The organism is Streptomyces sp. NPDC058751 (genome assembly GCF_042746485.1).
In the GTDB taxonomy this organism is placed as follows: domain Bacteria; phylum Actinomycetota; class Actinomycetes; order Streptomycetales; family Streptomycetaceae; genus Streptomyces.
This window is the reverse complement of record NZ_JBHYPZ010000008.1, coordinates 1-111,989: the sequence shown is the minus strand read 5'-3', so window position 1 is coordinate 111,989 and position 111,989 is coordinate 1. Positions and strand designations below refer to the sequence as shown.

The following is a 111,989-nucleotide window of genomic DNA, read 5'->3' as shown; positions in this document are numbered from 1 at the left end:
TACGTCCCGGACACCGGGCAGCGCGGAGGCCTCCGCGAGACCGTCGCGCAGCCCCGTCTCGATCCGCTTCACCTCGGTCCGCCAGTCCTGCCCGAGCAGCAGGTCGACCGAGGCGCACGCCACCGCGGCGGCGAGCGGGTTGCCCATGAAGGTCGGGCCGTGCGCGAGCACCGGGACGTCACCTTGCGAGATCCCGTCGGCCACCCGCGAGGTGCACAGCGTCGCCGCCATCGTCAGGTAGCCGCCGGTCAGCGCCTTGCCGACGCACATCACGTCCGGGGTGACGCCCGCGTGGTCCGCCGCGAACAGCTCACCCGTACGGCCGAAACCCGTGGCGATCTCGTCGAAGACCAGCAGGACGCCGTGCTCGTCGCAGGCCTCGCGCAGCACCCGAAGGTACGCCGGGGAGTGGAAGCGCATCCCGCCCGCGCCCTGCACCACCGGCTCCACGACGACGGCGGCGAGCTCGTCGGCGTGGCGCCCGATCAGCTCGCGCAGCTGGTCCGCGTACGACTCCTCGTACGCGGCTGGCGGCGCGTCGGCGAACACCTGGCGCTGGAGCACGCCCTGCCACAGCTCGTGCATCCCGCCCTCGGGGTCGCACACCGACATGGGCTGCCAGGTGTCCCCGTGGTAGCCGCCCCGCCAGGTCAGCAGCCGCTGCTTGCCGGGGCGGCCGAGCGAGCGCCAGTACTGGAGGCACATCTTGACGGCGACCTCGACCGAGACCGAGCCGGAGTCGGAGAGGAAGACGTGCTCCAGGCCGTCCGGCGAGATGTCGACCAGCCGCTTCGCCAGCCGGACGGCGGGCTCGTGGGTGAGCCCGCCGAACATCACATGGCTCATCCGGTCCAGCTGGCCGCGCACCGCGTCGTTCAGGACCGGGTGGTTGTAGCCGTGGATGGCCGACCACCAGGACGACATGCCGTCGACCAGCTCGCCCGTGCCGTCGGCCGGCCGCAGCCGCACCCCGCTCGCCGACTCCACGACCAGCGGCTCCTGGCGCCCGGGCATCGGCCCGTACGGGTGCCAGACGTGCCGCCGGTCGAGGTCGAGCAGTTCCCGTACGGACAGGTCAGGCATTGGGCGCGACGTCCGTTCCGGCACCGCGGCGGCGCACGGAGACCAGGTCCGTCCGGGCGTCGGCGGGCGCCTCGGCCGGTACCGCGGGCGCCGAACCGCACACGCCGCCGCCCTCGTGGGACCCGCAGCCCGCTCCGGCGTGCGATCCGCAGCCGGCGTCGCCGTGCGATCCGCAGCCCGCGTCCGCCTGCGATCCGCAGCCGCCGCCGGACGGCGCGCGGTGCTCGGGCAGCGTCACCTCGCCCGCGTTCTCCACCTCGAAGCCCGCGTCCGCGATCATCTCCAGGTCCGCCTTGCCCGCCTGGCCCTCGCTGGTGAGGTAGTCACCGAGGAAGATCGAGTTGGCCAGGTGCAGCGCGAGCGGCTGGAGGGTGCGCAGGTGCACCTCACGGCCGCCGGCGATCCGGACCTCGACGTCCGGGCAGACGAAGCGGACCATGGCCAGGATGCGCAGACAGCGCTGCGGGGTGAGGTTCCACTCCTTGGCGAGGGGGGTTCCCTCGAACGGGATCAGGAAGTTCACCGGAACGGAGTCGGGGTCGAGCTCGCGCAGCGCGTACACGACGTCGACGAGGTCCTCGTCCGACTCGCCCATGCCGGCGATCAGGCCCGAGCAGGCGGACAGCCCCGCCGCGTGCGCCTTCTGGACGGTGTCCACCCGGTCGGCGTACGTGTGGGTGGTCGTGATCTCCCCGTACGTCCCCTCGGACGTGTTCAGGTTGTGGTTGTAGGCGTCCGCGCCCGCCTCGCGCAGCCGCTCGGCCTGGCCGTCGGAGAGCAGACCGAGGCAGGCGCACACCTCGACGTCCTCGTTCTGGTCCTTGATCGCCCTGATCGTGTCGGAGACCCGGTCCACGTCACGGTCCGTCGGGCCGCGCCCGCTGGCCACCAGGCAGACCCGCTTGGCGCCCCCCGCGAGCCCGGCCGCCGCGGCCTTGGACGCCTCCTCGGGCTTGAGCCAGCTGTACTTGAGGATGCCGGCCGTGGAACCGAGGCGCTGCGAGCAGTACGAGCAGTCCTCCGGGCACAGGCCCGACTTCAGGTTGACGAGGTAGTTCAGTTTCACCCGTCGGCCGAACCAGTGACGGCGCACCTTGCCCGCCGCGGCCACCACGTCGAGTACGTCGTCGTCGGAGGTGGCCAGTACGGCCAGCGCCTCGTCGCGGGTCGGCAGCTCGCGCCGAAGCCCCTTGTCCACCAGCGTGTTCAGCAGGTCCATGAGGTCCGATCCTGGACCATGCGACCGCTCCCGGCCAAGGAGAGTTTGCACAACAGAGACGGTTCGACGTGTGGGTATTGCCACATCATGGGCACGCGGAGCGACCGTTAGGGTCTGTGAACTGCCTACAAATCACCGCCACCGCGAATGCGGCGAGACCCGGAGGACACATGGCGTTCGGCTGGATCGACGAGCAGGCCGAGGCGCGCCGCCGGGCCGGACTCGTGCGTACGTTGCGCCCCCGCCCCGCCGAGTCGCCGCTCCTCGATCTCGCGAGCAACGACTACCTCGGGCTCACCCGCCATCCGGAGGTCACCGAGGGTGCGGCCGCGGCCGCGCGCCGGTGGGGCGGCGGCGCGACGGGCTCCCGGCTCGTCACCGGAACCACCGAACTCCACGGCGAGCTGGAACGCGAACTGGCCGACTTCTGCGGCTTCGAGTCCGCGCTCGTCCTGTCCTCGGGCTACGCGGCCAACCTCGCCGCCGTCACCGCGCTCGCGCCGCACGGTTCGCTGGTCGTCTCGGACGCGGGCAACCACGCCTCCCTGATCGACGGCTGCCGACTGGCCCGGGGCACGACGCAGGTGGTCGGTCACGCGGACCCCGACGGCGTGCGCAAGGCGCTCGGCACCCACGACGGACCCGCGGTCGTGGTCTCCGACACGGTCTTCTCGGTGGACGGCGACGCGGCCCCGCTCGCCGGACTCGCCCTCGCCTGCCGGGAGTACGGCGCCGGACTCGTCGTCGACGACGCGCACGGGCTCGGTGTCCTCGGCGACGGCGGCAGGGGCGCCCCGCACGCCGCGGGGCTCGCGGGGGACCCGGACGTCGTCGTGACCGTCACCCTGTCCAAGTCGCTCGGGAGCCAGGGCGGCGCCGTCCTCGGCCCGGCGGCCGTCATCGACCATCTGGTCAACGCGGCGCGCACCTTCATCTTCGACACCGGCCTCGCTCCGGCGGCGGCCGGCGCGGCGCTGGCGGCGCTGCGGCTGCTGCGCCGTGAGCCGGAGCGGGCGGCCCGGGCGCGCGAGGTGGCCAGGGCGCTGCACACGCGGCTGACGGCGGAGGGTCTCTCCGCGGTACGACCGGACGCCGCGGTCGTCTCCGTGCGGGCACCGTCCCCCGAACGGGCGGTGCGATGGGCGGCCGACTGCCGCGAGGCGGGCCTCGCCGTCGGCTGTTTCCGTCCCCCGTCGGTGCCCGACGGTGTTTCACGACTGCGGCTGACGGCCCGCGCGGACCTCACCGAGGAGCAGATCGGGCACGCGGTGGACGTGATCAGCCGGAACCGGTGAACAGGTGGAGCGATCGGTCGACGATCGGGTGGAGCGATCGGCCGGTGGTCCGCAGGGGCGGCCGGCCGGTGGTGCGGTGGAACGGTGAACCGTGCGGGGTCAGTTCAGTCCGGTGATGAACCCCTCCCAGGCGTCCGGGCCGAACAGCAGGGCGGGTCCCGCCGTGTTCTTGGAATCGCGCACCGCGACCATTCCGGACCATGGTCCGGTGCTCGGGCGTGCCGTCTCGACGCAGTTGTTCATCCCGGTACTGCGGCTGCTGCGCAGCCATCGCACATGGTGCAGAGAAGTGCTGGAAGGTACGTACCGAGGCATTGCAGACATGACGTGCCTCCTTACGCGCCGTCACCTATCCCGGCGATGTAGTCCGACGAGTCCTCGGGCGAAAGGGCGTGGAACTGAAGGGCGTTGAAGGCCTCGGTGTAGGCCTGGAGGTCTTCTTTCCGTTCGAGATAGAGGCTACTCGTCAAGTGGTCGAGAACAACCACATCCAGATCGGTTGTGTTCGGAAATGAGAAAATAACGAAAGGGCCGGTCACCCCGATGTGCGCCCCGGCAGCGAACGGCAGTACCTGGAGCCGCACTTGGGGCAGGGCGGCGGCCTCCCGCAGCCGGCGCAGCTGCCGCGCCATGACGTCGGGGCCTCCGACCTCCCGCCGTAACACCGCTTCGTCCAGGACGGCGGACAGTTCGAGCGGCGGGTCCGAGCGCAGTACGTCCTGCCGGGCCAGGCGCACTTCGACCAGGGCGTCGAGCTTGCTCTCCTCGAGTCCGCCCACGGCGGCCCGTGTCACCGCGCGGGCGTACTCGGGCGTCTGCAGCAGTCCGGGTACGACCGAGGTCTCCAGGGTGCGCATGCCGCTGGCGCTCGACTCCAGGCTGATGAAGTCGCGGTAGGCCGGCGGGAGCACCCCGCGGTACGCGTGCCACCAGTGGTGCCGCCCGTTCCCCTCGGATCCCGCCAGGACGACCAGCAGGTCGCGCAGTTCGGGATCCTCGACGCCGTACGCGTGCAGCAGGCGCTCCACATCGGCCGGTTTCACCCCGCTGGTGCCGGTTTCGATGCGACTCACCTTCGACTGGTGCCAGCCGAGCAGGCGGGCCGCCTCTCCGCTCGTGAGACCCGTGCCCGCGCGGAGCGCGCGCAGTTCGGCACCGAGCTTGCGGCGGCGCACCGCGGGACCGTGCTGCATGACTGTTCTCCTTACTCCTTCCAAGTCGTCCGAATACGCTCTGCCGACGCAGAGTTCACCGCATCGAGCGACAGATATATGCATTACTCGGTGGATCGCACCCGCGACCGGCCCGGTAATGGCAGTCTGGCGCAAGCACCAGTCCGGGACCGTACTCGAACCATCCGCTCGGTGTCGGGTTCCGGTCCCGTGGGAAAGGGACGAACGTCGCCATGGCAGACCATCAGGAAGCATCCGTCACACTGCCGAGCGATCCGGTCTCGGTTTCCGCGGCCCGTAAATTCGTCGCCGACGTCCTGTCCGAATGGGGTCTGCCGGGGGACTGCGAAGTGGCCGAGACCGTACGTCTGATCGTCTCCGAGCTGGCCACCAACGCCGTGCAGCACACCTTCGGGCAGTCGCCCACCTTCACGGTCGGCGTGTGCCTCGACCGCGAGGAGCGTCTGCGCATCGGTGTCACCGACAGCCATCCGCGCTTTCCGAAGAGGCTGCCCGCGGCCGTCCAGCAGGACAACGGCCGCGGCATGGTGATCATCCGCTGGCTGACCGCCGAGTGCGGCGGCAGGCTCACCGTCCGCCCGACCCGGGAGGGCGGCAAGACGGTCTCCGTCGAGATCCCGTGGACGGTACCGGTCCGGCCGGTGCCGGCCGGGTGGCCTCAGGAGCCCTGAGGCGCGTCCTCCCGGCGCCCTCGGACATCGGGCCGGGCAGCGGCCCGGTGCCGTCCGGCCCGCCCGAAGGCACCGCGCAGCAGGGCACGGAAGGCGTCGGCCGCGGGCGCCGTCACGTCCGTCCGGTGGACGACCGAGATCGTACGGCGCAGGTCCCCCGGCTCCAGCAGCCTGGTGCCCACCGGCGTCGCCGCCGTGGCCGCCACCATCTCCGGTACGACCGCGACCCCGAGCCCGGCGCTGACCAGCGCGCACACCAGGGCGTACCCGGGGGTCTCGACGAGCACGGCCGGTGTGGCCCCCGCCTCGGCGAGCGCGGCCTCCACCCCCTGCCGGGGAGGGTGGTCCGGGGCCATGCTGATCAGCGGCTGCCCGGCGAGGCCGGCGAGCGGCAGCCGCGTCGAGCCGTCCGCGAGAAGGTGACCGGGGGCGGTCACCAGCACCAGTTCCTCGACCAGGAGGGGCTCCACGGTCACGGACGAGGGGAGCGGTACCGGCGGGGCGGGCTGGTAGGCGTGGGTGAGCGCCAGGTCCACCTCGCCGGCGGCGACCGCCGCGATCCCGTGCGGCGGTTCGTGGTCGGCGACCGCGAGCGCCACGTCCGGGTGGGCCCGGCGGAAGGCGCTGAGCACGGGCGGCAGCAGATGGATGCCCGCCGTCTGGAAGGTGCCGAGCCGCAGGGTGCCGCCCGACAGCCCCGTCAGACGGGCCAGTTCGTGCCGGGCCAGCTCCATCTCGTCGAGGACCCGGCGGGCCCGTACGACCAGCAGTTCACCCGCGCCGGTGAGCCGGGTCCCGCGGTGGGAGCGCACCAGCAGCGTCGCCCCCGTCTCCCGCTCCAGCTTCGCCACCTGCTGGGACAGCGCCGGCGGGGTGTAGCCGAGGCGCTCGGCGGCCCGGGTGATCGACCCCGCCTCGGCGATCGCCACCAGCGCCGCGAGCCGCGTCGGGTCGTACATCGCGCCCCTCCCGGTCCCGTCGGGACCCTGCCCGGTCTAAACGACTGCTTAAGACCGGCCCAGATTATTCGACATACCTGCTGAAGGCCCGTGCCGGGCAGTCTGAGGGCATGGACGCACAGCTCATCGCCTTCACGGGCGTCGCCGCGGGCATGGTCGCCATGCCCGGCGCGGACTTCACCGTCGTCGTACGCAACGCGCTCGTCTCCCGCCGGGCCGGGGTCGCGTGCGCCCTCGGCATCGCGGGCGGGCTGCTGGTCCACACCGCGCTCGCCGTCGCCGGGGTCGCTGCGGTCCTGGCCGCCGTGCCGACGCTCTTCAGGACGCTTCAACTGCTCGGCGGGGCCTACGTGCTGTACCTGGGCCTGCGCACGCTCCGCTCTTCGGGCCGTCCGGGTGAGGCGGCGGCCGGCGGGACGGCGACGGGGGCGGCGGGCTCCGGCGCGGGCGCGCACGGGAAGACGGCGGGGGAGCCGGGCTCGGCCGCGGCATCGCACGGGGCGGCGACGCGCGAGGCGGGAACGCGGGAGACGGTCCGGCGGACGCGTCCGCTGCGGCAGGGCTTCGTCACCAACGCGCTCAACCCGAAGGCGCCCGTCACCTTCCTCAGCCTGCTCCCGCAGTTCGTGCCCGCGGGCAGCCCCGCGATGCCGCGGACCCTGCTGCTCGCGCTGATCGTGGTCGCCCTGGCCCTGGTGTGGTTCCCGGCGGTCGCGCTCCTGGTGGACCGGCTCGGACGGTGGCTGCGCGGGCCGCGGGCCGCACGGGCCGTGGCGGGGCTCACCGGCGGCGCCCTCACCGTCCTGGGCCTCGTCCTGGTCCTGGAATCCCTCGGAAGCCGATAGGGCGTCGGAAGCCCGTCAGGGGCCCGTCAAGGGCCCCAGGGCCCTGGGGGCCCGCTCCGGGGCGGCGGGGTCCGCCGCCCCGGGCGAAAGGGTCAGCCCACCCTGCCGTACCAGACGCTTCTCGTCCAGATCTTCTGGAGCTTGACCACTTCCCCGGTCTTCGGGGAGTGCCAGATCTTGCCCTTACCGGCATAGATGCCGACGTGGTACACGTTCCGCCCCGAGTGGAAGAACACGAGGTCACCGGCCTTGCGGCGCGAGGCCGAGACGTGGTGCGTCTTGTTGTACTGGGCCGCGGCCGTACGAGGCAGCTTCTTGCCCGCCTTCTTGTACGAGTAGAGCGTGAGCCCGGAGCAGTCGAACCGGTGCGGCCCCGTGGCGCCCCACTTGTACGGGGAGCCGTGCTTCGACGCCGCGACCTGGAGTGCCCTCGTCGCGACGGTGGCCGCCTCGGCCTCCGACGCGGCGCCGGGAACCACGAGGCTGCCGCCCACCGCGGCAAGGGTGAGCGCCGAGGCCGTACCGGCCCGGGTCCACAGCGACGGGACACGATTGAGCGCAGTCATGCGCAACCCTTCGTCAGCCGCCTGTGAAGGATGACCTGTCGGATTCGGGCTGGCGAAGTTGCCCGGCCGCGGTTGCGGCTTCACCCCAAGGACCGCCCGGAAACTGCTCCGGCGGCCCGTCTAGCTGGGTCCTCCACTCCTGCCGATGCACTTCTGTCGACCGGGCATCCGGGCGGCGGCAGGACTCGGCGTCCGCCCGGACCGCCCCGCCGCTGTGGCGGGGGCTTGTCGTCGGAAGGGATCTTGACTCATCAGAGTCGGAAAATCCGAGCGGAACCGGCGTTTTGTGGGCTTACTCACCACTCACCCGTTCTAGTGAACATCCCTCCGTTCGAGCACGTGTTGGGGACACCGACGAGGCCCGCACCTGCGGCGAAGGGCCTCATCCGGCTTCTGGGCCCCGCGTGTTGCGCAACTCGGAGGGGTCGCGGAAAGGATCGAGGAATACGCCATCGGGGGGTACTCCATCCGGTCCGTTTGAGTCGTCGTCGGCCGTCATGGGGATCCGGCGGGTACGGGACCTTCGGTGGGGGTTCGTCAACTTCCCGGCCCGGGCGGCACGGTGACCCGGGCCGCCCGCCGCTCTCCGTCGAGCACCCGCAGGGCCTGGGCCAGCGTCGGGGCGTGCACCTCGCTCTCGCCCCGCTGGTGCATCAGGGTGAGGGCGTCCCGCAGGGCCACCGCCTTGCCGACCAGTGCCTGAGCGGCCCTCAGACCGCCGTAGGTGTCTCCGGGGCGGGACGGGTTGATCCGGCCGAGCAGGTCGACCACGTCGAGATAGCGGTCGATCAGCTCGGCCTCGGCGCGGGTCAGGGCGGGCAGCGGGGGAAGGTCCGGGATCATCGGCCGCTCACCTCGCGCCGGGCGTCCGGGAGGAGGGCCTGCGGCCCGGGACGATCCGGTCGATCAGCCCGTGGGCCAGCGCCTCCGGGGCGTCGAGGACCCTGTCGCGCTCGATGTCCGCCGCGACCCGCTCCGGACTGCGTCCCGTGTGCCGCACGAGCATCTCCTCCAGGATCTCGCGGGTGCGGACCAATTCCTCCGCCCGGACGGCCAGATCGTCGGCCCGTCCCTCGACCGGCTCCGGGAGCGAGGGCTGCCGGAGGAGGACGCGGGCCCCCGGCAGCGCGAGCCGCTTGCCCGGAGTCCCGGCGGCCAGCAGCACCGCCGCGGCCGACTCCGCCCGGCCGAGGCAGATCGTCTCGACGTCGCAGGCCACGAACCGCATCGTGTCGTAGATCGCGGTCATCGCGCTGAAGGAGCCGCCCGGGGAGTTGATGTACAGCGAGACGTCCCGCTCGGGCGCCCGGTGCTCCAGGTACATGAGCTGCGCCGTCACGTCGCTCGCCGAGGCGTCGTCGATCGGTGTCCCGAGGAACACGATCCGCTCGCCGAGCAGCTTCGCGTACGGATCCAGGGTCCGCGCCCCCGTGCTCGTGCGTTCGGTGAACTCGGGCAGGACGTAGCGGGCGGACGGGCTGTCCATGGCGCGCCTCCTCAGATCGATGTCTGTAAAAAATGTACAGGACGTACGTCTCTGGGGAAGGGGGCCATGCCGAGAGCGAAAGCGGTGGTGCCGCCGGACGGGAGGTGGCCGAAGGGGGCCGCGCACCGCCGGCCGGGGGGATCCCGCACCCCGCGGTGTGCGGAAGGCCCGGTCTAAGCTGGACGTCATGGCCTACGAGATTCCGGTGACGCAAGCCAGGGCTGAGCTCGCCGAACTGATCAACCGCGTCGTGTACGGCGGTGAGCGCGTCGTCGTGACGCGGCACGGCAAGCCGCTCGTCGCCCTGGTCTCCGCCGCCGACCTGGAGCGCCTCGAAGAGCTGCCGGAGTCCGTGGACGGGCAGGTGGTCAGCTCGCTGGCCGGCGTCCGGGAGGTGGCCTCCGCGCCCCGTGAGCACCAGCGGTTCGGCATCGCCGCCGAACACCGGGGGCCCAGCGCCTCCTGACCGCCCGCCGCCGCTTTCCGGGACGGCCCGCGCGTCGCTCGGTGCACCGTGTGCATCGCGCGGTACGCCGTATACGGTCCGGCCCCCCACGGCCCCACGGCCTCCCCGGACGCCGCCGAGGCCCGGCCCGGCGGAACGGGGCAAGCGGGACGGCATCAGGGGTCCGGAGGGGTCCTTCGGGCCGGCCCGGAAGGGATCACGGGCCGGTTAACGTCCTCGAAACCCCGGCCAACTAGCGTGCCCATCCACGCCACCAGGGGTTTCGGTGGCCGCGGCCACCGGACCCCGCACGGTCCGGAGCGAGGATGTGAGGTGGGACGCAGTGCAACTGACCCCGCACGAGCAGGAGAGGCTGCTGATCCATGTGGCGGCCGACGTCGCCGAGAAGCGCCGGGCCCGCGGACTGAGACTGAACCATCCCGAGGCCGTCGCCCTGATCACCTCGCACATCCTCGAAGGCGCCCGTGACGGCCGTACCGTCGCCGAACTGATGTCCTCCGGGCGCAAGGTCCTCACCCGGGACGACGTCATGACGGGCATCCCCGAGATGATCCACGACGTCCAGGTCGAGGCGACCTTCCCGGACGGCACCAAGCTGGTCACCGTCCACGACCCGATCGTCTGACGGGGGTGAGCGCCGTGATTCCCGGAGAGATCCTCTTCGCCGACGGACCCGTCGTGTTCAACGAGGGCCGTGAGACCACCCGGCTCACCGTCCTCAACACCGCCGACCGCCCCGTCCAGGTCGGCTCCCACTACCACTTCGCCGAGGCCAATCCCGGCCTGGACTTCGACCGTGCCGCCGCGCGCGGCAAACGGCTCGACGTCGCCGCCGGAACGGCCGTGCGCTTCGAGCCCGGGATCCCGGTCGAGGTCGGCCTCGTCCCGCTCGCCGGCGCCCGTGTGGTGCCCGGACTGCGCGGGGAGACCGGGGGTGCCCTCGATGCCTGAGATCTCGCGCGCCGCGTACGCCGACCTGTTCGGTCCGACCACCGGCGACCGCATCCGCCTCGCCGACACGGACCTGCTGATCGAGATCGAGGAGGACCGCTGCGGCGGGCCCGGACTCGCCGGTGACGAGGCGGTGTTCGGCGGCGGCAAGGTCATCCGGGAGTCCATGGGCCAGTCACGCGCCACACGCGCCGAGGGCACCCCGGACACCGTCGTCACCGGGGTCGTGATCGTCGACCACTGGGGGATCGTCAAGGCCGACGTGGGCATCCGCGACGGCCGGATCTCGGGCATCGGCAAGGCCGGCAACCCGGACACCATGGACGGGGTCCACCCCGACCTGGTGATCGGCCCCGAGACCGAGATCATCGCGGGCAACGGGCGGATCATGACCGCGGGCGCCATCGACGCCCACGTCCATCTGATCTGTCCGCAGATCGCCGACGAGGCCCTGGCCTCCGGCATCACGACGCTCGTCGGCGGCGGCACCGGTCCCGCCGAGGGCTCCAAGGCGACGACCGTCACGCCCGGCCCCTGGCACCTGGCCCGGATGCTGGAGGCGATGGAGGGGTACCCGCTCAACTTCGGGCTGCTCGGCAAGGGCAACACCGTCTCGCACGAGGCGATGCTCTCGCAGATCCGCGGCGGCGCGCTCGGCCTGAAGATCCACGAGGACTGGGGCTCGACGCCCGCCGCGATCGACGCCGCCCTCACCGTCGCCGACCGCACCGGCGTCCAGGTCGCCATCCACACCGACACCCTGAACGAAGCCGGGTTCGTCGCCGACACCCTCGCGGCCGTCGCCGGGCGCGGCATCCACGCGTACCACACGGAGGGCGCGGGCGGCGGGCACGCGCCGGACATCATGACCGTGGTCTCCGAGCCCCACGTCCTGCCCAGCTCGACCAACCCCACCCGGCCCTACACCGTCAACACCGCCGAGGAACACCTCGACATGCTGATGGTCTGTCACCACCTGAACCCGGCGGTGCCCGAGGACCTGGCCTTCGCCGAGTCCCGCATCCGGCCCTCCACCATCGGGGCCGAGGACATACTCCACGACCTCGGCGCCATCTCGATCATCTCCTCCGACTCCCAGGCCATGGGCCGCGTCGGCGAGGTGATCATGCGGACCTGGCAGACGGCCCACGTGATGAAACGGCGCAGGGGCTCCCTGCCGGGCGACGGCCGCGCGGACAACCACCGGGTACGTCGCTATGTCGCCAAATACACGATCAACCCGGCGCTCGCGCAGGGACTCGCCCGCGAGATCGGCTCGGTGGAGACCGGCAAGCTCGCCGACCTGGTGCTGTGGGAGCCCGCGTTCTTCGGGGTCAAGCCGCACCTGGTCGTCAAGGGAGGGCAGATCGCGTACGCGCAGATGGGCGACGCGAACGCGTCCATCCCGACACCCCAACCGGTCCTGCCCCGGCCGATGTTCGGGGCGATCGGACGGGCCCCGGCCGCCAACTCGTTCAACTTCGTGGCGCCGCTGGCCATCGAGGACGGGCTGCCGGAGCGGCTCTCGCTGGGCAAGCGGTTCGTCGCGATCGAGTCGACGCGGGCGGTGACCAAGGCCGACATGCGGGAGAACGACGCCCGGCCCGAGGTGCGGATCGACCCCGACAGCTTCGCCGTGCACATCGACGGGGAACTCGTCGAGGCGACTCCGGCCGCCGAACTGCCCATGGCCCAGCGTTACTTCCTCTTCTGATGTCCCGGGCGGCACTTCTCGTTCTGGCCGACGGCCGCTTCCCCGCCGGAGGGCACGCGCACTCCGGCGGGGCCGAGGCCGCGGTCCGGGCCGGACGGATCACCGGGGCGGCGAGCCTGGAGGACTTCTGTCGGGGGCGGCTGCACACGAGTGGGCTCGTCGCGGCCGCGCTGGCCGCCGCGGCGGCGCTCGGGGTCGATCCGGTCGCCCTGGACGCGGCCGCCGACGCCCGCACGCCCTCGCTCGCCCTGCGGGTCGTCGCGCGCCGTCTGGGCCGGCAGCTCGTACGGGCGGCCAGGGCCACCTGGCCCTGCGCCGAACTCGACGCACTGGCACGGGAGTTCCCCAAGGGGGCTCATCAGCCGGTCGTGCTGGGCGTGGCCGCGCGGGCCGCCGGACTCGGGCCAGAGGACGCCGCGTACTGCTCCGCGTACGAGTGCGTCAGCGGGCCCGCGTCGGCGACGGTGCGGCTGCTGAGCCTCGACCCGTTCGACGCGACGGCCGCGCTGGCCCGGCTCGCGCCGGAGCTGGACGTCGTCGCCCACGCGGCGGCGAGCGCGGCGCGCAGGGTCCTCGACGACGGGGTCGAGGCGCTGCCGGCCGCCTCCGCACCACTGCTGGAGATCGGCGCGGAGGCACACGCGGCCTGGCCCGTACGGCTGTTCGCCTCCTGACGGAGGCGGGCTTCCGGACCGGCGGGGGCCCACGAACCCTGCCACCGCCCGGTCGCCGGCCGAGGGTCGCCCAGGTGCCCAGGCATCCTGTCGCTTTGTCGCCCTGTCGGCCGGTCGTCCGATGCCCAGTTGCGGGGTTGGCCGGTCGCCGGGGCACCCGGTGGGTTGGTCGCCGGGTCGCCAGGTGCCGGGTTGGTCGGTTGCCGGGTCGGCCGGTCGTCCGGTGCCGAGGTGCAGGATCGGCCGGGTGCCGGGGCACCCGGTGGTTTGGTTGCCCGGTCGTCCGGTGCCGGGTCGGCCGGTTGCCGGGTCGCCGGGGTGGTCGGTCGGCCGGTGGTCCGGTCGACCGGGCGCGGTGCCTTCCGTCGGGCCGCCCGGGCATCCTGGCGTCCGGAGCCCGCTCTCATTCCCCCACGCAATTCCCACACGTCGAACGAAGCTGGAGTCGCATCGTGCATCTCGATCACACGCACCACGGGCCGTCCGCGGTCAGCGCCGACGCCCGGCGGCCCGACGGAAGGCGCCGCGCCCTGCGCATCGGGCTCGGCGGACCCGTCGGCTCCGGGAAGACCGCCACCGTCGCCGCGCTCTGCCGGGCGCTGCGCGACGAACTGTCCCTCGCCGTCGTCACCAACGACATCTACACCCGCGAGGACGCCGAGTTCCTCCTGCGGGAGGCGGTGCTGCCCCCCGAGCGGATCACCGCCGTCGAGACGGGCGCCTGCCCGCACACCGCGATCCGGGACGACATCTCCGCCAACCTCGAAGCGGTCGAGGACCTGGAGGACGAGATCGGGCCGCTGGACCTGATCCTCGTGGAATCCGGCGGCGACAACCTCACCGCGACCTTCTCCAGGGGGCTCGTCGACGCGCAGATCTTCGTGATCGACGTCGCGGGCGGGGACGACATCCCGCGCAAGGGCGGGCCCGGGGTCACGACGGCCGACCTGCTCGTCGTGAACAAGACCGACCTCGCGCCGTACGTGGGCTCCGACCTGGAGCGGATGGCCACGGACGCCGAGGCGCAGCGGGACGGACTCCCGGTGGTGTTCCAGTCGTTGCGCACCGGGAACGGCGTCACGGCGGTCGCCGGCTGGGTGCGGGAACGACTCGTGGCGTGGACGGCGTGACGACGGCGGGAGTCCGCGCCACCGCGCGGATCGAGGCCAGGGACGACGGCCGGGGCGGGACCTCGCTGCCGGTGCTGGAAAGGGAGGGCCCGCTCGCCCCGCGCCGGATCCGCGGCACCGGGTCCGAGGCGCGCGTGATGCTGGTCGGGGCGATGAGCGGACCGCTCGGCGGCGACCACCTCACCGTCGAGGCCCGGGTCGGCCCCGGCGCGCGGCTGCGGGTCGGCTCGGCCGCCGCCACCATCGCGCTGCCCGGACAGGCCAAGGGGGAGGCCCGCTACGACGTGCGCCTGGACGTGGCCGACGGCGGCGAACTGCACTGGCTGCCCGAGCAGTTGATCTCCGCCGGCGGCAGTGAGCTGTCCGTCTCCTCGTGTGTCGACCTCCGGGGCGGTGCCCGGCTCGTCCTCCGCGAGGAACAGGTGCTCGGGCGCGCGGGAGAGGAACCCGGGCGGCTCACCAGCCGTCTCACCGTGCGGCACGACGGACGGGCCCTGCTCGACCAGGAGGTGGCCTGCGGCCCCGGCGCACCCGGCGGCTGGGACGGTCCCGCCGTCCTCGCCGGACACCGGGCTCTCGGGCAACTCCTAGTCGTACGACCGGAGTTCGAGAACCGGATGCCGGCGGCGCGGCCGCTCGGGGAGTACGCGGCGCTCACCCCGCTCGTCGGCCCCGCCGTGCTCGTGACGGCACTCGCCCCCGACGCGCTGCTGCTGCGACGGGTGCTGGACGAAGCGCTGCGCGAACTCACATGACGTCAATCATGGTGCCAGAAAGGAGTTTTCGAGCCGGACTCACCGTTCTGCGGAACAGGCCGTACCGGCTATCGGATTGGTAAAGAACACCCGTCACATCTGTTCTCGGGGACCTCGCAGCAGAAAGGATCCTCGTGACCCATCGCAATGATGTACGGGGAGGACACACTTGAGGTCCAAGAGACCGACGAAACGGGTGACGGCACTGGGTTCGGCCGGTGTGCTCGTCACGGCGACCCTGATAGCCGGGGCCGTCGCGGCGCCGTCGGCCACCGCCGACTCGCGGCAGGGCCGCGGCCACGGGCAGAGCCGTGAGCAGCGCGGCGCGGCCGTCGCCGCCGAGCGGGCCGCCAAGGCCGGGATCGACTGGCAGGACTGCCCGGCCGACTGGGGCTTCGAGAAGCCGATCCAGTGCGGCTGGGTGAGCGTGCCGCTGGACTACGCGCACCCCTACGGCAAGCAGATCAAGATCGCCGTGGACCGCATCGGCAACACCGGTACCAAGGAGGAGCGCCAGGGCGCGCTCGTCTACAACCCCGGTGGTCCGGGCGGTTCGGGCATGCGCTTCCCGCGCCGTGTCACCACCAAGAGCCCCCTGTGGGCGAACACCGCCAAGGCGTACGACTTCGTGGGCTTCGACCCGCGCGGAGTCGGCCACTCGGCGCCCATCTCCTGTATCGACCCCCAGGAGTTCGTCAAGGCGCCCAAGGCGGACCCGGTCCCGGACTCCGAGGCCGACAAGCGGGCCCAGCGCAAGCTGGCCGCCGAGTACGCCGACGGCTGCGCCGAGCGCAGCGGCAAGGCCGTGCTGGAGCAGATGACCACGCCCAACACGGCACGCGACCTGGACGTCATCCGGGCCGCGCTCGGCGAGAAGAAGCTCAACTACCTGGGCGTCTCCTACGGCACCTACCTAGGAGCCGTCTACGGCACGCTCTTCCCGGGGCACGTGCGCCGCATGATCGTCGACAGCGTCGTCGACCCGTCGCGCGACAGCATCTGGTACCAGGCCAACCTGGAGCAGGACATCGCCTTCGAGGGCCGCTGGAAGGACTGGGAGGACTGGGTCGCCAAGAACGACGCGACCTTCCACCTCGGTGACACGCGCGCCGAGGTGCAGGACCAGTGGCTGAAGCTGCGCGCCACCGCGAAGAAGGCTCCGCTGGGTGGTGTCGTCGGCCCCGCCGAGCTGATCTCCTTCTTCCAGAGCGCGCCGTACTACGACTCCTCGTGGGTGCCGACCGCCACGGTGTTCAGCAAGTACGTCGCCGGTGACACCCAGGCGCTCGTCGACGCCGCGTCCCCCGACCCGTCGGACACGGCGGGCAACATCTCCTCGGAGAACGGGAACGCCGTGTACACGGCCGTCGAGTGCACCGACGCGCACTGGCCCACCAGCTGGCGGAAGTGGGACCGGGACAACACGCGGCTCCACAAGGACTACCCGTTCATGACGTGGGCCAACGCGTGGATGAACCTGCCGTGCGCCACCTGGCCGGTCAAGCAGCAGACCCCGGTGGAGGTGAGGACCGGCAAGGGCCTGCCCGCCGTCCTCATCGTGCAGTCCACCGATGACGCCGCCACGCCCTACGGCGGCGCCGTCGAGCTGCACAAGCGGCTCAAGGGCTCCCGCCTGATCACCGAGAAGGACGCGGGCTCGCACGGTGTGACCGGACTGGTCAACCCGTGCGTCAACGAGCGGGTGGACTCCTACCTGCTCACCGGCAAGACGGACGCCGCCGACGTGACGTGCGCCCCGCACGCCACTCCGAAGCCGTAGTCCCGACAGCACGAGGGGGCGGCCGGTCCATCCCGGCCGCCCCCTCCGCCGTGCGCGGTGCACGTGCCCGTGCAGGCAGCGTCAGCTCAGCGGCATCCGGGGGAACCTGCGCCCCGACTCCGCCTTCGCCGCGGCCTCCTCGGCCTTGACGACGGCCGCGTACCGGTCGACGTACTCCTGGTCGGAGAGGGCCAGGATGGCGTACATGATCTCGTCGGTGATGGCGCGCAGAACGGCCTTCTCGCCCTCCATCCCCGCGTAGCGCGAGAAGTCGAGGGGCTTGCCGAACCGGATCGTCACGGGATGGACCCGCGGGAGCTTCCGGCCGGGGGGCTGCGCCTCGAAGGTGCCGATCATCGCGCAGGGAACCACCGGGGCCTGGGCCCGCAGGGCCATCACCGCGACGCCCACCTTGCCCTTGTAGAGCCGCCCGTCGTGCGACCGGGTGCCCTCCGGGTAGATGCCGAGCAGATCACCCTTGCGCAGTACGCCGAGCCCCTCGCGGATCGCGGCCTGCCCCGCCTCCTTGCCGGAACGGTCCACCGGGATCTGCCCGATGCTGCGGAAGAAGGCGGCCGTCAGCCGCCCCTTGACGCCGGGTCCGTTGAAGTACTCGGCCTTCGCGAGGAAGGTGATCCGGCGTTTCAGGATGGCGGGCATCAGGAAGTGGTCCGCGAAGGACAGGTGGTTGCCGGCCACGATGGCCGGGCCCGACGACGGTATGTGCTCAAGGCCCTCGATCCGAGGCCGGAAGAGCAACCTCAACAGCGGACCCAGAAGCACATATTTGAGCACGTGATAAAACACTGGGGCACTCCTCGTTTCCCCTGGGGAGCGATCAGTGTAGGCGCGGCCGTCGCCGGGCGTAACCGTTGCGGTGTCACTCTCTGTGGCCCCTTGGCCGGTATCAGACCCCTTGCGTCAGAACTTTCTCCAGGGACCCGAGAGCCGACCGGAGTTCCTCGGCCGTGATGGTGAGCGGCGGCGCCAGCCGGATGGTCGAGCCGTGGGTGTCCTTGACCAGAATTCCCTCCCGCACCAGGCCCTGGCTGATCTCCCGGCCCGTGCCGATGGACGGGTCGATGTCGACGCCCGCCCACAGACCCCGGGAGCGGAAGCCCTTGACACCCCGGCCCACCAGGGCCGTCAGCCCGTCCCGCAGCAGGACGCCCAGGTCGGCCGCCCTGCGCTGGTACTCGCCGGTCTCCAGCAGGCCCACGACCGCCGAGCCGACCGCCGAGGCCAGCGGATTGCCGCCGAACGTCGAACCGTGTTCACCCGGACGCAGCACACCCAGCACGTCCCGGCGGCCGACGACCGCGGAGACCGGCACGATGCCGCCGCCGAGCGCCTTGCCGAGCAGCAGCAGGTCGGGGACGACCGACTCGTGTTCCACCGCCAGGGTGGTGCCGGTGCGGCCCAGCCCGGACTGGATCTCGTCCGCGACGAAGAGGCAGCCCGCGCGGCGGGTGAGCTCGCGGACGCCGGCGAGGTACCCGTCGTCCGGGATGATCACGCCTGCCTCGCCCTGGACGGGCTCGATCAGCACCGCGGCCGTCGTCTCGTCGATCGCCGCCTCCAGCGCGGCCAGGTCGTTGTACGGCACGACCCGGAAGCCGGGCGTGAAGGGCCCGAAGCCCGCGCGGGCGCTCTCGTCGGTGGAGAAGCTGACGATCGTGGTCGTACGGCCGTGGAAGTTGCCGGCCGCCACCACGATTGTGGCCCGGCCGGGCTCGACGCCCTTCACCTCGTACGCCCATTTGCGGGCCACCTTGACGGCGCTCTCCACCGCCTCGGCGCCCGTGTTCATCGGCAGGACCATGTCCAGGCCCGTCAGCGCGGCCAGCGACTCGGCGAATCCGGCGAGCTGGTCGTTGTGGAAGGCCCGCGAGGTCAGGGTGAGCCGGTCGAGCTGGCGGTGCGCCGCCTCGATCAGCACCGGGTTGCGGTGCCCGAAGTTGAGCGCCGAGTAGCCCGCCAGCATGTCGAGGTAGCGGCGTCCCTCGACGTCCTCGACCCAGGTGCCCTCGGCGTGCGAGACGACCACGGGCAGCGGGTGGTAGTTGTGCGCCAGGACGGGGCCCTCGGCCCGGATCAGTTCCTCGGAGCTGCGTGCGGCGGCGCCGGCGGACGCGGTCGCGGGGGCGGGAGCGGTCATGAACGGATCTCCTGTGTGCAGCACTTGATGCCGCCGCCGGCCTTGTGGAACTCCGACAGGTCGACGGGGACGGGAACGTAGCCGTGGGTCACGAGCTGGTCGGCGAGGGCCTCGGCGCGCGGCGCGATGAAGACGTGACGGCCGTCCGAGACGGAGTTCAGGCCGAAGGCGAGGGCGTCCTCGCGGGTGGCGAGCACCGCGTCCGGGAACAGCCGGCGCAGCACCTCGCGGCTGCCCGGCGAGAACGCGTCCGGGTAGTACGCGACGTTGTCGTCGTCGAGGACGAAGAGCGCGGTGTCCAGGTGGTAGAAGTGCGGGTCCACCAGGCGCAGGCCGATCACCGGGACGCCGAAGAACTCCTGGACCTCGCGGTGGGCCTCGGGCGTGGTGCGGAACCCCGTACCGGCGAGGACGAAGCGGCGCGTCGGGACGAGATCGCCCTCGCCCTCGCACACCGACTCCGGGCGGTAGACGTCGAAACCCGCCGTCTTGAACCAGGTCTCGTACGCGGTGGACTCGGGGCGCCGCTCGGGGGCGTGGAAGGACGAGCCGAAGACACGGCCCTCCAGGACGAGCGCGCAGTTCGCGGCGAAGACCATGTCGGGAAGGCCGGGGACCGGCTCGACGGACTCGACGGTGTGACCGTGCGCGCGATAGGCGCTGATCAGCGCCCGCCACTGGTCCTGCGCGAGGTCGACGTCCACGGGGGTGTCGGGACGCATCCAGGGGTTGATCGCGTACTGCACGGCGAAGTGTCTGGGTTCGCAGACGAGGAAGCGCCGGGGGCGCGGCACACGGCTTTCGGACACAGAGAGGTTCCTCCGCTTCCTGCGGTGTCATCTGGTGGGATGTCTCCACGGTAAGAAGCGGGGGACAGACACGACAAGCGCGGAGAGCTGCGCGTATACGCAGGACTGCTGCGTGATCGCCGGGGTCAGCGCACGTTTCCTGCGTCGTCCGGGGCCGCGTGGGTCGCCCCGGCCTCCGGGGCCTCGGGCAGCAGATGGGACAGCACCATGTAACTGATCGTCTTCCGGATGAACGGTTCCACCCGGATGCGCTCCAGGACCTCCTCGAAGTGCTCCACGTCGACGGCCCGGACGTGCAGCAGCGCGTCCGCGCCCCCGGTCACCGTCATCGCCGCGGTGATCTCCGGATGGTTGCGCACCACCTCCGCCAGCCGCCTGGGCGGCGCCGCGCCCTCGCAGTACACCTCCACGTACGCCTCCGTGCGCCACCCGAGCGCCGCGGGCTTCACCGTGGCCGTGAACCCGGTGATCACACCCGTCTCGCGCAACCGGTCGACCCGGCGCTTGACCGCCGTCGCGGACAGTCCGATCGCCGCGCCGATCTCCGCGAAGCTCGTCCGGGCATTGGTCATCAGAGCCGTGATGATCTTGCGGTCGAGCTCGTCGAACATCGCGGGCTTGCTGTTCATGGCGGCACTGTATCCAGCGGCGACCGCCGTCGGGCCGGGACGACGGCCGTGTCCGGCGCATGTCCAGCGGTGCGAATCGCTCCTACACTCCACTCTCATGCTGCGCGCGCTCGCCGTCGACGACGAACAACCCTCCCTCGAAGAGCTGCTGTATCTGCTCAACGCCGATCCCCGGGTCGGCAGCGCCGAGGGAGCGAGCGACGCGACCGGGGCGCTGCGCCGGATCAACCGGGCCCTCAAGTCGGGCCCCGGCGGACCCGAGGCCATCGACGTCGTCTTCCTCGACATCCACATGCCCGGCCTGGACGGGCTCGACCTGGCCCGGCTGCTCGGCGGGTTCGCCCAGCCGCCCCTCGTCGTGTTCGTCACCGCCCACGAGGGATTCGCCGTGCAGGCCTTCGAACTCAAGGCCGTCGACTACGTCCTCAAGCCCGTCCGCCGCGAACGGCTCGCCGAGGCCGTCCGCAGGGCCGCCCAGCTGCGGGACACCGCACCCCTCATCCCCGTCCACGAACCCGACCCCGACCACATATCCGTCGAACTCGGCGGAGTCACACGCTTCGTGGCCGTCGAGGACATCACCCATGTCGAGGCCCACGGCGACTACGCCCGGCTGCACACCGCGCAGGGCAGCCACCTGGTGCGCATCCCGCTGTCCACCCTCGAGGAACGCTGGCGCTCCCGCGGTTTCGTCCGCATCCACCGGCGCCACCTCGTCGCCCTGCGCCACATCGGCGAACTCCGCCTGGACGCGGGCACGGTGAGCGTCCTCGTCGACTCCGTCGAGCTCCAGGTCAGCCGCCGGCACGCCCGCCAGCTGCGCGACCTGCTGCTGCGCCGGACCACGAACTGAGGAGCACGCGCGTGCCGCAGGACCCCACCGAACGCCGCGTGGTCGTCACCGGAGTGCCCCGACACGTTCGCCGGAACTCCGGCTACTACCGGCCGAGGACCGAGATCGACGAACAGACCACGCTCGGGCACACCTACGTGCGCTCCCTGATGCGCAGTCAACTGCGCGCCGCGTGCGTCACGTTCGCCGTCCTGGTCCTGCTCGTCGGACCACTGCCGCTGGTCTTCGCCGCGATGCCGGACGGGGCCGCCCTGGAGTGGGCCGTCCTCGGCTTCTGCCTCTACCCGCCGCTGGTGCTGCTCGCCCGCTGGTACGTACGGCGGGCGGAACGCAACGAGAAGGACCTCGTGCGCCTGGTCGAGGACCGCTGAACCGTGAACGAGAACTACTCCGTCCCCGCCGTCGCCCTCGTCGTCCTCGCGACCGTCCTGGTCGGCGCGTTCGGGCTGCGCGTCTCCCGGACCACCTCCGACTTCTACGTCGCCTCGCGCACCGTCGGCCCCCGGCTCAACGCGGCCGCGATCAGCGGCGAGTACCTCTCCGCCGCCTCCTTCCTCGGCATCGCCGGCCTGGTCCTCGTCCAGGGGCCCGACATGCTCTGGTACCCGGTCGGCTACACCGCCGGCTACCTCGTGCTGCTCCTCTTCGTCGCGGCACCCCTGCGCCGCTCCGGCGCCTACACCCTGCCCGACTTCGCGGAGGCCCGGCTCGGATCCCAGGCCGTCAGACGGCTCGCCGGAGCCTTCGTCGTCGGCGTCGGCTGGCTCTACCTCCTGCCCCAGCTCCAGGGAGCGGGGCTGACGCTGGCCGTCCTGACGGACGCGCCCGACTGGTTCGGCGGAGTGCTGGTCGCCGTCGTCGTGGTGGCCACGGTCGCCGCGGGAGGCATGCGCAGCATCACCTTCGTCCAGGCGTTCCAGTACTGGCTGAAGCTCACCGCCCTGCTCGTCCCCGCGCTCTTCCTGGTCCTCGCCTGGCAGTCCCACGGCGCTCCCCGCGACGCCTTCGGGGAACCGCCGGCCTTCCGCGAGCAGCGCCTCGTCCGGATCGGCTCGACGCTCGACCTGAGGCTGTCCCGGCCGCTCACCGTCACCGTGACGGGCACCGTCGACGGCCGGCGGTACGAGGACACGCGCGTGCGGCTCCCGCGGGGCACCCACCGCGTCGACGGCGGCACCCGGCTGGCCTTCGACCGGGGAACCCCGGTCCCCGCGGCCGAACGCGGCGGCGACGACGCCCTGACGGCCCCACCGGCCGCCGGTCGTGGGGAGCGCCCGCTCTACGCCACCTACGGACTGATCCTCGCCACCTTCCTCGGCACGATGGGCCTGCCGCACGTCGTCGTCCGCTTCTACACCAGCCCGCACGGCGTCGCCGCCCGCCGCACCACCGTCGCCGTCCTCGGCCTGATCGGCGCCTTCTACCTGCTGCCGCCCGTCTACGGAGCGCTGGGCCGGCTGTACGCCCCCGAACTCAGCCTCACCGGCGACGCGGACGCCGCCGTCCTGCTGCTGCCCGACAGGATGATCGGCGGAGTGGGCGCGGACCTGCTCGGGGCGCTCGTCGCGGGCGGCGCCTTCGCCGCGTTCCTCTCGACGGCGTCCGGGCTCACCATGGCCGTCGCCGGGGTGATCACCCAGGACGTCCTGCCCTCCCGCGGCGTACGGCACTTCCGGCTCGGCACCGTCCTCGCGATGGCCGTGCCGCTCGCCGCGAGCGTGCTGGTGGGCGGGCTGCCCGTGGCCGACGCGGTGGGGCTCGCGTTCGCCGTGTCCGCGTCCTCCTTCTGCCCGCTGCTGGTCCTCGGCATCTGGTGGCGGCGGCTCACCCCGCCCGGGGCCGCGGCCGGGATGCTCGTCGGCGGCGGCGCGGCACTCGTCGCCGTCGGCGCCACCATGGCCGGCTATCCGGGGACGACGGGCTCCCTGCGGGCGCTGCTCGCCTGGCCGGCGCTCTGGTCGGTGCCGCTCGGCTTCGTGACCATGGTGCTGGTCTCGCTGGCCACCGCCGCCCGCGTACCGGCCGGCACGGCGGCGATCCTCGCCCGCTTCCACCTCCCGGAGGAACTCATGGAAGGCCAGGTCCGGACGGCCGTCGGCGGGACGGGGGTACCGCCCGCGCGAGCGAAGCCGGGCGTGGGGGAGGGCGTGGCGGGCGCGCGGGAGGCCGGACCATGAGGGCCCCGGCCGACGGGCCGCGAGGCGAGGGCCCCGGGGCCGGGGCGGTACGGGACCGGCGGTGGCCCGGGCAACCGTGCCCGCGACCGGGCGGGAACGGGTGTGCGTGCGGGATCGTCGACGGGACGGTGAGCAGATGAGCGGGTTCGTCGCCGGGCTCTGCGTGGCCGTGCTCCCCCTGCTGGCGGCCGGGTTCTGGCTCGGCAGGCGTACCGCGCGGCCCGAGAGCCTCGGCGGACTCGGCACCCCGGTCGAGCACGCCACCTTCCAGACCCTGCACACCGCGTCGCTCGCCGCGCCCCCGCTGCGCGCCGGACTCACCGAGGAGACGGCCCGCCGGTCCGCCCGGCGGCTGCGCACCCTGCTCGGCACGGACGCCCTGTGCCTCACCGACCGGGAGACGGTCCTCGCCTGGGACGGCGTCGGCGCCCACCACCGCACCGAGGTCGTGGAACGTCTCGGCGGCCCGCTGGAGACCGGCCGGGGCGAGGCCTTCCGGCTGACCTGCGACGAGCCGGACTGCCCGCTGCGCTGGGCCGTCGTCGCACCGCTCACCGTCGACGAACGGGTGCACGGAGCGCTCGTCGCCTGCGCACCCCGCGAGTCCGCGGTCCTCGTACGCGCCGCGGGCGAGGTCGCGCGCTGGGTCTCCGTCCAGCTCGAACTGGCCGACCTCGACCGGTCCAGGACACGGCTGATCGAAGCGGAGATCAAGGCGCTCCGCGCCCAGATATCCCCGCACTTCATCTTCAACTCGCTCGCCGTGATCGCCTCGTTCGTCCGCACCGATCCCGAACGCGCCCGCGAACTGCTCCTGGAGTTCGCCGACTTCACCCGCTACTCGTTCCGCAGGCACGGCGACTTCACCACCCTCGCCGACGAACTGCACGCCATCGACCACTACCTGGCGCTCGTCCGGGCCCGCTTCGGCGAGCGGCTGTCCGTCACCCTCCAGATCGCCCCCGAGGTGCTGCCGGTCGCGCTGCCCTTCCTCTGCCTCCAACCCCTGGTGGAGAACGCCGTCAAACACGGACTGGAGGGCAAGACCGACAAGAGCCACATCAGCATCACGGCGCAGGACGCCGGTGCGGAGGCGCTCGTGGTCATCGAGGACAACGGCATCGGCATGGACCCCGAACGGCTGCGCCGCGTCCTGTCCGGAGAGGTCGGCCCCTCGGGGGGCATCGGGCTCTCCAACGTCGACGAGAGGCTGCGCCAGGTGTACGGCGACGATCACGGCCTGGTCATCGAGACCGCGGTGGGAGCGGGAATGAAGATCACCGCCCGGCTCCCCAAGTACCAGCCCGGAGTGCACTCGGCGACCCGGCGCCCCCGGCAGTGAGCCCCCCCGACATCGAGGCCCCGGTCAGGCGTTGCGGGAGACCACCATCCCCAGCGTGACCAGACCGAGCACGACCCAGCCGAACCACAGCCAGCCGTTGCTGCCCAGTGCCACCGTGTAGGCCGTCACCACGACGAGCCCGCCCACGGTGAGCACCCCCATCGTCTTCGTCGAACCGGGCATCGCAGCACCCTCCTCGAGTCGGGTCCGCGACGCGGGCCGTGGCCTTCGGGGCCATTTTCACCCGGAGGGAGGCGCTTCGCCAGGCCTGTGCGCACTACTGGGTCCCCCGCGACGGGCGTTGCCCTTCCTCGACGAAGCAGACCACCAGGTAGTACGGCCGGGACCACACCCCCACACTGCGCACCCCGTGGCTCCAGTACGCGGAGGGGGAGTAGCCGTACCGCTCCGGCGGCGCGTCGGCCGCGCACTGGTCGTTCGCCTGCTCCAGCGGATCCGTTCCGGGCCGGTAGGCGCTCAGGTGGGTGATGTCGACGACCTCGCCCACGTTCTCCTGGTCGCAGGCGACCAGTTCGAAGTGCGTGCCGACGCGGGCCTCGCCGCCCGCGCGCCCCAGACAGTCGCCCCGCTGCATCTGCGTCGCGTCCGTGAACGTCATCCCGGGCCCGCGCAGGTCCCCGAGCGGACCGAACACCGGCCCGTGCACGCCCGCGAGCAGACAGGCGACGGTACCGCCCGCCGTGCCGAAGCCCTCCCGGGTGGGCACCACGGCCATGCTCCTGACGTTCCACGCGAGCTTGCGCGCGGTGTCCTCGGTCCGCTCCGCGCACCGGCGCGGGCCGTCACGGCGGGCCGCCTCGTACGAGGACGCCCTGTACACCGCCATGACCTGGGCGTCGGGGCTCTCGTCGTGGCAGCTGGGGTCCAGCTTCAGCCGGGGCACGGTCCTGGTCCTGGCCAGGGAGGGTTCACCGAGGACGCAGTCGCCCCGGCGCAGCGGTTCGGCGAGCCCGACCGCGTCGCCGTAGGGGAGCGGGGCGATCCGGTGCGCCTCCGCGTACCAGACGACGCCCGCCGTCAGCCCGAACGCGAGCAGGACCGCGGCGACGGCCCGCCGGGCGCGCGGCGGCTTCCGCCGCCGTCGTCCCGGAGGGCCGGGGACCGGGACGGGCGGCGCCCCGTACCAGGGAGGCCCGAAGCCCTGACCGGGGACCGGCTGTCGTCCCTCCGGCGCGGAAGGGGGGAACCCGTCCGGCGGCGGGAACGTGCGGGCGCCGTCCCGGTCGGGGGCCGCGGGCGTGTACGGGCCGTGGCTCCCGGCCGTCGCCCGCGGCCCGTGCCCTCCGGCCGTGGCGGGGTGCTCGTGCGGTCCGGCCGTCGCCGGGTACCCGTGTCCTTCGGCCGCCGCGTACCGCCGGTCCCCGGCGGCCGCGTACCCCTGGCCCTCGGCCGTCGCCGGATGCCCGTACCCCTGGTCCGGGGCCGGACCGTGTCCGGCGGTGCCCTCCGTCGCCGGACGCGCGCCCGGCGGGCCCGGGCTCCCGTCCTCCGCCGGGCCGGACACCCCCGGGACCCCGTCGGACGTGGCGCGACCCCACCACGGCGGCCGCGAGCCCGGGTCGGGGCGGGTCGGGGGATGGGGCTGCGGTGTGAGGATCCGGGCCAGTGCCGAGGCGGTGTCCTCGGCCGACAGCCGATGGGCGGGATCCTTGACCAGCAGCGCCTCGACGACGGGCCGCAGGGCGCCCGCCCGCAGCGGCGGCGGTGCTTCCTCCAGGACCACGGCGGTGATCGCCGCGAGTTCGGTGTCCCGGTCGAAGGGCCCGTGCCCCTCCACCCCGAAGTACAGGGTGCAGCCCAGGGAGAACAGGTCGGCCGCCGCCGTCGGCGGACCTCCCGTCGCCCGCTCCGGGGCCAGGTATCCGGCCGTGCCGACCAGCACGGACGTCTGGGTCCAGCGGGTCTCCGGGGAGTCGGGCTGGACCGAGATCCCGTAGTCGGTGAGCAGGACGCGGGCTTCCGGGGCCCCGGTGCGGTCCGGGGCGAGCAGGATGTTGGCGGGCTTCACGTCCCGGTGCATGATGCCGTGCTCGTGCCCGGCGGTCAGGGCGTCGAGCACCGCGACGCCGATACGGGCGCACGCGTCGGGAGCGAGGGGGCCGCTCCGGGCGAGCCGGTCGCGCAGGTCCACCGCCCCCGCCACGTACTCCATCACGATCCACGGCAGGCCCTCGTGCTCCAGGACGTCGTGGACCGTCACGACGTGCGGGTGCCCCCGCAGCACCGCCGCGTGCCGGGCCTCGGCGCGGGCCCGCGCGATCCGCGACTCGTGTTCCGCGCCGTACCCCGGCGCGTCGGGGAACCTGATCTCCTTGAGCGCGACGTCGCAGTCGAGCCGCTGGTCGTGCGCGAGCCACACGTGCCCCATCCCGCCCGACCCGATTCGGTCCACGAGCAGATACCGGCCGGCGATGGTCCGGCCCACGCCCGGCCGGGGCGACCTCGGGCCCATCAGGTGACCCCTCCCTCGGAGGCGGACGCCCCTCCCGCGTCCCCGGCACCCGGGGAGCCGCCCGCGCCGGAGTCGCCGGTGGCGGTGGCGGTGGCGCCCGAGTCCGCGGTGCCGGTGGTGTCGCCTCCCGGGGTGCCGTCCGTGGTTCCGTCGGTGGCCTGGCCGGTGGTGGTACCACCCGCGTCGGAACCGCTCGTGGCGGTGCCGTCGGTGGAGCCTTCCGTGGCGCCGTCCGTGGCGCCGTCCGTGCTCCCGCCCGTGGTCGAGCCGTCGGTCGAGCCCTCGGTCACGCCGTCGGTGGTGGTTCCGTCGGTGGTGGTCCCGCTCCCGGTGGTGGTCCCCGTGCCGGGCTCACCCGAGCTGGTGTCGGTGCCGGTGCCGGTGTCGTCCGGGCTCGGTGTCAGGCCGCCGGTGTCCGTGGGGGTGCCCGGGTCCCCGCCGTCGCCCGGGTCCGACACGGACAGCGTCACCTGGCTGCCCCACTCCAGGGAGCTGCCCCCGGCGGGCTCGGACGAGGTCACCCGGGAGTCGTCCGGGGGCAGGGAGGAGCCGTCGAAGGCGAGGGCGAGTCCCGCACCCGCCAGCCGGGCGCTCGCCTCCGCGAAGGTCAGGCCCGTGACCGGCGGGACGGTCGTCTCGGCCCGCGGGTCGAACGGCGTGTCCCGCTCGCCCTCGGTGCCCAGCGGGCGCGAGATCCCCCGGCCGGGGTCCTCGACGTCCACCAGCCGGAGCCGGTCGATGGACGCCTTCCCGGGCGGCGCCTCCACGACGACGATCCGGTCCTGCTGGAAGCCGGACCATTTCCCGTTTCCGCCCCGGAAATCCACCGAGGCCCTTTCGACGTCCGTCTTGGACGGGCGCAGCGGATTGCCGCAGGAGCACTTCACCGCGGGCAGCCCCTGACGGTCGACCAGAACGGCGATTCCGGCCTGGAGCAGGGAGTCGAAGGGGACGGCTTTGCCGCGCTTGTACGCGTGGTTCGTCACGAGGGTGTCGTGACGCAGGACCACGGGTGTGAGCCGGTGGATATATCCGGGGATGCCGTTCGGCCGGATATCCAGGACGCGCGCCCATTCCCGTGCCCGGGCGGAGTTCTCGGGGGCGGTGAGGAATTTCTCGAGCTTCGCGACGACACAGGTGCCGGGCCGTGCCGAGCCGCCGAAGTCGGGGACGGCTCCACCGGACCCGCCTTGGCCGCCCGTGCCGTCGTTCCCGGTGCCGGTGCCGGTGCCGGTGCCGGTGCCGCCGTCGCCCCGGCCGACGGGGCCACCGGGGCGTTCCTCTCCCGGTGTGCCCCCGTACAGTCCCGGGCTGTTGCTGGCCTGGACCCCGCCGACCGGCCGGGCGCGCGGTGCGGCGGTGGTGTCCTTGCCGAGCGCGCCGTTCTCCTCGAAGAAGGGATCGGCCTGCGAAACCCCCGCGGCCACGGCGCGTATGACGAACAATTGATCGGATTTCCCGCACCCGCTGACGACCAGTGCGGAAATGAGCAGCAGAGCCGTCCGGCGTACCGCTGATAATCCAGCCCTTCGCATGGGCGTGCGAAATACCATGGCCGCTCCCCCTCGCGGTTTCCACGGGACCCCGCGGTCCGGAGAGCGGACGCGGAGCATCGCCTCCATGCTACTGAATGGAAATGCCTTTCAGGCAAGTGCGTCTGATGCGGTGAATTCAGCGGCCGCGTGCGTTGAGCGAGGCCAGATAGGCGTTGTACGCCTCGAGTTCCTTGTCGCCGTCCCGGTCCGCGGCGCGGTCCAGGCGCTTGGCCTGCCGCTGCTCGGAGTTGTACCACTGGAAGAGCAGCGCGAGCAGGACGAGGACGGAGGGGATCTCGCTGAACGCCCAGGCGATCCCGCCGGCGGCGGTCTGGTCGGCGAGCGCGTCGATGCCGAGCGAGGCGGGGGGATTCTCGTACGACTCGACCATCGGCCCCGACGCCATCATCAACGCGATGCCGAAGAACGCGTGGAACGGCATTCCCGCGAACAGCTCCAGCATCCGCATCAGGTATCCCGGGCGGTGCGGGCCCGGGTCCACGCCCATGATCGGCCAGAAGAAGAACAGTCCGACGGCGAGGAAGTGGCACATCATGAAGACGTGACCCGTGGTGGACCCCATCAGGAAGTCGAAGAGCGGGGAGAAGTACAGCGCGTACAGGCTCGCGATGAACATCGGGATGGTGAACGCCGGGTGCGTGACGACCTTCATGTACCGGCTGTGCAGGAACATCAGCAGCAGTTCGCGCGGGCCCTTGGCGCCCCGCTTCGAGGCCACCGGCAGGGCGCGCAGCGCCAGCGTGATCGGCGCCCCGAGCAGGATCAGGATCGGGGACAGCATGCTGATCACCATGTGCTGGACCATGTGCACGCTGAACATGACCATGCCGTAGTCGTTCAGCTTGGTGCACATGACGAGCATCACCGTCAGCACACCGGTCACGAAGGCGGCCGTACGGCCCCACGACCACGCGTCGCCGCGCCGGGCCAGCCGGACGGCTCCCCAGCCGTACAGCCCGAGCCCGAGCAGGCACGCGACGAGGAAGAACGGGTCGGCGGACCACTCGAGCCCCCGCCCCAGCGTGAACGGCGGCAGATCCATGGTCGTGCCGTGCCCGCTGTGATCCATCCGCCGGCTCCTGTTTCTGGGGGTGCCTCCCCCAGCCCTTTTACGGCACTGGGGGAGGTTGTGCGCTGTCTGTCCGCACCAGAGTAGAACCGCCCCCGGCCGCGGCTGCGACCGGGGGCGGTTGTGACGGCGTACGTCTCAGAGCACGCACTCCGCCTCGGCGTAGCGCTCCTGCGGAACCGTCTTCAGGGTCTCGACCGCGTCGGCGAGCGACACCATCACGATGTCGGTGCCGCGCAGCGCGGTCATCATCCCGAACTCGCCGCGGTGCACGGCCTCCACCGCGTGCCACCCGAACCGGGTCGCGAGCACGCGGTCGTACGCCGTCGGGGTGCCGCCGCGCTGCACGTGCCCGAGGATGACCGGCCGGGCTTCCTTGCCGAGCCGTTCCTCCAGCTCGATGGAGAGCTGCCGGGCGATGCCGGCGAAGCGCTCGTGACCGTAGACGTCCTTGCCGCCCTCGTCGTACCGCATGGAGCCCTCGCGGGGCTTGGCGCCCTCGGCGGCGACGACGATGGCGAACCGCTTGCCCGCCTCGAACCGCTCGCCGACCCGCGCGGCCAGCTCCTCGATGTCGAAGGGCCGCTCCGGTACGACGATGGCGTGGGCGCCCGCGGCCATGCCGGAGTGCAGCGCGATCCAGCCGGTGTGGCGGCCCATGACCTCCACGATCAGCACGCGCTGGTGGGACTCGGCGGTGGTCTTGAGCCGGTCGAGCGCCTCGGTCGCGACGCCGACGGCCGTGTCGAAGCCGAAGGTGACGTCCGTGACCGCGATGTCGTTGTCGATGGTCTTCGGCACGCCGACGATCGGCAGGCCGGAGTCCGACAGCAGGCGGGCGGCCTTCAGCGTGCCCTCGCCGCCGATCGGGATGATCGCGTCGAGCCCGAGGTCCGCCACGTGGCCCTTGGCCCGCTCCACGCCGTCACGCAGGTGCGCGGGCTGGACCCGGGAGGAGCCGAGCATGGTGCCGCCGCGAGCGAGGATGCCGCTCACCGCGTCGAGGTCGAGCTTGAGGTAGTCGCACTCCAGGAGACCCTTCCAGCCGTCCCGGAAGCCGATGACCTCGTCGCCGTGGTCGACGACGGCGCGGTGCACGACCGACCGGATGACGGCGTTCAGACCGGGGCAGTCGCCGCCGGACGTGAGGACACCAATGCGCATAGCCCGAAATACCTTCTCAACGTGGTCCGGGGACCGGACCACGTTGTCCGGTGAGGATCCCCGCCAGCCTACCGGCGGGAGGGGGCCGGGCCGTACCGTGCGTCCGCCTGCTGGACGCACCCGCTCACCTGTGCGGATGCGGTTTCAGACGGGCCCCGGGCGGGGTCGGGGGGACCCCTTTCGAGCAGCGGAAACGGTCCTTCCCGGGAAACGCGAAGAGGAACCGTTCCTCCTTGAGAAACGGTTCCTCTGACCCGCCGGGGCGGGCCGGCCCTACGCGGGCTGCTGGGCGGACGCGATGCGCTCGGCGCGCAGCGCCTCGTACCAGCGGTCGTCGGTCGGCGGCAGCGCGTTGACGTCGAGGGCCAGCTTCAGCAGCAGGTCCGCGATCTGCGGGTTGCGGGCGAGGACGGGCCCGTGCATGTACGTGCCGAACACGGTGTCGTTGTACGCGCCCTCGGTGCCGTCGCCCGTGCCGTTGCCGTTGCCGAACCGCACGTTCGCGAACGGGCGGGCGGTGGGTCCGAGGTGGGTGACGCCCTGGTGGTTCTCGAAGCCGGTGAGCTGGGGCAGGCCGAGCCGCGGGTCGATGTCCCCGAGGACGTCGCCGACGCACCGCTCGCCCTCACCGCGCACCGAGACCACGTCGAGCAGGCCGAGGCCGGGTTCGCGCTCGCCGAGGTCGTTGATGAACTCGTGCCCGAGGATCTGGTAGCCGGCGCAGACCGAGAACACGATCGCGCCGTTCTCGACCGCGCGCTCCAGACCGCCGTCGCGGCGCAGCCGCTCGGCGGCGAGCCGCTGCGGCCGGTCCTCGCCGCCCCCGATCAGGTAGATGTCACCGGAGGTCGGGATCGGCTGGTCGCTGCGCACGTCGACACGGGCCACGTCGAGGCCGCGCTGACGCGCCCGGCGCTCCACGACGAGGGCGTTGCCCTGGTCGCCGTAGGTGCTCAGCAGGTCTGGGTAGACCCACACCAGACGCAGGCTGTTGTCAGTCATCTTCTTCGTCCTCCGTGGCTCAGTTGCCGACACGACGCCTCAAGTCCTGGAATGCGGTGTAGTTCGCGATGACCTCGATACGTCCGGGCGGTGCCATCTGCACGGCCTGGTCGAGGGTGTCGCAGACCTGGAACTGCTGGTTGGCCACTTCGAGGCGGACGGCGAGGTCGAGCTTGCGGTCGCCGAGAACGAAGATCGGGTGCCCGGTCAGCCGGGTGTAGTCGACGTCCCACAGCCAGGAGGTGTCGGTGCCGTCGGCGCCGCGCGCGTTCACCGACAGGATGACCGGGGTCGGCGGCGGGTCGATCAGGGAGAAGGTCTCCAGCCAGCCCGCGGGGTTCTTGGCGAGCAGCAGACGCAGGTCGCGCTCCATGAACTGGACCACGTCGTAGCGTCCGGCCACCGCCTGCACCTGGTACATGCGCTCCAGGGCGACCTGCGGCGGCACCCCGAAGACGGCGGCCACGGCGGCCGACGAGGCGGCGTTCGCCTTGTTGGCCCGGCCCGGGAGCTGGAGGTGGATCGGCCACGCGGAGCCGTGCGGGTCGAGGACGTGGTCCTCGGACAGCGCCCAGGTCGGCGTCGGACGGCGGAAGCCGCACTCGCCGCAGAACCAGTCGTCGCCGGGGCGCTGCATCACGCCGCCGCACGACGGGCAGGACCAGGCGTCCTCCTTCCACATCTGGCCGGCCGCCACCCACAGGACGTTCGGCGAGGAGGAAGCGGCCCAGACGACCAGCGGGTCGTCGGCGTTGGCGACCACGACGGCCTTGGAGCCGGCCAGTCCCTCACGCCAGTGCTCGGCCATCATCCGGGTCTCGGCGGCGCGGTCGAGCTGGTCGCGCGAGAGGTTCAGCAGCGCGATGCACTTCGGGTCGGTGTCACGAGCCACACCGGCGAGGTACTTCTCGTCGACCTCGATGACCGCGAACTTGGCCTCCGAGCCGCCGGCCAGCGCCGAGGTGATGCCCGCGGGCATGTTGGCGCCGAGCGCGTTGGACACGACCGGGCCCGCGGCGCGCAGCGCCTCCGCGATCAGCCGGGTCGTCGTGGTCTTGCCGTTGGTCGCCGACACCAGGACCACGTCCAGGTGCGTGGCGAGCCTCGCCAGCAGATCGGGGTCGAGCTTGAGCGCCACCCGGCCACCGATCACCGATCCGCTGCCGCGTCCGGCGGCTCGCGAGACGGCTGCCGCCGCCTTGCCCGCCGTCACGGCCAGCTTGGCCCGCGGCGACAGCGGGTCCGAGTTGCCTGACATCGTTTCTCGATCCTCCTTGCGTACGCGCCGCGCCCCTGCCCCCGGCACATGTGGGGGCTCAGCCTATCGAGATCCACTCACGGGCCCGAATCGCGGCACCACCTCGGTGCCGGCGCGACATGCGCGCGCCTACCAGGACCGTACCCTTGCCGCCATGCGACACGGTTCCATCCCCGGCACTCACGGACGCGTCCGGCCCCTCATCCTGCTCGGTGACCCCCTCCTGCGTACAGCCTGCGAGGACGTCACCGAATTCGGTCCCGAGCTCGCGGAGCTCGTCGAGGACATGTTCGCGACGATGTACGCCGCCGAGGGCGTCGGCCTCGCGGCGAACCAGATCGGCGTCGGTCTGCGGGTCTTCGTGTACGACTGCCCGGACGACGACGAGGTCCGCCACGTGGGGCACGTGGTGAACCCCCGTCTCGTCGAGGCGGACGGCGTGGTCCTGCGCGGACCCGAGGGCTGCCTCTCGCTGCCGGGTCTGGAGGCCGGCACCGAGCGCTACGACCACGCGGTCGTCGAGGGCCGCACGGTCACCGGCGAGCCGGTCACCGTGCACGGCACCGGCTGGTTCGCGCGCTGTCTCCAGCACGAGTGCGACCACCTCGACGGCGGGGTGTACGCGGACCGGCTCACCGGATGGCGCCGGCGGCGCCTCCTGCGCAAGGTGGCACGGGCTTCCTGGAGCGGCTGAGGACGGGCCGGGGCGCCGGCCGTCCCGGCGGGGCGGCCGCACGTCTTCCGGCGGGGCGTCCGTGCGGACTCCTGACGGGGCGTCCCTGCCGGCTTCCGGCAGGGCGTCCGCGCGGGTCCCTGACGGGGCGTCCGTGTGAGTCCCGGTCAGAAACCCGGGCCGCCGACGCGGTCGCCCGCCGCCGCGAGGCGGCCCCACAGCAGGTCGGCCAGGCTCCGTACCAACTCGGCGCGCGTGCAGGGCCGTTCGCCGAGCCACCAGTCCCCGGCCGCGTGCATCATGCCGACGATGCCGTGGCCCCACACCCGCGCGAGCTGCTGGCTGCCCGGTCCGAGGTCCACCCGTTCCTCGATGACCTCGGCCAGTTCCTCGCCCATGCGGCGCAGGACGGGCGCCGAGTACTTGCCCACGTCGAACCCGGCGTCGCCCGACTGGCCGCCCTCCGCCGGGTGCATCAGGAAGCGGTACACCTGCGGTCGTGCCTCGATGGCGGCCAGGTAGGTGTCGAGCGTCGACTCCACGCGCTCGCGCCGCTCGGCCGGGGCGTCCAGTGCCGCCCGCAGCGCTTCGAGGAGCGCGTCGGTGTGCCGCTTGGCGAGCGCGGCGTAGAGGCCGCCCTTGTCGCCGAAGTGGCGGTACAGGATGGGTTTCGTGATGCCGGCCTCGGCGGCGATGGCGTTCATGGAGGCCCCGGGACCGTCGCGCAGCACCACCCTGTCGGCGGCCTCCAGCAGTTCGCGCCGGCGGCGGTCGGCGGACCTCTGCTGATCGGTCCGCTGTGTGGTGTCCATGTGCTCTCCCACCCGTGGTGATTCGGTGACGCTTGCGCAAACTAACACTGATCGTCGTATGGGTATCGAACGGGATGCCGAGCGAAACCCGGGAGTTGACTTTTCTTACTAGCCAGTAACAGACTCCAGTTACCGCAAGTAACAGTTTAGGGCAGCGCTGGAGGGGACATGGCCGAGTTCACCATGGAGCTCAACGACGAACAGAAGGAGGTCCGGGACTGGCTGCACGGTTTCGCCGCCGATGTCATCCGCCCCGCGGCCGCCGAATGGGACGAGCGTGAAGAGACTCCCTGGCCGGTCATCCAGGAAGCCGCGAAGGTCGGAATCTATTCCCTGGACTTCTACGCGCAGCAGTACTTCGACGCCACCGGACTCGGCATACCGATGGCGATGGAGGAACTGTTCTGGGGCGACGCGGGCATCGCGCTGTCCATCGTCGGCACCGGCCTCGCCGCCGTGGGCGTCCTCGCCAACGGCACCGAGGAGCAGATCGGCACCTGGATCCCCCAGATGTACGGCGATGCCAACGATGTCAAGGTCGCCGCCTTCTGCTCCTCCGAGCCCGACGCCGGCTCCGACGTCGCCTCGATGCGCACGCGCGCCGTCTACGACGGGGCCAAGGACGAGTGGGTCCTGAACGGCACGAAGACCTGGGCCACCAACGGCGGCATCGCCAACGTCCACGTCGTCGTCGCGGTCGTCGACGCGGAGCTCGGCTCCAAGGGCCACGCCTCCTTCATCGTGCCGCCGAACACCCCCGGTCTGTCCCAGGGCCAGAAGTTCAAGAAGCACGGCATCCGCGCCTCGCACACCGCCGAGGTCGTCCTGGAGAACGTCCGCGTTCCCGGTTCCTGCCTGCTCGGCGGCAAGGAGAAGCTCGACGAGCGCCTGGCCCGGGCCCGTGAGCGGGCGAAGGCCGGGGGCGGAGAGAGGGTGAAGAACGCCGCGATGGCCACCTTCGAGGCCTCCCGCCCGGCCGTCGGAGCCATGGCGGTGGGCACCGCGCGGGCCGCGTACGAGGTGGCCCTCGACTACGCGATGACGCGGGAGCAGTTCGGCCGCCCGGTGATCGACAACCAGGGCGTGGCCTTCCAGCTGGCCGACATGCGCACCTCGATCGACGCGGCGCGGCTGCTGGTCTGGCGGGCGTCCTGGATGGCGGTCAACGGCAAGCCGTTCACCGCGGCCGAGGGTTCGATGTCGAAGCTGTTCGCCAGCGAGACGGCGAAGAAGGTCACGGCCCAGGCGATCCAGATCCTGGGCGGCAACGGCTACACGCGCGAGTACCCGGTGGAGCGGATGCACCGCGACGCGGCCATCTACACGATCTTCGAGGGCACCAGCGAGATCCAGCGCCTCGTGATCGCCCGCACCCTGTCCGGGATGCCGATCCGCTGACGCCCCGCACGCTCCGGGGCGGTTCCCGCGACGGGACGCCGGTGATCACCGGCGTCCCGGGCGCCCGCGCGCCGCACGGGCGAGCGCGTCCGCCGCCACCTCGTACACCGGCCGTCACCCCACCGGACCTGGGACTTCGCGTCGTAGCGCACCGAACCGGGGGTGACCGTGCACTCTGGTCGCGGGGGCTCGGAGTCAGCCGGACCGAAGGAGCGCGTGATGACGCGGACGGCCAGGGAACTGCTGGAGGGCGTCACCGGGAAACTCGCCCCGGATCCCCGTGCCAACCGGCTGCTGCCGCTGATCGCCCGCGGTGCCGCCCAGCTCGACACGCTCGCCGCGCTGGCCCTGGAACAGCGCCATGTGGTCGCCTCGGACCACCGTGCGTTCGTTCATCTGGCCGAACGCTCGGCGGCCGGCACGCGGACGTCTCCGGCCGACCCGGCGAGCGCCGCCTTCTTCGAGATGCTCGCCGAGGGCGAGGCACTGGCCGGGGAACGGCTCGCCGCGTTCGCCGCCGCGGTGGGAGCCGACGGGACACGGGCCGCGGAGTACGAACCGCTCGCCGACTGCCAGGCCTATCCCGCGTACGTCGCCTGGCTCGCCCTGAACGGGGAGCCGGTGGACGTGGTCCTCGCGCTCGGGGCCGACTTCGCGGCGTGGGGCGGCTACTGCGAGACCATCACCGAGGCGCTGCGCCACCACTACGGCTTCGACGACGAGGCCTGCGGGTTCTTCGACCTCTTCGCGGCGCCCGCGCCCGAACTGGAGAACAAGGCGCTGGCCGCGGTGCAGGCCGGTCTCGGCGCCGAACGGATCTCCCTGGACGACGCCCTGCGCCACGGGCGGCTGCTCATGGCCTACGAGTCGAGGTTCTGGCACGCCCTGTGGGAACAGGACCAGCGAGTCGCCTGAGGCGGCCGGAACGGCGTCCCGTCACGGGACGCCGTCCGTTGCTCCGTCCGGTACCGCCGCCGCGGTTCAGCGGCCGCTGGGCCCGCTGCTGTGCGCGATGCAGGCCACGTCGATCCGGTCGGCCAGCTTGGCCAGTTCGATCGTGAGCGCGGCCACGGTGTCCTCGTCGAGGCCGTCCTGGCCGGCCTCCACCAGATGCAGCCACCGGCCGCCCACCGTGCGCAACAGCTTGCTGACGTCTGCGGCCGCAACCTGCAACGTGCCGCGGTCGTCGACGATCAGGGGGAGGGTCACTTCGCGGTTCACACGAGGGATCGTAGCTGCGGAACGCTCACGCTCCGTGCCATACGGTGGTGATGTTGCAGAACTCGCGGATTCCGTGCCCCGACAGTTCACGTCCGTAGCCGGACCGCTTCTCCCCGCCGAAGGGGAACGCCGGGTGCGAGGCCGTCATCCCGTTGACGAACACCCCGCCCGCCTCGGAATCACGTACGAACCGCTCCACCTCGGTCTCGTCATGGGTCCACAGGTTCGAGCTGAGCCCGAACGGGGTGTCGTTGGCGAGGGCCACCGCCTCGTCCAGGTCGGCGGCCCGGTACAGCGTGGCGACCGGCCCGAACGTCTCCTCCAGGTGGATGCGCATGCCGGGAGTGATGCCGGTGAGCACGGTCGGCGCGTAGTACCAGCCGCCGTCGAAACCGTCGGGACGTTCGCCGCCGCACAGTACCGTCGCGCCCTTCTCCACGGCGTCGTCCACCAGTTCCTCCAGGTCGGTGCGGCCCTGCTCGGTGGAGAGCGGACCGATCTCGGTGTCCTCCTCCAGGGGGTCGCCCACCTTGAGGGCCCTCATGCCCGCCGCGAACCGCTCGGCGAAGGCGTCGAACACGTCGGCGTGCACGATGAACCGCTTGGCGGCGATGCACGACTGCCCGTTGTTCTGCGCACGCGCGGTGACGGCGACCGTCGCGGCGCGCTCCACGTCCGCGGACGGCATCACGACGTACGGGTCGCTGCCGCCCAGCTCCAGCACCGTCTTCTTCACCTCGTCCCCGGCGACCGAGGCGACCGCCCGGCCGGCCGGTTCGCTGCCGGTGAGGGTGGCAGCCTTGACCCGCGGGTCGCGCAGGACGCCCTCGACCGCCCCCGACCCGATCAGCAGCGTCTGGAAGCAGCCCTCGGGGAAGCCCGCCCGGCGGAACAGGTCCTCCAGGTACAGGGCGGTCTGCGGCACGTTCGAGGCGTGCTTGAGCAGCCCCACGTTGCCCGCCATCAGCGCGGGCGCGGCGAAGCGGACCACCTGCCAGAGCGGGAAGTTCCACGGCATCACCGCGAGCACGGGGCCGATCGGCCGGTAGCGCGCGAGGACCCGGGAGGCCCCGGAGTCCGCGGCGTCGGCGGGGGCGGCCAGCTCGTCGGCGAGCAGGTCCTCGGCGTGGTCGGCGTACCAGCGCATCGCCTTGGCGCACTTGGCGGCCTCCGCCCGGGCCTGCTTGACCGGCTTGCCCATCTCGGTGGTCATCACCCGGCCGATGTCCTGCAGGTCCTCGTCCAGGAGATCGGCGGCGCGGTGCAGGAGCCGCGCCCGCTCGGCGAACGAGGTGGTGCGATACGTGCGGAACGTGGCCTCGGCCGCGGCGAGCCTGCGCTCGATCTCCTCGGCGCCGAGGGCGTCGTACGTCTTGAGCGTCTCGCCGTTCGCCGGGTTCACCGTCGCGATGGGCATGGCCGACCTCCTGAAAGCTGGCTGTTCCCCGACCCTCCCGCGCGGTGCCGCCCGGCGCAACGCGGGCGGGTCCCCGGGGCGAGCCGACGCTCCTGTCCGAACGCCGGCTCTCAGGACGAGTGCTCGGCCAGCCGGTCGAGAAACACCGTCTGGGCGGCCACCAGCAGGGTCCGGGCCCGCTCCGGGGTCATCCACTCCACCCGGTCGAGTTCGGGGAACTCCTGCCGTCGCCCCGACCTCGGCGGCCACTCCATCGTGAACGTGCCGGGGACCACGGCCGCCGGGTCGAGGTCCGCCTCGACCGCCCAGGCCGTGACCACCTTGCCGTTCGCCTGGGTGACCTCGCCGAGCGCGACCGCCTCCCCGTCGGGCGGAGCCAGCCCGAGCTCCTCCCGGAACTCGCGGCGGGCGGCGTCCCAGGCCGGCTCGTCGGGTTCGTACTCGCCCTTGGGAAGGGTCCAGGCTCCGGCGTCGCGCCGGGCGAAGTACGGTCCGCCCATATGGCCGATCAATACCTCCACACCGTGGTCGGTGTGCCGGAACAACAGCAGTCCCGCGCTCCTCCGGCCGTGCTGTCCTCCGCTCACCGTGCCGTCTCCGGGTGGGCGGCCAGCAGGGTGTCCACGGTGTCGGCCTCGGACGCCGGCTTGTCCTCGCGGTAACGCACGACCCGGGCGAAGCGGAGGGTGACCCCGGCCGGGTAGCGGGTGGACCGCTGCAGACCGTCGTACGCGATCTCGACGACGAGTTCGGGGCGTACGGTCACCACGTGGCCGTCGTCCGTGACGGCCAGCTCCCGCAACCGTTCGGTCTGCCAGGCGAGCATCGCGTCGGTCATGCCCTTGAAGGTCTTGCCGAGCATGACGAAGGAGCCGTCGCCGGCGCGTGCGCCCAGGTGCAGGTTGGAGAGCCTGCCGGTGCGCCGCCCGTGGCCCCATTCGGCCGCCAGGACCACCAGGTCCAGGGTGTGCACGGGTTTGACCTTGAGCCAGGCGGTGCCGCGCCGGCCCGCGCTGTAGGGGGCGTCAAGGGCCTTCACCACGACGCCCTCGTGCCCCCGGGCCAGGGTCTCGGCGAGGAACGTCTCGGCCCGCCCGGTGTCGTCCGGCCCCCGCACGAGCGTCCGCCGGACCCGCATCGGGCCGGGCACCAGCCGTGCCAGTTCCGCGTGCCGCTCGGTGAACGGCAGGTCCAGCAGGTCCCGCCCGCCGACGGACAGGGCGTCGAAGAAGACGGGGGAGACGGGCACGGTCCGCGCGGCCGCCTCGACGTCCACGCGCGATCCCACCCGGGCGGACGTCTCCTGGAAGGAACGCGGACGCCCCCGGTCGTCCAGCGCGATCACCTCGCCGTCCAGGACGAACCGCTCGCCCCGCAACTCCATCGCGGCGGCGGTGAGTTCGGGCAGCCGGCCGGTGATGTCGTCGAGGGTGCGGGTGTAGACGCGGACGTCCTCGCCGTCCCGGTGCAGCTGCACCCGGACGCCGTCGAGCTTCTCCTCGACCGCGCAGGCGCCGAGCTTGCCGACCGCCTCGGAGACGGAGGAGGCGGAGTGCGCCAGCATCGGCTGCACCGGACGGCCGACGGTGAGCCGGAAGCCGTCCAGGGCACTCGGACCGTCCGCCAGGAGGGCCCGGGCCACCGCCGACAGCGAACCCGCCAGCATCACCGCCCGTCGTACGTCCCCCGCGGGAGCGCCGGTCGCCTCCGCGAGCCCCTCGGCCGCGAGCGCGTCCAGCGCGCCCTGACGGACCTCGCCGGTGAGCAGCCCGAACAGGAAACGCTGTTCCTCCTCCGTGGCCGCCGCCATCAGCTCACCCACCAGACGGGCCCGCTCGGCTTGCGAACCGGTGCCGGAGACCTCGCCGAGCGCGGTGAGCCTGGCGTCCACCTCGCGCACGGTCAGGGTGGGTCCGGTGGCGGGAGCGACCGGTGCGCTCAGCACCTTCCAGCCGACGCCGACGCGGCCCTGCGGCAGCCGGCCCGCCAGATACGGGATCACGATCGGCGCGTCGTCCGCCTCGGCGTCCCGGAACAGCTCCGCGAGCAGAGCGGTCTTCCGGGACCGCGCCGAGGTGGCGGCGACCTCCTGGGACACACGGGCGAGCCGGCTCAGCAGCATGCAGCCATCGTGCAACGCCGGCGCCCGGCGCACACCCGTACGGGGTCCGGGGCGTGCCCCCGTACGACGTGTTTCAGCCTCGTCCGCGCGCGATCGCCGCGTCGAGGTCGGCGAACAGGAGTTCGCCGTTGAGCGTGGCCGCCGCCCGGTACCCGCCGCTCGCGGCGTTCACCACCTGCTCGGCGAAACCGGCGGCGTTGCCGGCCGCCCAGACGCCCGGCACGCTCGTCAGCCCGGTCGGGTCGGTCACCGGGTAACTGCCGAACGGCGTCTCCCGCAGTTCCGCGCCCAGCCCCTCCAGCAGGCCGGTCCGCGGCACCGGGCGCGGGGCCGTGAACAGCACGGAGCGCTCGTGCGTGGTCCCGTTCGCGAGCCGCACCCCGGTGAGCCGGTCCCCGGCGACCACCAGCCCGGCGACCTCGCCGGGCACCACGGCGACCCCCGCGGCGGCGAGCCGGCGCAGGTCCTCGTCGGAGAGCTCGTCCTCGGCCACCGTGTGCAGGAACAGCGTGACGTCCTTCGACCACTGGCCGACCATCAGCGCTTGGTGCACGCTCATCGGCGTCGTGGCCAGGACGCCGAAGGCCCGGTCGCGCACCTCCCAGCCGTGGCAGTACGGGCAGTGCAGCACGTCGCGCCCGAAGCGCTCGGCGACGCCGGGCACCGGCGGCATCTCGTCAGCCAGCCCCGTCGTCACGATCAGCCGGCGCGCGTGGACGGTCTCCCCGGACCCGGTCGTGACGTCGAACTCCCCGGCGCCGTCCCGGACGACGTCCGTCACCCGGCCACGGACGATCTCCACGCCGTATCCCTCGACCTCCCGCCGTCCCTCGGCGAGGAACTCGGCGGGCGGCATGCCGTCGCGGGTCAGATAGCCCTGCATGTGCGCGGCGGGCGCGTTGCGCGGCTCGCCCTCGTCGACGACGAGCGTCCGGCGCCGCGCCCGGCCGAGGACCAGGGCGGCGGAGAGCCCCGCCGCGCCGCCGCCCACGACGACCACCTCGTAGGTCCCGGCGGGTGTTCCGGCCCTCGGTCCGGTCCTTGTCTCGGTCATGGTGACCACCTCCACGGAGAAGGTCGCCCGGAACCCGCCGGATTGACAAACCTCTTTGCCGATTCTGCAATGGGGGGATGAGCGATACGGCCCGTGCGGGCGACAGTGACCAGGGCGGGCGCGGAGCGACCGGTGACGCGGCGACGGACGAGGTCCTCGCCGAGGTGGGTCCGCGGCTGCGGCGCATCAGGAAGGAGCGCGGGGCGACCCTGGCCGGGCTGTCCGAGGCGACCGGCATCTCGGTGAGCACGCTCTCGCGTCTGGAATCGGGGCTGCGCAGGCCCAGCCTGGAGCTGCTGCTGCCCATCGCCCGGGCCCATCAGGTCGCCCTGGACGAACTGGTCGGCGCCCCGCCGGTCGGGGACCCGCGGGTGCGTGCCGAGCCGATGGTGCGCCACGGCCGCACGTACTGGCCGCTGACCAGCCGGCCCGGCGGGCTCCAGGCGTACAAGGTGCTCGAACCGAAGCGGACGACGGAACCCGATCCGCGCACGCACGAGGGCTACGAATGGCTGTACGTGCTGTCCGGGCGGCTGCGGGTGGTGCTCGGCGAGCACGACGTCGTGCTGGAGGCGGGGGAGGCGGCGGAGTTCGACACCCGTGTGCCGCACTGGTTCGGGTCGACGGGGGAGGGGCCCGCGGAGTTCCTGAGCCTGTTCGGGCCGCAGGGGGAGCGGATGCACGTGCGGGCGCGGCCCAAGTCCCGCGGCGAGGAGCGGTAGGAGCGGGAGGGGCGGGAGGCGTGGCGAAGACGCGGGGCCTCTGCTGTTCCCAGTGCGGCAAGCGACCGCTTAGTATGCGGAGGAGCCCGGTCAGCCGACACAGCCCCCTGGAGGCCCCGCATGCAGGCATGGCAAGTGCACCAGAACGGCGAGCCCGCAGAGGCGATGCGCCTCCTGGAGGTGGATCGGCCGACGCCCGGTGACGGCCAGGTCCTGCTCAAGGTGCGCGCCGCGAACATCAACTTCCCCGACGCGCTGATGTGCCGGGGCCAGTACCAGGTCAGGCCGCCGCTGCCGTTCACGCCCGGCGTGGAGATCTGCGGCGAGACCGAGGACGGCCGCCGGGTGATCGCCAACCCGGCGCTGCCCCACGGCGGCTTCGCCGAGTACGCGGTCGCCGACGCCGCCGCCCTGCTGCCGGCCCCCGACGCCCTCGACGACGCCGAGGCCGCCGCCCTGCACATCGGCTACCAGACCGGCTGGTTCGGCCTGCACCGCCGGGCCCGTCTGGAGGCCGGCGAGACACTCCTCGTGCACGCGGCCGCCGGAGGCGTCGGCAGCGCGGCGGTCCAGCTCGGAAAGGCGGCGGGCGCGCGGGTCATCGGAGTCGTGGGCGGCGCCGACAAGGCCCAGGTCGCGCGCGACCTGGGCTGCGACGTCGTGATCGACCGGCGCGCCGAGGACGTGATCGGAGCCGTCAAGGAGGCGACGGGCGGACGCGGCGCGGACGTGATCTACGACCCCGTGGGCGGCGAGGCCTACACCCAGTCCACGAAGGTCGTCGCCTTCGAGGGCCGGATCGTGGTCGTCGGCTTCGCCAGCGGCTCGATCCCGAGCCCCGCGCTGAACCACGCCCTCGTCAAGAACTACGGCGTCCTGGGCCTGCACTGGGGCCTGTACAACACCAAGAACCCGAAGCTCGTGCTGCACTGCCACGAGCAGCTCACCGAACTGGCCGCGCGCGGCGCGATCAAGCCGCTGGTGAGCGAGCGGGTGCCGCTGGGCGAGGCCGCCGCCGCCGTGCAGCGGGTCGCCGACGGAGTCACCACCGGGCGGATCGCCGTGGTGCCCACACTGGAGAACGGAGCCGCCGCATGACCGACGCAGCCGAACTGCGCCGCCGCACCCAGGAGTTGCTGGCCGCGCACCCGCCCGGGGAAACGGACCGGCTGGACTTCCTGAGGGCCCGCTTCGACGCCGGCCTCGCCTGGGTGCACTACCCCGAGGGCCTCGGCGGCCTCGGCGCACCGCGCAGCCTCCAGGCCGTCGTGGACGCCGAACTGGCCGCCGCCGGCGCGCCCGACAACGACCCGCGGCGCATCGGCATCGGCCTCGGCATGGCCGCACCGACCATCCTCGGCTTCGGCACCGAGGAGCAGAAGCGGCGCTTCCTTCGGCCCCTGTGGACCGGCGAGGAGGTGTGGTGCCAGCTCTTCAGCGAGCCCGGCGCCGGATCGGACCTCGCCGCGCTCGGCACCCGGGCGGTCCGCGAGGGCGGCGAGGACGGCGACTGGGTGGTCAACGGGCAGAAGGTGTGGACCTCCAGCGCCCATCTCGCCCGCTTCGCCATCCTCATCGCCCGCACCGACCCGGACGTGCCCAAGCACCGGGGCATCACCTACTTCGTCTGCGACATGAGCGACCCGGGCGTCGACGTGCGCCCGCTGCGTCAGATCACCGGCGAGGCCGAGTTCAACGAGGTCTTCCTCACCGACGTCCGCATCCCCGACGCCCACCGCCTCGGCGAGGTCGGCGACGGCTGGCGGGTCGCGCAGACCACCCTGATGAACGAACGCGTCTCCATCGGCGGCATGCGCATCCCGCGCGAGGGCGGCATGATCGGCCCGGTCTCGAAGACCTGGCGCGAGCGGCCCGAACTGCGCACCCACGACACGCACCAGCGGCTGCTGAGGCTGTGGGTCGAGTCCGAGGTCGCCCGCCTGTCCGGCGAGCGGCTGCGCCAGCAGCTCGCCCAGGGCCAGCCGGGCCACGAGGGCGCCGGGATGAAGCTCGGCTTCGCCCGGCTCAACCAGGAGATCAGCGGCCTGGAGGTCGAACTCCTCGGCGAGGAAGGCCTGCTGTACGAGGACTGGACGATGCGCCGGCCCGAACTGGTCGACTTCACCGGCCGGGACGCCGGATACCGCTACCTGCGCTCCAAGGGCAACAGCATCGAGGGCGGGACCAGCGAGGTCCTGCTGAACATCGTCGCCGAACGCGTCCTCGGCCTGCCGTCCGAGCCGCGCACCGACAAGGACGTCGCATGGAAGGACCTCGCCCGATGAGCCAGGTGAGCACCGAGCCCGATCTGCTCTACACCGAGGAGGAAGAGGCGCTGCGCGCCGCCGTCCGCGACCTCCTCACCGACCGCTGCGCCGCGGCGGACGTCATCACCCGCACCGAGTCGGGCACTCCGCACGACGCCGACCTGTGGAAGGCCCTCACGGAGGGCATGGGCCTCGCGGGCCTCCTGGTGCCCGAGGAGCGGGGCGGCCAGGGCGCCACGCACCGCGAGGCCGCCGTGGTCCTGGAGGAACTGGGCCGCGCCGTCGCTCCCGTGCCGTACCTGACGAGCGCCGTGGTCGCGACCGAGGCACTGCTGGCCTGCGAGGGGCCGGAGGCGGACGAACTGCTCGCCGCGCTCGCCTCCGGCCGGACCGTGGGCGTCCTCGCGGTCGCCCTGAACGTCGGGCCGGGCGCCGCCCACCGGACCGTCCGGCTGGAGAACGGTTCCCTGCACGGGGAGCTGACGGGCATCGCGGACGCGGCGGCCGCCGACGTCCTGCTGGTCCCGGCCGAGGACGGCGCTCTGTACGCCGTCGACGCGGCCGCCGTCACGACCGTCCCGCAGGTCGGCCTCGACCAGACCCGGCCGCTCGCCCGGATCACCCTCGACGCCGCGCCCGGGCGCCGGCTCACCGCGGACGCGCCCGGCGCCGTACGGCGCGCGCTGCGGGCCGGGGCCGGACTGCTCGCCTCCGAGCAACTGGGGATCGCCGAAAACTCGTTGACGGAGACCGTGCGCTACCTCAAGGAGCGCAAGCAGTTCAACCGGCCGGTCGGCGGGTTCCAGGCGCTCAAGCACCGGCTGGCCCAGGTGTGGCTGGAGGTCGTGGGCGCCCGCGCCGCGGCCCGCAACGCCGCCGACGCGCTGGCCACCGGCAGCGCGGACGGCGACGTGGCCGTCGCCGTCGCCCAGGCGTACGCGGCACCCGTCGCCGTACACGCCGCGGAGGAGGCGCTCCAGCTCCACGGCGGCATCGGCATGACGTGGGAACACCCGGCGCACCTCTATCTCAAGCGCGCCAAGGCCGACTCCATCGCCTACGGCACCGCGGGCGCGCACCGCGAGGCCCTGGCCGAACTGGTCGACCTCCAGGCGCCCTGACGGCGTCCCGGAAAGGCCCGCCCCCACCCGGGGGCGGGCCTTTCCGCGCGTCCGCGAAACGGGCGGGAAGCGGACGGAACGCCGGACCACGCCCGGATCCGGTGAAGTGAACGCGTCACGTCGGTCCGGCCAACTCCCGCCGGAGCGAGGTTTCCCGGCCTCCGCCGGCCGCATACTCCCTGAGGTCCTGACGGCATCCTCCAGGGAGGCACAGCATGACCCCCACCACCCGGCGCAGAGCCCTCACCACGTTCGGCGCCGCCCTCACCGGCTCGTTCGCGCTGCCCGCGCCGCGGGCTCTCGCGGCCGGGGCGAAGCCCCGCACACGGCCCTTATGGCGGGCCCACGCGCACAACGACTACGAGCACCCGCGCCCCCTCCTCGACGCGCTAGACCACCGCTTCGGCAGCGTCGAGGCCGACATCCACCTCGTGGACGGTCAACTCCTCGTCGCCCACGACCCGGTGGACCTCGACCCCGCCCGCACCCTCGAATCCCTCTACCTCGAACCGCTGGCGGCCCGCGTCAAGGCCAACCACGGCTCGGTGTACCGGGGCCACCACCGGCCGCTCCAACTGCTCGTCGACATCAAGACCGAGGGCGCTTCGACGTACCTCGAACTCGACCGCCGTCTGCGCCGCCACCGGCACCTGTTCACGTCGTACGCGCACGGCAAGGTGCGTCCCGGACCGGTCACGGCCGTCGTCTCAGGGGACCGCGCCGCACGCGTCCCGATGGAGGCGCAGACCGAGCGGTTCGCCTTCTACGACGGCCGGCTCGCCGACCTCGGCGGTCCCGCGCCCGCCTCCCTCATCCCGCTGATCAGCGACAACTGGACGCTCAACTTCAGCTGGCGGGGCGAGGGTCCGTTCCCGGACGCCGAACGCGAGAAGCTGCGCCGCATCACGGCGACCGCGCACGCGCGCGGGCAGAGGGTCCGGTTCTGGGCCACCCCGGACCTCGCGGGCCCGACACGGGAGGCGCTCTGGCGCGAACTCGTCGCCGCCGACGTCGACCACCTCAACACCGATGACCTGGGCGGTCTCGAAGAGTTCCTGGACGCCCACGACCGACGGTAGAAGACCACCCGTTCGGGGGACACGTCATCCGCCCGGCCGAACCCTCCGCTACGCCACACTTGCGGCCGAACGCCGCGAAGCGGACGTGGCGGAGGAGGTTGACGATGGCCATTTCCATCTCGGTGGTGCTGCTGCTCCTGGTGCTGGCGGTGATCTTCCTGCGCAACGGAGGACTGAAGATCTCCCACGCCCTGGTCTGCGCCCTGCTCGGGTTCCTGCTGGCCAGTACGAGCATGGCCCCGACGATCCACAGCGGCCTCACCGCGACGGCCGACATCGTGGGCAGCCTGTCCCCGTGACCGGAGCCCCGGCCCGGCGCGGTGTCAGGAGGCCGTGAACACCCCGATGCCGTTGGGGACGGGACGCTCGGCGCCGCCGCTCGGATGGTTGAGGACGGTGACGGCGTCCGCCCCCGCCCGCCGGGCGACCATCGTGGTGGATCCACCGCCGTCCAGACCGAAGGCGTCCTCGGACCCCAGCCGCCGCATCGCCCGGGCGACCTCGGCGACGGTGAGCCCGCCACGGTACTCCGGGGCGCCGTCCAGGGCGAGGAGCTGCATCCGGCGCCCGTGGTCGGAGAAACCCACCGCGGTGCGTACGGCGGCGGTCCTGTCGTCCAGACCCGGCAGCGGCGTCCCGCCGGTCATCATCGGACAGCCTCCGACCGCGAACCGGTAGGGGATCTTGGAGGACTTCGCGACCAGCCGGTGCCGTACGCCGACCTTCTCGCCCACGGACAGCGTCCGCAGCTTCCGGGCACCCGCCTCGCGGCCGACCAGCACGGTGGTGCCCCGGGAGACGGGTCCGCCGCCGGGAGCGCCGGCGACCGACACGACCCTTCCGCGGCGGACCGCCACCTCGTAGGTGTCGGTACTGCACGGCGCGGCCCGGTCCGTGTCCGTACCGCAGGTCGCGCGGACCCGCGAGGCGCTTCCCCAGTCCGCCGTGAACGCGCCGACGGAGCCCACCGGGAGCGCGTACTGGTTGAACCCGCCGAGCGGCCAGGTGCCGCCGGGACCGCGTACGGATCCGTCGAGGACCACGTCGTCCAGCCGGGCCCGGCGGTCGGTGCCCACGCCGAACACGTCCTCGGTGGTCGTGCCGGGCGGCAGCGCCGGTCCGAACCGCTGGCCGACCGGGACCGCGGCCTTCAGACCGCGGCCGCTCGCGATCGCCGGACCCACCGCCGCGCCCGTCGCCTCGACGCCCGGATGCTGCGTCTCCGTGATGTTGAAGAAGTCGCCGTTGACCCCGGCGACCGCGCCCCGGGAGTCGGCCAGCCGCGACACGGGAGCCCGGGCAGCCACGGCACCGGGGTGGAGCAGGTCGACCCGGACACGGGGGTCGCGCAGATCGACGTCCAGCACGTGCGCGTGGGCCGTTCCCCCGGCCGACGGGATGTCCAGCTCCGTGTACGCGACGCCCGGCGCGATGCGGGTCGCGCCCTCCGCACCGTCGGCCGGTGCCGCCCCCGCCAGGGCCGCGCCGGCCAGTGCCCCGCTCGCCGTGAAGACCGTCAGTGCCGTTCTGAACCGTCTGCCCGGACGCGTCACGGTGCCCCCTGATGTCTCGTCAACTCTGGCAGGACTCAGGGGAATTGCACCAGAGGCGGGGACGCCGTCCGGTGGCTAGGCGCCGACGACGCGGGAACGGGTCAGAAAACGCACTCCTTCGGGTGCTTCGAGGGAGAAGCCGCTGCCACGGCCCGCCACGACGTCCACGATGAGACGCGTGTGGCGCCACCGTTCGTACTGGCTCTTCGAGATCCAGAAGGAGACCGGCTCGTCGACGCCCTCGATCTCCAGCTCGGCCAGCAGCACGTCGGAGCCGCCGGTGCGGAACTCACCCTCCGGGTAGCACATGGGCGCGCTGCCGTCGCAGCAGCCGCCCGACTGATGGAACATCAGCGGTCCGTGCACGGTCCGCAGTCGCCTCAGCAGTTCGGCGGCCGCGGGCGTCAGCTCCACGCGCGGGACGACGTCCATCGGCTCTCCCCTCGGTTCTCACGGCTGTCGTGGACCAGCCGACCAGAGGGGACGTTGCGAGAGGGTTGCACGCCCTGGGCGCGCGAGAGGCCGGTCCCCGGTGACGCCCGCGTCGTGCGGGTCCGTCACCGGGGACCGGCCCCGGGAACGCTCGTCCGGGCCGGCGCCTTCAGCCGAAGGCGCCGGCCCGGGTGCCGTGTGTCAGCAGATGCGCGGCAGCTGCTCGCCGAGCGGCATGTCCACCACCCGGGTGCCGCCCAGACGGGTGGCCGCGACCACCATGCCCGGGTGGTCGGGCACGCAGGTCCCGATCGCCACGGACTCCTTGCCCAGCGGGTGGGCCCGCATCGCCGCGAGCACGGCGTCGGCGTGCTCGGCCGCCACGAACGCCACCAGCTTGCCCTCGTTGGCCACGTACAGCGGGTCCAGGCCGAGGAAGGCGCAGGCGTTGGCGACGGACTCCGGGACGGGCAGGGACCGTTCGTGGATCGCGATGCCGACCCCCGCCGCCGCGGCGATCTCGTTCAGCGAGGTGGCCAGGCCGCCGCGGGTCGGGTCGCGCAGCACGTGCAGGTCGGGGCAGGCGGCCAGCATGTCCGCGACCAGACCGGCCAGCGACGCGGTGTCGCTCTGGATCTCGACGCCGAACTCGAGACCCTCCCGCACGCTCATGATCGCCACTCCGTGCACGCCGATCGGCCCGCTGACCAGCACCACGTCACCGGGGGCCGCGCGCTGCGGGCGGATGTCGACGCCGTCCGGGATCAGCCCGACCCCCGCGGTGTTGATGAAGACGCCGTCGCCGTGACCGGCGTCGACGACCTTGGTGTCACCGGTCGCGATCACCACTCCGGCCGTCCGCGCCGCCTCGCCCATCGCCTCGGCCACGCGCCCCACGACGGAGAGCTCGACGCCCTCCTCCAGGATGAACCCGCAGGAGAGGTAGGCCGGTACGGCCCCCGCCATGGCCAGGTCGTTGACCGTGCCGTTGACGGCCAGGTCCCCGATGCTGCCGCCGGGGAAGAACAGCGGCCGCACGACGAAGGAGTCGGTGGAGAAGGCGAGCCTGGCGCCTCCCAGCGGCAGACGGGCGGAGTCGCCGAGCTCGGCGAGCACGGCGTTGCCGAAGGCGGGCGCGAACAGGTGCTCCACCAGCTCGGCGGAGAGCGTGCCGCCACCGCCGTGCCCCATCACGATCCTGTCGTGGTCGCGCAGCGGCGCCGGGCAGGTCCACGAGGAGAAGTCGGCCGGCGCGTATGCCGGGTCGGTCAACGGATCAGCCAACGGAACTCGCCTCCTTGTCCGGGGTCTCCAGCCGCCGGTAGAGGTAGTAGGCCGCGCACGCGCCCTCGCTGGAGACCATGGTCGCGCCCAGCGGATTGCGCGGGGTGCACTCCTTGCCGAACGCGGCGCACTCGTGCGGCTTGATGAGGCCCTGGAGCACCTCGCCGCTGCGGCAGACGGTCGACTCCTCGGTCTCGATGCCCGTCACCGAGAAGCGGTGCTCGGCGTCGAACTCGCGGTACTTCGGCGACAGCCGCCAGCCGCTCAGCGGGATCATGCCGATTCCGCGCCAGGCCCGGTCGGTCACCTCGAAGACGTCGGAGAGCATGGCGCGCGCCGCGGGGCTTCCCTCGGGCTGCACCGCCCGGGGATAGGCGTTCTCCACGGTGTGCTGCCCCGCCTCCAGCTGGATCACCGCGCGGCGGATGCCCTCCAGGATGTCGAGCGGCTCGAAGCCCGTCACGATGATCGGCACCCGGTGCCGCTCGGCGAGTTCGGGGTACTCGGCCGTGCCCATCACCGTGCACACGTGCCCGGCGGCGAGGAAGGCCTGCACCCGGCAGTCCGGCGAGTTCATGATCGCGTCGATGGCCGGGGGCACCCGGACGTGCGAGACCAGCAGGCTGAAGTTGGGGATGCCCAGCTTCCTGGCCTGGTACACGGTCATCGCGTTGGGCGGCGCCGTGGTCTCGAAGCCGATGCCGAAGAACACGACCTGCCGGTCGGGGTTGTCCTGCGCGATCCTCAGCGCGTCCAGCGGCGAGTACACGACCCGGACGTCCGCGCCCTCGCTCTTGACCTTGAACAGGTCGCGTCCGCTGCCGGGCACGCGCAGCATGTCGCCGAACGAACAGAAGATCACATCGGGCCGGGAGGCGATCTCCAGCGCCTTGTCGATGATCTCCAGCGGGGTCACGCACACCGGGCAGCCCGGCCCGTGGATCAACTGGATCTCCTCGGGCAGGAGCTGGTCGATGCCGTGGCGGATGATCGAGTGCGTCTGACCGCCGCAGACCTCCATGAGCGACCAGGGCCGGGTGGTGACCGCCCTGATGTCGTCGAAGAGCCGCTTGGCGAGGACCGGATCGCTGAACTCGTCCAGGTACTTCATGACCGCGCCTCCTTCTCGGTGCCTTCCAGGGGCGGACGTCCGGTTCCGGCGGGGCGTTCGGCGCCGGCGTCCCGGGCCGCCCTGCCCCACGCGTCGCCGAACTCCTCCTCCAGCACCCCGAGGTTCTCGAAGAGTTCCAGGGTCTGTCTGGCCGACTCCTCGTCCAGCCGCTGCAACGCGAATCCCACGTGGACGATGGCGTAGTCGCCGACCCTCATGTCCGGCACGTACTCCAGACACACGTCCTTGACGACACCGCCGAAGTCCACCTTGGCCATCCGCGTCGCGTCACGTTCCTCGATCTCCAGCACTCGGCCGGGTACGGCCAGACACATGCCTCGCTCCTGCCTCGCTCGTGAGCTCCGCCGCGCTAGTCCAGCGACCGGGCGGCGACGATCAGCTGGCCGAGGGCCAGACCGCCGTCGTTGGGGGGAACCCTGCGGTGCCTCAGCACGGTGAAACCGTCCCGTTCCAGGAGGGTGCCGCAGGCCTCGGTGAGCAGGGCGTTGCAGAACACGCCGCCGCTGAGGGCGACCGTGCCGATGCCGGTCCTTCTCCGCGCCACGGTGCACACCTCCAGGACCAGACCGGTCACCGCCCGATGGAACCGACGGGCCACCGGACCGGCCCCGACGCCGGCTCCGACGTCCGCGACGGCGGCGGCCAGGACCGGTGCCGGGTCGGCGACCAGCGGCGCCCCGGGGTCCTGACGGACCGCTCTCAGCATGAACCGGTACGCGTCGTTCCGCTCGTCGTCGGCGAGCGGCCCCGCCAGATCGCCGAGCGCCGCGTTCTCCAGCTCCATGGCGGCCTGAGCCTCGTACTCCACCCGGTGGCAGACGCCCGCGAGCGAGGACACCGCGTCGAAGAGGCGGCCCATGCTGGACGTGGGAACGCAGTTGAACCCCCGTTCGAGCTGTCTTTCGAGCAGCCGCCGCTCCTCGGGCGTGGCCGCCGCCGCGCACGGCAGCCCGTCCGGCCAGGGCAGTCCCGCCGCCCGCAGGTGCGACAGCGCCATCCGGTAGGGGTTGCGCACGGCGGCGTCGCCGCCCGGCAGCGGGACATAGCCCAGATGGGCGAACCGCCGGTACCCGTCGTAGTCGGCGATCAGCACCTCACCGCCCCACACGGCCCCGTCGTCGCCGTAGCCGGTCCCGTCGAAGGCGACCCCGATCACCGGCTCCGAGCCGTCGAGACCGTGCTCGGCCATCGTCGAGGCGACATGGGCGTGGTGGTGCTGCACCTGGCGCAGCGTCAGTCCGCGGGCCCCGGCGGCGCGCCGGGCCCACCGGGTGGAGCGGTAGCCGGGGTGCCGGTCGGCGACGAGCAGCCGCGGCTCGACCGCGGTGAGGTCCGTCAGATGGCCGGTGGCCCGCTCGAAGGCGTCCAGGGTGGCCAGGTCGTCCATGTCCCCGACGTGCGCGGACAGCCACGCGTAGCGGCCGTCACCGGCGCAGAAGGTGTTCTTCAGGTCCCCGCCCACCGCCAGCGCCGGGACCACCGGCACCGGCAGGGCGACCGGGAAGGGGGCGTAACCGCGCGAGCGCCGCACCGGCAGCTCGGCGCCCGCGCACACCCGGACCACCGAGTCGTCGCAGGGCACGTGGACGGTCCGGTCGTGCGCGAGCCAGGCGTCGGCGAGCCCGGCCAGCCGGGTCAGCGCCTCGGCGTCGTCGGTGACGATGGGCTCGCCCGAGCGGTTCCCGCTGGTCATGACGAGGACGGCCGGCCCCGGCGGATCGCCGGGCAGACCGAGCAGCAGCCGGTGCACCGGCGTGTACGGGAGCATGAAGCCGAGGTCGGGGCTGCCCGGCGCGACGCCCGCCGCGATCTCGTCGCCCGCCCCCGCCCGCCGCCGCAGCAGGACCACCGGCTTGCGCGGCCCGAGGAGCAACTCCCGCTCCTCGGGCCCGACACGGGCCAGCCGCCGGACGGTCTCCAGCGAGCCGGCGAGCACCGCGAAGGGCTTGCCGCCGCGGTTCTTGCGCTTGCGCAGGGTACGCACGGCCGCGGGATCCCCCGCGTCGCACGCCAGGTGGTAGCCGCCGACCCCCTTGACCGCGACCACCGCTCCTTCGGCCAGCAGCCGACGGGCCTCGGCGAGCGCCTCCCCGTCCCGCAGCTCGCCCGGGTCGTCCGCCCCCGTGCGCAGCGTGAGCCGGGGACCGCAGGCGGGACAGGAGATCGGCTGGGCGTGGAAGCGCCGGTCGGCCGGGTCCGCGTACTCCCGGGCGCAGTCCGCGCACATCGGGAAGCCCGCCATGGTGGTGCCGGCCCGGTCGTACGGCAGCGCGGTCACGATGGTGAACCGCGGGCCGCAGTGCGTGCAGGTGATGAAGGGGTGCCGGTACCGCCGGTCGGCGGGGTCCGCGAGCTCGCCGAGACAGGCGTCGCAGGTGGCGGTGTCCGGGGAGACCAGGGTGCGGCCCGGTCCGCCGGAGGAGGGGCGGATGGCGAACACCGAGCCGTCGTTCTCCGGCGGCACGGCCCGGTGCCCGACCGACTCGACGACCGCGAGCGGCGGCGGCCGTGTCCCGATCCGCGCGCAGAACTCCGCCACCTGGGCCGCCGGGCCCTCCACCTCCGCCTCGACGCCCCGCGCGTTGTTGGTGACCCAGCCGCTCAGCCCCAGTTCCTCCGCGAGGGTGTACACGAAGGGCCGGAACCCCACCCCCTGGACCACGCCCGTGACGGTGACGTGCCGGCGCTCGCGCCCCGGGGCCGGCTTCACCGCGCCTGTCCGTCCACGGGGGCGTGCCCGCCGGCGTGCTCGTGCCCGTGTTCGTGGCCGTGTCCCTGGCCGTTCCCGTGACTGTGCAGGTACCGCTCGTGCTGCCGCGCCAGCACCGGTACGTGCGCCTCCTGGCCGGCCGCGCGGCGCAGGACGTGCGCCAGCAGGGCGTCGACCCCCTGGCCGGTGCGGGCCGAGGTCTCCAGGACCGGCACCCCGGGATTGACCTGCCGGACGCCCCGCAGGAACGCCTCCCGGTCGAAGCCGACGGCGTCCGCGATGTCGGTCTTGGTGATCACGACCAGATGGGCGAGCCCGAAGGCGGTCGGGTACTTGACCGGCTTGTCCTCGCCCTCGGTCACCGACGCGAGCGCGATCCGCAGGGTCTCCCCGAGGTCGTAGGAGGCGGGACAGACCAGATTGCCGACGTTCTCGACGAACAGCAGGCGGGTGCCCTCGGGCAGCCAGCCCTCGAGACGCCGCTGGAGCATGCCCGCCTCCAGGTGGCACAGCCCGTCGGTGAGGATCTGCCGCACCGGCGCCCCGGACCGGGCCAGCCGGGTCGCGTCGTTCTCGGTCGCCAGGTCGGCGGTGACGGCGGCGGCCGGGACGCCGTCCGCGACGGCGCGCGCGAGCAGCAGTTCGAGCAGGGCCGTCTTGCCGCTGCCCGGACTCGACAGCAGGTTCACCGCCACCGCGCCGCGGTCACCCAGATAGCCCCGCAGGGCCAGCGCGTTCTCGTCGTTCCTGGCGAGCACGGCCTGATGCAGGTCAACGGTGCGGCACATGGCCCGCCTCCTCGTCGCGTACCGGCGGCCCGGACGGCGTGGGCCGGAGCCCGCCGTCCGCGCCCTCTCCGCCCCGCGGTCCTTCGCCCCCGCCGTCCGAAGTCCCTTCCGCGTCCGGGGGGCCGGCGGCCAGCGTCACCCGGACGATCTCCAGTTCCCGGCCGCGGAGCAGGGTCAGCGGTGTCCCGCACCCGGCGCACCACAGCACCGGAGGCATCCCGGTCGGCGCCTCACGGCCGCAGCACTCGCAGCGGCCCCGGCCATCGACAGTCTCGATCAGCAGGCGTGCCCCCGCCAGCGCGGTGCCCTCCGTCGCGAGCCCGAACGAGAAGTCCAGCGCCTCGGGCACCACCCCCGCCAGCTCGCCGACCCGCAGGGTCAGCGACTCGACCGCGCGGCCCCGTTCCCGCACGGCCTCCTCGGCCTGTTCGACGACCGCGACGGCGATCGACAGCTCATGCACGGCCCTCACCTCCCCTCGACCGGCCGCCGTGCGGCGCGGCGGCGCCCGGACGTGCGGCCCGCGCACGGCTGGTTACCCTGAGATCACGATGACCGGGCAAGAGGTCGAGCGACGCGCTCTGCTCACCCCGGTGCTGCTCCTGCTGCTGGCCGAACGCCAAGGCCATGGCTATGAACTGGTGCAGCGCCTGGGCGCCTTCGGCTGCGAAGACGCGGACCACGCGCACGTGTACCGGTTGCTGCGGGGCATGGAGAGCAGGGGCGCGGTCACCTCGCACTGGCGCGCCTCGGAGAGCGGCCCGGCGCGCCGTGTCTACGCGATCACCCAGCAGGGCGCCATGAACCTCGCCCTGTGGTTCGTGCGCCTGGGCGACCTCCACGGCACCTTGCACCTCTTCCTGGAGCGGTACGTGCAGCTCGAGGACGTCGGTGGCCGCGCGGGGCACGACGGCGGGAGCCCGCGCGCCGGAGCGGGTCCGCCGGACCGCGCACGGCCGCCCGACCACGCGCACCCGCCCGACCACGCGCACCCGCCCGACCACGCGCACCCGCCCGGTCACGAGCGTCCGCCGGATCACATCCGCCGCATGCGCAAGTAGCGGCGGATGTCCGGCAGGTTCCGCGCGACTCCGTAGGCCAGTACGAGGCCCGCGGCCAGGCCGGCCCATTGCCATTCCATCCTTGCGTCCATCGTGGTCAGCTCCTCTGCGGTACGGAGGTGGCGCGTCGTACGAGGTCGAGCACCAGGTCGGCGGCGGCGTCCACGGCACCGGCCACCGGGGGAGTCAGGCCCATGCCCTCGCCGGTGTCGCGGGGTTCGCAGCCGATGACGTACACCCCCTCGGGGAGGGTGCCGCCCGCGCCGGCGTGCAGATCGTGCAGCAGCGCCAGCACGGTGGCGGGGTCCATGGCGTGCGTGTCCAGCGGGCCCGGGCCGGTGCGTGCCGCCGGGGGGCCGGGGCCGACGTCGATCGTGTACAGCGTGCCCGGCGGACCCCCGCGGCCGACGACGTCCACCAGGACGAGCGTCCGGTAGCCCTCCAGCAGCCGGTAGGCGAGGTGCACCCCGCGGATGCCGACGTCCATCAGCTCGACGCCGGGCGGCAGTTCGGGTCCGCGGGCGGCGAGCCGCCGTACGGTCTCCACCCCGAAGCCGTCGTCCCGGAGGAACACGTTGCCGACCCCGGCGACGAGGATCCGGCCGGTCCCGTGCCCTTCGGGCGGGGCGGGCGGGCCGGCGGGTGCGGGTGAGGGTCCGGTCATGTCGCCTCCTCCTCCCGCTCCCCCAGCGGCGCCACCTCGTCGGGCCTGAAGTAGAGGAAGCGGCCCTGGGCCCGGCGTACGTCGCCGCCGGGGTCGTCGTCCACGACGACGGCGAGGTGCGTCTCGCCGTCCAGGTCGCCCACCACCGCCTCGACCGTGGCGTGCCTGCCGCGCAGGAAGGCGTCCTGGGCGTCGGAGCGCCGGGCGCCGGGGGTGAGTCTGACCCTGCTGCCGGCTCCCACCGTCTCGCCGTCGATGACGACGACGTCGGGCACCTCGGCGGCCTCGGCGTCCTGCACCGGGTCCCACCAGGGATGCCCCGGGCCCTGGGGCAGCACCGGCCCGGTGCCGGGAGCGGCGGGAAGCGGTTCGCCCCCCGTGCCGCCCTCCGTGCCGTCGCCGGTGATCTCGCGCAGCCCGCGGATCGCCCCGTGCAGCCGTTCGCGGACCGCGCCCGGCATGGCGTCCACCAGGTCGATGACGTCGGCGGCGCGCGCGTCCGTGCCGCGGGCCTCGCGTTTCTCCCGGTCGGTGAGCGCGGCCGTGCGCAGCGAGAGGATCTCGTCGATCTCGGTGGCGTCGTAGAGGGGTCCCGGGCTCTCCTCGGCGACGGCGGGGTGGTCCTCCAGGATGATCGGCGAGGACAGCACGACGTCGTCCGCGCCGGGCGGGCCCGCGAGCACGGGCCAGGTGCGCTCGTTCCGGCAGCTCGCCGCCGCCGGACGGGCCCACTCCGGCGGGTCCGTCAGCGACAGGAACCGCCCGCCGGGAACGCCGAGCAGCAGATGGGTGCCGATCAGACTGCGGGCGAGTGCGGTCTCGCGGTCGGCCGCGGTGTGCTCCGGGACGGGGGTGGTGTTGTGCACGCCCACCGTGAGCCGCAGCACCCGGTAAGGTCCCGGCAACTCCTCGACGCGCGGGCGCAGTTCGCCCGTCAGCCGCTTTCTGCGCCGCACGAGACGGCCCAGCGTCCGGCCCTCGGCGTCGGTCACCGGCTCGTACTCCACGGAGTCGGGGAGGTCGAACCGTACGGCGTGGACGGCCGCCTGGTCGCCCGTCAGTTCGTCCAGGGACTCGTGGATCAGGACGCGTTCCTCGTGTCCCTCGTCCCAGGGCACCAGCACCCGGTCGGGCAGGTCGAGTTCGGGAACCTCCGTGTATCCGCCGTCGGCGCCCAGCCGTTCGACCGTGCGCCGCCGCACGTGCAGGAAGCGCAGTTCGGCGTGGAGCCGGTCGCCCTTGCGGGGTTCGAGGAGGCACTCGGTGCGCTGGACGGAGTGTTCTCCGGTCGCGGCGGTCCAGGCGGGCGGCACCAGGACGCCGAACTGCCAGCGCAGCTGGTTCTTCGCGGCCGAGGCACGATAGGGGTAGAGGACGTATCCCTCGAACAGCACGGCGTCCGCCACCGCGCGGGCCCGCTCGAAGCGGTCCTCCAGCGGATTGCCCATCTCAGTCGGCCCCCTTCGCGTCGGCGGTGGCGAGGAGTTCGTCGAAGACCCGCTCCCAGGACGACAGGGCGCGCTCGGACCGGTAGCGGCGCAGCGCGTCCAGCACGTCCAGCCGGACGCGCAGCCAGCCCGCGTTGGGGAAGTACTCCTCGATCAGGTTCCGCCACACGTCCACCGGCATCCGGTACGACGTCTCCTTGTGCCAGGGCACCGGCTCGGCCCGGAAGCCGTCGCGGCCGGTGAACACCGTGCCGGAGAACAGCAGGAGCAGCGGGACCTCGCCGCGGGTCAGAGCCCGGAAGTACGACGCGGACGCGACCTCGGTGTCGTAGGTGCAGGGCACCGGGAGGTCGACCTCCGTCGCGCCGGTGAACCCCGGGACCGTGATGGAGGCGTGGGCGAACTGGAGCGGCTTGAGCGTGCTGCTCCAGCGGCTCGGCTCACCGAACAGGTCGCCCAGCATGCCGACCTCCTCCGGCTCGTACGACCGTCCGGCGGGTTCGATGCGGATCTGGCAGCGCAGCGCGACGGCGTGCACCGGCCGGTGGTCCGCCTCCTCGATGCGCAGCCCGAACAGCAGCGTGGGCCCGGCTCCGTACGGTTCGGGGCGCACACCGGTGCAGGTGAACCGGAGATCGGTCACGGGGCGCCCCCGGAGTTCTCCAGCCCCCCGGAGTTCTGCACGTCCTCGGAGCTCTCCAGGGGCCGGGCGGCCGCCGTGATCCGTTCCAGGAACTCCGCGATGTCCGCGCGCGCCTCGCTGCCGCCGTCGAAGCCCTTCCAGTGCAGCCGCATCCGCCCGACCAGTTCGTAGCAGACGTCGACGGGGACGAGCGTGCAGGTCACCGCGCCGCCCCGGCCGCGGTGCAGCAGCAGCGCCTCCACGTCGGGTTCCAGCAGCCCCGCCAGCCGGCTGCGGCCGAGCACCGCGTCCCAGGTCGCCGGGTCGAGTTCGCTCTCGGTGGCGCCCGCCGGGCTCGGATAGAAGGCCGCGAGCCGGCCGAGCCCGGAGTTGCGGAAGAAGAAGGCGAGCGCGACGGGGATCTGCAGCCGGTTCCAGTCGGCCTCGTCCAGGACGAACCCGGGATCGGAGAGGTACCGGTCGGGGACCGCGCGGAAACGGCCCTGTCCCGCGCCCGGCCGGGTGAAGAGCAGATGGCAGGGCGGGCAGGAGCACTTGAGGGAGCGCCGGGAGGTGTCGACGAGGTGCCGGTGCCCGGCCGGCAGCGGCTCCCCGCACAGGTCGCAGCGCTCGCCCTTCGGCGGCGGCCTGCGGGTGAACTGCCTGAGGATGTCGGTGGTCACGGCCCCGCCCCCAGCAGCTCGCCGGGCAGCGCCACCCGTACCGACCCGTCCTCCTCCAGCAGCGGTACGGGATCCAGGTGGCCCTCCTCGCCCCGGCCCGCCCTGCGCACGTCGAACGCGGCGCCGCAGCCCGCGCACCGCAGCAGTTCGCCGTCCAGGAGCGCCGGAGCGAGTCCCGCCGAGCACAGGGGGCACGGGTCGCGGTAGGCGTACAGGTGCCCTGGCAGCCGGACCAGCAGCAGGGTGCGGCCCGCGACCTCGGTGATCCGGGTGGCGCCGTCGTCAACCGGCAGGGATCGCTGTCCCAGTTCGTACCAACGTGCCGCCTCGCCCGCCGGTCCGGACGGCGGCGCGGTACCCGGAGCGTCGTCGGGGCGGTGCGGCAGGATCTGCAGCAGCGCCGGTTCCGGGCTCTCGGCGGCCACGCCCTCGACCTCGATGTGCCCGATCTCGGGGGCGATCCGGGCGACCGCCTCCTCGATGGTCCAGCGCACGGTCTGGGTCGAGGACGGACAGCCGTCGCAGCTGCCGCGCAGCCTCAGCCGGAGCGTCGGACCGGCCGGTGTCTCCAGGTCGAGCCCGGCCACCTCGACGTCGCCCGCGTGCGAGCCGAGGTAGGGGCGGACCTTGTCGAGGGCCCGGTCCACTCTGGTCGCGGTGTCCTCGGGGTGCAGATCGTGCAGGATCAGCAGATCGCCGACGAGTTCGTCGGCGGTGAGGACGGCGAGGGGGTCCGCGCCGTCCGGGGCCGAGCGCAGCAGGCGTACGGCCCGGGCCAGGCCCTCGCCGTAGAACTCCATGAGGCAGCGCACCAGTTCGTCCGCGACGTCGCGCGCCTCCGGTCCCGCCCGTCGCGCCAGCTCGTCGAGCAGCGCACCCATCCGCTCGCCCGTCTCCTGTCCGGCCATCGGCAAGCCCTTCTCTGAGGCTCCTGAGGAAGGTCGCATCGCGAGGAGGTCGGATCGCGATGAACGTCGGATCGCGGTGGACGCCGGATCCCGGGAGGGTCAGACGGCCAGTCCGCTCAGCCCCGTCGGCATGTGCGTCTCCTCCACGGTCCGCCCGCCGCCGACGTACATGTGCACACCGCACGGCAGGCACGGGTCGAAGCTGCGGACGGCCCGCATGATGTCGATGCCCTTGAAGTTCTCGGGCGGGTTCTCCTCGAAGATGGGGGTGTTCTGCACCGCGTCCTCGTACGGGCCCGGTGTGCCGTAGCTGTCCCGCACGCTGCCGTTCCACGGTGTCGGCGGGTACGGGTGGTAGTTGGCGATCTTGCCGTCCCTGATCACCATGTGGTGGGACAGCACACCCCGGACCGCCTCGGTGAAACCGCAGCCGATCGACTCGTCCGGCACGTCGAACTTCTCCCAGGTCTGGGTGCGTCCGGCGCGCACCTCCTCCATCGCCCGTTCGGCGAAGTGGAGGGCGGCCGCGGCGGAGTACGCCTGGAAGTAGGTGCGGGCCCGGTTGCGTTCGATGGCGTTGCTCCACTGCGGGATCTTCCACTCCAGTGCCATCTCGGGCTTGGTCATCGTGCGCGGCAGGTTGATCTGCACGCTGTGCCCGGTGGCCTTGACGTAGCCGATGTCGACGAGTCCGGACAGGGCCGTGGACCACAGCCGGGCGATCGGGCCGCCACCGGTGTCCAGCGCCAGGTGGTCGGTGCCGTCGAACCAGCGCGGCGACATGACCCAGCTGTACTTGTCGTCGAAGTCCCGCTTCTGCGGCGCCGGGATGGTGTGCTGGTTCCACGGGTGCCGCTCGTCGATCGGGTTGCCGAGCGGGTCGCGTTCGACGAACTTCTCCATGCCCGACCAGTCCTCGTAGTACGAACTGCCGAGCAGGATGCGGATGCCGAGGTTGATGTCGACGAGGCTGTTGGTGACCAGCTTGCCGTCCACGACGACACCCGGGGTGACGAACATCCGCCGGCCCCAGTTCTCCATGTTCGCGTACTGGAAGTCGCAGTACTCCGGGTCGTTCAGGGCGCCCCAGCAGCCCAGCAGCACCCGGCGCCTGCCCACGTCCTCGTACCCGGGCAGCGCCTCGTAGAAGAAGTCGAAGAGGTCGTCGTGGAGCGGGACGACCCGCTTCATGAACTCCACGTAGCGGGTGAGCCGGGTCAGGTAGTCGGTGAAGAGCTGGACGGTCGCGACCGTGCCGACACCGCCCGGGTAGAGCGTGGAGGGGTGCACGTGGCGGCCCTCCATCAGACAGAACATCTCCCGTGTGTAGCGGCTGACCTGGAGCGCCTCGCGGTAGAACTCGCCCTCCAGCGGGTTCAGCGAGCGCATGATGTCGGCGATGGTGCGGTAGCCGTGGTCGGCCGCGTGCGGGGCCTCGGTGCGCTCGGCCTGTTCGAGCACGCCGGGGTTGGTCTCGCGGACCATCCGCTCGCAGTAGTCCACGCCGACCAGGTTCTCCTGGAAGATGTTGTGGTCGAACATGTACTCCGCGGCCTCGCCGAGGTTGATGATCCACTCGCCGAGGTGCGGGGGAGCCACGCCGTAGGCCATGTTCTGGGCGTAGACCGAGCAGGTGGCGTGGTTGTCGCCGCAGATGCCGCAGATCCGGCTGGTGATGAAGTGCGCGTCGCGCGGGTCCTTGCCGCGCATGAACACGCTGTAGCCGCGGAAGACGGACGAGGTGCTGTAGCACTCCGCGACCCGCTTCGCCTTGAAGTCGATCTTCGTGTGGATGCCGAGACTGCCCACGATGCGGGTGATCGGGTCCCACGACATCTCCGTGAGGCCGTCACCGGCCGGCCTGTTCGTCGCCGTCGCCATGGTGCCGCGCCGCCTTCCTGTCGAGTGTCCTGCTCAGCGGGTGGCCGTGGTCACCACGGCGCCTTGTAGCCGGTCGTGAGCTCCTCGCCCCGGCCGCGCCACTTCGGTTCCTTGTCGACGGTCTTCGCGGTGATGCTCCGCAGGCGCCGGATGACGGATCCGTAGATCCCGCTCGCCGTCGTGGACACGTGGCCGCCCGGCGGCTCGTCCATGAACGGCATGAACTTGTCGGGGAAGCCCGGCATGGTGCAGGCGATGCAGATCCCGCCGACGTTCGGGCAGCCGCCCACGCCGTTGATCCAGCCGCGCTTGGGCACGTTGCACTTGACCACCGGGCCCCAGCAGCCGAGTTTGACCAGGCACTCGGGAGACCCGTACTCGGTGGCGAACTGCCCCTGCTCGTAGTAGCCGGCCCGGTCGCAGCCCTCGTGCACCGTGGCGCCGTAGAGCCAGGTCGGCCGCAGCTCCTCGTCCAGCGGGATCATCGGTGCCGCGCCCGCCGCCTGGTACAGCAGGTAGAGAAACGTCTCGGAGGCGTTGTCCGGGTGCACGGGGCAGCCCGGTACGCAGACGATCGGGATGCCCGCCTTGGACTTCCACTCCCAGCCCAGGTAGTCCGGCACGCCCATCGCGCCGGTCGGATTGCCGGCCATCGCGTGGATACCGCCGTACGTCGCGCAGGTGCCGATGGCGACCACGGCGAGCGCCTTGGGGGCGAGCCGGTCCAACCACTCGCTGGTGGTGACCGGCTGGCCGGTCTCGGGATCGTCCCCGAAGCCGCACCAGTAGCCCTCGGGCTTGACCCGCTCGTTCGGAACCGACCCCTCGACGACCAGCACGAAGGGCTCCAGCTCGCCCCGGTCGGCCTTGAAGAACCATTCGATGAACGTGTCGGCGCCCTCCACGGGCCCGCACTCGAAGTCGATCAGGGGCCAGTGCACCGCCACCTTGGGCAGTCCCGGCAGGGCGCCGAGCGCCAGTTCCTCGATGCTCGGCTGGGTCGCGGCGGTCAGCGAGACCGAATCCCCGTCGCAGCTCAGCCCCGCGTTGATCCAGAGAATGTGGACGGTCGGGTCCTCCTGCGCGTCCTCCTGCGCGGCCGGGCCCGCCGTCGTCGCGGTCGGGGCGTCCATGAGCCCTCCTGGGATCAGCTCATTCGGGTCGTAGCTGGCCGGGCGGCCTTTTCCATGGTTGCCGCCCGGGAGCGGCGGCGGTAAGTGCGAACGGGCCCTATCGCCACGGCGCACTCTCGGGCGACGCGCGTACGGGGCGGTGGCGGCGCGCGTACGGGGCGGCGGCGCGGCAGGACGGCGCAAAATGTTCGCAGAATTGCTGGGTATTTTGTTAACAATCTTGTAGCGTGCGTGACGCCTTGGGCCCGAGGTGTCAGTGGATCGCTTGTCAGTGGATCACTTGCTACGCAACAAGAGGAGACCCCATGCAATGGCTCTCGGAATCCTCCGGTCGAGCGGCCTCCACCCGCCCGGCGGGTGGAGGGGAAAGGCGTGCTCCCGGCCGCGGGGGCCGAGCGAGGAGCATGGCGATAGCGGGCTCCCTCGCCCTGACGGCGCTCGCGGTGCCCTCGTCCGCGGTCGCCGCCCAGGGGCGGAACGCCTCGCACGTCCATGTCGTGGATCCCGAGGACGCCGCCCTGGCCTTCGACGCCGGCGCCTACACGACGCTCACCGTCACGGTCGACGGGCAGCCGGTCGAGGTCCGCGCCTACAAGGAGCTCTGCTACGTCGCCGACCCGGTCGCCGCGGCCGCGCAGCAGACCGGCGTCAACGGTTCCACCACGATCGCCGACACCCGCTGCGGCTACGAGAGCATGAACGTCTTCGTGCCCGAGAGCGCCTTCGGCGACCAGCGCGCGCCGGTCTACTTCGCGGTGAACAACGGCGGCTGGATGGCCAGTTACCTCAGAGCGAGTGTCACCGACGGCTCGTCCTACAACAGCGCGACGAGCAACGTCGGCGCGGCGCTGAAGGCCGGGTTCGTCTTCGTGGACGTCGCCAGCCGCAGCCGCGGGCTGATCGGCGCCGACGGCTCCTCGCCGGGCAAGGCACCCGCCGCCGTGGTCGACGCCAAGGCCGCGGTCCGCTACTTGCGCCTCAACGACGCCGCCATGCCCGGCAGCGCCGAGCGGATCGTCGTCAACGGCACCAGCGGCGGCGGCGCCCTGTCCTCGATCCTGGGCGCCGCGGGCAACAGCGCCGAGTACGACCCCCACCTCGCCGCGATCGGCGCGGCCGGCATCGGCCCCAGGGGCCGCAGCACCCTGCGCGACGACGTGTTCGCGGTCAACGCGTACTGCCCGATCACCGACCTCGGCAACGCCGACGCCGCCTACGAATGGCTCTACAACGTCCTCGGCACCCGCGACGCGACCGGTTCCAACGCCACTCCCGGCGACGCGGCCGGGATCGCGGCCGGGTTCCCCGCGTACGAGAAGGGCCTCAAGCTCCGCAACCCCGACGGATCCAGGCTCACCGCGGACAACATGCTCGACACCATCAGGAGCGAGGTCGTCCGTTCCGCGGAGACCTACATGTCGGCCGACCCGGCCAACACCGTTCCGGCGCTCGGGGCCACCTTCGACATCACCTCGGGCGGGCCCGGCGGGTCCACCACGAAGTCGTACGTGAACGACTGGATCGACGTCGACAACGCGGCGGACAAGGTGCTGTCGGTCGACATGGCGAAGTACCTCGCGTTCGTCGCCACCCAGGCCAGGCTGAAGACGACGCCCGCCTTCGACGCCGTGGGCGTGCACGGGAACACCACCAGCCGGACGGAGACCAACCTCTTCGGCCCGTACACCCGGACGTACATGAACTACACCGAGTGGAGCTGGAACCACAACGACGTCGCCGGTGACGGCAGCGGCACCGACGACACCGGGCTGACCTGGGACCAGTACACCGGCAGGAGGAGCACGACCCTCGACGACCAGATCCACCTGATCGACCCGATGGACTTCGTCGGCACGAGCGCCGACACCGCGCCCCACTGGTACGTCCGCAACGGCACGCGCGACCGGGACACCTCGTTCATCGTCTCGATCAACCTGGACCGGGCGCTGAAGGCGGACGAGCAGGTCGAGGACGTCGACTACCGGCTCGCCTGGAACCAGCCGCACGCCGGCAACTACGACGTGCCGGAGGCCATGGCCTGGATCGCCGAGGTGGTCCGCAGGGCCGGCGACCCGCTCACCACCGGCCACCACGGCTCGCACTAGCCGCACCGGGGCTCCGGGCGGTACCGGCCGGAGCCCTGGCCCGGCGGCCCGCTACCCGGCCCCCGATCCGCCGGCTCCCGCCGGTTCGCCGTCCGCCGGGTCCGGAGTCATCGCCTCCCAGCGGATCGTCATGTATCCCTCTCCGTCCGCGGGAGGCCGGGTCCACGAGCGGGTGGTGAACGTGTGCAGCCGCCCGCGCCGGATCGCGTGCCGCGGCAGACGGACGCCGAACTCCCGGGCCACCGCCTCGAGCAGCGGCCGTTCCGCCCCGGCGTCGTCCTCCGGGCCGCCGAAGAACCGGTCCGGGTCCAGCGCCTCCGGTATCTCCCCGGTCCGCCGGACCTCTCCGTCCGCGTACGTGAACGCGTACTGCTCGGCACCGTCCCGCGCCACCGAGAGGTGGAAGAACGACTCGCTTCGCCCCGTTCTCAGACCGCTCCACACCACCACCGCGCGGGTCCCCGCGCCGGCGCCCGCCGCGGGGGAGACGAACCGCCGCCGGTCGAAGGGGGCCGGGTCGCCGTCGTAGGCGAAGCTCCAGCCGTTTCCGGCCCGGCCGACCGCCACCAGGGCCCTGTCGTCGTAGGAGGAGAACTCCCTCTTCCCGCGCGGCGATCCGCCGCGCGCCTCCCGGAGGGTCATGGGTCCGTCGAGCCGCGCGGCGCCCTCGTCGGCGAGGCGGTCGGGCAGTTCCCACGGCTCCACGCCCTCCACCAGGACGAACCGGCAGGACGCGCGGCCGCCGCCCTGGTGCGGCTCCGCGAGCCACGCCAGGCCGCCCGGGTCGAGGCCGGGCGTCGGTCCCGGTGCCTCGCCGGTCCGCCCGCCCCTCGGTGTGGACAGCAGTTCCCGGCCCCGCTCCGGAGTCAGCAGCGGCCCGAGCACGGGATCGGCCACCCATCCCAGCGGTGCCAGATGGTCCGGCCCCAGCGGCTCCCACAGGGGCACCGCGTCCCTGAGCGTCCGCCACGCCCCGTCGGTGTCTCCCCACCGCGCCAGCTCCCGCGCCCGCTCGACCGCCTCCCCGAACGGTCCGGCCGGTGCGTAGCGGTAGGTTCCGCTCCTCACCCGATCCAGCGTCGCGTGGGCGAGTGACACCAAGTCGTCGTCGGCGCCCCGCAGATGGAACTTCAGCGTGGAGTCGTCCCAGTGCGGGTGCGCCGCGTGTTCGGCGACCAGGGGCGGCAGCAGGTCGGGCGCGTACCGATGGCCCGTCACCAGGTCCTCGAAATACACCATGGAGGTCCTGCCGAGCAGACGCCGTATCTGGTCGCCCAGACCTGCGGCACGTGGCCTGCCGTAACCCCTGGCCTCGTCCAGCCTCGCCACGGCCCGCTCCCAGCCGCCGCACAGCGCTTCCCGCCGGGCCTCCTCGACCCGGGCGTCCTGCTCGCGCGTCGTGTCGTTGACGAACTCCGGCTCGCCCTCACCCGGCCGCGCCCGCAGGCAGTGGAACTCCCGGTGCATCTCCCGCATGAACTCGAGGAAGCTCGCGTGCCGTTCGGGCGGCGCGGCCCGCCAGCTCGCCCACGTGTACACGGCCCACTCGCCGTCCTCGTCCACGTCCTCGGGATCCATGAGCACGTAGGTGGCGTCGGACTCCACGTCGAGCTGCAGTCCGCGTCGCCAGATGCCCGCCTCCCGGCGCTCCTCGGGCCCGGCGTCCTCGTCCAGATGCTCCTCGAACGATTCCCCGAGCCCCGACGCGTCGTCGTGCCAGTCGGCGTCCTGGGTCCCGGCCAGCAGCCACACGAACCCGCCCGCGTGCCGCCAGCCGTCGGTGACCTCGAGGAACTCCCGGTAAGACGGGGGCATCCGCCGGCCCAGACGCTCCTCCATGGCGGCGACGCGCTCCTCGGACGCGGGCGGGAACCCCAGCCACCGTGCCTGCCGGGCGCTCTCCTCGTCCTCGCTCCGCGTCTCGTCGTCGGGCAGTGAATCCGCCCACTCCCCGCTCCACTTGAGCAGGAAGGACCGCCAGTCGAATGCCGTGGATCCGCTCATGGACCCGATGCTGTCACCCGCCACCGACAACGCCTTCGGTCACCACCATTGCCGACCCCGCCACGCCTCGCTATGTTAATCGGAAATCACATCCCTGCTACAAGGTGCTCCATGAATCGATCGTGCAACTGGCAAGTTTCACAACGTACTTGGAATGATCTGACCTTCAGGGAAGCAGGTTAAGTCAATGGAAAACCTCAGCAGGAGAAAGGCCCTGTCGCTCGGTGTCGCACTCGGTCTCGTGGGCGTCGCGAACCCTGTCCGTGCGTGGGCCTCGACGGGCTCGGCGACCGGAGCCGCCGCGGCGGCCGGTCCCGAGTGGATCTGGGACGGCGCCGCCGACCCCCTGATGGCCTCGATGCTCGACGGCGGACACGTGCCGGCGATCAACGCGGCGTGGGCGTCGTGGGTGAACAACGACGACCCGCTGCCCAGCGGCGTGCCGGCCGAGTTCACCGCCTACCTGCGGCAGGTCAACGTGCTGCCCGCCTGGGCCGACCCCGTCAAGCTGGCCCGCGCCGCCGACTTCAACCGGCGCAGGGACACGTACCTCTTCATGCTGTACGGCCTCGGCAGCGGCATCATGAGCACCGTGATCCCGCGCGAGGCCAAGAGCGTCTACTGGTCCGCGGGCGGCGCCGACATGCAGGACCGCGCGGCCAAGACGTTCACCTTCGGCTACGACCTGTCCCAGCTGGGAGCCTTCGAGCCGACGGGACAGTTCGTCGTCACCGCCAACAAGACGCGCGTGGTGCACGCCGCGGTGCGCCACCTGCTGCCGCGGTCGCCGCACTGGCGCGCGGTCGCCGACGAGACCGTCCCGATCAGCGCCGCCGACATCCTGGTCACCTTCCACAGCCTCGGCACCTACGTGCACAGGAAGCTGCTCGACTGGAAGATCCCCTTCCCGGCCGCGGACCAGGAGGCGTTCCTGCACTCGTGGCAGGTCGCCGTCCACCTGCTCGGGGTGCCGGACGAGCACATCCCCCGGACCTGGGCGGCCGCCGAGGCGCAGTCGGCGCAGGTGCTCACCCCGATCCTCACCCCGTCGACCGAGGGCATCGCCCTGGCCGGGGAACTGCTCGGCCTGACCGCGCAGATCGACCTCGGCGTCACGCGGGGGTTCCTGAACGAGTTCGTGCGCTACGTCCTCAGCGACCAGGTCGGCGACTGGCTGGGACTGCCGCGCGACTACGCGGCGGCGGCCCTGATCCGCACCGCGTGGCCCGCGTACGTCCTGTTCCGCGAAGGGCTGTCGCCCGTCATGCCCGGCACCTTCTACATGGTCGACCAGTTCATACGCGCCCTGGCCATGCTGTTCCTCAACAAGGGCGGCTCCGGGACCACCACCCCCATCACGATCCCCACCGCGAACAGGGCCGCCTGAACCGTCGGTCCGGTCCCGCCCGTACCCGCCCCACGGTCCGGGGGCGGGCGGAGACGGGGGACCGGTCAGAGCCCCAAGGCCCCCACGGCCAGGGCGGTGGCGGCCTCGCGATGGGCCGGGGTGTCCCGCCAGCGCAGTCTGCGCCCGGCCTCGACCACCACGCCGAAGCCCGCGTGCACCAGCACCCGGGCCTGGCGCGGGTCCAGCTCCGGCCGGGCCAGCCGCAACTGCTGCTCCCAGACGGCGATGTGGTCCCGCTGCGCGAGGACCAGCGGCCGCCGCAGGCCGGCCGGCAGGCCCGCGAGCTCGGCCTCGGCGACGCTGTTGAGCTCCGTGCACTCGAAGCTGTAGGCCACGTACGTCGCCGCCAGCGCCACGACGGCCTCGCGCGGCCCGGCCACCCCGCGCAGACTCCGTTCCACCCCCTGGGCCAGCAGCCCCGCCGCCTGGAGGCACGCGGCCGCCAGGATGTCGATCTTTCCGGGGTAGTGGCGGTAGAGCGCCGACGGGGTCAGCCCCACCGCCTCCGCGATCTGTCCGTTCGTCACGTTGGCGAAGCCGTTCCGGGCGAACAGCGGGACGGAGGCCGCCAGTATCTCAGCGCGCCGTGTGCGCGGCACCGGCCGGGCGGGCGGCTCGACGGGGTGCGCGCCGGGCGTGCCCGCCTCCGGATCCGTCGCGGCCACGCGCAGCGCGGACGCCAGCAGCAGTTCCTCGGCCCGGCGCTGGGCGATGGAGGTGTGGTGCATCGTGACGGACCCGATCGCCCCGAGAGCCGCCGTGGCCCGCAACCGCCGGCCGGGCAGTGGATGCTCGCGCTGCGCGGCCTCCTCGACCCGCCCGACGAGGCGGCCGAACTTCACCGCGAGACGCCGGCGGTCCTCGCGGTCCAGGTAGCGGGCCTCCCACCGGTACACACCGCCCGACGCGCGATGGGCGACGGTGACCCGGGTGACGGCGGTGAGCACCTCCGCCAGTGACGCCTCGGCCGGCACCTCGTCGAGGGCGGCGACCAGTCCGTCCACCATGACGTGGGCGCACTCGGCGAACAGCGCGTACTTGTTGGGGAAGTGCCGGTACAGGGCGGCCGCCGTGATGCCCACGCCGGCGGCGACCTCCTCCATGGACGCGTTGTGGTAGCCGCGCTCGCTGAAGACCCGCCCGGCCGCCTCGACGATGAGCCGCTTGCGGTTGCGGGGCCGGGTCGCCGCGACCGGTCCCGCGGTCGCGGACGGACGGGCGGACGGGGAGGCGGGAGCCATGCCGGTCAGTCAATCACACGCCGTCAGAAGGCCCGGCTTCCTCGGACCATAGGGTGTGTTACAAAGACATGTCCGGCGTATCAGAGACTCTCACGGAATGGCCGGCCGGTATCGTGTGGAGCACCATGAGAGCTGACACGAACGACGCGTTGCTCGCCCGGGCCCTCGACCGGCCGGAGCCGGAGGACCGTACGGAGCGCCGGATCCTCGACGCGGCGCTGGAACAGTTCACCCTCCTGGGGCTGCGCCGCTCCTCCGTGGACGATGTCGCCAAGCGGGCCGGCGTCTCCCGGGTCACCGTCTACCGGCGCTTCCAGACCAAGGACAAACTGGTCGAGGACACCCTGCTGCGCGAGCTCGGCCGGTTCTTCCAGCGGCTGGACTCGGCGGTGGCGGCGCTGCCCACCATGAAGGAGCGGGTCGTCGAGGGCTTCGTCGTCGCCCTGCGCCACACCCGCGCCCATCCGCTCTTCGGGGGCCTCCTGCGCCTCGAACCCGAGGTGGTGCTGCCCTATCTGACCGTGCAGGGCAGCTCGTCGCTCTCCGCGACGGTCGAGTACCTGACGGCCCATCTGCTCCGCGCGCAGCAGGCCGAGGACCGTCCCGGCGACGACCCGCGTCCGGTCGCCGAGCTGATGGTCCGGGTCGCCGTGTCCTTCCTGCTCAACCCGGCCGGCTGCATCGAGATGGAGGACGAGGACCAGGCGCGGGCCTTCGCCCGCCGGTACCTGGCCCCGCTGCTGGACGCCTGAGCGGCCCGGGCTTTCGGCGCGGCCGGCCCGGCCGGGCGCCACCCGGCCGTTCAGCGGCGCCGGTGCAGCGCCCTGGCCAGGCGTATCGCGCGCTCCCGCGTGGCGGCCGGAACCGTGAAGGACGTCAGCACGACCGGCGGGGCGAACCGCTGCACCGTGGTCGACTGCACGGAGGTGAAGGCGCGCAGCCCCTCCTCGCCGTGGATCCGGCCGAAGCCGGAGTCCTGCGAACCGCCGAACGGCAGCGCCGGCACCGCGGCGAAACCCAGCACCGAGTTCACCGACACCGCCCCCGCCCGCAGCCGCGCCGCGATCGCCGCGCCGGTACGCCCGTTGCGGCAGAACACCGCGGCTCCCAGGGCGTAGCGCGAGGAGTTGGCCCGCTCCACCGCCTCGTCCACGTCGGCCACCTGATTGATCGACACGACCGGCCCGAAGGTCTCCTCGGCCATCGCCGCCGCGTCCTCCGGGACACCGGTCAGCACGACCGGCGCGACGTACGGGGCGCGTACCGACTCGGGCCCGCCCAGCAGGGCGCGCGCACCCGCCGAGACCGCGTCGGTCACGTGCCGCTCGACGACCGAGACCTGGCCCGGCAGGGTCATCGGACCGTAGGGGGCGTCCGCCCCGGCGCCCGGGCGCAGCGCTCCGGCCCGCTCGACCACCCGCTCGCACAGCGCCGCGTGGACCTCCCGCACCGCGTAGACCCGTTCCACTCCCGCGCAGGTCTGCCCCGCGTTGCTCAGCGCTCCCCACACGATCGCGTCGGCGGCCGCCTCCAGGTCCGCGTCCGCGGTGACGATCACCGCGTCCTTGCCCCCGCACTCGGCGAGGAACGGTGTCAGCGTCTCGGCGCACACCGCCATCACCTTGCGGGCCGTCCCCGGCGAACCGGTGAACGCCAGCTTGTCGACCCCGGACCGGGCCAGGGCGTCCCCGGTGGAGGCCGCGCCGGTGACGGTGGTGAGCAGCCCGGCGTGCCCGGGCACGGCGGCGTCGAAGAGCTCGGCGAGCAGGACACCGGTGCCCGGGGTCAGCTCGGACGGCTTGAAGACCACGGCGTTCCCCGCGGCCAGGGCGTAGCCGACGGAGCCCATCGGGGTGTACAGGGGGTAGTTCCAGGGGCCGATCACCCCGATCACGCCCAGCGGCCGGTGCACCAGCGAGGCCCGCTGGTGGACGGCGAACAGCCCGGTGCCGACCTTCCGTCGGCGCAGCACGCGGTCGGCGTTGCGGGCCGCCCAGCCCAGGTGCTCCAGCGTGAGGACGACCTCCAGCGCGGCGTCGCCGGCCGGCTTGCCGGTCTCGGCGGCGATGGTGCCGGCCACGGCGTCCAGGTCGGCGGCGAGGGCCTTCTTCCAGCGCAGGAGGTGGTCACGGCGCCGGGACGCGGGCAGCGCCGCCCAGCCCGTCTGGGCGCCCCGGGCCCGGGCCACGGCGCGGGCGACCTCTTCCGGACCGCTCACCGGGTGCGCGGCGATCGGCTCGCCGGTCGCGGGGGAGCGCGTGGTGAAGGTCGCGGCGCGAGGTGCGGTGGCCGGGGTGGTGTCGGTCATCGGGTCTCCTGACGGGGAGCGGGGGGAGCGGGGGGAATGGGGGGAGCGGACGGCCGCGCCCGGGCGGAGGGCTGTCCGGGCGGCGTCTCGTCCGGGAGGGGGGCCGGCGGGCGGGCGTGTGCCCAGTGCGGACCCAGGTCGTCCAGGGTCCAGCCGAAGGGATAGGTGCGTGCCTCGGGCCGCCGCGGGAACCGTTCCGGCCGCGCGGGCAGCAGTCTGATCAGCACGGCCCGGGCGCGTAACGCGCGGTGGACGGCGGTGCGCAGCCGGCGCGGCTCCGGGGGGAAGCCGAGGGCCTCGAGCAGGGGTTCGTCGAGGACGGCGAGCGCGACCCGGGAGGCCAGACGCCGTGCGGGTGCCGGGTACCACGAGGCCATGATCCGCAGGGTGGCGGCGGCGACCCTGCGGTTGGCGGGGTCGTAGGCGAACATCTCCCGCTCGTAGTCGTCGTGGAAGCGTTCGAACGCGGCGTAGGTGTCGGGCACGCCGGGGATGCCCATCATCTCGCCCGTCCGCCGGCCCACCAGCGCCAGGCTCTCGGTCTCCTGCTCGGACAGGCGCCGCCAGCCGAACCGGTCGATCCACCGCTTGGGTCCCACCACCGTGGTCGCCAGGACGTAGAGGAAGTCCTCGTCGGCTATCCGGTAGCGGCCGTGGATGCGGTTCAGATGGCGGGCGGCCGCCCGGCCGTGCTCCGAGTCCATCCCCTCGCGGACCATCTCGTACATGAGCAGCACCGTGTCGTCGTACCGCTTCTGGCCGGCGCGTTCGAACTCCTGGGTCCGGTCCAGGAGTCGGGAGATGCGCGGGACGCCGTAGTCGCGCAGGAACGCGATCGACGTCCCGTGGAGATAGTCGCGCGGGAACTCGTAGTGGACGATCCAGCGGTAGATCTGCTCGAAGTCCTGGCGCGGATCCATCCGCTGGATGCGGCGGAGCCGGCTGTAGCGGCCCATGGGGTCCCTCCTGCCGGAATCGCGGCCGCCGGCTCGCGGCGCGGGCGGCCAGATCTGCGGACTGCTGACGTTCGGGTGACGTTCAGGTCGGGATGGCGAAGGGGGGACCCCCGCGATGAGTCGATGATACTGAAAGTATTGAGTTGTTTCATGGGGCGTCAATACGCGGGACGTCGCGACCGTCCTGACCGAGAGGCGGCGGCTCCGGAAGAGGCTCGCGGAGCGTCAGATCCCACCGGTGCCCCGCCATTCGGGTCGAATGTCCGAATCACCCTCTTGCGTGCCGGGTGTCGCAGGGTCCGGCCCGGCGTGGTCGACTCGGCCGCGGGGCGGAGATCTCCAGGGAGTGCGGGCGCGCGTCGATGCCGGCCGGGTGCTTGCCGATCGAGTCCGTCTCGCGCAGGGGTCATGGCTGCTCGGTCCGCCATTGCCCGTTTGTTCCGTAAATGGCCCAGCTGTTGCGTGGGGCGAAAGGCAATGCGTACATGCCGATGAATCGCACGACCGATGTTCCGAGACACCGCCGCCCTCGCACAGTGCGAACGAAATGGGGTGCGCTCGTGGTCGCCGCCGCCGCGATCGCCGGAGGCGTCCTTGCGCAGACGGACCGGGCGGAAGCCGCCGTGCCCCGCGTCGTGGTCGAATCCCTGTCCGTTTCGGCGACCCCTGACGGACGGTCCAGGGCCACCGCCGAGGTCCGCAGCACCAGAACGGTCCGATTGCAGGCGCTGGCTGTCGCCGTGCGATCCGAGCGGGGCGGCCGCTACGACTTCCCCGGAGCCGCCGCGACGACGCTGGGAACCCGGTCCACCACGTACACCTCGGGCTCTCGCACGTTCCCGGCCGGCACCTATACGTATTTCGTGGTGTACAAGTTCCACGACCGCTGGCACAGCCTCTCTCCGGTGAAATCCTTCACCACCGGCACCACCGGCACCACCGCGACGCCGGCCGCTTCGACTCCCGCGAGCACGGCCACACCACCCGCACCCCCCTCGCCGACGTCACCGGCGGCCTCGACACCGGCTGCGACACCGACGCGCCCCGCGCCGCCCGCGGCGGCCGCCATGCCCGTCGGTATCGGCGGTACATGGCGCCGGGTCTTCAGCGACGAATTCAACGGCTCCCGTCTCGACGGTTCCAAGTGGAACGCGAACTGGTTCGGTTGCCCCGGGTGTGTCACCAAGCCGGTGAACTCCGCCGAGGCGTCCGCCTATTCCCCGTCCCAGGCCAGGGTCCGTCGCGGAGCGCTCCACCTCAAGCTCGTCGAGCAGCCGACCACGGTCGACGGGACGACGTATCCGTATGTCTCCGGGCTGGTGAACAGCAACGGAAAGGCCCAGTTCACCTACGGTGCTTTCGAGGCGCGCATCAACACGCCCTCGGTCGGGTCGCAGATGGCCAACTGGCCCGCGTTCTGGACGGACGGACAGAACTGGCCGACGGACGGCGAGATGGACATCCTGGAAGGCCTGGGCGGCTCCGCCTGTTACCACTTCCATTCCCCGGCGGGCGGTCTGGGAGGCTGCGTCCCGGGCACCTACTCCGGCGGCTGGCACACGTTCGGCGCCGAGTGGAAGCCGGGCTCCGTCACCTACTACTACGACGGGAAGCAGGTCGGTCAGATCACCTCCGGGATCACTTCCGCCCCGATGTACCTGATCCTCAACAACGGCATCAACCTCGGCCACAGCGCGACCAATGTGGCTCCCGCCGACATGATGGTCGACTACGTGAGGGTCTGGCAGCGCTGACCCCACCGCCGCGCCCGTCACCGGGGCGCGGCGTACGTCCGCCCGGACGGGTCACGCCCTTTCGCGGCGCGCCGCGGTCACCGGCGCCCGGCCGGGCGGGAGTACTCCGACCGCAGCAGACGTCCCGCCACCAGCGCCGTGAACCGGATCGCCTCGGCCGCGGCCGGCAGCGGATCGTCCCGGCAGAGCCAGGCCCGCTCGGTGGGCCGCTCGCTCAGGAGGTCGGGCGGCAGCCTGCGCTCATGGCGCAGCCACGCGGCCGCCGAGGCGAAGTCCAACTGCCCGGCGACGAAGACCCGCCCCTCGGCCTGTTCGCCGTCCGGAACGGTCCGGCCGGTCAGGTCCAGATGCATGGCACGGACGACATCGACCCCGTGGACGTTCTCGAAGAGGCGGAACTGGGCGCCCGTGCGCGGGTTGAAGTCGACGAGCTTGTACTGCCCGTCCCGGCGGTCGAAACGCCAGTCGAGGTCCGCCAGTCCGCTGTAGCCGACGCGGCGGCACAACCGGTCCGCCAGGCCCGCCAGTTCGGAGTTTCGCAGCGACACCGCCCGGGCGGTCATGCCCGCGTACGGCGGCCAGGAACGCAGTTTCAGGCCGGTGAACAGGGCGCGCGGCACGCCGCCCGCACCGGAGTAGAGGTGGGTGATCCAGTCCTCCGCCTGCTGTCTCGGGATGTACTCCTGCATGAGGACGGGCGGCGGCGCGGCCTTCGGGAAGCGGTCGAGCAGTGCCCGCTCGTGCGGCACCACGGTGGTGGTGCCGCTGACGGCCGGGGTGCGGAGCCGGGTGAACGGCGCAAGGTTCTTGAGCACCAGCGGATAGCCGAGCTCGCGTCCCGCGTCGACCAGTTCGTCCCGGCTCCCCGGCGCCCGTGACCGCGGCGAGGGGACACCGACCTCGGTGCAGATCCGGTGCAGGCTCGCCTTGCAGGCCAGCAGCCGCGGCAGACGGGCCGGCACGGGCGGGATCAGGAAGCACTCCTCCAGCCGGTGGGCGTACTCCGCGAGCAGGATCGCCGCCTCGTCGTCGGTCGGTACCGCCACGCACCGGGTGCCGATCCTGCGGCCGATGGACAGCAGGCCGTCCGCGAGCCGCTCCGGTTCCTCGCGGCCGGTCGTCGGCCACACGAACCTGCTCGTGAGGTGGCGTGAGAGGGCGACCGGGGTGAACCGGTCCTCGACGACGGCGTGGACGGGGACCCCCAGCCGCCCGACCGTGCGGACCACGCCCAGACTGCCGTGGTGCAGGGGATAGTTGCCGATCCGGGCGAGGAGCACGGGCACCTCGTTGTCCAGCAAGAAGACCACCCGCCCCTCTCCGGGAAGCTTCTCCCGAAAGGAACTAACATGGATGAAGCTCGCAGGTCCATCCATGAGCGACTTGTCGCCCGTACTCATTATCCCCGGCAAACGCGGGTCGTGCCGCTGGCGGCCCGGCGAGGTCAGGTATGAAGACACCCGCCAAGATGTCCTCGCTCTCCGGTTTGCTGCCCCTCTACTTCCCGCGGGCGCTGGCCGGCCTCGACGACCGCCTCCGGGCCCACTGGCTGGTGCGCGGTGCCGGCCCCAGGGACATCACCGTGGTCCGGCGCCCCTCGCTCCCCAAGGCGGGCCTGCTGATGTTCGAGCTGCGGCGCGGCACGGGAAGCCTGGTGGTCAAACACCCGAGGAACGAGGCCGGGGCCGCCGTCACGGCGCGGGAGCGGGAGGTCCTCCAGGAACTCGGCGCCGACAGCCGACTGGCCCCCTGGCGCCCTCTCCTGCCCCGGGTCGTCGGTTCGCCGGGGCCCGCGGGGACCCTCGCCCAGAACACGCTCCCGGGCGTCCCGGTGGAGCGGCTGATCCTGGACACCCCCGACGACGCGTACGCCGTCTCGGCTCCCGCCCTGAGACTGCTGGCCGATCTGCGGGCCGCCACCGGGCACCGTCGTGCGGCGGCCGACCGGGCCCCGGCCTGGTGCGAGCGGCAGCTCACGGTCCTCTCGGCGGGAATGCCGCGTTACCGGTCCGGCCGGCGGGCGGCCGGGTTCGAGGCCCTGCGCCACCGGCTGGACGCGGCCCTGGCCGGTGCCGTGCTGACCGAGGGCTGGACCCACGGCGACTACCACCCCGGCAACGTGCTGCTCGGCGGTGTCCCCCTCCAGGTGACCGGTGTCTTCGACTGGAGCAGCGGCCGCTCCGACGGGCCGTGCGAGATCGACGCGTACACCTTCGTGATCGCCCTCCGCAGCACTCTCACCGGCCGCCCGCTGGGCGGCCTGGTCGCCGAGACGCTGCGCGCCGGCCGGGTACCGGACGCCGACCGCGCCCTGCTCGAACTGGCCGGACTGGACCCGGACCACGGTGTCGCCGATCCGGTGGCCGTTCCCCTGCTGAGCTGGCTGTGGCACGTGGCGAACAACGTCAGCAAGTCTCCGAGGTTCGGCCACAGCTACGGATGGCTCACCCACACCGTGGCGCCCGTGCTCGACGAATGCGCCCGCTGGGCCGGTGCGCGGCGGTGACGGCGCCGGTGCCGCGCGAGACCGAAGGGGACGACCATGCCCATGAAGACCGGCTTCAGCGCCCGTCGCAGGACCGTCAGGAACGGGGGCACCCGTGATTCCCTGGGACGGCCGCCCACCGTCGTCATCGGGGCCGGTCCTTACGGGCTCGCGACGGCCGCCTGGCTGAGCGCGGCGGGGACACCACGGCGGGTGTTCGGCGAACCCATGGAGTGCTGGCACACCAACATGCCCATGGGCATGTTTCTGAAGTCCGTTCCCACCGCCTCCTCCATCTCCGCGCCGGAGTCCGGATACCGCTTCGAGGACTTCCGCACGGCGCGGGGACTCGGACCCGTCGGTGACCTGTATCCCATTCCCGTCGAGGAGATGATCGCCTACGGGCGGTGGTTCCAGGAGCGCCGGGTGCCGGAACTGGAGCGCCGGAACGTCCGTGGCGTCGAGCACGTGGACGGACTGTTCGGCGTCACCCTGGACTCCGGGGAGGAGTTCCTCGCCGGGAACGTCGTGATGGCCACCGGACAGGTCCCGTTCGCCCACGAGCCCGCGGAACTGACCGGCCGCCTCCCCGGGGAACTGGTCTCCCACACCAGCGGGCACCGTGATCTCTCCCGGTTCTCGGGGCAGCGCGTCGCGGTCCTCGGCGCCGGGCAGTCGGCTCTGGAGAGCGCCGCCCTGCTGCACGAGACCGGAGCCCTCCCCACCGTGATCGCCCGCGCGGCGTCCGTGGCGTACGGCAGCCCGCCCGACACCGACCGGCCCTCCGACCGGCCGCGTCCGGTACGGATCCTCAAGCCGGGCTCGGCGCTCGGACCGGGCTGGTCGCACGTGGCGTGCTGCTACGGCGGCGGTGTCATCCGCCGTCTTCCGCGGGGCACGCGGATGCGGCTGCTGCACGCCGTGCTCGGACCGTCCGGCGGCTGGTGGCTGCGGCCCCGCATGGACGACGTCCCGGTGCTGTGCGGCCGTACGATCCGCTCCGCGGGGGCCGAGGACGGGACGGTGCGGCTCGACCTCGTGGACTCCACCGGGCACACACGGGTGCTGCGGGCCGACCATCTCCTGCTGGCCACGGGGTACCGGGTGGACGTCGACCGGCTCGGGCTGCTGGCCCCCGAACTCCGCCGCGAGGTAAGGACGTTCCGCGGCGCGCCGCGGCTGTCGTCCGGGTTCGAGTCCTCCGTGCCCGGCCTGTTCTTCACCGGACTCGCCGCCGCCCCCACCTTCGGTCCCGTGCTGAGGTTCGTCGCCGGCACCGGATTCGCCGCGCGCCGGGCGGCCGGCTCCCTCGCGGCCGGGACACGCGACCGCCCATGACGTCACGGGGCGTGGTGCTCGGTGTGCTCATGCTGATGCTGGTGGCATGCGGCGTGGACGGGCGCCCGTCGGGAACCGCGACGCCCCGGCCCTCGGCGCAGGGCGACTGGAGGCTGGTCTTCCACGACGAGTTCGACGGCTCACGCCTCGACAAGAAGCGCTGGGCCACGTGCTACGACTGGAACGAGGACGGCTGCACCATCAGCTCCAACAACGAACTGGAGTGGTACCAGCCCGGCCAGGTCTCCGTGAGCGGGGGGAACCTGAGCCTCCACGCCCAGCGCCGGACCGTCCGGGGCAGCGACGGAAAGGTCTACCCCTGGGTGTCCGGCATGATCTCCACCGGCCGGGACGACTGGTACGCCCAGCCGCGGAGGACCTTCACCTACGGCTACTTCGAGGCGTCGGTCCGCATCCCCCCGCAGGGCGGGATGGCACCGGAGTTCTGGATGATGCCCGCGAGCCGCTACACCCCGCCCGAGATCGACATCGTGGAGTTCCTCGGCACCACGCGCACGGCGTCGATGTTCGTGCACTGGCGCAACGCCGAGGGCGAGGAACGGAAGGCGCGGGGGACCTTCACCGCGGACGGGTTCCCCGACGGACACCACGTCTTCGCGCTGCTCTGGGAGAAGGACAGACTCGTCTGGTACGTAGACGGGACCGAGCGGTTCCGGGTGACCGAGCCCGAGCGCATTCCCCACGAGCCCATGGAGGTCATCCTCAACCTGGCCGTCGGCCTTCCCTACACCCCGCCCCCGGGCACCGACTCGGCGCGCATGCTCGTGGACTGGGTCCGGGTCTGGCAGCGCTGACGCGCTGCCGGCCGCGGGCCTCCCGTATGCCCGGCCGCCCGGCCCGAGGTCAGACGGGTATCGCGCGGTACGGCCGTCCGGCCACCGCTCTCGCCCGGCGGTAGGCCCGCCAGCCCCGGGTGCGCAGACTCTCGGCGAACGGCGCGACCGGGGCCCCGGCACCGCCGGTCCAGAGCGCGAAGCGGTCCGGTCCGGTGTCGGCCTGGACCATGAGCCGGGCGAACCTCAGCGGGTCGTCCTCCTGCGAACTGAAGGCCGAGGCCGCCCGGATGGCGGCGGCCGACGTCCAGCCGGCCTCCCGCACGAGCGCGCGCACGGTGCGGCTGGAGTAGCCGTGCGGGTAGGCGAAGGAGTCGACACGGTGGCCGAGCGCGTCCTCGATCCGCCGTTTGCAGCCGGCCACCTCCTCCCGCACCGTCGTCCGCGGCAGCGTGTCCAGCTGCGGATGGGTCTCGGTGTGTCCGCCGATCTCGACCCCGGCCGCGTCCAGTTCCCTGACCTGGGCCCAGCCGAGTGTCGCCACGGACGGGAACGGCCCGCCGTCCGACGGCTCCAGGGCGCCGGTGGTCACGTACAGGGTCGAGGGAAGTCCCCGGGCGGCGAGCAGCGGGGCCACCGTGGTGGCGAAGTCCGCGTATCCGTCGTCGAAGGTCAGCACCGCCGACCGCGGTGGCACCGGTGGGCCGCCCAGCAGGGCGGCGACCAGCTGCCGCAGCGGGACCACGCGCAGTCCGCTGTCGGCGATCATGTCCAGCTGCTCCACGAACCTGCGGGGACTCACCGTGAACCGCGCCAGCCACGACGGCGAGTCGTCCGACACCGCGTGGTAGAGGAAGACGGGAACAACGCTCATGACCGGGTCCTCCTCACCGTTCCGCGCTCATGCCCGGCCCGTCGTCGCGGGCTCCGCCGCTCCTCGCGGACGAGGTGAGGAGTCCCGGGAGCCCAACGGCCGTATCGATCCGACGAGGTAGCCGCCGACGGTCGCGCCCACACCACCGGACAGCGCCCCGATCGTACGCAGCGCGCCGGGGCGCCGGAGCCGGGACAGATTGCGGACGAGGGCGCGCGGGACGACCGAGCGCACGTACGCGCGCTCGCTGGACAGCGCCGGTCCGCTGCCGCAGCGCCGTGCGACCAGCGCCTTGGACAGTCCCTCGATGTAGCAGCGGTTGCGGAAGTAGGCCCAACTGGTACGGGACTCGGGGACCCGGTGCCGTATCTCGGCCCTCGGCTCGTACAGCAGGACGGCCCGCGGGTCGTGGGCGGCGATCCGCAGACACAGGTCCGTCTCGTCGCAGCTCGCCGCCGGACGGCTGCCCACGCGTCCGAGGGCGTCGAGGAAGCCGCCGACCGCGGTCAGTTCGCTTCTGCGGAAGGACATGTTGGCGCCGATGAAGTTGCGCACGGGGGCGGTTCGCCGGGGCTGTCCCCGGTAGGAGCAGCCCACCACCCAGTCGAACTCCGGCGGGAACCACACCGGGCGTCCGGTGGCCCACCACGGCCGGACGAACCCGCCGACGCCCACCACGCGGGGGTCGGCGTAGGGCGCCAGCAGACGGCCCGTCCATCCCGGCTCCGCGGTGGCGTCGTCGTCGAGGAAGGCCACCACCTCGGCACGGGAGACCGCCACTCCGGTGTTGCGGCCCCCGGACAGACCGCGCCGGTTCTGATTGGGCACCACGCGGACGCCGGACAGCTCGCGTTCGGCCCGCTCCAGGAGGGCCCGGTTGTGGTCGACCACCAGCACGACCTCGTCGGCGGGCGGGTCCTGGACCAGCACCGAGGCGATCGCGGCCCGCAGGTCCTCCCAGCGGTCGAGGGTGTAGGCGCAGATGACGACCGCGAGGGTGGGAAGGGTGCGTTCGGCGGAGAGTGCGCTGTTCATGATGAGCCTTCGGTGACGGGGACGAGCCAGCGGGACCGGGACACGATCAGGAAGCCGGCGATCAGGCACTGGGTGACGAGCCAGGCGAGGCCCGCGCCGATGAGGCCGACCACCGGCAGCAGCAGATGGGTGAGCCCGAGCACCAGGACGCACATCGCGACCTGCAGCCACACCGCCCAGCACAGGCGCCGACGCGCCCGGGCCACGTCGATGGCCACGCTCAGCAGCAGGTTCGGCAGTGCGGACAGGGCCAGCAGCCGCAGCAGCATGCTTCCTTCGGCGGCGTACGAGCCGCCGAAGATCGACAGGATCTGCGGGGCCGCGGCGACCAGGACGACGGTGACGCCGCCCAGCAGGAGACCCGAGTGGCGCAGGACGCGCAGGGAGTGCTCCACGAGTCGTCCGGGCCCGCGCACGGACTCCGCGAGCAGCGACGTCCCCATGTTGCGGGCGACCAGGTAGGGCACGTAGGCGACCCCCCAGGCGACCGAGTAGAAGGCGCTCTCCTCGGCACCGCAGTTGTTCAGCACGATCAGCGGGACGACGGTGTACCCGGCGGTCCGGAACAGGGAGCCGAAGTAGTCGGCCGCGGCGTACTTGAGCATGCGGGGTGGTGGCGGCGCGGTCTTCGTCTCCCGCTCGTGCCGGGGGATGCCCCGGCCCATCAGCACGAGGTTGGCCACGAACAGCGAGACCAGGAGGGCGCCGGCCCACGACATCAGTATCCCGGAGAAGAAGCCCAGGGCGGCGCCGAGACCGAGCAGCAGTATCTTCACGAGGGCGAAGACCAGGTTCTCGCCCACGACCCAGCCCGGCATGCGGACCGCCGTGAGCGCGCCGTCCTGGAGGACGAAGACCGCGTATCCGGCCGTCGCCACCACGAAACAGGCCGCGGTGACCGGTGTGAGCAGGAAGCCGAGTCTCGGTGCGATCACCGGCACCACCGCGAGGAACACCAGGGCCACCACGATGCTGAAGGAGATGCTCGCCGCGTAGCAGGTGAGGACCAGACGGCGGCTGCGGCGGCCGGCGGTCGGCACGAACCGCACCAGGAAGTCGTTCAGGTTGAGCTGCCCGATGCCCGTGAGCAGGAGGGACGCGGAGAGCGCCGAGTAGCTCAGGCCCACGGTCCGTTCGTCGTACCAGTGGGTCGCGAAGGTCCAGAAGAAGAAGCCGAGGCCGGCGTTGACGAGGGAACTGACCGCGAGGACGTGTCCTGTGCGAAGGACGGGCTCGCCCGGGAGCACCGCGGTGACACCGGCGCGCAGCATGACCAGGGGGCCCCGTCGGGCGCCTGTGCCCTTCACGGCGGAGTCGGTCATCGAACCGGTGTCCAAGCCGCTCACCTCATCGGGTTCCGGCGCCGGAACCGGTGAGACGTCCGCGGAGATAGCCGAAGGGGCCGTAGAGCATCCCGCGGATCTCCGTGAGCGCCAGCTGCCGGGACCAGTCGGCCTCGGGATCGGCGCCACGGGCGCACGATCGGGCCATGGCGTACCGGACGCCGCGGGGCAGTCGCCGCAGCAGGGCGGGCAGCCGCCGGGGGCTGCCCAGCAGGGCGCCGGTGAGGTAGGCGCCGAGGCCGGCGCCGTAGCCGAAGGCCTGCGCGGTCACGGCGTCCCGCGTGCGCCGATGACAGTGCCAGACGATGGCGCCCGGCTCGTAGACGAGGGTGTGACCGGCGGTCAGGATCTCGAAGAAGGCGAGCAGGTCGTCACCGCCCCGGCCGGGCGTCCCGGCACCGGTGGCGTTGTCGAAGCCGCCCAGCGCGCGGAGCGCGTCGGCACGGAACGCCATGTTGGCGCCGGAGCCGAAGCGGCCTGCGGTGAAGGGGAACAGCGGGTCTTCCGGCGGGTCGGACAGCGACCAGGTGCGCGGTGCGTAGCCCTTGGCGAAACCGCCTTGGTGTTCGAGGGCGTTCTGGGCCGGGGTCTCCAGTTCGGCGGGCACGATCAGACCGGTGACACAGCCGATCCGCGGGTCGCGGGCGAAGGCCTCGGCCAGCGTCGGCAGCCATCCGGGGTCGGCGAGCGTGTCGTCGTCCGTGAAGGCGACGACGGATCCGCGTGCCCGGGCGAGGCCCGCGTTGTGCGCGCGGGCGAGCCCTGCGACGGGTTCGCGGACGTAGCGGACCCGTCCGGCGAATTCCTCGCGCAGCAGGGCTTCGGCCGCGCCGTCGGCGGGGGCGTTGTCGACGACGATGACCTCGAACTCGGGGTACGCCGAGCGCAGCAGCGACCGCAGGCAGTGGCGCAGCTGTTCCGGCCGGTCGCGCGTGGCCACGATGACGCTGATGACGGCTGTCCGCCGGGGTGCGTGGTGCCGCGCGCCTTCCTCGGAGGGCTCGCTCCGGTTCGCGGCGTGGTGCCGGGTGAGCTGCTCGGCCAGCTCCACGCTCGCGGTGTCGGCGAGCGCCCGCCACAGCTCGTCGGGCCCCGGGGCGTCCACGGCGCTGACCATGCCCAGGGGGCGCCCGTGCAGTCGTACGAGTGCGCGGGCCTGTTTTTGCGGCCGGGCCGGTCCCCGGTCACCGGGCAGCCGGAACTCGCCCGGCCGGGCCAGGTCGATGTCGACCACCGGCACGGGGGGCCGGACGAGGGGGGAGCGGACCGGGGCGGCGGTCACGACGCGCTCGTCTCGGGCTGGACGGCCGAGGGCCGGACGGCGGAGGGGCGGGCGGCGGAGGACCGGGCTCCCGGCCGCTCCGAGAGCAGGGTGCGCAGCACGCGGCGCCCGTCGGATATGGCGTGGAGGTTCGAGCAGCCGCTGCGCCGGGGCAGTTCCAGGCTCGGCACCTCGGCGATGCGCAGACCGGAGCGCAGGGCGTGCACGATCATCTCGGCCTCGATCTCGAAACCCACGGCGTGCAGGTCGAGCTGTTCGAGGAAGCTGCGCCGGAAGGCGCAGTAGCCGTAGCACAGGTCGGTCAGGCAGGCGCCGTACAGCCGGTTGGCGGCCATCAGGAGCACGTGGTTGCCCATCCTGCGGATGGGGGTGATGTCGAGCGAGCCGCCGCCCGCGACGAACCTCGAACCCTTGACGAAGTCGTAGCCGTGGTCGAGGAAGTGCACGAAGTGGGGGATCTCGGCCGGCGACATGCTGCCGTCGGCGTCCATCATCACCACGTAGTCGCCCTTGGCCGCGAGGAAGCCGGTGCGCAGCGCGTTGCCCTTGCCGGGGCCGCTCTGCCGGACGTTGCGCACGGTCGGCAGGCAGTGCTGCGCCATGGGGACGGTGGCGTCGGTGGAGTCGCCGTCGACGAGGATGACCTCGTCCACGCACGCCGGGATCTGATCGAAGACCCAGGCGATGTTGCGCGCCTCGTTGAGGGCCGGGACGACCAGGCTGACGGTGCCGTGCGCCTCGGCCTCTCGCTGGTCACTGATGATCGGGTCGTTGTACATGATCATGCATCTCCGAGTGCGGCCTACGGTATACGTTTACAACGTATATCTACACCTTTACCCGATTTGTCGGAGACGTCAAGACGGCGACCAGGTCTTTTGGGCGACTCGTGAGCGTGCCCGCCGGGCGGGCGCGGGGCGAAGCCCGGTGGTTCGGGCGTGCGGGACACCGTCGCGTCGTTCTTCGTGCGCCTCGCGGCGGCCCGGAGAGGCCGCCGCGGCTCTCACTCGGGTGCCGGCGGCTCGGACCGGTCGCCGCCGGCCGTCCTGGAGTCCGGGTCCGGGGCGGTTCGCGGGACCCGGCGCGGCCATTCGCCGGGCCGGGGCAGCAGGGCCAGGACCGAGGTGGCGGTGGCGAGGGCGAGCAGCGCCCGGGTGACGGTGAACGCGTCCGCCAGGAACAGGGGCTCCACGACGAGCACCGCCATCGACAGACTCAGCGTCAGGGCCAGGGCGCCCGTCTCCAGCAGGGTCGTGCGGTCCGTGACGCGCACGGCACCCGTCCGGGCCCACCGGGAGGCCGCGAGGCCCGGACAGACGAGCAGGAACGCCGTCGTCACCGGGCCGCGCAGGACCGGGGCGTCCGGCAGGAGGGTGACCACCGCCAGGGCCACCCAGCCGGACAGCGCGAGTCCCCAGCGCAGTGAGGTCATGTCCCCGCTCAGCTCTTCGGGCCCTGATAGCGGTAGACCACCGCGTCCTTGGTGCGGTACACGGGGAAGTAGTCCCGGTTCTTCGACAGCGCCGAGTCCATACGTCGTGTGATGCCGGCGGGCAGGATCCCCGTCTGGTAGATGTCGGCGGCCTGGGCCCGGCTCAGGATGATGAAGGCGGGCTGTTGCGGGCTGGCCCGCTGGACGAACCCCTCGAGGCCCTTAACCGGATCCCTCACCAGGCGCAGCCGGTCCTCGATGTCCTGCTGGACGAACTCCACCTGGGGGTTCTCGTCGTAGCGCGTGTACAGGCCGGGTACGCCCGAGGTCAGGGTGACGACCGTGGACCCGGGAGGAGCGGTGGCCGCGACGAAGCGTCCGGCCGCCACCTCGTCCTTCGTGAAGTAGTTCGCCGATTCCTTGCCGTAGTAGCCGAACACGAGTCCCCCGAGCAGGGCGAGCAGCAGTGGACAGGCGGCCAGCACCTGCAGGCGCGGCCGTCTGACCCGCCCGAGGAGGAGGACCGCGATCAGGAGCGAGGCCGCGGGCAGCGCGAAGAGATACGCGCGAAAGATCATCTCTCCGCCGTAGGCGTTCGCCGCCAGGACCGGCAGCGGGGCCACGACGAGCAGGTGCAGACCGGTGCGGCGGACCCAGGGGCGGGCCAGGAAGGCGACGGCCGCCAGGGCGAAGACCGTGGCGGACAGGCCCCGGTCGACCCAGGCCACCACGACGTGCCCCGGGGCCGCGGTGCCGAGGGCGGCCAGTCCGGAGACCACGTTGGTGTCGGGTTTCAGCAGCGAGCCGAGGAAGTCGTGCAGGTTCTGCGAGATGTAGGGGCGGGCGACGGTGGAGTTCCAGACCGCGGTCAGCAGGAGCGCGCCCGCCAGGACGGGCAGCACGACCCGTCGGTTGCGCCGCGGGAGCGACAGCGCCACCAGGGCGCTGAGCAGCATGAGCGGGGTCAGGGGGTGCGAGGAGATGATGACGGCCGCGAGCACCATGACCAGCACGAACCGGCCGACGGGCCACCGGTCGGTGCGGATGTCACCCGTGCGGTAGAGCACCGAGGTGGGCAACTGCCCCATGACCAGGGCGATCAGCGTCACGAAGAGCAGGAACGCGAAGGCCTGGGGCGCGAAGTAGTCCTGCCCCACCCATGAGCACGAGTAGTAGACCCAGGCCGCCCCCCAGATCAGCCGGCGGTTCCGGGTCACCGTGCGGTAGAGCAGCAGCAGGGGAGCGAGCAGTACGGCGTTGTAGACGGGCGGGGTCCAGGTCGCGTAGCCGAGCGCCGAGTCCAGGCCGGTGGCCTGCAGGAAGAAGGCGTTGAGGTCGAAGAACCCGGGCCACTGGTTGTAGATGTCGAGCTTGCCCGCGTTGGGCACCTCGCCGTGGTGGCGGATCACCGCGTCGGTCACCGCGACGTGTTTCCACGCCCAGCTGTAGCGCAGCGCCGGGTAGAGCAGCGTGGGGGTCGCGTGGATGACCGCGATCAGCCCCAGGACGTAGCCCGCGAACCATCCGGCGGCGGTGCGCCGGTCGGTCAGCGCCAGACAGAAGCCGAGGGCGAGCAGGCCGAGGGCGATCCAGAAGAGGACCGGCAGCACCTGCAGCAGGCCGTAGTCGCGCATTCCGGCGAGGTTCACGTGGCGCAGGGACAGCAGCCAGAGGGTGAGAGCGACGGGAAGGACGAGCCGTGCCGTCCACTGGCGTGCCGTGGTCCGGTCCGAGTGACGTCGCTCCCCGCCGCCGGCACCGGGCCGCCGCGTCACAGCGCTGGTGAAGGACGCCATGCGTCCGCTCGTCAGCGTCTGGAGCTTGCCCATGAAAGGGTCTCCCGGGGAGTCGGTACCGCGACGACGGTCCCCAGGGCGCGGGACGCGGACTGCCCGAGCGGACCCGCCGCCCTCCCGCCGTGGACGGCGGGGGCGTTGACTCGACGCATCTGGCACCTTCCGGATCCGGCCTGTCGGTCCCCGTCCCGGTGAACGGCCACCCGTGACACCGGCTGACGGCATTCCGGCTCGTCGGTCCACACCGGTACACGATGCAGACCGGTAAGGGATATTAGTACTGATTGTGGCGTTATTTCCGACGGCTGCAAGTGGCAGCCCGCAGCGATCACGTACGGAGCACGTCGGGCGGCGCCCGGAGGGAGAGCGGTGGAGCCACGAGTGCGAGAAGCGCGCACAAGGCCGGGACGTCGCCTGACGAGGGGGCTCCTCGCCTGGGCGGCCGTGATGCTGACGCTCCTGGTGACGGCGGGCTGCGACCGGGCGTCGGCCGGGTCCGGGATCCCCCGCCCGGACCATGTCGTGGTGGTGATCGAGGAGGACCAGCCGTACGACGCCGTCATCGGGAACCCGGACGCCCCCTACCTCAACCAACTGGCCCGGCGGGGCGCCTCGCTCACCCAGTTCTACGCCCTCACCCATCCGAGCCAGCCCAACTACCTGGCGCTCTTCGCGGGTTCCTACCTGGGGGTCACCGACGATTCCTGCCCGCACGCGCTCACGGCGCGGAACCTCGGCTCCCAACTCATCGAGTCCGGCCGGAGCTTCGTCGGCTATGCGCAGAGCATGCCCGGCGCGGGCTTCACCGGCTGCGCCAGCGGGGCCTACGTGCGTCGGCACAACCCGTGGGTGAACTTCGACAACCTTCCCTCTTCCGTCAACCGCCCGTGGACCGACTTCCCCCGCGACTTCGACGATCTGCCGACGGTCGCGTTCGTCGTACCGGACCTGGAGCACGACATGCACGACGGCGGCGTGCGGCAGGGGGACACCTGGCTGCGGGACAATCTCGGCGACTACGCCGACTGGGCCATGACCCACAACAGCCTGCTGGTCGTCACCTGGGACGAGGACGATTCACAGGGGCCCAATCACATCCCCACCGTCCTGGTGGGCGAGCACGTCCAGCGGGGTGATCACGACCAGCCGAACAACCAGTTCGGACTGCTGCGCATGCTGCTGGACGCGTACGGCCTCAAGCAGCTCGACCACAGTGCCGGGGCGGAGCCCGTCGACGTGTGGGGGTGACCGCCGAGGGCGGAGGAGCGAGCGGGGACCGGGACGGGGAACGGACGGTACGAGGGACGATCGACGACCGGGACGAGGAGGACTCAGGGGTCCTGAAAGCGGATCAGGCGTTTGACGGCCGTCCGCAGCCGGCGCTCGGCCGCCGAGACGGGAAGCCGTTCCCGGACGTAACGCGGGGAGGAGAAGGTCTCCGCCCCGAACGACGCCTTGAACTCGGCCAGGGAGGATCCTGGGGCGGATTCCCCCATGTCGAACGTCCGGCAGCCCGCGTCGCACGCGTCCTCGATCGCCAGCCGGTAGAGCAGTGGCATGGCGCGGACCGGATGCGCCAGTTCCCGGTCCATGGCGCTGCGCCAGTACTTGGCGTGACTGCCGTGCCGCAAGACGACGCACGCTCCGGCGGGCTCTCCGGAGCACCACGCCACCCAGGTCGTGCACCTCTCGCCGAACTGTGCGGCCACTTCTTCCAGTCGCCGTTCGGGGAAGTCTCGCGTCCTGCGCCAGCGGGCCAACGCCAGCGGCTCGTGCTGCTGTTCGGCCCAGCGCACGATCGACTTGCGGTACAGGTGGTAGAAGACGGGAACGAGCCGGCCGGTACGGTCCACCTCCACCTCGACGTCCGAGCGCTCGGCCCGGCGGATCTCCCGCCGCACACGACGTCCGAAGCGCCGCTCCCAGACGGTGTCGAAGCCGCCGTCGAGGTCCACCATCTGCGTCATGTGAGGCTCGGGACGGAAGCCCGGGGCGGCGTTCGCCCATACGTCCTGGTCCGCCGGCCGCAGCCGCACACCGACCCGAAGCGCGCGCAGCCGCGCGAGATCGGCGAAGACCGCGCGTGCCTCCGCCGGACTCGCGCTCTCCGGGCACACCGGCCCGCCGATGCCCCATTGGGCCGGCCAGGACTCCTCCGCGCCCAGGATCTGGGGGCGATGCCTCCTGCCCGCGAGGGGGAGCACGAGCCGATGGCCGCGCTCGAACTCGTAGAGGCGGCTCGCGTCCCGGTACGGGGCCGTCGCGCACAGGCAGTCCAGCCACGTCGGGGTCTGGCTGGGGTTGGTGTCCGGGTCCTTGTCCGCCAGTTCCCACCAGACGGCACGTGGAGCCGGGGACGTGACGCGCGCGAGACCGGCCGGAGTGTCGATCAGGAGCTCAGCAGGTGCGTTCACGGGCTTCTCCCGCCGGGCGCGAGGACCCCGCGAGGACGACGCTCGCGGTACCGAGAACCCACGTGCCCACGTCCGATGCTACAGGCCGGGCGCTGTTCTCTCCTTCGGCTCCGAATTGCAGGACGGCAGGCCCGAAGATACGGTTGTACTGGCTGAATGCGGTAATTGAGAAAATGCTTCGGTTGCCGTCATGCCATTCTCCGCTCCATGCCATTTCCCGGTCATTCCCTCGTGGGAGACGGCGATGCGGGCGGCCTGGATATCGCCAGTCGATAGAGGTATCCGTGGACCGAACTGACGGAACTCAGACCTCCACGCGCATGGTGCGTCTCCACCAGCGATTTCCCTCGAACCAGCTGCTGCGCACCGCCCGCCGGAAGCTCGACGACGCGATCGACCTGTTCCGCCTCAAGCTCGACGCGCTGCCCAGCGGCGTCTATCAGCCGGTCCCGGGCGTACCCGTGCGAAAGGCGAAGAGATCCGTCGGTACGGGGTCGCGCTGGACGGCGATGGCACCGGTCGTCGAGCGGCTCGGAGTGGGGAGCGCGCTGGACGTGGGCGCGAATGTCGGCTATTTCCCGATCAAGCTCGCCGAGCGCGGAATACCCGCCGTCGCCCTGGAGGCGGACCCGAAATGCGTTCGCACCGCGATGACGGCCGTGCGACGGAACCGGCTGGACAACGTGGCGGTGATGGACCTCGAACTCAGCCCTGAAACCGTCGTCCTCCTGCCGGCGACCGACTGCACCCTCCTGCTGTCCGTCTGGCACCACATGGTGCGGGAGCTGGGGCTCGAGGTCGCCACGGACCTGCTGCGAGGGCTCTGGGACCGGACCGGCAAGGTGATGTTCTTCGACAGCGGTGAGGACGAGATGCCCGAATCGTTCGGACTGCCGCGCATGGTGCCGACGCCCGACGTCTGGCTGACGGAGTATCTGCTGAAGAGCTGTCCCGGTAGCCGGGTCGAACACCTCGGCCGGCACCGCGCGTTCGACGCCGCCGGCCTCCCCACGGACCGGGCCCTCTTCGCCGTGATCCGCGGGGCGCCGGAGGCGTAGGGGGATTCAGCCGCCGAAGGTGTGCACATAGGACACGGTCTTAGAAGGCGCCTGCCGCGTCGCGCTGAGCACGCCCTCTGACCTTTGCCACCCCCGGCCCTGACGCCCCGTCGGCCAGCCCTCGACACACAACGCCCCAGAGGTCCTGTACCGCACGGACGTTACGCACACTGGCCGACTGCTGGATGCCTTGGAGGTGGACAGATCAGGCGCGCGATGGTCCCAGGGCGCTGAGAGCGGGGCAGAATGAAGGCGCTCAAAGACGAGACTTGGGGGGCAGGCGTGACGGTGTATCTGACTGAAGCCGATCCACGATGGGCTCAGCACTCCGGCGGGGCGGGACACTACGCCGCCCCGGATTGGGGTCCGGAGGACTTGCAGCGTGCTGCGGTGTTCCTGGCTGAACTCGCACCGCAGGCCCGGCAGATGTTGGAGTACCTGTTGCGCGCCCCCGGCCGGACGATCCACTGCACGGAGCTGGCGGACAAGGTCCTGGGCGGGCCGGGCCAGGGCGATGCGGCGCGACGCGTGGCCGGCGTGGTGTCCGGAATGGGCAAAGCCCACGGCAACAGTGGGCGGCGGTATCCGTTCTACTGGTGGGCGGCTCCGGGAGGGAGCGCGGGCGCGACGTATGCGGTCCGCCCCTCGGTGGCAGCGGTGTTCCTGGCGGCCCAGCTCGGCGAGTGGCCCATCGCCCACGGCTAGCGGGCTTCGCCGTTCTGAGCGCCCCGTCGGCCGAGGTCCGCGAGACGGTCTCCGCCCGCCTCCCGACACACGAACCTTCACCACCTACGCCCGCAGGCCCACAGCGTGGTCCAGGCGGAGCTTTCACCACCTCGAGACCGGAGGTTGCGGAAGCAGACGGGTGGGTAATGTCCTCCTGCGTCGGCCTGGCGCACACGTCCGCCAACCACGAGGAGAAGTGCGCCCCGTGTCCGAGGGTGAGTCGGCGACCCGCGAGGAAGCGACCAAGACCGCCTGGCAAGTGCACTCCGTGCTCGCCGAGTGGACCCGCACCGTGGACGCCAAGGCATCCTTCGCCCTTGCGATGGAGTCCGCGGCACTCGCGGGCGTGGCCGCGCTGTCCGGCTCCGGACACCGGCTCGGCAGCGTCTCGGGCGCCCTGCCGAAGACGGCCCTGTGGACGGGCCTGGCACTGCTCGCGCTCTCAGCCGTGCTTGCGATCCTTGCCGTTCTGCCCCGCCACAACCGTGCGGGCCGCATACGCTCGGACCACGTCGACGACTTCATCTTCTACGGCCACCTACGGCACTGGAGTCCGGACGAGCTCGCCGACCACCTGGGCCGACACGCCCCGCTGCCCGCGCTGACCCGCCAACTGGTCGACATGAGCCGCATCGTGTGGATCAAACAGGGGCTCGTACGGCAGTCACTGCTCACCGCGGTGGGCGGCTGCGCACTGATAGCGGTCGCGGGCCTCACCGGTTGACGGCGGGGTGAGGCGGGAGAGGTTGGGATGACCGCGGATTTCCGAGAGAACGGCCCGCTCGGACACGGGCCCGGCCGGACTCCGTTCTGGAACCTGGTGGACGCCACGGCCCGGCAGACACTGCGCGAGGCAGGCAAGGTGACCGATTTCACCCCACGGGAACACCTGCTACGGCAGGACGAGTTCGGCGACCACCTCCTCGTCCTGGGCCGCGGCTGTGTCAAGGTGACCACGGTCGCCGCCGCTGGCTACCAGGCGGTACTGGCCCTGCGCGGCCCCGGCGACCTGCTCGGTGAACAGGCCGCGCTGGACGGCGGGCCCAGATCGGCGACGCTCACCGCCCTCATACCGGTCCAGGCCCTGGTGATACCCGCCGAGGCGTTCCGGGCAGCGGCCCACGACCATCCCGTCATCACCGGCGCCGTCCGCCAGGTGCTCTCCGCGCGTCTACGGGACGCCGACCGGCAGCGCACCTCGGTCGGCGCCGATCCGCTCGCTGCGCGCTTGGCCGGCCTGCTGCTCGACCTCGCTGCCAGTCACGGTCGGCGCAACTCCGACGGGGTCGTGGAAATCGATCTGCCACTGTCCCAGGACGATTTCGCCGGCCTGGTACTCGGCTCCCGCAGAACCGTCAGCCGGGTCCTGGAGCAATGGCGGGCCGAGGGGTGGGTGACGACCGGACGCACTCATGTGACCGTCCACAACGCGGATGCGTTGAAGCGGGTGCGAGAGGGTGGGCAGGCCGGGAGGTGACGGCGCGGGCCCGGGGCAACAGGTGGCGCGGCCGACCGGGGTTCGCGGCACCGCGGCCCGCGGACGGCACCGCCTCGACCGCCCCGATGCAGGCGGCCGGTACGGTCCGGCCCAGGGTGCGCGGGTGAAAGGGCCGACCAGGATCCGCGGACCGGTTCGGGGGCTCGTGAGTGGGTCCGGCAGTGGTTCACAGATCGGACCAGGCCAACGTCTCCAGCCCGAACTCCCGTGCGACGGGGTTCCATACGGCGACGAAGTCCTTCTTCGCCGCCGTGGCGTCGGCGCTCGCCGAAACCGCGTCCTGCCAGGCGCTTGATCCGGTCACGGCGGAGGTCGAGCAGTTGCCCGACACGTCGTCGACCACCCGCACGTAGGCCCGGTCGGCCTCCTCCGAGCTCTGCCAGGCGTTGTGCAGGTCCGGCGCCAGGTCGTCGGCCAGCTGATCGAGGGCAAGCGCGTCCAGTTTCTCGACGAGGTTGGCCCGTGCGTCGGCCGCGTCCTCGAAGACCTGCCGGTTCTCCTGGAGGTTGCTGCAGTTCATCATCGACTGCACGGCGTCGGAGACCCCGCGGCGCCGGTCGGTGTTCTGCGCCAGGAGCGTGTGCAGCGCTGTCGCCTGCTCCGCGCGCGTGTTCGTGGACCCGATCCCGGGCCGGCCCGTGCTGTCGTTGCTGCCACCGCTGCTCCCGGAGCCACTGTGCGTCGCGATCCGCCAGACGACCAGCGCGATGATCGCCAGCACGATCCAGAACCCGACGGCACCCGCCCGTCCCGACGAGGGCGCGCGCCGGGGTGTGCTGCGGGGAGGGGGGAAGGGGCCGGAGGGGAGTGGGCCGGAGGTCTGCCGGGGCACCTGGCCGCCAACCGTGGTCCCTCGCGGGCCGGCGGGACGCGAACCCCCGCGACGCGTGCTGCCGGTGGCCGTACCGAACGGGCCCGGACCGGCCGTCGGAGCGCCCGCCGTCGGCCTGGTCGCCGTCGGAGCGGTCGCCGTCTGCGGCCCGGCCTGCGCGGCGGCTGGCCAGGCCTCGGGGGCGCTGTCGAAGGCGCGCCGCAGGGGGTCGAGCCAGTCACTGAGTGCGGGCCGGTCGGTGGGCGTCCGGCTCAGGCCACGCTCGGCCAGGTCGGCCACGGCACCGTCCATCCGCCGCAGCGCGGTGATGTCCTCGCCGTACTGCTCGTGCAGGAAGAGCCGCACCGCGAGCAGCGCAAACTTGTAGCGGTCACCTTCCGGTGTCTCCGGCGCCTCGCCGTCGGGCAGCTGCCAGCCGGGCGTCTGCACAGGCTTGAGCACCCAGTCACCGCGCAGTCCCATGGCGTCGCAGTCGATGAGGAAGCAGCTGGGCCGCAGCCCGGACAGCGAGAACAGCAGGTTCTTCGGGGAGAGGTCACCGGCCACCACACCGAGGCCGTGCAGCCTTTCCAAGGTGTCGGCGAAGGAGAGCAACAGACCGAATACCTGGCGAGGCGTCACGTTCCCCACCATCTTGTCCACGTAGTTCAGCGAGTTGAGCAGGAACTCGAAACCCGCCGCCTTTTTGCCGCCCCCCAACGGCATGGTGATGAAGAACTCGTCCGGGATCTGCCGCATCAGAAAGCCGCGGACCTGCGACCCCTCGGTCACCAGCGCCGCGGGCCAGGCGGCGTGCTCGGCCAGCCACTGCCCGACCGCGAGCGGCTGTTCGGGCAGGAAGGCGACCATCTGCTCCAGCGCATCGATCCGCAACTGCCCCTGGGAGCCCGGCTTGTACTCCTTGTACGCCACCGGCCATTTCCTGTTGACCAGCCGCTTCTCGACCGCCCAGACCTTGCCCTGCCCACCACCCCCTAACGCCGTGCCCAGCACCAGATCCGAACGGGCGATCCGCGCCGCCCCGGACCCGGTCACGGTGCCCCGCCGGAGAGCCGGTGCCGGGGCCAGACGGCGAGCAGCGTGCGGTCGTCGTCGAAGGTCTCCCGGGAGAAGTCCAGCAGATGGGCGAGAACCCGGGGCTCGGGCGGGCGCACCGCCAGCTCTGCGAACAGCTCGCCCACCATGCCGGAGCCGTCGCCAAGCGCATCACCGAAACCGTCGGTGCCGACCAGCAGGACGCCGTCGGCGGGCAGGGTGTACGACAGCGGGCGGGAACGGGTCGACAGGCGCGGCAGCGCGACCACCGCGTTGCTGGTGATATCGCCGGGGCTGCTGTTCTTGTCGCTCAGCAGAGGGTTGAACCGGCCCTGGTGCAGGCACCACGCCGAGGAGTCCCCGGCGCGTACCAACGTTACGTGCATCCCGCCGCCCTCGGCCGGTGCGACCATGCCCGTCACCAGGGTCGTCGCCAGGGTCCGGGTCGCCTCCACCAGGTCGCTCTCGTCCGGTTCCCGGCCACGAGCCACCCGCATGAGCAGCTGATACCGGGCCGCCTGCAGTACCCGGGTCCAGTCGGGGCCGGGCCTGTCCTCGCCCAGCTGCACCAGCAGGTCGTTGACCGCCGTGCGACAGACCAGCGCGGCGCCCACGTGCGACTGCGCGGCCGCCGAGACACCGTCGGCCACGGCGAAGACGACCGTGGCCGACGGTTCGTGCCAGGCGACGACCACGTCGTCCTGTCGCGGCCGCCCGTCGAAACGGTGCTGGTCCCCTCGTACAGAGGCCAGCCGCATGGTCAGCTCTGGGGTCGACCACCCGTCAAAGAGGGTGTCCGGCCGATAGGGATCGCCGGGCGGCGGCTTGGGCTCCACGTGGGCGGCGGGTTTCCCCAGCACGACCCGCCGGTACCGGCTCGTGCCGCGCCGGGAGTCCGGTGCGGACCGGTCGGCCTCGGGCTCAGGCCTCCCCGGTGCCGCGTGCCGCGGTGTCGAGCCGTGCTGCGGCGGAACTCCGGCCTGCGCATCGGGAGGCGTGTGCCTCGGCGCCGGGGGGTGCTGCGGCGGAGCGATGCGCGGATCCTGCGCACCCTGCAGTTCCATGCCGTGGACCTGGTTGTCGCCCTGCCGCCGGGGAGGAGCCGATCGCTGTCCGGGGTCGGGGGGCGGGGGCTCCAAGGCCGGCCCGCTGTATTCACTTACAACGTAATGCTCGACCCGGTATTCGGGCACCACGTACTCGGAGACGTGCCCGAGGGGCGGTGCTGTACCACCCTCACGCGGCGCGGACGTGTGCCGGGCCTCGGCCTGGCGCAGGCCGGGAAGCCGCTGATCGGCGGCCCCGGCCGTGTCGGCGTCCGGCGGCTCGGGTGCGTCCCGCTGCTCGTCTTTTTGGCTCTTGTTCCGCCAGAAGGGCAACCGCTTGTCCACCATCAGACCTCGTCGATCGCGAGGCGGAAGCCCTCCGGCTTCTCCACCGCCAGCTCCGCCTGCTGGCCAGCGGCCAGGGCACTGGCCGATTCGACCACGCTCTTGGTGAGCGCGGTGAAGAACTTGGCGATCGCATCGCCGAGCTGGGCACCGGGGATCGATATGAACGCGAACTTCTGCTCGGTCGCGACGGCCAGGATCGTCTCGGCCCGCGCCCCGCCGATCCCGAAGGCGATGACGTTGGGTGCCGCACCGGTCACCCTGCGGTCGGTCAGTCGGCTGTGCGTCTGGCGCCACTCCTCACCACAGGTCGGCTGGCCGTCGCTGAGGAAGAAGACCGCGGGGCGCAGCACCTTGTACCCCTGGGACTTGAGCGTCTGTACGTCCTGCGGGATGTGCTCCAGCAGCGCGGCGAACGCCGCGTCGTAGTTCGTGCCGCCGCCGGCGGACAGCCGTGGCAGTTCGTTCTCGCTCCTCAGATCGGCCAGCACCAGGTGTTCCACGACGCTGTTGGAGAAACCCAACACGGAGAAACGTACCTTGGCGGCGGCCATCGGCTCCCCCAGGAGCGCGACGTGCAACGACTTCATTCCTTCGTTGAGGTCGCCGACGTAGCTCGACATGGAGCCCGATTCGTCGGCGAGGACGTACACCGGCAGCAACTGCCCAAGCGTCTCGGCCATCCCAGTTCTTCCCCTTTGCTGTTCAGCCGCTCTATTGCTCCTGCACGGCGGGCCGAAGACCCTGCGGGCAGTCGAGTTTCAACTCCATACCGCCCGCGATCGCGCTCCGGCCCAGATGCAGCAGCGTCTGCTGCAACAGGACGGAGAACTGCACCGCCGACTGCGCGAGATCCGCGTCCTCGACGGCGACGACGCCCAGTTCGGGGCGGGAGGCGAGGCGCTGCACGACCCGGTCCCGGTCCGTTCCGATGCCGCACGCCACGATGTGCGGAAAGTACTTGTGCGCCATCAGATCGGCGTGTGCCACCGGCCATTCGGTGTCGTCCTCGGCCTGGCCGACGGCCAGGAAGAACACGACGGGCCGCAGTACCCGGGGCACCTGCTCCTTCAGCCGTTCCGTCTCCAGCGGCACCAGGTCCAGCAGTCGCCGCAGCACCGGCTGGTAACGGCAGCCCGGCGATGTGCTCAGCCCCGGGACGCCGGTGCGCCAGGAGACCTCGGTGAGCGGTAGCACCACATCGGCGCCGTCGGCGTAGGTGATCACCGAGAGCCGGATGGCGGCGGCCACGTCGGGGCTGTTGGCCAGCAGTGTCTGCACCGAGCGCAGCGCATTGCCTAGATCAGTGACGCAGTCAGCCGCGGCCTGCGAGGTGTCCAGGACGACGTACACCGGTATCAGTCCACTCGGCGGCGCGACGGCGGGTGCCGGAGCGCTGCCGCCCCACTGCACGGGCCCGCTCTGCGCCGCCGCGGGCGCGGACGCCGAGTAGTTGGGACCGCCGGGTGTCGCACCGGAGGCGAAGGAGGCCGGCTGTCCGGCGTCGGGCCGCTCCAGCACACCCGCGACTCCGGTGCCGGGCGCGCTCGGACCGAGCACACCCTGGCGCAGGCCAGGCAGGTCGACCTCGCGTACGACACCCCGCTCGATGAGGTACTTGACCATCTCGGCGTGCCGCTGGTCCCGGATCTCGTGCTGGGTGGCCTCGGTCTCACGGACCCGCGCCAGCAGTTCGAGGGCGTGCGTGGTCTCCTCGGGGTGGCGGACCAGGTGCTCGCGGATCAGGTTGTCGAAGTCCAGCCGTGTATTCCCCAGCGCGGCCCGCTCCTCCGACTGCCGGCGCCTACGGCCGGCCGCCCTGATGTCCTCGATGTCCTCGTCGGAGTAGGTCTCCGAGCGTCTGGCCTCGTGAACGTGCACACCGAGCCTGGCCCGACGCCGCGCCTCCTCCAGTTCCTGGATGTACCGGGCCGCGGCCTGGTCGGGCTCCATCTGGACCTTGCAGTAGTAGATGGTGATGCCCTCGGGGAGCCGGATCTCCCGGTCCAGCTCCTGGTTGACGGCCAGCTGCGCCGCCATGGCCTCGGTGATCGCGAACCGCGAGGCCTGCAGCCGGATGCGGTCGGTGAGGTAGCCGTAGACGACCGTCAACGCGTCCCGTACGTTCCTGGACACCACCATCACCGGGTCGTGCACCTTGAAGCCGATGTCGATCGTCGCTTGGAACCGGTGTCCGCCGTCCTTGCAGGTCAGCGGGGTCTTGCTGACGGACGCCTGGCGCCTGTGGTCGCTGAGGTCGACGACGTAGCAGGCCCGGTTCTTGCCGAACCAGCGCTGCCCGAAGGTGCGGACGGTCTCGACCTCGAAGGGGCCGCCCTCCACCGGGTAGACGATCGCAACCGAGGGCGGCAGGTTGGGCAGCTCACCCACCCGGCTGCGGGAGATCACCCGCTCGTTGAGAATCAGGGAGACGCTCATCCTCACACCCCTTCCATGTCGAGCTGCGCGTGCACCATGGCGGCCGTGAGGGGCAGCCCGACGATCCGGTCCGGGTGCACCCAGTCGTCGGCGCACGAGCGCAGGATCCGGCCAGAACGCTGGTCGCCGTGGGCGATGGCGCCGACCAGCAGCCGTAACATCTCGCGGAGTTCGGAGTCTCGTTCGGCCAGCTTCGCCCAGTCGCCGACGACCTGTTCTGCCTCGTCGTGGAAGAAGGACTCGTTCAGCGCCGCACGCCACAACCACACGAAGGAGTCCCGTAGCTCGGGCCGCCGGTGCGCCAGGTACAGCAGCGTCGGCCACTCGGGCACCGCGGCTCCCGGGTCGATGTCCTTCGTCTCCACAACCACCTGTGCCGCGACGATCAGGAAGGCGAGCACCGCCGCCCGGCCGGAGCGGTGGTCGCCGGTCCTGTCCCGCAGCATGGGCAGCACCGAGCCAGCCGCGTCGGGATCGTCGGCGACTAGATCGGCCAGCGCGCAGCCGGCGGCCACCGCCACCGTCACGTTGTCCACCACGAACAGCCGGGCGAGTTCCTCGACAGGACGTCCCGATACCACGCCCAACCCGTGCACCCGAGCCGCGGCCGCCTGCACCTGGGGCCGCTCGTCGGCGTACCAGCCGCCCACCAGTGCGGTCGCCTGCTCCCGCACCCAGGGATTCTGGCAGGCCACGGAGAGCGCGTAGGCGACGGCGGTGCGGCGCAGCGCGCTGTCGCTGCGCGCCCAGGGGTCCAGGACTCGGCGTTCAATGTGCCGGTAGGTCTCGGCGGCCAGCACCCCGAGCCCGGAGGCCGCCGCGTAGACGCGCACCTGCTCCGCCGGGTGCACCACCAACTCGTCTAGCCAGTCGAGGAGTTCGCCCTGAATTTCGTACTGGGTCCAGGCGTGCAGGATCACCCGGCGCGCGTACCCGGGGTCCTTGTACTCGATGATCGTCCCGGGCTCGCCGCCCGGCTTGTCCCGCTCCTGGGCGCGCAGGTGCTGCAGCTGCCGTCGCCGGGGCGTCTCGAACAGGTCCTTGAACCGGACCGTGCGTCCGTCGGGCCCGGGCGCCCGGAGGTAGGGCCCGTCGTCCTCCAGCCGCTCGCGCAGCGAACGGGCGGCCTGGGCAACGTCCTCCTGCGGCAGCCCGTTGAGTACCGCCAGGGCGAGCGCGAAGCTGCGCGTGCCGGCGTCCGGCAGACTCTCGGCCCAGATCTCGAAGTCCTCCGCCTCCAGCCGGGCCCGGTGTTCACGCAGCCGGTCCAGGTCGACGACGCCGTGCAGGTCGTACTGCTCGACCATCGTGGCGGCTAGATCCCCGGCCTGCCGACAGGCAGGGACGCCGCCCATCAGCTCGGCGATCACGTCCTGTACGTCCTGGCGCGTCAGCAGTCGGTCGGCGTCGCGTTCCCCCAGCCGCCAGCGCAGATGCGCGCGCACGACCTCCAGAGGCTGCGGCGCGTCCGTCAGATCCCTTACGCCGGCGAGCAGTTCGCCGTCGGCGAGCTCGCCCTCCGTCACCGTGACGACCATCCACGCGTCCGCCTGGGACAGCGCGCCCTGCACTTTCTCGTACGTCTCCCGACCGAGGTTTCCAATGTCCTCGGGCCGTTCCAGCAGGAAGCCGACACCGCGCTCGATGACCCCGCTGTCGTTCTCCAACTGCTCGGCCAGCGAGGCGAAATCGACCCCGCTGTCCAGGTGGTAGACCACACTCCGGCAGGCGCCGAGCAGCAGTCGTACAGCCATCGCGGACTTGCCGTACCCGGCCGCCGAGCGCAGGATCAGCAGCCGCTGTCTGGCGAGCGCCTCGCGGGCGTCGGGCAGGTCGGTGGGCGTGCTGTAGGCGAACCGGACCCGTTCCGCGATGAGCGGTGACAGCACCTGCAGCCGGCGTTTGTGTCCGCCGAGCACCACCACGTACTTGTCGCCGCCGACCATGTCACCCTCGACGTTGGCGACGGCGTTCTGCAGCAGCCCGCGGCGCTGCGAACCCTGCCCCAGCTGACCGGTCGCCTCGTACGACTCCGCGCCCGGTCCGGACTGCGGAGGTGGCGGAGTCTCCGCCCAGCCCTCGCCCCCCGCGGCCGGCTGGGCCTGGGGCTGGCCGTCCTGTCTGTCCTTCGCCGACTCCTGGCCGGCACCCGGGGCGGACGGTTTGGGCACACCGCCCCCTGTGGGTCCCCCCGGTCCGGCCGTCTGCTGGCTCCCCCCTGGATCACCGGCGGCCGGGGGTCCTCCCGCTGCTGCTGCCGTCACAGCCGCACATTCCCTGTGTTGTGGACGGTCACGTGCTTGGACCCGGCAACCTGGTCGCCCTGCACAGTCCGCGCGTGCTGCACGACGGAGGGCCGGTCGGCGGCGGTGCTCTGCTGCCCGTCCGTCTCGGTCGGCGCTTCCTGGTCGCAGGGCGGCCCGGCGGCCGACGCGGGCAGTCCCGGAGGGGCCGGGTAGCCGGGGACCGTGATCCAGGTACTGATCGTCTCACCGTGCTTGGTGGTGAGGCCGAACGGCAGATAGGCCGCGGGGTCGATTCCCCGGTGGCCATGCCGGATCACCGCGCGATGGACCTCGTCCGACACGGCGAACGCCATCCGGGCCGACGGGGCGGAGGCGAGGACGTCGCGCAGCGGCTGGGCGTCGACGATCCGGCAGGTGGTGTTGACCGCGTCGCCCGACCAGCCGTGCTCGTCGTCTGTCGCCAGGCCCTGGTGCAGTGCCATCCGCAGCCGGACCGTGTGGTCCTCGTTGACCTCCTGGGTGTATTCGCCGAGCCCCTCGTCGAGCTCGCGCACGAACGGCCCGGCGATCACCACCGGCGACACGGACGACCGGATGAGCATGAGCACGCCGTCGCCGCGGTCCTCGGACACGGTGTCCGTCACGGCGAGCCCGGCACGCTCCATCGCGCCACCGAGAATGCGGTACATCGCGGCCCGGACCCGTCGCTGCACGGGGTCTCGACGCGGACTGAAATTTTCGATGTCCAGCGCGACGATCCAGTGATGCTTGGCTTCCCCCGACACGTGCGGACCTCCCCCCGTGCTCCCTGCAAAGGTGCTGCCGAACGATCGGCTCCATCAGTAGACGGCATCCAGAGAGAGCCGGTCCACGCCATTTGGCGCATTGACGAGATTGGCTGGAAATTCTCCGCGACAAGACTTCGGAGGGAGGTCCGCGCTGTTTCGCTCCAGCCCACGAAGGGCCAACTCAGCCCTCGGCCCATCTAACTCAGGACGCATCGAGGGCAGGCGGGAATCGGCGAAGTGACGTGCACGACCGGAACTTTTTTGGTGGCAACATCGGTGTCGAAGCCCAGCCGTGCCAAGAGGTCCCGTCGTGCCCGTTGCAGGTCCCTGTCGCACCTGCCGTTGCCTCGAACGGGCGAGCTGACTGCTCGTGCCTGGCCTGACACTTCGGCCACGGCCGCCATCATCGGCCCGGCCCCGCCGCTACATCACGGACGCGGAGTGGCAGGTCGTTACGGGCAGGCGGGTCTACGGCAACCGTCACACGGGGCTGACGAAGTGGCTCAACGACGGGATCCCGCCCGCCCAGGTGGCGGGCTGGGCCGGCAACAGCGTCACCCTCCGGGCGCTCGTCGCCTGGGTCGAGGACCACCGGACCGAGATCGCCGCAGCGCGCCGAGTGCGACCGGCGCCAGGCGGACGTCGAAAGCGCGTTTGGATAGAGGCGGCGCCACGGGCCCCGATCGGGGCCGTTGAACTCGGACCTGATCGGCTTCTGCAGCATCCGCTCGGCAGTATCGCGGACGAGTTTCCTTCCCCTGCCGGGTTGCCCGGAGCGCGACGAGACCTCCGGGCAACCGGCTTCGGGCTCTAGAAGAAGCCGAGCTTCTTGGGTGAGTAGCTGACCAGGAGGTTCTTCGTCTGCTGGTAGTGCTCCAGCATCATCTTGTGGGTCTCGCGGCCGATGCCGGACTGCTTGTAGCCGCCGAACGCGGCATGCGCCGGATATGCGTGGTAGCAGTTCGTCCAGACACGGCCGGCCTGGATGGAACGGCCCGCCCGGTAGGCGGTGTTGATGTCCCGCGTCCACACGCCGGCTCCGAGCCCGTACAGCGTGTCGTTCGCGATCTTGATGGCGTCGTCGAAGTCGTCGAACGACGTCACCGACACGACCGGGCCGAAGATCTCCTCCTGGAAGATCCGCATCCGGTTGTCGCCCTCGAAGATGGTGGGCTGGACGTAGTAGCCGCCCTTCAACTCGCCGTCGTGCTCGATGCGTTCCCCGCCGGTGAGCACCTTGGCACCCTCCTGCCGGCCGATGTCCAGGTAGGAGAGGATCTTCTCCAGCTGGTCGTTGGACGCCTGGGCGCCGATCATCGTGTCCGTGTCGAGCGGGTTGCCGGGCTTGATGAGTTCGGTGCGGGCGACCGCCGCCTCCAGGAACTCGCGGTAGTGGCCGCGCTGCACGAGGGCGCGCGAGGGGCACGTGCACACCTCGCCCTGGTTGAGCGCGAACATCGTGAAGCCTTCGAGCGCCTTGTCGCGGAAGTCGTCGTCCTGCGCCCACACGTCGTCGAAGAAGATGTTCGGGGACTTGCCGCCCAGCTCCAGCGTCACCGGCTTGATGTTCTCCGAGGCGTACTGCATGATCAGCCGCCCCGTGGTGGTCTCACCCGTGAAAGCGACCTTCGCCACCCGCGGGCTGGACGCCAGGGGCTTGCCCGCCTCCACGCCGAAGCCGTTGACGATGTTCACCACACCCGGCGGGATCAGGTCCGCGATCAGGTTCATCCAGTAGTGGATGGATGCCGGAGTCTGCTCGGCCGGCTTGATGACGACCGCGTTGCCCGCCGCCAGGGCCGGAGCGAGCTTCCACACCGCCATCAGGATCGGGAAGTTCCACGGAATGATCTGCGCGACCACACCGAGCGGCTCGTGGAAGTGGTACGCGACGGTGTCGTCGTCGATCTCGCCGAGCGAACCCTCCTGGGCGCGGATCGCTCCCGCGAAGTAGCGGAAGTGGTCGATGGCGAGCGGGATGTCGGCCGCCAGCGTCTCGCGGACCGGCTTGCCGTTCTCCCAGCTCTCCGCGACCGCCAGCTTCTCCAGGTTCGCCTCCATCCGGTCGGCGATCTTGAGCAGGACGTCGGCGCGAGCGGTCACGGAGGTACGACCCCAGGCGGGCGCCGCCGTGTGGGCCGCGTCCAGTGCGCGTTCCACGTCCTCGGCCGTGCCGCGCGCGACCTCGGTGAACGGCTGCCCGTTCACTGGGCTCGGGTTCTCGAAGTACTGTCCGCGTGCCGGCGCGACGTACTCCCCGCCGATGAAGTGGTCGTAACGCGCCTGGTAGGAGACGATCGCACCCTCGGTGCCGGGCGCCGCGTAACGGGTCATGCTGGTTGCCTCCCGGAGAAGCGCTGCCCGCCATTGGGCAGCTCGCGTCGCGAGGCTAGGAACCCGGACGTTGCAACGACGTTGCGCGGGCTGGGGCTGGGGCTGGGGCTGGGGCTGGGGCTGGGGCTGGGGCTGGGGCTGGGGCCAGGGCTGGGCCGGGGTACTGAAGCTGTCGCCCTGTCCCACGGGCAGGGCGCGTCCGCTTCGTCAGCGTCAGTGTCAGCGCGGCTGCGGTCGCACGCGGCCGCCACGCGCGGAGTGCGCCCATCCGGCCGGGGCGCACTGTTCGGACTCCAGCTCCGCCACGCGCGCGTGGACGGCCGCCCCCGGGCGCAGCGCCGACAGCGCCCGCCAGACGTCGAGATCGTCCTCGCCCCACGGCGCACGGACCCAGTCGGCCAGCAGGTCGGGATCCCGCCGGGCGATGATCGCCGAACGCAGACCGTCGGCCAGCGTTCGCCGCAACCGTGTCACCGCCGGCGCCGTCGACCCCGGCAGCAGCGGCCCGGCGTACACCGCCGCGGCTGCCGTCACCGTGCCACTGCCGAGCCGCCGCTCCACCACGGCCACATCGGACTCGACGGGCCGGGTGAGCCGGTAGGGACGCGAGCCCAGCAGCGTGGGACCGAGGATCCTGCGCAGCCGTGCCAGCTCGGCCCTCAGGGTCACCGGCGTCACCGACTCGTCCTCGTACAGCGCGCACAGCAACTCGTCGCCCGTCAGCCCCTCCGGATGCCGGGCCAGCAGCACGAGGATCTCGCTGTGTCTGCGGCTGAGTCTGATTTTCCTTCCGTCCGCGATGAGTTGGGCCTCGTCGCGCCCCAGCGCGGTCAGTTCGAGGCAGTCGGTCATAGCCTGTGCCGGTGCGAGCAGCGCCAGCTGGGCCTCGGCGGCCCGCGCCACCGCCTGTACGAAGCCGAGGCTGTGCGGATGCGCGAGCCCGTCCCCACCGGTGATGTCGACCGCGCCGAGTACCCGTCCGGTGCGTGGATCGTGCACGGGGGCCGCCGCGCAGGTCCAGGGCTGGACGCGCCGGATGAAGTGCTCGGCCGCGAACACTTGCACCGGATGGTCGACGGCGACCGCCGTCCCTGGCGCGTTGGTGCCGACCGCCGCCTCCGACCACCGCGCCCCCGGCACGAAGTTCATCCGCCCGGCCTGCCGCCGCGTCCCCGGATGGCCCTCGACCCACAGGAGCCGGCCCTGTGCGTCGCACACCGCTAGCAGATGCTCCCCGTCCGCCGCGAACGTCCCCATGAGCTCCCGGAACAGCGGCATCACCCGGGCGAGCGGATGCTCCGCCCGGTAGGAACCGAGTTCCCCGTCCGTGAGCTCCACCCTCGCGGTGCCTTCCGGAACGACGCCCGCTCGCACCGAACGCCGCCACGACTCGGCGACCACGGAACGCACCGGCCGGGGCACGGTGCCCGCCTCGGTGAACGACTCGTACGCGCGGCGTATCAGACGGACCCGCTCGGCGGGATCGGCGCCCGGTTCCAGGGCCACCCAAGGATCGGTCAACTCGGCCTCCCGGAAGGCGATGTGGCTGGGTCCCATCGTCACTCCCGGTGCGGGCCCGGACAACCCGTGTGACACTCCCTTCCGCTCGGTGCCTCGGCCCACCCGCTCGGGTCGCGGTGAGGCCGCCCCTGGTCAGGCGAAGTTGACGAGCCGGATGTAGCGCGTCCAGTCCCAGTTCGACCCGGGATCGGTGTGATCGGTGCCGGGTACCTCGTAGTGACCGAGGATGTGGGCGCGGTCCTTGGGGATCCCGTACCGGTCGCAGATCGTGGCGGTGAGCTTGGCCGACTCCTCGTAGAGCGCGTTGGTGAAGTAGGCGGGCCGGTCCACCCAGCCCTCGTGCTCGATGCCGATGCTTCTGGTGTTGTAGTCCCAGTTGCCCGCGTGCCAGGCGACGTCGCGCTCTTTCACGCACTGGGCGACATGGCCGTCGGCGGAGCGCACGAGGTAGTGCGCGGACACCTTCTTCTGCGGATTCTGGAAGATGGACAGGGTGGTGGCGTACGTGGCCTGGGTGACGTGGATGACCACGTAGTCGATCTCGTAGCTGTAAGGGCGGTCGGAGACCGTGTAGTTGAGGCTGGTGGCCGGGTTCCACTCGGCGCCCGGGTAGTCGACGGTCACCGTCGGCTGCGCTGTCGCCTTGACTCCGGGCAGCAACGCGTAAGGGAGTGCCGCGAGGGCCGCGCCCTTGAGGAGCCGTCGGCGGCTGGGGGACGACCGTGCTCGTTCCATGGGGAGTGGGCCTTTCGTCGGTGGGGGGCGGGGCTGGGAGGGCCGGGGCTGTGACTCCGCAGCCCGGAGCCGGCAAGGGCGACGCGGGTGCCGAAAGCGCCAGGGTGCCGGTTCGGGTTCTGTCGTGCGTGGACCGCGGGATCAGTGCCGGAGTGCCGTCGCGACGGGAGACTCGACCGTCGGTGTCGCGAACCGGTACGCCTCCGGCTTGCTGACCCCGTCGTCGCGCGCAGGCCATTGCACGAGGTCGAGCCGGGATATCCGGAAGGCATCCTCCAGCGGGCGTGCCGACCGGGTGTCGCCGTCCCGTCCGGCCGCGCCGCCCTCGGTGGAGATGCCGGGCACCGTGCCCGGCGCGATGTGTGCCACGGAAGGCGCCCCGTCGAACGCCCGGGCGAACTCGTCCGGTGTGGAGCGCACGGTCAGGGTCCGGTGGTCGCTCAAGACTGCACAACTCCGCTCTGGGAAGGGGCGGGGGCCGGGGTCTCGTCGAGGTGCGCACGGGTGGTCTCGGCCGTGTGCCAGGGGATGGTGGCGCAGCAGGAAGATCAATATCACGACACCGGCCGCCATCCGGACATCCACGACCGGCCCGGCGAACGGCATCGGCGGGGTCGGCGCGGTCGCGAGGCCGAAGACCGGCAGATCCGCGGGGACGGGCGGGGCGATGACGCCCGCCAGGATGGATGCGGCGACCGCCGCCACCATGACTGTGACGCTCTGGAACAGGACCCCGCGCAGGCCGATCGCCTCACGCCGTAGATCCGGAACTGCCTCCTCCGACATCTGAACCCCCGATCCGCTCGGAACGCAGTCCTCGGCAGGACGGCTGCGCCTCGCGTGAATTACGGTACGGCGCTTGCCGGTTGGGCAGGAAGGGCCGGACGCGAGTCCGTGGACGGCCCGCGGATTGTGGACAACACGATCACCCGCGAGGGGGAAAGTCCTCGGCGGATGCCTCGTTCGTACCCAGCCGTTCCGCCTGACGACAGCCCGATGACGGCCAGACGGCGGCCCATCAGCCGGTCGGTGTTCCGTCTACGACCGGCCGGCCACCGCCGCCGGATCGTCGAGCACCGCTCGTACCACCGAATGTGCAGCGCCGAGCAGTGGCCCCTCGGGGCCGAGACGGGAAACGGACACGGGACAGGCGGGACCCGCCGTACGCCGCGCCAATTCGTCCTCCAGCGAAGGAAGCAGCCAGGGCGCCAGTCCGGCGAGGGCCCCGCCGAGCACGACCGTCTCCGGGTCCAGCAGGTTGACGGCCCCGGTCAGGGCGATGCCGAGCGCGGTGCCGGCGTCGCGCAGGGCACGGCGTACGTCCGGATCACCGTCGGCGGCGTGCCGGGACAGCAGCCCGACACGGTCCTCGCCCGGTTCGAGACCGGCGGCACGCAGGACGGCCTCCTCGCCCGCGTACTGTTCGAGACACCCGCGTCCGCCGCACGGGCACTCCGGTCCCTCGGGACGCACCGGCACGTGCCCCAGCTCGCCTGCGAAGCCACGCGTCCCGCGCATCAGCCGCCCGTCCACGAGCACCGCGGCACCGATGCCGATCTCCGCGGACACGTGCAGGAAGTCACGCGGGGTCGCGTCGCCGAGCCAGAGCTCCGCGAGGGCGCCGAAGTTCGCTTCGTTGTCCACGGTCAAGGGCCACTCGTCGGGCAGCAGCTCACCGAGGTCCGTGTCGTGCCAGTCGAGGTTCGGGGCCCGGACCACGGTCCGGGCGTCACGGGCCACGAGTCCGGGAACGGCGACGGCGAGGCCGGCGGGCCACAGCCCTTCCCGGTCGGCCTCGGCGACGACCTGACGTATCAGCGCCGAGAGTTCCTCGAGCACGGGCCCGGCCGCCCGCCCGCGGTTCGTGCCGTGCCGTACGGCACGGGCCCGCACGGCGCCGCGGAGGTCGACCGCGCACACTGCGAGATGGTCGACGCCCACCTCCGCGCCGATCCCGGCGGGACCGTGCCCGCTGACGGCGAGCGCGGAGCCCGGGCGTCCCACCCTGCCGGGCCGCTCGGGCCCCAGTTCCTCGAGCAGCCCCGCGCGGATCAGTTCGTCCACCAGGGTCGACACGGCCGCCCGGGTCAGACCGATGTGGGAGGCGACGGCGGCACGCGACAAGGGTCCCGCGTCGCTGACGGTGTGCATGACCCGGGAGAGGTTGCGGCGGCGCATGCCCTGCTGGGTGTCGGGCAGTCGCCGGCCGGAACCGGTCGGATGGGCCTCGTGCAGCGGTGCGGTCATGCTTCCGTCGATCCTCGTCCGGCCGTCCGTCGGCCTGTCTCGGTGCGGGTTCCTACCGGGCGGTCCCGCGTCGAGCGGGGCCACCGGCCGCCCGGCCGGTACCGCTCACGCGGGAGGGGCGCCACACGCGAGAGCCGGTCACGCCGGGCGGCACGCCTGGTCCTCGTCAGTTCCTGGTCGGCTCCCGTTCGAGCAGCGGGGCCGCGTCGGAGAGTACCCCGGTGATCCGCGCGAGCGTCTCCTCGTCCCGCTCCACGGCCTCGAGCACCGGCCCGCGGGCGGTGTCCCAGCGCCGGGCCACCGCCGCCGGGTCCTCGCCCGTCAGCAGACCCGCGGCCTGGGCGGCCGCGCCGAGCGCGACCAGTTCCCCGGCCTCGGGCACCTGCACGGGCCGGCCCGTGAGCCGGCGTACGGTCTGCTGCCATGCCTTGCCCCGAGCCCCGCCGCCGATCAGGAGCAGCGGCGTCGAACGGTCGGCGTCCGCGTCCAGCACCAGGTCGAGCGCGTCCAGCAGGGAGTGCACGGCCCCGTCGTACGCGGCCTGGAGCAGCTGCCCGCCCGTCGTGTCGTGCCTGAGTCCGTGCAGCAGCCCCGAGGAGTGCGGCAGGTTCGGCGTGCGCTCGCCGTCCAGGTACGGGAGGACCGTCACCGAGGACCCGGGTTCGACGGCCTCGCGGTCCAGGCCGAGCAGCGCGGCGAACCTGTCGACGGCCAGTGTGCAGTTCAGGGTGCAGGCCAGCGGGAGCCAGTCGCCGCGCGCGTCGGCGAATCCCGCCACCGTGCCGGTCGGATCGGCCGGGCGGCGCGTCGAGACGGCGTACACGGTTCCCGAGGTGCCGAGGCTGATCACCGGCGTGCCGGGGCGCAGCCCGAGGCCGAGTGCGGCGGCCGCGTTGTCCCCGGTTCCGGCCGCGACCAGGGTGCCCCGGGAGAACGGCAGCTCACCCCTCGCGTGAACGGTCCCGGCGACCTCGCCGGGCCGGACGACGCGGGGGAGCAGGGCGGGATCGAGCCCGATGTGCGTGAGGACCTCCTCGTCGTACGCCTCGCTCCCCGAGGCCCACCAGCCGGTGCCCGAGGCGTCGCCGCGGTCGGTGGTTCCCTGGCCGGTGAGCCGTTCGGTGAGGTAGTCGTGGGGCAGCCGGACCGCTGCCGTCGCCCGGACGGCGTCGGGCTCGTGCTCGGCGAGCCAGGCCCATTTCGTGGCCGTGAAGGACGCGGCCGGCACGCTGCCGGTCCGCTCGGCCCAGGACTTCGGGCCGCCGAGCTCCTCGACCAGTCGGCGGGCCTGTGGCGCCGAGCGCACGTCGTTCCACAGCAGGGCGGGTCGTACGGGCTCGCCGTGGGCGTCGAGCGTCACGAGCCCGTGCTGCTGCCCGCCGACCGACACCGCCGCCGCTTCGCGGGCGGCGTCACCGCACTGGCGCAGTGCTTCGCAGAGCGCGTCCCACCACTGGCGGGGGTCGCTCTCGCGGCCCTCCCCGGTGGAGACGGTGTGCGGTGCCCGGCCGCTCGCCACCACCTGCCCGGTCGAGGCGTCGACGACCAGGGCCTTGGTGGATTGGGTGGACGAATCCACCCCGATGACGAGCGGACCCTCGGCTGCTGACATCGGACTCTCCCTCTTCCGCGGTTCTGCGGGATCTGTGCTGGTCACGGGGGTGTCCGGACCTCCAGGGCCCGTGTCCCGCAGTTCGTCCCCGGACCGATGTGACCAGGTTTCCTACTTCGTCTCTTCCCAGGGACGCGACCGCATACTAATTTGTAAACCGCCATGACGAAATAGTCGGAGCTAGCAAGGAGCCGCGGCATGAACTACCAGCCCACCCCCGAGGACAGGTTCACCTTCGGCCTGTGGACCGTCGGCTGGCAGGGACGGGACCCGTTCGGCGACGCCACCCGGCGCGCCCTGGACCCGGTCGAGTCCGTACAGCGTCTGGCCGAGCTCGGCGCCTACGGAGTGACCTTCCACGACGACGACCTGATCCCCTTCGGGTCCTCGGACAGTGAGCGCGAGTCGCACATCAAGCGGTTCAGGCAGACCCTGGACGCCACCGGCCTCAAGGTGCCGATGGCCACCACCAACCTGTTCACGCACCCCGTCTTCAAGGACGGCGCGTTCACCGCGAACGACCGTGACGTGCGCCGCTACGCGCTGCGCAAGACCGTCCGCAACATCGACCTGGCGGTCGAGCTCGGTGCCGAGACGTACGTCGCCTGGGGCGGCCGCGAAGGAGCCGAGTCCGGCGCGGCCAAGGACGTACGCGTCGCCCTCGACCGTATGAAGGAGGCCTTCGACCTCCTCGGCGAGTACGTGACCTCGCAGGGCTACGACCTGAAGTTCGCCATCGAGCCGAAGCCGAACGAGCCCCGCGGCGACATCCTGCTCCCCACCGTCGGCCACGCCCTCGCCTTCATCGAGCGCCTGGAGCGTCCGGAGCTGTACGGCGTCAACCCCGAGGTCGGCCACGAGCAGATGGCCGGACTCAACTTCCCGCACGGCATCGCGCAGGCCCTGTGGGCGGGCAAGCTCTTCCACATCGACCTCAACGGCCAGTCGGGCATCAAGTACGACCAGGACCTGCGGTTCGGCGCGGGCGATCTGCGGTCCGCCTTCTGGCTGGTCGACCTCCTGGAGAGCGCCGGTTACGCGGGCCCGAAGCACTTCGACTTCAAGCCGCCGCGGACCGAGGACTTCGACGGCGTCTGGGCGTCGGCCGAGGGCTGCATGCGCAACTACCTGATCCTGCGCGAGCGTGCGGCGGCGTTCCGCGCCGACCCCGAGGTCCAGGCGGCCCTGCGCGCCTCGCGTCTGCACGAGCTGGCGCAGCCGACCACCGAGGACGGCCTCGCGGGGCTGCTCGCCGACCGTGCCGCCTTCGAGGACTTCGACGTCGAGGCCGCGGCCGCGCGTGGCATGGCCTTCGAGCAGCTGGACCAGCTGGCGATGGACCACCTCCTGGGCGCGCGCGGCTGAGCGGACCGTTCCCGGAGCGGCGGGGCCCCCCGGCGCCCCGGGCCCCCCCCCCCCCCCCCGCCCCCCACCCCCCGGGCCCTACCCCCAAAAATCCCAGCAAATCCACAGGGAGGTGGGTGTAAAAAAAAAAA

104 protein-coding genes, 1 pseudogene and 1 riboswitch (1 of these 106 running past the window's edge) are annotated in these 111,989 nt (G+C 72.2%); of the genes and pseudogenes, 39 read left to right on the top strand and 66 right to left on the bottom strand.

Translation table 11 applies throughout. From position 1 onward, the window contains the following. Both ACFW6B_RS10425 and bioB read right to left on the bottom strand, forming a co-directional pair. Positions 1-1,083, bottom strand: partial view of an adenosylmethionine--8-amino-7-oxononanoate transaminase gene (locus ACFW6B_RS10425; protein ID WP_386594125.1) — the 5' portion only. The gene continues 198 nt to the left of window position 1, outside the view; only the first 1,083 of its 1,281 coding nucleotides appear in the window; it begins with the start codon at positions 1,081-1,083; its stop codon lies off the left edge, out of view. Then, positions 1,076-2,302, bottom strand: a complete 1,227-nt coding sequence (bioB, locus tag ACFW6B_RS10420; protein WP_386594123.1) for a biotin synthase BioB — start codon at positions 2,300-2,302, stop codon at positions 1,076-1,078. Before bioB ends, ACFW6B_RS10425 begins: the two co-directional genes overlap by 8 nt. A 170-nt stretch (positions 2,303-2,472) precedes the next feature. On the opposite strand from bioB, the gene ACFW6B_RS10415 reads away from it, so the two are divergent. Continuing rightward, positions 2,473-3,597, top strand: coding sequence for an 8-amino-7-oxononanoate synthase (locus ACFW6B_RS10415; RefSeq protein WP_386594121.1), 1,125 nt, complete (start codon positions 2,473-2,475; stop codon positions 3,595-3,597). A 99-nt stretch (positions 3,598-3,696) separates the two neighbouring features. On the opposite strand, the gene ACFW6B_RS10410 is transcribed toward ACFW6B_RS10415, so the two are convergent. Both ACFW6B_RS10410 and ACFW6B_RS10405 read right to left on the bottom strand, forming a co-directional pair. Then, the gene (locus tag ACFW6B_RS10410; RefSeq protein ID WP_386594119.1) at positions 3,697-3,921 is read right to left on the bottom strand and encodes a DUF397 domain-containing protein; all 225 of its coding nucleotides are present in this window, start codon (positions 3,919-3,921) and stop codon (positions 3,697-3,699) included. 11 nt (positions 3,922-3,932) lie between these two features. After that, positions 3,933-4,790: a helix-turn-helix domain-containing protein gene (locus tag ACFW6B_RS10405; protein WP_386594117.1), complete on the bottom strand. Its 858-nt coding sequence runs from the start codon at positions 4,788-4,790 to the stop codon at positions 3,933-3,935. A gap of 212 nt (positions 4,791-5,002) precedes the next feature. On the opposite strand from ACFW6B_RS10405, the gene ACFW6B_RS10400 reads away from it, so the two are divergent. Further along, a complete protein-coding gene (locus tag ACFW6B_RS10400; protein WP_386594115.1) occupies positions 5,003-5,461 on the top strand; it encodes an ATP-binding protein in 459 nt (152 codons plus the stop codon). Here ACFW6B_RS10400 and ACFW6B_RS10395 read toward each other — a convergent pair. Next, positions 5,449-6,420, bottom strand: a complete 972-nt coding sequence (locus ACFW6B_RS10395; RefSeq protein ID WP_386594113.1) for a LysR family transcriptional regulator — start codon at positions 6,418-6,420, stop codon at positions 5,449-5,451. The genes ACFW6B_RS10400 and ACFW6B_RS10395 overlap by 13 nt on opposite strands. A 110-nt stretch (positions 6,421-6,530) precedes the next feature. Between ACFW6B_RS10395 and ACFW6B_RS10390 the strand changes: the two genes are divergently transcribed. Then, the gene (locus ACFW6B_RS10390) at positions 6,531-7,265 is read left to right on the top strand and encodes a LysE family translocator (RefSeq protein WP_386594111.1); all 735 of its coding nucleotides are present in this window, start codon (positions 6,531-6,533) and stop codon (positions 7,263-7,265) included. 92 nt (positions 7,266-7,357) lie between these two features. Here ACFW6B_RS10390 and ACFW6B_RS10385 read toward each other — a convergent pair whose 3' ends face one another. The 3 genes from ACFW6B_RS10385 to ACFW6B_RS10375 form a co-directional block, all read right to left on the bottom strand. Then, entirely contained in the window at positions 7,358-7,831 is a 474-nt protein-coding gene (locus ACFW6B_RS10385; protein WP_386594109.1) for a C40 family peptidase, read from the bottom strand. Between the two features lie 3 nt (positions 7,832-7,834). After that, a riboswitch (cyclic di-AMP (ydaO/yuaA leader) is annotated at positions 7,835-8,016 on the bottom strand. A gap of 352 nt (positions 8,017-8,368) precedes the next feature. Next, on the bottom strand, positions 8,369-8,674 hold the full coding sequence (locus tag ACFW6B_RS10380) for a hypothetical protein (RefSeq protein ID WP_386594107.1): 306 nt from the start codon (positions 8,672-8,674) through the stop codon (positions 8,369-8,371). Positions 8,675-8,681: 7 nt separating this feature from the next. Continuing rightward, positions 8,682-9,317, bottom strand: a complete 636-nt coding sequence (locus tag ACFW6B_RS10375) for an ATP-dependent Clp protease proteolytic subunit (RefSeq protein WP_386594105.1) — start codon at positions 9,315-9,317, stop codon at positions 8,682-8,684. A gap of 187 nt (positions 9,318-9,504) precedes the next feature. Between ACFW6B_RS10375 and ACFW6B_RS10370 the strand changes: the two genes are divergently transcribed. The 8 genes from ACFW6B_RS10370 to ACFW6B_RS10335 all read left to right on the top strand — a co-directional run bounded on the left by ACFW6B_RS10370 (position 9,505) and on the right by ACFW6B_RS10335 (position 16,787). Next, complete coding sequence (locus ACFW6B_RS10370) at positions 9,505-9,783, top strand: type II toxin-antitoxin system Phd/YefM family antitoxin (protein WP_386594102.1); 279 nt, start codon at positions 9,505-9,507, stop codon at positions 9,781-9,783. 322 nt (positions 9,784-10,105) lie between these two features. Beyond that, positions 10,106-10,408, top strand: a complete 303-nt coding sequence (locus ACFW6B_RS10365; protein ID WP_386594100.1) for an urease subunit gamma — start codon at positions 10,106-10,108, stop codon at positions 10,406-10,408. A 14-nt stretch (positions 10,409-10,422) separates the two neighbouring features. After that, complete coding sequence (locus tag ACFW6B_RS10360) at positions 10,423-10,734, top strand: urease subunit beta (RefSeq protein WP_386594339.1); 312 nt, start codon at positions 10,423-10,425, stop codon at positions 10,732-10,734. Continuing rightward, positions 10,727-12,448 carry an urease subunit alpha gene (locus tag ACFW6B_RS10355; RefSeq protein WP_386594098.1) on the top strand — a complete coding sequence of 574 codons (1,722 nt, stop codon included), beginning with the start codon at positions 10,727-10,729 and terminating at the stop codon, positions 12,446-12,448. The genes ACFW6B_RS10360 and ACFW6B_RS10355 overlap by 8 nt, the downstream gene beginning before the upstream one ends. Then, on the top strand, positions 12,448-13,122 hold the full coding sequence (locus ACFW6B_RS10350) for an urease accessory protein UreF (RefSeq protein ID WP_386594094.1): 675 nt from the start codon (positions 12,448-12,450) through the stop codon (positions 13,120-13,122). The genes ACFW6B_RS10355 and ACFW6B_RS10350 overlap by 1 nt, the downstream gene beginning before the upstream one ends. A 452-nt stretch (positions 13,123-13,574) precedes the next feature. Further along, positions 13,575-14,252: an urease accessory protein UreG gene (gene ureG / locus ACFW6B_RS10345; RefSeq protein ID WP_386594092.1), complete on the top strand. Its 678-nt coding sequence runs from the start codon at positions 13,575-13,577 to the stop codon at positions 14,250-14,252. After that, on the top strand, positions 14,240-15,007 hold the full coding sequence (locus ACFW6B_RS10340; protein WP_386594090.1) for an urease accessory protein UreD: 768 nt from the start codon (positions 14,240-14,242) through the stop codon (positions 15,005-15,007). Before ureG ends, ACFW6B_RS10340 begins: the two co-directional genes overlap by 13 nt. Before the next feature lie 169 nt (positions 15,008-15,176). Continuing rightward, positions 15,177-16,787: an alpha/beta hydrolase gene (locus tag ACFW6B_RS10335; RefSeq protein ID WP_386594088.1), complete on the top strand. Its 1,611-nt coding sequence runs from the start codon at positions 15,177-15,179 to the stop codon at positions 16,785-16,787. An 81-nt stretch (positions 16,788-16,868) separates the two neighbouring features. Here ACFW6B_RS10335 and ACFW6B_RS10330 read toward each other — a convergent pair whose 3' ends face one another. The 4 genes from ACFW6B_RS10330 to ACFW6B_RS10315 all read right to left on the bottom strand — a co-directional run bounded on the left by ACFW6B_RS10330 (position 16,869) and on the right by ACFW6B_RS10315 (position 20,383). After that, positions 16,869-17,594 carry a lysophospholipid acyltransferase family protein gene (locus ACFW6B_RS10330; RefSeq protein ID WP_386594086.1) on the bottom strand — a complete coding sequence of 242 codons (726 nt, stop codon included), beginning with the start codon at positions 17,592-17,594 and terminating at the stop codon, positions 16,869-16,871. 100 nt (positions 17,595-17,694) lie between these two features. Further along, the gene (gene rocD, locus ACFW6B_RS10325; protein WP_386594084.1) at positions 17,695-18,945 is read right to left on the bottom strand and encodes an ornithine--oxo-acid transaminase; all 1,251 of its coding nucleotides are present in this window, start codon (positions 18,943-18,945) and stop codon (positions 17,695-17,697) included. After that, complete coding sequence (gene ddaH / locus ACFW6B_RS10320) at positions 18,942-19,754, bottom strand: dimethylargininase (protein WP_386594082.1); 813 nt, start codon at positions 19,752-19,754, stop codon at positions 18,942-18,944. Before ddaH ends, rocD begins: the two co-directional genes overlap by 4 nt. A gap of 125 nt (positions 19,755-19,879) precedes the next feature. Continuing rightward, entirely contained in the window at positions 19,880-20,383 is a 504-nt protein-coding gene (locus tag ACFW6B_RS10315) for an Lrp/AsnC family transcriptional regulator (RefSeq protein WP_386594080.1), read from the bottom strand. 97 nt (positions 20,384-20,480) lie between these two features. On the opposite strand from ACFW6B_RS10315, the gene ACFW6B_RS10310 reads away from it, so the two are divergent. The 4 genes from ACFW6B_RS10310 (at position 20,481) to ACFW6B_RS10295 (ending at position 24,755) form a co-directional block, all read left to right on the top strand. Continuing rightward, a complete protein-coding gene (locus tag ACFW6B_RS10310; RefSeq protein WP_386594078.1) occupies positions 20,481-21,236 on the top strand; it encodes a LytR/AlgR family response regulator transcription factor in 756 nt (251 codons plus the stop codon). 11 nt (positions 21,237-21,247) lie between these two features. Next, positions 21,248-21,607, top strand: a complete 360-nt coding sequence (locus ACFW6B_RS10305; RefSeq protein ID WP_386594077.1) for a hypothetical protein — start codon at positions 21,248-21,250, stop codon at positions 21,605-21,607. Between the two features lie 3 nt (positions 21,608-21,610). Beyond that, complete coding sequence (locus tag ACFW6B_RS10300; RefSeq protein WP_386594075.1) at positions 21,611-23,413, top strand: cation acetate symporter; 1,803 nt, start codon at positions 21,611-21,613, stop codon at positions 23,411-23,413. 136 nt (positions 23,414-23,549) lie between these two features. Then, positions 23,550-24,755: a sensor histidine kinase gene (locus tag ACFW6B_RS10295; RefSeq protein ID WP_386594073.1), complete on the top strand. Its 1,206-nt coding sequence runs from the start codon at positions 23,550-23,552 to the stop codon at positions 24,753-24,755. A 24-nt stretch (positions 24,756-24,779) separates the two neighbouring features. On the opposite strand, the gene ACFW6B_RS10290 is transcribed toward ACFW6B_RS10295, so the two are convergent. From ACFW6B_RS10290 to ACFW6B_RS10260, 7 genes are all read right to left on the bottom strand, one after another. Beyond that, a complete protein-coding gene (locus ACFW6B_RS10290; RefSeq protein ID WP_386594071.1) occupies positions 24,780-24,938 on the bottom strand; it encodes a hypothetical protein in 159 nt (52 codons plus the stop codon). Positions 24,939-25,032: 94 nt separating this feature from the next. Beyond that, positions 25,033-27,228: a protein kinase gene (locus tag ACFW6B_RS10285; protein ID WP_386594069.1), complete on the bottom strand. Its 2,196-nt coding sequence runs from the start codon at positions 27,226-27,228 to the stop codon at positions 25,033-25,035. Beyond that, complete coding sequence (locus ACFW6B_RS10280) at positions 27,228-28,673, bottom strand: DUF6777 domain-containing protein (protein WP_386594067.1); 1,446 nt, start codon at positions 28,671-28,673, stop codon at positions 27,228-27,230. Before ACFW6B_RS10280 ends, ACFW6B_RS10285 begins: the two co-directional genes overlap by 1 nt. A 226-nt stretch (positions 28,674-28,899) precedes the next feature. After that, positions 28,900-29,853: a cytochrome c oxidase assembly protein gene (locus ACFW6B_RS10275; RefSeq protein WP_386594065.1), complete on the bottom strand. Its 954-nt coding sequence runs from the start codon at positions 29,851-29,853 to the stop codon at positions 28,900-28,902. A gap of 138 nt (positions 29,854-29,991) precedes the next feature. Then, positions 29,992-31,017 carry a 6-phosphofructokinase gene (locus ACFW6B_RS10270; protein ID WP_386594063.1) on the bottom strand — a complete coding sequence of 342 codons (1,026 nt, stop codon included), beginning with the start codon at positions 31,015-31,017 and terminating at the stop codon, positions 29,992-29,994. A 273-nt stretch (positions 31,018-31,290) separates the two neighbouring features. Further along, positions 31,291-32,019 carry a type 1 glutamine amidotransferase gene (locus tag ACFW6B_RS10265; protein WP_386594061.1) on the bottom strand — a complete coding sequence of 243 codons (729 nt, stop codon included), beginning with the start codon at positions 32,017-32,019 and terminating at the stop codon, positions 31,291-31,293. Between the two features lie 19 nt (positions 32,020-32,038). Beyond that, on the bottom strand, positions 32,039-33,277 hold the full coding sequence (locus tag ACFW6B_RS10260) for a MurT ligase domain-containing protein (protein WP_386594059.1): 1,239 nt from the start codon (positions 33,275-33,277) through the stop codon (positions 32,039-32,041). 154 nt (positions 33,278-33,431) lie between these two features. On the opposite strand from ACFW6B_RS10260, the gene def reads away from it, so the two are divergent. Continuing rightward, entirely contained in the window at positions 33,432-33,971 is a 540-nt protein-coding gene (gene def, locus ACFW6B_RS10255; RefSeq protein ID WP_386594057.1) for a peptide deformylase, read from the top strand. Positions 33,972-34,117: 146 nt separating this feature from the next. On the opposite strand, the gene ACFW6B_RS10250 is transcribed toward def, so the two are convergent. After that, positions 34,118-34,762, bottom strand: a complete 645-nt coding sequence (locus tag ACFW6B_RS10250; protein ID WP_386594055.1) for a TetR family transcriptional regulator — start codon at positions 34,760-34,762, stop codon at positions 34,118-34,120. Positions 34,763-34,930: 168 nt separating this feature from the next. Here ACFW6B_RS10250 and ACFW6B_RS10245 point away from each other — a divergent pair, with 168 nt between their 5' ends. Both ACFW6B_RS10245 and ACFW6B_RS10240 read left to right on the top strand, forming a co-directional pair. Continuing rightward, positions 34,931-36,160, top strand: a complete 1,230-nt coding sequence (locus tag ACFW6B_RS10245; RefSeq protein ID WP_386594054.1) for an acyl-CoA dehydrogenase family protein — start codon at positions 34,931-34,933, stop codon at positions 36,158-36,160. 219 nt (positions 36,161-36,379) lie between these two features. Further along, positions 36,380-37,075, top strand: a complete 696-nt coding sequence (locus tag ACFW6B_RS10240) for a transcriptional regulator (protein ID WP_386594052.1) — start codon at positions 36,380-36,382, stop codon at positions 37,073-37,075. Positions 37,076-37,141: 66 nt separating this feature from the next. On the opposite strand, the gene ACFW6B_RS10235 is transcribed toward ACFW6B_RS10240, so the two are convergent. From ACFW6B_RS10235 to ACFW6B_RS10215, 5 genes are all read right to left on the bottom strand, one after another. Then, positions 37,142-37,381: a DUF6213 family protein gene (locus ACFW6B_RS10235; protein ID WP_151470505.1), complete on the bottom strand. Its 240-nt coding sequence runs from the start codon at positions 37,379-37,381 to the stop codon at positions 37,142-37,144. 25 nt (positions 37,382-37,406) lie between these two features. Next, positions 37,407-38,798, bottom strand: coding sequence for an NADP-dependent succinic semialdehyde dehydrogenase (locus ACFW6B_RS10230; RefSeq protein WP_386594049.1), 1,392 nt, complete (start codon positions 38,796-38,798; stop codon positions 37,407-37,409). 110 nt (positions 38,799-38,908) lie between these two features. Continuing rightward, positions 38,909-39,385, bottom strand: a complete 477-nt coding sequence (locus ACFW6B_RS10225; RefSeq protein ID WP_386594047.1) for an NUDIX domain-containing protein — start codon at positions 39,383-39,385, stop codon at positions 38,909-38,911. Beyond that, on the bottom strand, positions 39,382-40,920 hold the full coding sequence (locus ACFW6B_RS10220) for an ATP-dependent DNA ligase (RefSeq protein ID WP_386594045.1): 1,539 nt from the start codon (positions 40,918-40,920) through the stop codon (positions 39,382-39,384). Before ACFW6B_RS10220 ends, ACFW6B_RS10225 begins: the two co-directional genes overlap by 4 nt. Before the next feature lie 73 nt (positions 40,921-40,993). Further along, entirely contained in the window at positions 40,994-41,974 is a 981-nt protein-coding gene (locus ACFW6B_RS10215) for an NAD(P)/FAD-dependent oxidoreductase (RefSeq protein WP_386594043.1), read from the bottom strand. Positions 41,975-42,051: 77 nt separating this feature from the next. Here ACFW6B_RS10215 and ACFW6B_RS10210 point away from each other — a divergent pair, with 77 nt between their 5' ends. The 6 genes from ACFW6B_RS10210 (at position 42,052) to ACFW6B_RS10185 (ending at position 47,462) form a co-directional block, all read left to right on the top strand. Next, positions 42,052-42,696 carry a helix-turn-helix domain-containing protein gene (locus ACFW6B_RS10210; protein ID WP_386594041.1) on the top strand — a complete coding sequence of 215 codons (645 nt, stop codon included), beginning with the start codon at positions 42,052-42,054 and terminating at the stop codon, positions 42,694-42,696. Positions 42,697-42,816: 120 nt separating this feature from the next. Beyond that, positions 42,817-43,794, top strand: a complete 978-nt coding sequence (locus tag ACFW6B_RS10205; RefSeq protein ID WP_386594039.1) for an NADPH:quinone oxidoreductase family protein — start codon at positions 42,817-42,819, stop codon at positions 43,792-43,794. Continuing rightward, positions 43,791-44,981, top strand: coding sequence for an acyl-CoA dehydrogenase family protein (locus ACFW6B_RS10200; protein ID WP_386594037.1), 1,191 nt, complete (start codon positions 43,791-43,793; stop codon positions 44,979-44,981). The genes ACFW6B_RS10205 and ACFW6B_RS10200 overlap by 4 nt, the downstream gene beginning before the upstream one ends. Next, complete coding sequence (locus ACFW6B_RS10195) at positions 44,960-46,084, top strand: acyl-CoA dehydrogenase family protein (protein WP_386594035.1); 1,125 nt, start codon at positions 44,960-44,962, stop codon at positions 46,082-46,084. Before ACFW6B_RS10200 ends, ACFW6B_RS10195 begins: the two co-directional genes overlap by 22 nt. A 215-nt stretch (positions 46,085-46,299) precedes the next feature. Further along, positions 46,300-47,163: a phosphatidylinositol-specific phospholipase C/glycerophosphodiester phosphodiesterase family protein gene (locus ACFW6B_RS10190; RefSeq protein ID WP_386594033.1), complete on the top strand. Its 864-nt coding sequence runs from the start codon at positions 46,300-46,302 to the stop codon at positions 47,161-47,163. Positions 47,164-47,267: 104 nt separating this feature from the next. Beyond that, complete coding sequence (locus ACFW6B_RS10185) at positions 47,268-47,462, top strand: hypothetical protein (protein ID WP_386594031.1); 195 nt, start codon at positions 47,268-47,270, stop codon at positions 47,460-47,462. A 24-nt stretch (positions 47,463-47,486) separates the two neighbouring features. Here ACFW6B_RS10185 and ACFW6B_RS10180 read toward each other — a convergent pair whose 3' ends face one another. The 8 genes from ACFW6B_RS10180 to ACFW6B_RS10145 all read right to left on the bottom strand — a co-directional run bounded on the left by ACFW6B_RS10180 (position 47,487) and on the right by ACFW6B_RS10145 (position 55,525). Next, entirely contained in the window at positions 47,487-48,716 is a 1,230-nt protein-coding gene (locus ACFW6B_RS10180) for a phosphodiester glycosidase family protein (protein ID WP_386594029.1), read from the bottom strand. Positions 48,717-48,791: 75 nt separating this feature from the next. Continuing rightward, the gene (locus tag ACFW6B_RS10175; protein WP_386594027.1) at positions 48,792-49,148 is read right to left on the bottom strand and encodes a DUF779 domain-containing protein; all 357 of its coding nucleotides are present in this window, start codon (positions 49,146-49,148) and stop codon (positions 48,792-48,794) included. A gap of 201 nt (positions 49,149-49,349) precedes the next feature. Next, on the bottom strand, positions 49,350-50,339 hold the full coding sequence (gene hypE, locus ACFW6B_RS10170) for a hydrogenase expression/formation protein HypE (RefSeq protein WP_386594337.1): 990 nt from the start codon (positions 50,337-50,339) through the stop codon (positions 49,350-49,352). A gap of 85 nt (positions 50,340-50,424) precedes the next feature. Continuing rightward, a complete protein-coding gene (gene hypD, locus ACFW6B_RS10165) occupies positions 50,425-51,543 on the bottom strand; it encodes a hydrogenase formation protein HypD (RefSeq protein WP_386594025.1) in 1,119 nt (372 codons plus the stop codon). Next, positions 51,540-51,878, bottom strand: a complete 339-nt coding sequence (locus tag ACFW6B_RS10160; protein WP_386594023.1) for a HypC/HybG/HupF family hydrogenase formation chaperone — start codon at positions 51,876-51,878, stop codon at positions 51,540-51,542. Before ACFW6B_RS10160 ends, hypD begins: the two co-directional genes overlap by 4 nt. Positions 51,879-51,913: 35 nt before the next feature. Next, positions 51,914-54,274 carry a carbamoyltransferase HypF gene (hypF, locus tag ACFW6B_RS10155; RefSeq protein ID WP_386594022.1) on the bottom strand — a complete coding sequence of 787 codons (2,361 nt, stop codon included), beginning with the start codon at positions 54,272-54,274 and terminating at the stop codon, positions 51,914-51,916. After that, positions 54,271-55,062 (bottom strand): hydrogenase nickel incorporation protein HypB, encoded by a 792-nt coding sequence (gene hypB / locus ACFW6B_RS10150; RefSeq protein ID WP_386594020.1) that lies wholly within the window; start codon positions 55,060-55,062, stop codon positions 54,271-54,273. The genes hypF and hypB overlap by 4 nt, the downstream gene beginning before the upstream one ends. Continuing rightward, complete coding sequence (locus tag ACFW6B_RS10145; protein WP_386594018.1) at positions 55,046-55,525, bottom strand: hydrogenase maturation nickel metallochaperone HypA; 480 nt, start codon at positions 55,523-55,525, stop codon at positions 55,046-55,048. Before ACFW6B_RS10145 ends, hypB begins: the two co-directional genes overlap by 17 nt. Before the next feature lie 88 nt (positions 55,526-55,613). On the opposite strand from ACFW6B_RS10145, the gene ACFW6B_RS10140 reads away from it, so the two are divergent. Continuing rightward, positions 55,614-56,123, top strand: coding sequence for a helix-turn-helix transcriptional regulator (locus ACFW6B_RS10140; RefSeq protein WP_386594016.1), 510 nt, complete (start codon positions 55,614-55,616; stop codon positions 56,121-56,123). Here the strand turns inward: ACFW6B_RS10140 and ACFW6B_RS10135 are convergent. The 8 genes from ACFW6B_RS10135 to ACFW6B_RS10100 form a co-directional block, all read right to left on the bottom strand. Beyond that, on the bottom strand, positions 56,099-56,215 hold the full coding sequence (locus tag ACFW6B_RS10135; RefSeq protein WP_386594014.1) for a DUF6893 family small protein: 117 nt from the start codon (positions 56,213-56,215) through the stop codon (positions 56,099-56,101). The genes ACFW6B_RS10140 and ACFW6B_RS10135 overlap by 25 nt on opposite strands. Positions 56,216-56,220: 5 nt before the next feature. Then, the gene (locus tag ACFW6B_RS10130) at positions 56,221-56,787 is read right to left on the bottom strand and encodes a hydrogenase maturation protease (RefSeq protein WP_386594012.1); all 567 of its coding nucleotides are present in this window, start codon (positions 56,785-56,787) and stop codon (positions 56,221-56,223) included. Beyond that, complete coding sequence (locus ACFW6B_RS10125; protein ID WP_386594010.1) at positions 56,784-58,235, bottom strand: hypothetical protein; 1,452 nt, start codon at positions 58,233-58,235, stop codon at positions 56,784-56,786. The genes ACFW6B_RS10130 and ACFW6B_RS10125 overlap by 4 nt, the downstream gene beginning before the upstream one ends. A 1-nt stretch (position 58,236) precedes the next feature. After that, positions 58,237-58,878, bottom strand: coding sequence for a DUF6084 family protein (locus ACFW6B_RS10120; RefSeq protein WP_386594008.1), 642 nt, complete (start codon positions 58,876-58,878; stop codon positions 58,237-58,239). Beyond that, a complete protein-coding gene (locus ACFW6B_RS10115; RefSeq protein WP_386594006.1) occupies positions 58,875-59,540 on the bottom strand; it encodes a DUF5947 family protein in 666 nt (221 codons plus the stop codon). Before ACFW6B_RS10115 ends, ACFW6B_RS10120 begins: the two co-directional genes overlap by 4 nt. Next, complete coding sequence (locus ACFW6B_RS10110; protein ID WP_386594004.1) at positions 59,537-60,448, bottom strand: NifU family protein; 912 nt, start codon at positions 60,446-60,448, stop codon at positions 59,537-59,539. The genes ACFW6B_RS10115 and ACFW6B_RS10110 overlap by 4 nt, the downstream gene beginning before the upstream one ends. Before the next feature lie 99 nt (positions 60,449-60,547). Beyond that, on the bottom strand, positions 60,548-62,329 hold the full coding sequence (locus tag ACFW6B_RS10105; protein WP_386594002.1) for a nickel-dependent hydrogenase large subunit: 1,782 nt from the start codon (positions 62,327-62,329) through the stop codon (positions 60,548-60,550). A 50-nt stretch (positions 62,330-62,379) separates the two neighbouring features. After that, complete coding sequence (locus ACFW6B_RS10100; protein WP_386594000.1) at positions 62,380-63,462, bottom strand: hydrogenase expression protein HypE; 1,083 nt, start codon at positions 63,460-63,462, stop codon at positions 62,380-62,382. A gap of 404 nt (positions 63,463-63,866) precedes the next feature. Here ACFW6B_RS10100 and ACFW6B_RS10095 point away from each other — a divergent pair, with 404 nt between their 5' ends. After that, positions 63,867-65,567, top strand: a complete 1,701-nt coding sequence (locus ACFW6B_RS10095) for a subtype B tannase (RefSeq protein WP_386593998.1) — start codon at positions 63,867-63,869, stop codon at positions 65,565-65,567. A gap of 51 nt (positions 65,568-65,618) precedes the next feature. Here ACFW6B_RS10095 and ACFW6B_RS10090 read toward each other — a convergent pair whose 3' ends face one another. Then, positions 65,619-67,571, bottom strand: coding sequence for an SMI1/KNR4 family protein (locus ACFW6B_RS10090; RefSeq protein ID WP_386593996.1), 1,953 nt, complete (start codon positions 67,569-67,571; stop codon positions 65,619-65,621). 187 nt (positions 67,572-67,758) lie between these two features. Between ACFW6B_RS10090 and ACFW6B_RS10085 the strand changes: the two genes are divergently transcribed. Then, positions 67,759-68,958: an oxygenase MpaB family protein gene (locus tag ACFW6B_RS10085; RefSeq protein ID WP_386593994.1), complete on the top strand. Its 1,200-nt coding sequence runs from the start codon at positions 67,759-67,761 to the stop codon at positions 68,956-68,958. A 65-nt stretch (positions 68,959-69,023) separates the two neighbouring features. Here ACFW6B_RS10085 and ACFW6B_RS10080 read toward each other — a convergent pair whose 3' ends face one another. Next, complete coding sequence (locus ACFW6B_RS10080; protein WP_386593992.1) at positions 69,024-70,220, bottom strand: TetR/AcrR family transcriptional regulator; 1,197 nt, start codon at positions 70,218-70,220, stop codon at positions 69,024-69,026. A 125-nt stretch (positions 70,221-70,345) separates the two neighbouring features. Here ACFW6B_RS10080 and ACFW6B_RS10075 point away from each other — a divergent pair, with 125 nt between their 5' ends. Beyond that, positions 70,346-70,972 carry a TetR/AcrR family transcriptional regulator gene (locus tag ACFW6B_RS10075; protein WP_386593990.1) on the top strand — a complete coding sequence of 209 codons (627 nt, stop codon included), beginning with the start codon at positions 70,346-70,348 and terminating at the stop codon, positions 70,970-70,972. Between the two features lie 50 nt (positions 70,973-71,022). Here ACFW6B_RS10075 and ACFW6B_RS10070 read toward each other — a convergent pair whose 3' ends face one another. Both ACFW6B_RS10070 and ACFW6B_RS10065 read right to left on the bottom strand, forming a co-directional pair. Further along, positions 71,023-72,528, bottom strand: coding sequence for an aldehyde dehydrogenase family protein (locus ACFW6B_RS10070; protein ID WP_386593988.1), 1,506 nt, complete (start codon positions 72,526-72,528; stop codon positions 71,023-71,025). Continuing rightward, positions 72,525-73,484, bottom strand: coding sequence for an oxygenase MpaB family protein (locus tag ACFW6B_RS10065; RefSeq protein ID WP_386593986.1), 960 nt, complete (start codon positions 73,482-73,484; stop codon positions 72,525-72,527). Before ACFW6B_RS10065 ends, ACFW6B_RS10070 begins: the two co-directional genes overlap by 4 nt. Before the next feature lie 536 nt (positions 73,485-74,020). Between ACFW6B_RS10065 and ACFW6B_RS10060 the strand changes: the two genes are divergently transcribed. Beyond that, positions 74,021-75,238 (top strand): family 16 glycosylhydrolase, encoded by a 1,218-nt coding sequence (locus tag ACFW6B_RS10060; protein ID WP_386593984.1) that lies wholly within the window; start codon positions 74,021-74,023, stop codon positions 75,236-75,238. A gap of 77 nt (positions 75,239-75,315) precedes the next feature. On the opposite strand, the gene ACFW6B_RS10055 is transcribed toward ACFW6B_RS10060, so the two are convergent. Next, on the bottom strand, positions 75,316-76,548 hold the full coding sequence (locus ACFW6B_RS10055; protein WP_386593982.1) for an ATP-grasp domain-containing protein: 1,233 nt from the start codon (positions 76,546-76,548) through the stop codon (positions 75,316-75,318). Between the two features lie 140 nt (positions 76,549-76,688). On the opposite strand from ACFW6B_RS10055, the gene ACFW6B_RS10050 reads away from it, so the two are divergent. Genes ACFW6B_RS10050 through ACFW6B_RS10040 form a run of 3 tightly spaced genes read left to right on the top strand, consistent with a single transcriptional unit; the run spans position 76,689 to position 79,876 of the window. Further along, positions 76,689-77,744 (top strand): phosphotransferase, encoded by a 1,056-nt coding sequence (locus tag ACFW6B_RS10050; RefSeq protein ID WP_386593980.1) that lies wholly within the window; start codon positions 76,689-76,691, stop codon positions 77,742-77,744. A gap of 36 nt (positions 77,745-77,780) precedes the next feature. Then, a complete protein-coding gene (locus ACFW6B_RS10045) occupies positions 77,781-79,061 on the top strand; it encodes an NAD(P)-binding domain-containing protein (protein WP_386593977.1) in 1,281 nt (426 codons plus the stop codon). Then, positions 79,058-79,876 carry a family 16 glycosylhydrolase gene (locus ACFW6B_RS10040; RefSeq protein WP_386593975.1) on the top strand — a complete coding sequence of 273 codons (819 nt, stop codon included), beginning with the start codon at positions 79,058-79,060 and terminating at the stop codon, positions 79,874-79,876. The genes ACFW6B_RS10045 and ACFW6B_RS10040 overlap by 4 nt, the downstream gene beginning before the upstream one ends. Before the next feature lie 49 nt (positions 79,877-79,925). Here ACFW6B_RS10040 and ACFW6B_RS10035 read toward each other — a convergent pair whose 3' ends face one another. The 7 genes from ACFW6B_RS10035 to ACFW6B_RS10005 form a co-directional block, all read right to left on the bottom strand. Beyond that, positions 79,926-80,729 carry a polysaccharide deacetylase family protein gene (locus ACFW6B_RS10035; protein ID WP_386593973.1) on the bottom strand — a complete coding sequence of 268 codons (804 nt, stop codon included), beginning with the start codon at positions 80,727-80,729 and terminating at the stop codon, positions 79,926-79,928. 27 nt (positions 80,730-80,756) lie between these two features. Continuing rightward, positions 80,757-81,764, bottom strand: a complete 1,008-nt coding sequence (locus ACFW6B_RS10030) for a glycosyltransferase (RefSeq protein WP_386593971.1) — start codon at positions 81,762-81,764, stop codon at positions 80,757-80,759. Beyond that, positions 81,761-83,101, bottom strand: coding sequence for a lipopolysaccharide biosynthesis protein (locus tag ACFW6B_RS10025; protein ID WP_386593969.1), 1,341 nt, complete (start codon positions 83,099-83,101; stop codon positions 81,761-81,763). The genes ACFW6B_RS10030 and ACFW6B_RS10025 overlap by 4 nt, the downstream gene beginning before the upstream one ends. Before the next feature lie 10 nt (positions 83,102-83,111). Next, positions 83,112-84,389, bottom strand: coding sequence for a glycosyltransferase family 2 protein (locus ACFW6B_RS10020; protein WP_386593967.1), 1,278 nt, complete (start codon positions 84,387-84,389; stop codon positions 83,112-83,114). Continuing rightward, the gene (locus ACFW6B_RS10015; RefSeq protein ID WP_386593965.1) at positions 84,386-85,174 is read right to left on the bottom strand and encodes a glycosyltransferase family 2 protein; all 789 of its coding nucleotides are present in this window, start codon (positions 85,172-85,174) and stop codon (positions 84,386-84,388) included. The genes ACFW6B_RS10020 and ACFW6B_RS10015 overlap by 4 nt, the downstream gene beginning before the upstream one ends. 218 nt (positions 85,175-85,392) lie before the next feature. After that, the gene (locus tag ACFW6B_RS10010; protein WP_386593963.1) at positions 85,393-85,821 is read right to left on the bottom strand and encodes a hypothetical protein; all 429 of its coding nucleotides are present in this window, start codon (positions 85,819-85,821) and stop codon (positions 85,393-85,395) included. 8 nt (positions 85,822-85,829) lie between these two features. After that, on the bottom strand, positions 85,830-87,650 hold the full coding sequence (locus ACFW6B_RS10005; RefSeq protein WP_386593961.1) for a glycosyltransferase: 1,821 nt from the start codon (positions 87,648-87,650) through the stop codon (positions 85,830-85,832). Positions 87,651-88,064: 414 nt separating this feature from the next. Between ACFW6B_RS10005 and ACFW6B_RS10000 the strand changes: the two genes are divergently transcribed. Further along, positions 88,065-88,865: an alkaline phosphatase family protein gene (locus ACFW6B_RS10000; protein WP_386594335.1), complete on the top strand. Its 801-nt coding sequence runs from the start codon at positions 88,065-88,067 to the stop codon at positions 88,863-88,865. Positions 88,866-88,948: 83 nt separating this feature from the next. Here the strand turns inward: ACFW6B_RS10000 and ACFW6B_RS09995 are convergent, their stop codons facing one another. After that, positions 88,949-90,031, bottom strand: coding sequence for a GNAT family N-acetyltransferase (locus ACFW6B_RS09995; protein ID WP_386593959.1), 1,083 nt, complete (start codon positions 90,029-90,031; stop codon positions 88,949-88,951). Positions 90,032-90,351: 320 nt separating this feature from the next. Here ACFW6B_RS09995 and ACFW6B_RS09990 point away from each other — a divergent pair, with 320 nt between their 5' ends. The 4 genes from ACFW6B_RS09990 to ACFW6B_RS09975 all read left to right on the top strand — a co-directional run bounded on the left by ACFW6B_RS09990 (position 90,352) and on the right by ACFW6B_RS09975 (position 93,292). After that, positions 90,352-91,089 (top strand): hypothetical protein, encoded by a 738-nt coding sequence (locus tag ACFW6B_RS09990; protein WP_386593957.1) that lies wholly within the window; start codon positions 90,352-90,354, stop codon positions 91,087-91,089. Between the two features lie 390 nt (positions 91,090-91,479). Then, on the top strand, positions 91,480-91,794 hold the full coding sequence (locus ACFW6B_RS09985) for a DUF6416 domain-containing protein (RefSeq protein ID WP_386593955.1): 315 nt from the start codon (positions 91,480-91,482) through the stop codon (positions 91,792-91,794). A gap of 226 nt (positions 91,795-92,020) precedes the next feature. Beyond that, positions 92,021-92,539 carry a Pycsar system effector family protein gene (locus ACFW6B_RS09980; protein WP_386593953.1) on the top strand — a complete coding sequence of 173 codons (519 nt, stop codon included), beginning with the start codon at positions 92,021-92,023 and terminating at the stop codon, positions 92,537-92,539. Positions 92,540-92,566: 27 nt separating this feature from the next. After that, positions 92,567-93,292 (top strand): Crp/Fnr family transcriptional regulator, encoded by a 726-nt coding sequence (locus tag ACFW6B_RS09975; protein WP_386593951.1) that lies wholly within the window; start codon positions 92,567-92,569, stop codon positions 93,290-93,292. A 187-nt stretch (positions 93,293-93,479) separates the two neighbouring features. Here ACFW6B_RS09975 and ACFW6B_RS09970 read toward each other — a convergent pair whose 3' ends face one another. The 10 genes and pseudogenes from ACFW6B_RS09970 to ACFW6B_RS09925 all read right to left on the bottom strand — a co-directional run. Beyond that, positions 93,480-95,180, bottom strand: coding sequence for a hypothetical protein (locus tag ACFW6B_RS09970; RefSeq protein WP_386593949.1), 1,701 nt, complete (start codon positions 95,178-95,180; stop codon positions 93,480-93,482). Then, on the bottom strand, positions 95,177-96,040 hold the full coding sequence (locus ACFW6B_RS09965) for a protein phosphatase 2C domain-containing protein (RefSeq protein WP_386593947.1): 864 nt from the start codon (positions 96,038-96,040) through the stop codon (positions 95,177-95,179). The genes ACFW6B_RS09970 and ACFW6B_RS09965 overlap by 4 nt, the downstream gene beginning before the upstream one ends. Positions 96,041-96,573: 533 nt before the next feature. Next, positions 96,574-97,254, bottom strand: coding sequence for a hypothetical protein (locus ACFW6B_RS09960; protein WP_386593945.1), 681 nt, complete (start codon positions 97,252-97,254; stop codon positions 96,574-96,576). A 31-nt stretch (positions 97,255-97,285) separates the two neighbouring features. Continuing rightward, entirely contained in the window at positions 97,286-99,010 is a 1,725-nt protein-coding gene (locus ACFW6B_RS09955; protein WP_386593943.1) for a hypothetical protein, read from the bottom strand. A 2-nt stretch (positions 99,011-99,012) separates the two neighbouring features. Then, positions 99,013-101,181: a hypothetical protein gene (locus ACFW6B_RS09950; RefSeq protein ID WP_386593941.1), complete on the bottom strand. Its 2,169-nt coding sequence runs from the start codon at positions 101,179-101,181 to the stop codon at positions 99,013-99,015. Between the two features lie 89 nt (positions 101,182-101,270). Beyond that, a complete protein-coding gene (locus tag ACFW6B_RS09945) occupies positions 101,271-102,041 on the bottom strand; it encodes a hypothetical protein (RefSeq protein ID WP_386593939.1) in 771 nt (256 codons plus the stop codon). Between the two features lie 813 nt (positions 102,042-102,854). Next, positions 102,855-104,378: an aldehyde dehydrogenase gene (adh, locus tag ACFW6B_RS09940; RefSeq protein ID WP_386593937.1), complete on the bottom strand. Its 1,524-nt coding sequence runs from the start codon at positions 104,376-104,378 to the stop codon at positions 102,855-102,857. Positions 104,379-104,597: 219 nt separating this feature from the next. Beyond that, positions 104,598-105,935, bottom strand: a complete 1,338-nt coding sequence (locus ACFW6B_RS09935; protein WP_386593935.1) for a GAF domain-containing protein — start codon at positions 105,933-105,935, stop codon at positions 104,598-104,600. Between the two features lie 96 nt (positions 105,936-106,031). After that, a complete protein-coding gene (locus ACFW6B_RS09930; protein ID WP_386593933.1) occupies positions 106,032-106,634 on the bottom strand; it encodes an N-acetylmuramoyl-L-alanine amidase in 603 nt (200 codons plus the stop codon). A 159-nt stretch (positions 106,635-106,793) separates the two neighbouring features. Next, positions 106,794-106,931, bottom strand: a pseudogene (locus ACFW6B_RS09925) (acetamidase); the annotation flags it as partial. A 207-nt stretch (positions 106,932-107,138) separates the two neighbouring features. On the opposite strand from ACFW6B_RS09925, the gene ACFW6B_RS09920 reads away from it, so the two are divergent. Next, a complete protein-coding gene (locus ACFW6B_RS09920; protein ID WP_386593931.1) occupies positions 107,139-107,396 on the top strand; it encodes a hypothetical protein in 258 nt (85 codons plus the stop codon). A 276-nt stretch (positions 107,397-107,672) separates the two neighbouring features. Here the strand turns inward: ACFW6B_RS09920 and ACFW6B_RS09915 are convergent, their stop codons facing one another. Together ACFW6B_RS09915 and xylB are read right to left on the bottom strand one after the other, a co-directional pair. Then, complete coding sequence (locus ACFW6B_RS09915) at positions 107,673-108,881, bottom strand: ROK family protein (RefSeq protein WP_386593929.1); 1,209 nt, start codon at positions 108,879-108,881, stop codon at positions 107,673-107,675. A 166-nt stretch (positions 108,882-109,047) separates the two neighbouring features. Next, on the bottom strand, positions 109,048-110,493 hold the full coding sequence (gene xylB, locus ACFW6B_RS09910; protein ID WP_386593927.1) for a xylulokinase: 1,446 nt from the start codon (positions 110,491-110,493) through the stop codon (positions 109,048-109,050). Between the two features lie 198 nt (positions 110,494-110,691). Here xylB and xylA point away from each other — a divergent pair, with 198 nt between their 5' ends. Then, on the top strand, positions 110,692-111,858 hold the full coding sequence (gene xylA / locus ACFW6B_RS09905) for a xylose isomerase (protein WP_386593925.1): 1,167 nt from the start codon (positions 110,692-110,694) through the stop codon (positions 111,856-111,858). The last annotated feature ends 131 nt before the right edge of the window (positions 111,859-111,989 follow it).

Excerpts from the sequence above, each read along its gene's own strand:
- ACFW6B_RS10355 (WP_386594098.1), top strand. The coding sequence starts at position 10,727 with ATGCCTGAGATCTCGCGCGCCGCGTACGCCGACCTGTTCGGTCCGACC.
- ACFW6B_RS09975 (WP_386593951.1), top strand. The coding sequence starts at position 92,567 with ATGACCGCGGATTTCCGAGAGAACGGCCCGCTCGGACACGGGCCCGGC.
- ACFW6B_RS10270 (WP_386594063.1), bottom strand. The coding sequence starts at position 31,017 with ATGCGCATTGGTGTCCTCACGTCCGGCGGCGACTGCCCCGGTCTGAAC.
- def (WP_386594057.1), top strand. The coding sequence starts at position 33,432 with ATGCGACACGGTTCCATCCCCGGCACTCACGGACGCGTCCGGCCCCTC.
- ACFW6B_RS10405 (WP_386594117.1), bottom strand. The coding sequence starts at position 4,790 with ATGCAGCACGGTCCCGCGGTGCGCCGCCGCAAGCTCGGTGCCGAACTG.
- ACFW6B_RS09915 (WP_386593929.1), bottom strand. The coding sequence starts at position 108,881 with ATGACCGCACCGCTGCACGAGGCCCATCCGACCGGTTCCGGCCGGCGA.
- ACFW6B_RS10250 (WP_386594055.1), bottom strand. The coding sequence starts at position 34,762 with ATGGACACCACACAGCGGACCGATCAGCAGAGGTCCGCCGACCGCCGC.
- ACFW6B_RS10395 (WP_386594113.1), bottom strand. The coding sequence starts at position 6,420 with ATGTACGACCCGACGCGGCTCGCGGCGCTGGTGGCGATCGCCGAGGCG.
- ACFW6B_RS10190 (WP_386594033.1), top strand. The coding sequence starts at position 46,300 with ATGACCCCCACCACCCGGCGCAGAGCCCTCACCACGTTCGGCGCCGCC.
- hypE (WP_386594337.1), bottom strand. The coding sequence starts at position 50,339 with ATGGGGCACGGCGGTGGCGGCACGCTCTCCGCCGAGCTGGTGGAGCAC.
- ACFW6B_RS10105 (WP_386594002.1), bottom strand. The coding sequence starts at position 62,329 with ATGGCGACGGCGACGAACAGGCCGGCCGGTGACGGCCTCACGGAGATG.
- ACFW6B_RS10290 (WP_386594071.1), bottom strand. The coding sequence starts at position 24,938 with ATGCCCGGTTCGACGAAGACGATGGGGGTGCTCACCGTGGGCGGGCTC.
- xylA (WP_386593925.1), top strand. The coding sequence starts at position 110,692 with ATGAACTACCAGCCCACCCCCGAGGACAGGTTCACCTTCGGCCTGTGG.
- ACFW6B_RS10315 (WP_386594080.1), bottom strand. The coding sequence starts at position 20,383 with ATGAACAGCAAGCCCGCGATGTTCGACGAGCTCGACCGCAAGATCATC.
- ACFW6B_RS10090 (WP_386593996.1), bottom strand. The coding sequence starts at position 67,571 with ATGAGCGGATCCACGGCATTCGACTGGCGGTCCTTCCTGCTCAAGTGG.
- ACFW6B_RS10050 (WP_386593980.1), top strand. The coding sequence starts at position 76,689 with ATGAAGACACCCGCCAAGATGTCCTCGCTCTCCGGTTTGCTGCCCCTC.
- ACFW6B_RS10350 (WP_386594094.1), top strand. The coding sequence starts at position 12,448 with ATGTCCCGGGCGGCACTTCTCGTTCTGGCCGACGGCCGCTTCCCCGCC.
- ACFW6B_RS09960 (WP_386593945.1), bottom strand. The coding sequence starts at position 97,254 with ATGGCCGAGACGCTTGGGCAGTTGCTGCCGGTGTACGTCCTCGCCGAC.
- ACFW6B_RS10415 (WP_386594121.1), top strand. The coding sequence starts at position 2,473 with ATGGCGTTCGGCTGGATCGACGAGCAGGCCGAGGCGCGCCGCCGGGCC.
- ACFW6B_RS10140 (WP_386594016.1), top strand. The coding sequence starts at position 55,614 with ATGACCGGGCAAGAGGTCGAGCGACGCGCTCTGCTCACCCCGGTGCTG.
- hypD (WP_386594025.1), bottom strand. The coding sequence starts at position 51,543 with ATGAAGTACCTGGACGAGTTCAGCGATCCGGTCCTCGCCAAGCGGCTC.
- ACFW6B_RS10205 (WP_386594039.1), top strand. The coding sequence starts at position 42,817 with ATGCAGGCATGGCAAGTGCACCAGAACGGCGAGCCCGCAGAGGCGATG.
- ACFW6B_RS09930 (WP_386593933.1), bottom strand. The coding sequence starts at position 106,634 with ATGGAACGAGCACGGTCGTCCCCCAGCCGCCGACGGCTCCTCAAGGGC.
- ACFW6B_RS10185 (WP_386594031.1), top strand. The coding sequence starts at position 47,268 with ATGGCCATTTCCATCTCGGTGGTGCTGCTGCTCCTGGTGCTGGCGGTG.
- ACFW6B_RS10175 (WP_386594027.1), bottom strand. The coding sequence starts at position 49,148 with ATGGACGTCGTCCCGCGCGTGGAGCTGACGCCCGCGGCCGCCGAACTG.
- ACFW6B_RS10240 (WP_386594052.1), top strand. The coding sequence starts at position 36,380 with ATGACGCGGACGGCCAGGGAACTGCTGGAGGGCGTCACCGGGAAACTC.
- bioB (WP_386594123.1), bottom strand. The coding sequence starts at position 2,302 with ATGGACCTGCTGAACACGCTGGTGGACAAGGGGCTTCGGCGCGAGCTG.
- ACFW6B_RS10410 (WP_386594119.1), bottom strand. The coding sequence starts at position 3,921 with ATGTCTGCAATGCCTCGGTACGTACCTTCCAGCACTTCTCTGCACCAT.
- ACFW6B_RS10295 (WP_386594073.1), top strand. The coding sequence starts at position 23,550 with ATGAGCGGGTTCGTCGCCGGGCTCTGCGTGGCCGTGCTCCCCCTGCTG.
- ACFW6B_RS10045 (WP_386593977.1), top strand. The coding sequence starts at position 77,781 with ATGCCCATGAAGACCGGCTTCAGCGCCCGTCGCAGGACCGTCAGGAAC.
- ACFW6B_RS10000 (WP_386594335.1), top strand. The coding sequence starts at position 88,065 with ATGCTGACGCTCCTGGTGACGGCGGGCTGCGACCGGGCGTCGGCCGGG.
- ACFW6B_RS10310 (WP_386594078.1), top strand. The coding sequence starts at position 20,481 with ATGCTGCGCGCGCTCGCCGTCGACGACGAACAACCCTCCCTCGAAGAG.
- ACFW6B_RS10005 (WP_386593961.1), bottom strand. The coding sequence starts at position 87,650 with ATGGGCAAGCTCCAGACGCTGACGAGCGGACGCATGGCGTCCTTCACC.
- ACFW6B_RS10285 (WP_386594069.1), bottom strand. The coding sequence starts at position 27,228 with ATGGGCCCGAGGTCGCCCCGGCCGGGCGTGGGCCGGACCATCGCCGGC.
- ACFW6B_RS10220 (WP_386594045.1), bottom strand. The coding sequence starts at position 40,920 with ATGCTGCTGAGCCGGCTCGCCCGTGTGTCCCAGGAGGTCGCCGCCACC.
- ACFW6B_RS10135 (WP_386594014.1), bottom strand. The coding sequence starts at position 56,215 with ATGGACGCAAGGATGGAATGGCAATGGGCCGGCCTGGCCGCGGGCCTC.
- ACFW6B_RS10210 (WP_386594041.1), top strand. The coding sequence starts at position 42,052 with ATGAGCGATACGGCCCGTGCGGGCGACAGTGACCAGGGCGGGCGCGGA.
- xylB (WP_386593927.1), bottom strand. The coding sequence starts at position 110,493 with ATGTCAGCAGCCGAGGGTCCGCTCGTCATCGGGGTGGATTCGTCCACC.
- ACFW6B_RS09935 (WP_386593935.1), bottom strand. The coding sequence starts at position 105,935 with ATGGGACCCAGCCACATCGCCTTCCGGGAGGCCGAGTTGACCGATCCT.
- ACFW6B_RS10230 (WP_386594049.1), bottom strand. The coding sequence starts at position 38,798 with ATGCCCATCGCGACGGTGAACCCGGCGAACGGCGAGACGCTCAAGACG.
- ACFW6B_RS10245 (WP_386594054.1), top strand. The coding sequence starts at position 34,931 with ATGGCCGAGTTCACCATGGAGCTCAACGACGAACAGAAGGAGGTCCGG.
- ACFW6B_RS10385 (WP_386594109.1), bottom strand. The coding sequence starts at position 7,831 with ATGACTGCGCTCAATCGTGTCCCGTCGCTGTGGACCCGGGCCGGTACG.
- ACFW6B_RS10260 (WP_386594059.1), bottom strand. The coding sequence starts at position 33,277 with ATGTCAGGCAACTCGGACCCGCTGTCGCCGCGGGCCAAGCTGGCCGTG.
- ACFW6B_RS10040 (WP_386593975.1), top strand. The coding sequence starts at position 79,058 with ATGACGTCACGGGGCGTGGTGCTCGGTGTGCTCATGCTGATGCTGGTG.
- ACFW6B_RS10015 (WP_386593965.1), bottom strand. The coding sequence starts at position 85,174 with ATGATCATGTACAACGACCCGATCATCAGTGACCAGCGAGAGGCCGAG.
- ACFW6B_RS10215 (WP_386594043.1), bottom strand. The coding sequence starts at position 41,974 with ATGACCGAGACAAGGACCGGACCGAGGGCCGGAACACCCGCCGGGACC.
- ACFW6B_RS09990 (WP_386593957.1), top strand. The coding sequence starts at position 90,352 with ATGGTGCGTCTCCACCAGCGATTTCCCTCGAACCAGCTGCTGCGCACC.
- ACFW6B_RS10370 (WP_386594102.1), top strand. The coding sequence starts at position 9,505 with ATGGCCTACGAGATTCCGGTGACGCAAGCCAGGGCTGAGCTCGCCGAA.
- ACFW6B_RS10380 (WP_386594107.1), bottom strand. The coding sequence starts at position 8,674 with ATGATCCCGGACCTTCCCCCGCTGCCCGCCCTGACCCGCGCCGAGGCC.
- rocD (WP_386594084.1), bottom strand. The coding sequence starts at position 18,945 with ATGACCGCTCCCGCCCCCGCGACCGCGTCCGCCGGCGCCGCCGCACGC.
- adh (WP_386593937.1), bottom strand. The coding sequence starts at position 104,378 with ATGACCCGTTACGCGGCGCCCGGCACCGAGGGTGCGATCGTCTCCTAC.
- ACFW6B_RS10110 (WP_386594004.1), bottom strand. The coding sequence starts at position 60,448 with ATGGCCGGACAGGAGACGGGCGAGCGGATGGGTGCGCTGCTCGACGAG.
- ACFW6B_RS10075 (WP_386593990.1), top strand. The coding sequence starts at position 70,346 with ATGAGAGCTGACACGAACGACGCGTTGCTCGCCCGGGCCCTCGACCGG.
- ACFW6B_RS09955 (WP_386593943.1), bottom strand. The coding sequence starts at position 99,010 with ATGAGCGTCTCCCTGATTCTCAACGAGCGGGTGATCTCCCGCAGCCGG.
- ACFW6B_RS10195 (WP_386594035.1), top strand. The coding sequence starts at position 44,960 with ATGGAAGGACCTCGCCCGATGAGCCAGGTGAGCACCGAGCCCGATCTG.
- ACFW6B_RS10010 (WP_386593963.1), bottom strand. The coding sequence starts at position 85,821 with ATGACCTCACTGCGCTGGGGACTCGCGCTGTCCGGCTGGGTGGCCCTG.
- ACFW6B_RS10265 (WP_386594061.1), bottom strand. The coding sequence starts at position 32,019 with ATGACTGACAACAGCCTGCGTCTGGTGTGGGTCTACCCAGACCTGCTG.
- ACFW6B_RS10065 (WP_386593986.1), bottom strand. The coding sequence starts at position 73,484 with ATGGGCCGCTACAGCCGGCTCCGCCGCATCCAGCGGATGGATCCGCGC.
- ACFW6B_RS10375 (WP_386594105.1), bottom strand. The coding sequence starts at position 9,317 with ATGGACAGCCCGTCCGCCCGCTACGTCCTGCCCGAGTTCACCGAACGC.
- ACFW6B_RS10160 (WP_386594023.1), bottom strand. The coding sequence starts at position 51,878 with ATGTGTCTGGCCGTACCCGGCCGAGTGCTGGAGATCGAGGAACGTGAC.
- ACFW6B_RS10200 (WP_386594037.1), top strand. The coding sequence starts at position 43,791 with ATGACCGACGCAGCCGAACTGCGCCGCCGCACCCAGGAGTTGCTGGCC.
- ACFW6B_RS10095 (WP_386593998.1), top strand. The coding sequence starts at position 63,867 with ATGGCGATAGCGGGCTCCCTCGCCCTGACGGCGCTCGCGGTGCCCTCG.
- ACFW6B_RS10070 (WP_386593988.1), bottom strand. The coding sequence starts at position 72,528 with ATGACCGACACCACCCCGGCCACCGCACCTCGCGCCGCGACCTTCACC.
- ACFW6B_RS10100 (WP_386594000.1), bottom strand. The coding sequence starts at position 63,462 with ATGGACGCCCCGACCGCGACGACGGCGGGCCCGGCCGCGCAGGAGGAC.
- ACFW6B_RS10125 (WP_386594010.1), bottom strand. The coding sequence starts at position 58,235 with ATGGGCAATCCGCTGGAGGACCGCTTCGAGCGGGCCCGCGCGGTGGCG.
- ACFW6B_RS10035 (WP_386593973.1), bottom strand. The coding sequence starts at position 80,729 with ATGAGCGTTGTTCCCGTCTTCCTCTACCACGCGGTGTCGGACGACTCG.
- ACFW6B_RS10275 (WP_386594065.1), bottom strand. The coding sequence starts at position 29,853 with ATGGATCACAGCGGGCACGGCACGACCATGGATCTGCCGCCGTTCACG.
- ACFW6B_RS10390 (WP_386594111.1), top strand. The coding sequence starts at position 6,531 with ATGGACGCACAGCTCATCGCCTTCACGGGCGTCGCCGCGGGCATGGTC.
- hypB (WP_386594020.1), bottom strand. The coding sequence starts at position 55,062 with ATGTGCCGCACCGTTGACCTGCATCAGGCCGTGCTCGCCAGGAACGAC.
- ACFW6B_RS10130 (WP_386594012.1), bottom strand. The coding sequence starts at position 56,787 with ATGACCGGACCCTCACCCGCACCCGCCGGCCCGCCCGCCCCGCCCGAA.
- ACFW6B_RS10085 (WP_386593994.1), top strand. The coding sequence starts at position 67,759 with ATGGAAAACCTCAGCAGGAGAAAGGCCCTGTCGCTCGGTGTCGCACTC.
- ACFW6B_RS10030 (WP_386593971.1), bottom strand. The coding sequence starts at position 81,764 with ATGAACAGCGCACTCTCCGCCGAACGCACCCTTCCCACCCTCGCGGTC.
- ACFW6B_RS10400 (WP_386594115.1), top strand. The coding sequence starts at position 5,003 with ATGGCAGACCATCAGGAAGCATCCGTCACACTGCCGAGCGATCCGGTC.
- ACFW6B_RS10080 (WP_386593992.1), bottom strand. The coding sequence starts at position 70,220 with ATGGCTCCCGCCTCCCCGTCCGCCCGTCCGTCCGCGACCGCGGGACCG.